This is a genomic window from Acidovorax sp. GW101-11A03 (genome assembly GCF_059424825.1).
Genome location: NZ_JBWKZU010000004.1, coordinates 55074 through 158238 on the forward strand (window position 1 = coordinate 55074; position 103165 = coordinate 158238).

101 protein-coding genes and 4 tRNA genes (1 of these 105 running past the window's edge) are annotated in these 103165 nt (G+C 64.2%); 63 read left to right on the top strand and 42 right to left on the bottom strand.

All coding sequences use genetic code 11. From position 1 onward, the window contains the following. From AC07Z7_RS03235 to nudB, 14 genes are all read left to right on the top strand, one after another. Positions 1-1441, top strand: partial view of a DUF3683 domain-containing protein gene (locus tag AC07Z7_RS03235; protein ID WP_494765297.1) — the 3' portion only. The gene continues 2477 nt to the left of window position 1, outside the view; 1441 of the gene's 3918 nt are visible here — the last part of the coding sequence; its start codon lies off the left edge, out of view; the stop codon is at positions 1439-1441. 8 nt (positions 1442-1449) lie between these two features. Continuing rightward, positions 1450-1881: an HIT family protein gene (locus tag AC07Z7_RS03240; protein WP_494765298.1), complete on the top strand. Its 432-nt coding sequence runs from the start codon at positions 1450-1452 to the stop codon at positions 1879-1881. A gap of 97 nt (positions 1882-1978) precedes the next feature. Further along, a complete protein-coding gene (locus AC07Z7_RS03245; protein ID WP_494765299.1) occupies positions 1979-2401 on the top strand; it encodes a gamma-butyrobetaine hydroxylase family protein in 423 nt (140 codons plus the stop codon). A gap of 181 nt (positions 2402-2582) precedes the next feature. Then, the gene (gene ubiE, locus AC07Z7_RS03250; RefSeq protein WP_494765300.1) at positions 2583-3314 is read left to right on the top strand and encodes a bifunctional demethylmenaquinone methyltransferase/2-methoxy-6-polyprenyl-1,4-benzoquinol methylase UbiE; all 732 of its coding nucleotides are present in this window, start codon (positions 2583-2585) and stop codon (positions 3312-3314) included. Positions 3315-3350: 36 nt separating this feature from the next. Further along, the gene (locus AC07Z7_RS03255) at positions 3351-4394 is read left to right on the top strand and encodes a Tim44 domain-containing protein (protein WP_494765301.1); all 1044 of its coding nucleotides are present in this window, start codon (positions 3351-3353) and stop codon (positions 4392-4394) included. A gap of 53 nt (positions 4395-4447) precedes the next feature. Beyond that, a complete protein-coding gene (locus AC07Z7_RS03260; RefSeq protein ID WP_494765302.1) occupies positions 4448-5062 on the top strand; it encodes a hypothetical protein in 615 nt (204 codons plus the stop codon). Then, positions 5059-6624, top strand: a complete 1566-nt coding sequence (gene ubiB, locus AC07Z7_RS03265; protein ID WP_094286631.1) for a ubiquinone biosynthesis regulatory protein kinase UbiB — start codon at positions 5059-5061, stop codon at positions 6622-6624. The genes AC07Z7_RS03260 and ubiB overlap by 4 nt, the downstream gene beginning before the upstream one ends. Positions 6625-6838: 214 nt before the next feature. Beyond that, a complete protein-coding gene (locus AC07Z7_RS03270) occupies positions 6839-8290 on the top strand; it encodes a high affinity choline transporter 1 (protein ID WP_094286633.1) in 1452 nt (483 codons plus the stop codon). Between the two features lie 1098 nt (positions 8291-9388). Beyond that, positions 9389-11119: a group II intron reverse transcriptase/maturase gene (gene ltrA / locus AC07Z7_RS03275; protein WP_056641772.1), complete on the top strand. Its 1731-nt coding sequence runs from the start codon at positions 9389-9391 to the stop codon at positions 11117-11119. Between the two features lie 141 nt (positions 11120-11260). Further along, positions 11261-11602: an FmdB family zinc ribbon protein gene (locus AC07Z7_RS03280; RefSeq protein WP_494765303.1), complete on the top strand. Its 342-nt coding sequence runs from the start codon at positions 11261-11263 to the stop codon at positions 11600-11602. 8 nt (positions 11603-11610) lie between these two features. After that, positions 11611-12234 carry a DUF502 domain-containing protein gene (locus AC07Z7_RS03285; RefSeq protein ID WP_094286637.1) on the top strand — a complete coding sequence of 208 codons (624 nt, stop codon included), beginning with the start codon at positions 11611-11613 and terminating at the stop codon, positions 12232-12234. 41 nt (positions 12235-12275) lie between these two features. Next, the gene (aspS, locus tag AC07Z7_RS03290; RefSeq protein WP_494765304.1) at positions 12276-14093 is read left to right on the top strand and encodes an aspartate--tRNA ligase; all 1818 of its coding nucleotides are present in this window, start codon (positions 12276-12278) and stop codon (positions 14091-14093) included. A 134-nt stretch (positions 14094-14227) separates the two neighbouring features. Further along, on the top strand, positions 14228-15037 hold the full coding sequence (locus tag AC07Z7_RS03295) for a curli production assembly/transport component CsgG (protein WP_494765305.1): 810 nt from the start codon (positions 14228-14230) through the stop codon (positions 15035-15037). Positions 15038-15052: 15 nt separating this feature from the next. Beyond that, on the top strand, positions 15053-15511 hold the full coding sequence (gene nudB, locus AC07Z7_RS03300) for a dihydroneopterin triphosphate diphosphatase (protein ID WP_494765306.1): 459 nt from the start codon (positions 15053-15055) through the stop codon (positions 15509-15511). Between the two features lie 37 nt (positions 15512-15548). On the opposite strand, the gene AC07Z7_RS03305 is transcribed toward nudB, so the two are convergent. Beyond that, on the bottom strand, positions 15549-16454 hold the full coding sequence (locus AC07Z7_RS03305; protein WP_494765307.1) for a LysR family transcriptional regulator: 906 nt from the start codon (positions 16452-16454) through the stop codon (positions 15549-15551). Between the two features lie 152 nt (positions 16455-16606). Here AC07Z7_RS03305 and AC07Z7_RS03310 point away from each other — a divergent pair, with 152 nt between their 5' ends. The 5 genes from AC07Z7_RS03310 to hpaH are packed head-to-tail and all read left to right on the top strand — an operon-like array spanning position 16607 to position 21797. Then, positions 16607-18082 carry an aldehyde dehydrogenase family protein gene (locus tag AC07Z7_RS03310; protein WP_494765308.1) on the top strand — a complete coding sequence of 492 codons (1476 nt, stop codon included), beginning with the start codon at positions 16607-16609 and terminating at the stop codon, positions 18080-18082. A 25-nt stretch (positions 18083-18107) separates the two neighbouring features. Then, positions 18108-19007 (top strand): DODA-type extradiol aromatic ring-opening family dioxygenase, encoded by a 900-nt coding sequence (locus tag AC07Z7_RS03315; protein ID WP_494765309.1) that lies wholly within the window; start codon positions 18108-18110, stop codon positions 19005-19007. Continuing rightward, positions 19004-19948: a fumarylacetoacetate hydrolase family protein gene (locus AC07Z7_RS03320; RefSeq protein WP_494765310.1), complete on the top strand. Its 945-nt coding sequence runs from the start codon at positions 19004-19006 to the stop codon at positions 19946-19948. Before AC07Z7_RS03315 ends, AC07Z7_RS03320 begins: the two co-directional genes overlap by 4 nt. Positions 19949-19975: 27 nt before the next feature. Further along, positions 19976-20971: a Bug family tripartite tricarboxylate transporter substrate binding protein gene (locus tag AC07Z7_RS03325; protein WP_494765311.1), complete on the top strand. Its 996-nt coding sequence runs from the start codon at positions 19976-19978 to the stop codon at positions 20969-20971. Between the two features lie 10 nt (positions 20972-20981). Beyond that, positions 20982-21797 carry a 2-oxo-hept-4-ene-1,7-dioate hydratase gene (gene hpaH / locus AC07Z7_RS03330; protein WP_494765312.1) on the top strand — a complete coding sequence of 272 codons (816 nt, stop codon included), beginning with the start codon at positions 20982-20984 and terminating at the stop codon, positions 21795-21797. A 43-nt stretch (positions 21798-21840) separates the two neighbouring features. On the opposite strand, the gene AC07Z7_RS03335 is transcribed toward hpaH, so the two are convergent. Further along, complete coding sequence (locus tag AC07Z7_RS03335; RefSeq protein ID WP_252659350.1) at positions 21841-23610, bottom strand: response regulator; 1770 nt, start codon at positions 23608-23610, stop codon at positions 21841-21843. 117 nt (positions 23611-23727) lie between these two features. On the opposite strand from AC07Z7_RS03335, the gene AC07Z7_RS03340 reads away from it, so the two are divergent. From AC07Z7_RS03340 to AC07Z7_RS03375, 8 genes are all read left to right on the top strand, one after another. Then, a complete protein-coding gene (locus tag AC07Z7_RS03340) occupies positions 23728-24465 on the top strand; it encodes an endonuclease/exonuclease/phosphatase family protein (protein WP_094286659.1) in 738 nt (245 codons plus the stop codon). A gap of 4 nt (positions 24466-24469) precedes the next feature. Continuing rightward, positions 24470-25708, top strand: a complete 1239-nt coding sequence (clsB, locus tag AC07Z7_RS03345; RefSeq protein ID WP_494765313.1) for a cardiolipin synthase ClsB — start codon at positions 24470-24472, stop codon at positions 25706-25708. A gap of 200 nt (positions 25709-25908) precedes the next feature. Further along, the gene (gene folE / locus AC07Z7_RS03350; protein WP_252659355.1) at positions 25909-26637 is read left to right on the top strand and encodes a GTP cyclohydrolase I; all 729 of its coding nucleotides are present in this window, start codon (positions 25909-25911) and stop codon (positions 26635-26637) included. Between the two features lies 1 nt (position 26638). Further along, the gene (locus tag AC07Z7_RS03355) at positions 26639-27061 is read left to right on the top strand and encodes a BLUF domain-containing protein (RefSeq protein WP_494765314.1); all 423 of its coding nucleotides are present in this window, start codon (positions 26639-26641) and stop codon (positions 27059-27061) included. Positions 27062-27259: 198 nt separating this feature from the next. After that, positions 27260-28141: an EamA family transporter gene (locus tag AC07Z7_RS03360; protein ID WP_494765315.1), complete on the top strand. Its 882-nt coding sequence runs from the start codon at positions 27260-27262 to the stop codon at positions 28139-28141. Continuing rightward, complete coding sequence (locus AC07Z7_RS03365; RefSeq protein WP_494765316.1) at positions 28138-28986, top strand: DUF429 domain-containing protein; 849 nt, start codon at positions 28138-28140, stop codon at positions 28984-28986. Before AC07Z7_RS03360 ends, AC07Z7_RS03365 begins: the two co-directional genes overlap by 4 nt. An 84-nt stretch (positions 28987-29070) precedes the next feature. After that, positions 29071-29289 carry a hypothetical protein gene (locus AC07Z7_RS03370; protein WP_494765317.1) on the top strand — a complete coding sequence of 73 codons (219 nt, stop codon included), beginning with the start codon at positions 29071-29073 and terminating at the stop codon, positions 29287-29289. Positions 29290-29397: 108 nt separating this feature from the next. Next, a complete protein-coding gene (locus AC07Z7_RS03375; RefSeq protein WP_494765318.1) occupies positions 29398-30069 on the top strand; it encodes a histidine phosphatase family protein in 672 nt (223 codons plus the stop codon). A gap of 15 nt (positions 30070-30084) precedes the next feature. Here the strand turns inward: AC07Z7_RS03375 and AC07Z7_RS03380 are convergent, their stop codons facing one another. The 10 genes from AC07Z7_RS03380 to AC07Z7_RS03425 form a co-directional block, all read right to left on the bottom strand. After that, on the bottom strand, positions 30085-31029 hold the full coding sequence (locus AC07Z7_RS03380; RefSeq protein ID WP_494765319.1) for a hypothetical protein: 945 nt from the start codon (positions 31027-31029) through the stop codon (positions 30085-30087). A 161-nt stretch (positions 31030-31190) separates the two neighbouring features. Beyond that, positions 31191-32087 (bottom strand): hypothetical protein, encoded by an 897-nt coding sequence (locus AC07Z7_RS03385; RefSeq protein ID WP_494765320.1) that lies wholly within the window; start codon positions 32085-32087, stop codon positions 31191-31193. Between the two features lie 296 nt (positions 32088-32383). Next, positions 32384-33727 carry a tetratricopeptide repeat protein gene (locus tag AC07Z7_RS03390; protein WP_494765321.1) on the bottom strand — a complete coding sequence of 448 codons (1344 nt, stop codon included), beginning with the start codon at positions 33725-33727 and terminating at the stop codon, positions 32384-32386. A 23-nt stretch (positions 33728-33750) separates the two neighbouring features. Then, on the bottom strand, positions 33751-34359 hold the full coding sequence (locus AC07Z7_RS03395; protein WP_094286690.1) for a hypothetical protein: 609 nt from the start codon (positions 34357-34359) through the stop codon (positions 33751-33753). A 123-nt stretch (positions 34360-34482) separates the two neighbouring features. After that, entirely contained in the window at positions 34483-35886 is a 1404-nt protein-coding gene (locus tag AC07Z7_RS03400; protein ID WP_094286692.1) for an amidase, read from the bottom strand. A gap of 379 nt (positions 35887-36265) precedes the next feature. Then, the gene (locus AC07Z7_RS03405) at positions 36266-37756 is read right to left on the bottom strand and encodes an ABC transporter substrate-binding protein (RefSeq protein ID WP_094286694.1); all 1491 of its coding nucleotides are present in this window, start codon (positions 37754-37756) and stop codon (positions 36266-36268) included. A gap of 105 nt (positions 37757-37861) precedes the next feature. After that, the gene (locus AC07Z7_RS03410) at positions 37862-38734 is read right to left on the bottom strand and encodes an ATP-binding cassette domain-containing protein (RefSeq protein ID WP_252659370.1); all 873 of its coding nucleotides are present in this window, start codon (positions 38732-38734) and stop codon (positions 37862-37864) included. After that, entirely contained in the window at positions 38731-39750 is a 1020-nt protein-coding gene (locus tag AC07Z7_RS03415) for an ABC transporter ATP-binding protein (RefSeq protein WP_252659371.1), read from the bottom strand. Before AC07Z7_RS03415 ends, AC07Z7_RS03410 begins: the two co-directional genes overlap by 4 nt. 34 nt (positions 39751-39784) lie before the next feature. Then, a complete protein-coding gene (locus AC07Z7_RS03420) occupies positions 39785-40663 on the bottom strand; it encodes an ABC transporter permease (protein ID WP_094286700.1) in 879 nt (292 codons plus the stop codon). Positions 40664-40668: 5 nt separating this feature from the next. Continuing rightward, the gene (locus tag AC07Z7_RS03425; protein ID WP_094286702.1) at positions 40669-41631 is read right to left on the bottom strand and encodes an ABC transporter permease; all 963 of its coding nucleotides are present in this window, start codon (positions 41629-41631) and stop codon (positions 40669-40671) included. A 204-nt stretch (positions 41632-41835) separates the two neighbouring features. On the opposite strand from AC07Z7_RS03425, the gene AC07Z7_RS03430 reads away from it, so the two are divergent. Next, complete coding sequence (locus tag AC07Z7_RS03430; protein WP_094286704.1) at positions 41836-42093, top strand: YfhL family 4Fe-4S dicluster ferredoxin; 258 nt, start codon at positions 41836-41838, stop codon at positions 42091-42093. A 101-nt stretch (positions 42094-42194) separates the two neighbouring features. On the opposite strand, the gene pth is transcribed toward AC07Z7_RS03430, so the two are convergent. The 7 genes from pth to AC07Z7_RS03465 all read right to left on the bottom strand — a co-directional run bounded on the left by pth (position 42195) and on the right by AC07Z7_RS03465 (position 48103). Beyond that, entirely contained in the window at positions 42195-42803 is a 609-nt protein-coding gene (pth, locus tag AC07Z7_RS03435) for an aminoacyl-tRNA hydrolase (RefSeq protein WP_094286706.1), read from the bottom strand. Between the two features lie 166 nt (positions 42804-42969). Then, on the bottom strand, positions 42970-43605 hold the full coding sequence (locus AC07Z7_RS03440; RefSeq protein ID WP_094286708.1) for a 50S ribosomal protein L25/general stress protein Ctc: 636 nt from the start codon (positions 43603-43605) through the stop codon (positions 42970-42972). A 161-nt stretch (positions 43606-43766) separates the two neighbouring features. Next, a complete protein-coding gene (locus AC07Z7_RS03445) occupies positions 43767-44741 on the bottom strand; it encodes a ribose-phosphate pyrophosphokinase (RefSeq protein ID WP_094286710.1) in 975 nt (324 codons plus the stop codon). Between the two features lie 48 nt (positions 44742-44789). After that, a tRNA-Gln gene (locus tag AC07Z7_RS03450) sits at positions 44790-44866 on the bottom strand. A gap of 30 nt (positions 44867-44896) precedes the next feature. Further along, positions 44897-45754: a 4-(cytidine 5'-diphospho)-2-C-methyl-D-erythritol kinase gene (ispE, locus tag AC07Z7_RS03455; protein ID WP_494765322.1), complete on the bottom strand. Its 858-nt coding sequence runs from the start codon at positions 45752-45754 to the stop codon at positions 44897-44899. Between the two features lie 40 nt (positions 45755-45794). Further along, positions 45795-46292, bottom strand: coding sequence for a lipoprotein insertase outer membrane protein LolB (locus tag AC07Z7_RS03460; protein ID WP_494765323.1), 498 nt, complete (start codon positions 46290-46292; stop codon positions 45795-45797). Between the two features lie 32 nt (positions 46293-46324). Continuing rightward, a complete protein-coding gene (locus tag AC07Z7_RS03465; RefSeq protein WP_494765324.1) occupies positions 46325-48103 on the bottom strand; it encodes a tetratricopeptide repeat protein in 1779 nt (592 codons plus the stop codon). A gap of 29 nt (positions 48104-48132) precedes the next feature. Here AC07Z7_RS03465 and mutM point away from each other — a divergent pair, with 29 nt between their 5' ends. The 3 genes from mutM (at position 48133) to mutY (ending at position 52131) form a co-directional block, all read left to right on the top strand. Next, positions 48133-48948: a bifunctional DNA-formamidopyrimidine glycosylase/DNA-(apurinic or apyrimidinic site) lyase gene (gene mutM, locus AC07Z7_RS03470; protein ID WP_494765325.1), complete on the top strand. Its 816-nt coding sequence runs from the start codon at positions 48133-48135 to the stop codon at positions 48946-48948. Positions 48949-49099: 151 nt separating this feature from the next. Then, positions 49100-51061 (top strand): dynamin family protein, encoded by a 1962-nt coding sequence (locus AC07Z7_RS03475; protein ID WP_252659381.1) that lies wholly within the window; start codon positions 49100-49102, stop codon positions 51059-51061. Beyond that, the gene (mutY, locus tag AC07Z7_RS03480; protein WP_494765326.1) at positions 51058-52131 is read left to right on the top strand and encodes an A/G-specific adenine glycosylase; all 1074 of its coding nucleotides are present in this window, start codon (positions 51058-51060) and stop codon (positions 52129-52131) included. The genes AC07Z7_RS03475 and mutY overlap by 4 nt, the downstream gene beginning before the upstream one ends. A 49-nt stretch (positions 52132-52180) precedes the next feature. Here mutY and rapZ read toward each other — a convergent pair whose 3' ends face one another. Genes rapZ through AC07Z7_RS03500 form a run of 4 tightly spaced genes read right to left on the bottom strand, consistent with a single transcriptional unit; the run spans position 52181 to position 55883 of the window. Continuing rightward, a complete protein-coding gene (rapZ, locus tag AC07Z7_RS03485; RefSeq protein ID WP_252659383.1) occupies positions 52181-53044 on the bottom strand; it encodes an RNase adapter RapZ in 864 nt (287 codons plus the stop codon). Beyond that, positions 53044-54714, bottom strand: a complete 1671-nt coding sequence (gene recN, locus AC07Z7_RS03490) for a DNA repair protein RecN (RefSeq protein WP_494765327.1) — start codon at positions 54712-54714, stop codon at positions 53044-53046. The genes rapZ and recN overlap by 1 nt, the downstream gene beginning before the upstream one ends. Before the next feature lie 2 nt (positions 54715-54716). Beyond that, on the bottom strand, positions 54717-55616 hold the full coding sequence (locus AC07Z7_RS03495) for an NAD kinase (RefSeq protein ID WP_063462566.1): 900 nt from the start codon (positions 55614-55616) through the stop codon (positions 54717-54719). 15 nt (positions 55617-55631) lie between these two features. Continuing rightward, positions 55632-55883 carry a hypothetical protein gene (locus AC07Z7_RS03500; RefSeq protein WP_494765328.1) on the bottom strand — a complete coding sequence of 84 codons (252 nt, stop codon included), beginning with the start codon at positions 55881-55883 and terminating at the stop codon, positions 55632-55634. A 1108-nt stretch (positions 55884-56991) separates the two neighbouring features. On the opposite strand from AC07Z7_RS03500, the gene AC07Z7_RS03505 reads away from it, so the two are divergent. From AC07Z7_RS03505 to AC07Z7_RS03545, 9 genes are all read left to right on the top strand, one after another. Further along, positions 56992-58215, top strand: coding sequence for a replication initiation factor domain-containing protein (locus AC07Z7_RS03505; protein ID WP_494765329.1), 1224 nt, complete (start codon positions 56992-56994; stop codon positions 58213-58215). A 22-nt stretch (positions 58216-58237) separates the two neighbouring features. Continuing rightward, on the top strand, positions 58238-58558 hold the full coding sequence (locus AC07Z7_RS03510; RefSeq protein WP_252659391.1) for a hypothetical protein: 321 nt from the start codon (positions 58238-58240) through the stop codon (positions 58556-58558). 16 nt (positions 58559-58574) lie between these two features. Further along, positions 58575-58796, top strand: a complete 222-nt coding sequence (locus AC07Z7_RS03515; protein WP_252659392.1) for a hypothetical protein — start codon at positions 58575-58577, stop codon at positions 58794-58796. Continuing rightward, a complete protein-coding gene (locus tag AC07Z7_RS03520; protein WP_252659393.1) occupies positions 58786-58968 on the top strand; it encodes a hypothetical protein in 183 nt (60 codons plus the stop codon). Before AC07Z7_RS03515 ends, AC07Z7_RS03520 begins: the two co-directional genes overlap by 11 nt. Further along, positions 58961-59167, top strand: coding sequence for a hypothetical protein (locus AC07Z7_RS03525; protein ID WP_252659394.1), 207 nt, complete (start codon positions 58961-58963; stop codon positions 59165-59167). Before AC07Z7_RS03520 ends, AC07Z7_RS03525 begins: the two co-directional genes overlap by 8 nt. A 3-nt stretch (positions 59168-59170) precedes the next feature. Beyond that, positions 59171-59425 (top strand): major capsid protein, encoded by a 255-nt coding sequence (locus AC07Z7_RS03530; protein ID WP_494765330.1) that lies wholly within the window; start codon positions 59171-59173, stop codon positions 59423-59425. A 526-nt stretch (positions 59426-59951) separates the two neighbouring features. Next, entirely contained in the window at positions 59952-60938 is a 987-nt protein-coding gene (locus tag AC07Z7_RS03535; RefSeq protein ID WP_494765331.1) for a hypothetical protein, read from the top strand. A gap of 3 nt (positions 60939-60941) precedes the next feature. Further along, entirely contained in the window at positions 60942-61241 is a 300-nt protein-coding gene (locus tag AC07Z7_RS03540) for a DUF2523 domain-containing protein (protein ID WP_494765332.1), read from the top strand. After that, a complete protein-coding gene (locus tag AC07Z7_RS03545; protein ID WP_494765333.1) occupies positions 61238-62437 on the top strand; it encodes a zonular occludens toxin domain-containing protein in 1200 nt (399 codons plus the stop codon). The genes AC07Z7_RS03540 and AC07Z7_RS03545 overlap by 4 nt, the downstream gene beginning before the upstream one ends. Before the next feature lie 32 nt (positions 62438-62469). On the opposite strand, the gene AC07Z7_RS03550 is transcribed toward AC07Z7_RS03545, so the two are convergent. Next, positions 62470-62832, bottom strand: coding sequence for a hypothetical protein (locus tag AC07Z7_RS03550; protein ID WP_494765334.1), 363 nt, complete (start codon positions 62830-62832; stop codon positions 62470-62472). Between the two features lie 366 nt (positions 62833-63198). Between AC07Z7_RS03550 and AC07Z7_RS03555 the strand changes: the two genes are divergently transcribed. The 4 genes from AC07Z7_RS03555 to AC07Z7_RS03570 all read left to right on the top strand — a co-directional run bounded on the left by AC07Z7_RS03555 (position 63199) and on the right by AC07Z7_RS03570 (position 65369). Further along, positions 63199-63639 carry a hypothetical protein gene (locus AC07Z7_RS03555; protein WP_494765335.1) on the top strand — a complete coding sequence of 147 codons (441 nt, stop codon included), beginning with the start codon at positions 63199-63201 and terminating at the stop codon, positions 63637-63639. Then, positions 63636-64226 (top strand): recombinase family protein, encoded by a 591-nt coding sequence (locus AC07Z7_RS03560; protein WP_494765336.1) that lies wholly within the window; start codon positions 63636-63638, stop codon positions 64224-64226. The genes AC07Z7_RS03555 and AC07Z7_RS03560 overlap by 4 nt, the downstream gene beginning before the upstream one ends. Before the next feature lie 71 nt (positions 64227-64297). Then, a complete protein-coding gene (locus AC07Z7_RS03565) occupies positions 64298-64720 on the top strand; it encodes a hypothetical protein (RefSeq protein ID WP_494765337.1) in 423 nt (140 codons plus the stop codon). A 244-nt stretch (positions 64721-64964) separates the two neighbouring features. Next, the gene (locus tag AC07Z7_RS03570) at positions 64965-65369 is read left to right on the top strand and encodes a hypothetical protein (RefSeq protein WP_494765338.1); all 405 of its coding nucleotides are present in this window, start codon (positions 64965-64967) and stop codon (positions 65367-65369) included. A 174-nt stretch (positions 65370-65543) separates the two neighbouring features. Here AC07Z7_RS03570 and AC07Z7_RS03575 read toward each other — a convergent pair whose 3' ends face one another. Further along, positions 65544-66137, bottom strand: a complete 594-nt coding sequence (locus tag AC07Z7_RS03575; protein WP_494765339.1) for a DUF6966 domain-containing protein — start codon at positions 66135-66137, stop codon at positions 65544-65546. Positions 66138-66200: 63 nt separating this feature from the next. On the opposite strand from AC07Z7_RS03575, the gene hrcA reads away from it, so the two are divergent. The 4 genes from hrcA to greB all read left to right on the top strand — a co-directional run bounded on the left by hrcA (position 66201) and on the right by greB (position 68253). After that, positions 66201-67205 (top strand): heat-inducible transcriptional repressor HrcA, encoded by a 1005-nt coding sequence (hrcA, locus tag AC07Z7_RS03580; protein ID WP_094286725.1) that lies wholly within the window; start codon positions 66201-66203, stop codon positions 67203-67205. A gap of 50 nt (positions 67206-67255) precedes the next feature. Then, positions 67256-67332, top strand: a tRNA-Ile gene (locus AC07Z7_RS03585). Positions 67333-67539: 207 nt separating this feature from the next. Beyond that, positions 67540-67616, top strand: a tRNA-Arg gene (locus AC07Z7_RS03590). Positions 67617-67695: 79 nt separating this feature from the next. Beyond that, positions 67696-68253 carry a transcription elongation factor GreB gene (greB, locus tag AC07Z7_RS03595; protein ID WP_094286727.1) on the top strand — a complete coding sequence of 186 codons (558 nt, stop codon included), beginning with the start codon at positions 67696-67698 and terminating at the stop codon, positions 68251-68253. 79 nt (positions 68254-68332) lie between these two features. Here greB and AC07Z7_RS03600 read toward each other — a convergent pair whose 3' ends face one another. From AC07Z7_RS03600 to AC07Z7_RS03615, 4 genes are all read right to left on the bottom strand, one after another. Then, complete coding sequence (locus AC07Z7_RS03600; protein WP_494765340.1) at positions 68333-70612, bottom strand: RelA/SpoT family protein; 2280 nt, start codon at positions 70610-70612, stop codon at positions 68333-68335. 97 nt (positions 70613-70709) lie between these two features. After that, positions 70710-70913, bottom strand: coding sequence for a DNA-directed RNA polymerase subunit omega (rpoZ, locus tag AC07Z7_RS03605; protein WP_005794722.1), 204 nt, complete (start codon positions 70911-70913; stop codon positions 70710-70712). A gap of 16 nt (positions 70914-70929) precedes the next feature. Next, on the bottom strand, positions 70930-71550 hold the full coding sequence (gmk, locus tag AC07Z7_RS03610) for a guanylate kinase (protein ID WP_094286731.1): 621 nt from the start codon (positions 71548-71550) through the stop codon (positions 70930-70932). Between the two features lie 36 nt (positions 71551-71586). Further along, positions 71587-72504 (bottom strand): YicC/YloC family endoribonuclease, encoded by a 918-nt coding sequence (locus AC07Z7_RS03615; RefSeq protein ID WP_494765341.1) that lies wholly within the window; start codon positions 72502-72504, stop codon positions 71587-71589. 75 nt (positions 72505-72579) lie between these two features. Between AC07Z7_RS03615 and AC07Z7_RS03620 the strand changes: the two genes are divergently transcribed. The 5 genes from AC07Z7_RS03620 (at position 72580) to hemW (ending at position 77353) form a co-directional block, all read left to right on the top strand. After that, positions 72580-73596 carry a serine/threonine protein kinase gene (locus AC07Z7_RS03620; RefSeq protein ID WP_063463038.1) on the top strand — a complete coding sequence of 339 codons (1017 nt, stop codon included), beginning with the start codon at positions 72580-72582 and terminating at the stop codon, positions 73594-73596. An 82-nt stretch (positions 73597-73678) separates the two neighbouring features. Continuing rightward, positions 73679-74581, top strand: coding sequence for a PP2C family protein-serine/threonine phosphatase (locus AC07Z7_RS03625; RefSeq protein ID WP_094286735.1), 903 nt, complete (start codon positions 73679-73681; stop codon positions 74579-74581). A 121-nt stretch (positions 74582-74702) separates the two neighbouring features. Continuing rightward, positions 74703-75437, top strand: coding sequence for a ribonuclease PH (gene rph / locus AC07Z7_RS03630; protein WP_494765342.1), 735 nt, complete (start codon positions 74703-74705; stop codon positions 75435-75437). A gap of 49 nt (positions 75438-75486) precedes the next feature. Next, positions 75487-76086: an RdgB/HAM1 family non-canonical purine NTP pyrophosphatase gene (gene rdgB / locus AC07Z7_RS03635; RefSeq protein WP_494765343.1), complete on the top strand. Its 600-nt coding sequence runs from the start codon at positions 75487-75489 to the stop codon at positions 76084-76086. Between the two features lie 16 nt (positions 76087-76102). Then, positions 76103-77353 carry a radical SAM family heme chaperone HemW gene (gene hemW, locus AC07Z7_RS03640; RefSeq protein ID WP_494765344.1) on the top strand — a complete coding sequence of 417 codons (1251 nt, stop codon included), beginning with the start codon at positions 76103-76105 and terminating at the stop codon, positions 77351-77353. A 132-nt stretch (positions 77354-77485) separates the two neighbouring features. On the opposite strand, the gene AC07Z7_RS03645 is transcribed toward hemW, so the two are convergent. Continuing rightward, positions 77486-77821 (bottom strand): I78 family peptidase inhibitor, encoded by a 336-nt coding sequence (locus tag AC07Z7_RS03645; RefSeq protein ID WP_094286743.1) that lies wholly within the window; start codon positions 77819-77821, stop codon positions 77486-77488. Positions 77822-78103: 282 nt separating this feature from the next. Here AC07Z7_RS03645 and AC07Z7_RS03650 point away from each other — a divergent pair, with 282 nt between their 5' ends. Beyond that, positions 78104-79840, top strand: a complete 1737-nt coding sequence (locus AC07Z7_RS03650; RefSeq protein ID WP_494765345.1) for a diguanylate cyclase domain-containing protein — start codon at positions 78104-78106, stop codon at positions 79838-79840. A gap of 305 nt (positions 79841-80145) precedes the next feature. After that, positions 80146-80334 (top strand): hypothetical protein, encoded by a 189-nt coding sequence (locus AC07Z7_RS03655; protein ID WP_063463045.1) that lies wholly within the window; start codon positions 80146-80148, stop codon positions 80332-80334. 117 nt (positions 80335-80451) lie between these two features. Here AC07Z7_RS03655 and AC07Z7_RS03660 read toward each other — a convergent pair. The 9 genes from AC07Z7_RS03660 to AC07Z7_RS03700 form a co-directional block, all read right to left on the bottom strand. Next, a tRNA-Ser gene (locus AC07Z7_RS03660) sits at positions 80452-80539 on the bottom strand. 19 nt (positions 80540-80558) lie between these two features. Next, a complete protein-coding gene (gene ureG / locus AC07Z7_RS03665) occupies positions 80559-81242 on the bottom strand; it encodes an urease accessory protein UreG (RefSeq protein ID WP_494765346.1) in 684 nt (227 codons plus the stop codon). Further along, positions 81239-81949: an urease accessory protein UreF gene (locus AC07Z7_RS03670; RefSeq protein WP_494765347.1), complete on the bottom strand. Its 711-nt coding sequence runs from the start codon at positions 81947-81949 to the stop codon at positions 81239-81241. The genes ureG and AC07Z7_RS03670 overlap by 4 nt, the downstream gene beginning before the upstream one ends. Before the next feature lie 10 nt (positions 81950-81959). Then, positions 81960-82628: an urease accessory protein UreE gene (ureE, locus tag AC07Z7_RS03675; RefSeq protein ID WP_494765348.1), complete on the bottom strand. Its 669-nt coding sequence runs from the start codon at positions 82626-82628 to the stop codon at positions 81960-81962. A gap of 74 nt (positions 82629-82702) precedes the next feature. Next, entirely contained in the window at positions 82703-83191 is a 489-nt protein-coding gene (locus AC07Z7_RS03680; RefSeq protein ID WP_094286751.1) for a GNAT family N-acetyltransferase, read from the bottom strand. A 7-nt stretch (positions 83192-83198) separates the two neighbouring features. After that, positions 83199-84917 (bottom strand): urease subunit alpha, encoded by a 1719-nt coding sequence (ureC, locus tag AC07Z7_RS03685; protein ID WP_494765349.1) that lies wholly within the window; start codon positions 84915-84917, stop codon positions 83199-83201. A gap of 93 nt (positions 84918-85010) precedes the next feature. Continuing rightward, positions 85011-85316, bottom strand: a complete 306-nt coding sequence (locus tag AC07Z7_RS03690) for an urease subunit beta (protein WP_094286755.1) — start codon at positions 85314-85316, stop codon at positions 85011-85013. A 22-nt stretch (positions 85317-85338) separates the two neighbouring features. Beyond that, a complete protein-coding gene (locus AC07Z7_RS03695) occupies positions 85339-85953 on the bottom strand; it encodes a HupE/UreJ family protein (RefSeq protein WP_494765350.1) in 615 nt (204 codons plus the stop codon). Positions 85954-85983: 30 nt separating this feature from the next. Next, a complete protein-coding gene (locus AC07Z7_RS03700; RefSeq protein WP_044397060.1) occupies positions 85984-86286 on the bottom strand; it encodes an urease subunit gamma in 303 nt (100 codons plus the stop codon). A 299-nt stretch (positions 86287-86585) separates the two neighbouring features. Here AC07Z7_RS03700 and AC07Z7_RS03705 point away from each other — a divergent pair, with 299 nt between their 5' ends. After that, positions 86586-90206, top strand: coding sequence for a hybrid sensor histidine kinase/response regulator (locus AC07Z7_RS03705; RefSeq protein WP_494765351.1), 3621 nt, complete (start codon positions 86586-86588; stop codon positions 90204-90206). 17 nt (positions 90207-90223) lie between these two features. Then, complete coding sequence (locus AC07Z7_RS03710; protein WP_094287986.1) at positions 90224-91291, top strand: response regulator; 1068 nt, start codon at positions 90224-90226, stop codon at positions 91289-91291. Positions 91292-91551: 260 nt separating this feature from the next. On the opposite strand, the gene AC07Z7_RS03715 is transcribed toward AC07Z7_RS03710, so the two are convergent. Beyond that, positions 91552-92238, bottom strand: coding sequence for a DUF3334 family protein (locus AC07Z7_RS03715; protein ID WP_063463065.1), 687 nt, complete (start codon positions 92236-92238; stop codon positions 91552-91554). Between the two features lie 186 nt (positions 92239-92424). On the opposite strand from AC07Z7_RS03715, the gene AC07Z7_RS03720 reads away from it, so the two are divergent. Together AC07Z7_RS03720 and AC07Z7_RS03725 are read left to right on the top strand one after the other, a co-directional pair. Next, the gene (locus AC07Z7_RS03720) at positions 92425-93609 is read left to right on the top strand and encodes an S-methyl thiohydantoin desulfurase domain-containing protein (RefSeq protein WP_494765352.1); all 1185 of its coding nucleotides are present in this window, start codon (positions 92425-92427) and stop codon (positions 93607-93609) included. Between the two features lie 83 nt (positions 93610-93692). After that, complete coding sequence (locus AC07Z7_RS03725; RefSeq protein WP_094286765.1) at positions 93693-94733, top strand: sensor domain-containing diguanylate cyclase; 1041 nt, start codon at positions 93693-93695, stop codon at positions 94731-94733. A gap of 9 nt (positions 94734-94742) precedes the next feature. Here AC07Z7_RS03725 and AC07Z7_RS03730 read toward each other — a convergent pair whose 3' ends face one another. Both AC07Z7_RS03730 and AC07Z7_RS03735 read right to left on the bottom strand, forming a co-directional pair. Then, positions 94743-95207 (bottom strand): (2Fe-2S)-binding protein, encoded by a 465-nt coding sequence (locus AC07Z7_RS03730; protein ID WP_094286767.1) that lies wholly within the window; start codon positions 95205-95207, stop codon positions 94743-94745. 19 nt (positions 95208-95226) lie between these two features. Then, positions 95227-97497 carry a xanthine dehydrogenase family protein molybdopterin-binding subunit gene (locus AC07Z7_RS03735; RefSeq protein WP_494765353.1) on the bottom strand — a complete coding sequence of 757 codons (2271 nt, stop codon included), beginning with the start codon at positions 97495-97497 and terminating at the stop codon, positions 95227-95229. 347 nt (positions 97498-97844) lie between these two features. On the opposite strand from AC07Z7_RS03735, the gene urtA reads away from it, so the two are divergent. From urtA to urtD, 4 genes are all read left to right on the top strand, one after another. Beyond that, complete coding sequence (gene urtA / locus AC07Z7_RS03740; protein WP_094286771.1) at positions 97845-99107, top strand: urea ABC transporter substrate-binding protein; 1263 nt, start codon at positions 97845-97847, stop codon at positions 99105-99107. 101 nt (positions 99108-99208) lie between these two features. Next, positions 99209-100792 carry an urea ABC transporter permease subunit UrtB gene (urtB, locus tag AC07Z7_RS03745; RefSeq protein ID WP_494765354.1) on the top strand — a complete coding sequence of 528 codons (1584 nt, stop codon included), beginning with the start codon at positions 99209-99211 and terminating at the stop codon, positions 100790-100792. 20 nt (positions 100793-100812) lie between these two features. Further along, entirely contained in the window at positions 100813-101955 is a 1143-nt protein-coding gene (urtC, locus tag AC07Z7_RS03750) for an urea ABC transporter permease subunit UrtC (RefSeq protein ID WP_494765355.1), read from the top strand. Beyond that, the gene (gene urtD, locus AC07Z7_RS03755) at positions 101952-102827 is read left to right on the top strand and encodes an urea ABC transporter ATP-binding protein UrtD (RefSeq protein WP_494765356.1); all 876 of its coding nucleotides are present in this window, start codon (positions 101952-101954) and stop codon (positions 102825-102827) included. Before urtC ends, urtD begins: the two co-directional genes overlap by 4 nt. Positions 102828-103165: the final 338 nt, after the last annotated feature.

Here is a 103165-nt window from a genome sequence, read left to right on the forward strand (position 1 = left end):
CGGCGCCATTGCCGATTCGGTCAAGGACTGCCTGCGCTGCGGCAAATGCAAGCCCGTGTGCTCCACGCATGTGCCACGCGCCAACCTGCTGTACAGCCCGCGCAACAAGATCCTGGCCACCTCGCTGCTGGTCGAGGCCTTCCTGTACGAAGAGCAGACGCGCCGGGGCGTGAGCATCAAGCACTGGCAGGAGTTTGAAGACGTGGCCGACCACTGCACGGTGTGCCACAAGTGCGAAAGCCCTTGCCCGGTGAAGATCGACTTCGGCGATGTCACCATGAACATGCGCAACCTGCTGCGCAAGATGGGCAAGAAGAGCTTCAGGCCCGGCAATGCGCTGGCCATGACCATGCTCAACGCCACCAACCCCGACACCATCAAACTCATGCGCAGCGCGATGGTGGATGTGGGCTTCAAGGCCCAGCGCATGGCGGTGGACCTGCTGCGCAAGGTGGCCCGCAAGCAGACGGCCAAGCCGCCTGCCACGGTGGGCACGGCCCCGGTCAAGGAGCAGGTGATCCACTTCATCAACAAGAAGCTGCCCGGCGGCCTGCCCAAGAAGACGGCCCGCGCGCTGCTGGACATCGAGAACAAGGACTACGTGCCCATCATCCGCAACCCGGCCACCACCACGGCCGAGACGGAGGCGGTGTTCTACTTCCCCGGCTGCGGCTCCGAGCGTTTGTTCTCGCAGGTTGGCCTGGCCACGCAGGCCATGCTGTGGCACGCGGGTGTGCAGACGGTGCTGCCGCCGGGCTACCTGTGCTGCGGCTACCCCCAGCGCGGCTCGGGCCAGTTCGACAAGGCCGAGAAGATGATCACGGACAACCGCGTGCTCTTCCACCGCGTGGCCAACACGCTCAACTACCTGGACATCAAGACCGTGGTGGTGAGCTGCGGCACCTGCTACGACCAGCTGCAGGGCTACGAGTTTGACAAGATCTTCCCCGGCAGCCGCATCATCGACATCCACGAGTATTTGCTCGAAAAGGGCATCCAGCTCCAGGGCAAGGGCGCCTACCTGTACCACGAGCCCTGCCACAACCCCATGAAGCAGCAGGACTCGATGAAGACCGTGAAGGCGCTGGTGGGCGAGCAGGTGCTCAAGAGCGAGCGCTGCTGTGGCGAGTCGGGCACGCTGGGTGTGACCCGGCCTGACGTGTCCACGCAGGTGCGCTTCCGCAAGGAAGAAGAGATCCGCAAGGGCGAAGCCAAGCTGCGCGAGAGTGGCGCCGTGGCCGCCCAGGACAACGTGAAGATCCTCACCAGCTGCCCCAGCTGCCTGCAGGGCCTGAACCGCTACCAGGATGACCTGCAAAACGGCTTGCTCGAAGCAGACTACATCGTGGTCGAGATGGCGCGCGAGATTCTGGGCGAGAACTGGATGCCCGAGTATGTCGAGCGTGCCAATGGCGGCGGCATCGAGCGGGTCTTGGTCTGATGGCGGAAATGGCGTGCCCCCTGTGCGCGGAAGACGGCGGTGCGCTCGTCTGGCGCGGTGAGCACCTGCGCGTGATCCGTGCCCAGGAGGCGGGCTTTCCGGCCTTCTACCGTGTGGTGTGGAACGCGCATGTGGCTGAGTTCTCCGACCTGTCGGCCGCCGAGCGCGCGCACTGCATGGAGGCGGTGGCGCTGGTGGAGCAGGCCCTGCGCGAGCACCTGGCCCCCACCAAGGTCAACCTTGCCGCGCTGGGCAACATGGTGCCCCACCTGCACTGGCATGTGATTGCCCGGTTCGATTGGGACAGCCATTTTCCATCGCCCGTGTGGGCACCCGCCCAGCGGCCCAGCCCGGCCGCGCAGGAGGACGCCGTGCGAGCGTTGCTGCCCGCGCTGGAGGCGGCCCTGCAGCCCCGGCTGGCGGCGCTACCGCTGCCTTGATCACGCCCCTGGCTGCACAGCACCCGGCCGGCGGCGGGTGCTGCAGCGGGGCCCCGGCACAATCCACAACACAGTTTTCTCTAATCAGGAGAGTCCCATGGCAGGTTTGAAAGCAGGCGCGCCCACGCCGCAGGCACTCACGGTGCACGAGACCTCGCGGGTGCTGGAGGTCGGGTTTTCCGACGGCGCTACCTTCCGCATTCCGTTCGAATTGATGCGCGTGTATTCGCCCTCGGCCGAGGTGCAGGGCCACGGTCCGGGCCAGGAAGTGCTGCAGACCGGCAAGCGCGACGTGGCGCTGGTGAACCTGGAGCCCGTGGGCAACTACGCAGTCAAGCCCACGTTTTCCGATGGGCACGACAGCGGCATTTTCAGCTGGGACTACCTCTATGAACTGGGGCAGAAACAGGAGGCCCTGTGGGCCGAGTACACCGCGCGCCTGGCGGCCGCCGGTGTGGACCGTGACGCACCCATGGCGCCCAAAGGTGGTGCAGGCGGCCATGCATGCGGCAGCCACTGAGCGTTGCCACCGAAGCCCTTATTGACCGGTGTGCTATTGAAAGAAGAGCTGCTAAGCCAATGTGGATGCGCGGTGGCGGCTATTTTTCTTTGAATGGCGTTGTCCAAATTGCGACACAAGCCCCATTTCAGTGCGGGGTTGTCGCTGTACCTCTGGCGCTTGCGCGCCTAGCATGAAACTTATGAGCACGACCCACTTTGGTTTTCAGTCGGTGGACGAGCAGGACAAGGCGCGCCACGTGCGCGGCGTGTTCGACTCGGTGGCCTCCAAATACGACGTGATGAACGATCTCATGTCGGCGGGGCTGCACCGTGCCTGGAAGGCCTACACCGTGATGGTGGCGAACCTGCGCGAAGGCAGCCAGGTGCTGGACATCGCGGGTGGCACGGGCGACTTGTCGCTGGCCTTTGCCAAGAAGGTGGGCGCCACGGGCCGGGTGGTGCACACCGACATCAACGAAGCCATGCTGCGCGTGGGCCGCGACCGTCTGATCAACGCGGGTGTGGTGCTGCCTACCCTGGTGTGCGATGCCGAGAAGCTGCCGTTCCCCGACGCGCATTTCGACGTTGTGAGCGTGGCGTTTGGCCTGCGCAACATGACGCACAAGGACCAGGCGATTGCCGAGATGTGCCGCGTGCTCAAGCCGGGCGGCAAGCTGCTGGTGCTGGAGTTCTCGAAAGTGGCCAAGCCGCTGGAGAAAGCCTACGACTGGTATTCGTTCAAGGTGTTGCCCCGGCTGGGCAAGCTGGTGGCGGGCGACGATTCCAGCTACCGCTACCTGGCCGAATCGATCCGCATGCACCCGGGGCAGGAAGAACTCAAAAGCCTCATGCAAAAAAATGGCTTTGGGCATGTGGACTATCACAACATGACGGGGGGCATTGTGGCCCTGCATGTTGGAATCAAGTGCTGAGCATGTTGCTCGGTGATTAACGGAGACGGAGAAGTCATGATGAAACTGTGGTCTGTGGTGTTGGTCGCGATGCTGGCGTTGGCACACGCAGATGCCGACGCCCGGCGGCTGGGTGGTGGTAAATCGACGGGCAAGCAGTCGAGCAATGTGACGCAGCGCGAGTCGGCAACGCCGCCTGCCACACCGGGTGCCCCTGCACAGAACGTCAACAGTGCCGCAGCAGCCAAGCCGGCAGCTGCACCCGCAGCTACCCCTGCGGCACCGGCGAAGAAGCCTTGGGGCGCCATGCTGGGTGGTCTGGCAGCAGGCCTCGGGTTGGCATGGCTGGCCAGCTCGCTGGGTCTGGGCGCGGGTTTCGCCAACATCCTGATGGTTGTGCTGCTGGCTGTGGCCGCCTTCGTGGTCTTCAAGCTGGTGATGCGCGCGCGCAGCGGTGCGGGCAATGGCGGTGGCGCAGCGGCTGGCGGATCACCGTTTGCCTTCCAGGGCGCCGGCGCGGGTGCCGGGGCAGCAACGCCTGCGGCGGCGCAAGTGCCCCCCCAGTACAGCCCGAACAACGTGGGCAACGACGCTTCGGCACGCCCCTGGGAGCGCAACAGCATGGCCTTTGATGCCTCTCGCGCTGCGCAGGCTGGTGGCGCGGGTGCGGGTGTGGTCATTGGTTCGGGCCTGTCGGGCGCGCAGAATTGGGGCGTTCCGGCCGATTTCGACACCGAAGGTTTCCTGTCGGCGGCCAAGCGCAACTTTGTCACGCTGCAGGCTGCATGGGACCGCTCGGACATCAGCACCCTGCGCTCCATGATGACAGACGGCATGCTGGACGAGATCCGCACGCAGCTGACCGAGCGTGAAGCCCACCGGGGTGCCCAGCCCAACCACACGGACGTGGTCATGATCGAAGCCCAGCTGCTGGGCATCGAGGACCTGGGCGACGGCTACATGGCCAGCGTTGAGTTCTCCGGCATGATCCGCGAGGAACCCTCGGCAGGCCCGAGCCCGTTCCGCGAGGTGTGGAACATGACCAAGCCCAAGGCGGGCGGCAGCGGCTGGCTGGTGGCTGGCGTGCAGGCTCTGCAGTAATGCGGCAAGCCCCGGCGCAAGGGGCTTTCCAGTTCAGGGAATAATCGGGGACTATGGCAACACCACAGTCCCCTTTCTCTTTTCTGGACGGCCTTTTCGAGCGCATGGCCGCCGGTCCGCAACCCCCGCAATGGCTTGTGCATGAGGTGCAGCAGCGTCTGGTGCTGTTCCTCAACCATGTGCTGATGCAGGAAAAGGAAGCCATGGACCGCCTGGTGCGGCAGAAAGGCCGCGTTGCCCGCGTGCAGTGGCGGGTGTATTCGCTGGCGCTGGTCATCACGCCTGCGGGCCTGTTCAACCTGGCCCCCGAGTCGGCGGTGCCTGATTTGCAGCTGCACGTCACCGAAACCTCCCCCTTCACCCTGGCACAGGGCGCATTGCGCGGCGACAAACCCGCTATCCGCATCGAAGGCGATGTGCAGCTGGCGGCCGAGATCAACTGGCTGGTGGACCATGTGCGCTGGGACGTCGAGGAAGACCTGGCCCGCGTGATCGGTGATGCACCCGCCCACACCGTGGCCCAGGTAGCGAGCCGTGGCGCGCAGGCCCTGCGCCAGTTTGTGGGGGCGCGCATGGCCGCAGACGCTGCGGCATCGGCCCCATCCGCTCCGCTGGCTCCGGCCGCTTACCCATCGCCGCAGGCTGGCGCCGACCGGGCCGACGCATGAAGCGGTTTTTGCGGGGGGTGGCCATCCTCTGGGTGGTTTTCCGGTACGGCCTGGATGGCCTGGTGCTCGACAGTTTCCAGAAGCCCTGGTTGCGGATGATTTCCCGCGTGGTGTCGATCGGGCGCAATCTGGACGCCCCGCGGGGCCAGCGCCTGCGCGAGGCGCTGGAGCGTCTGGGGCCTATCTTTGTGAAGTTCGGCCAGGTGCTGTCCACCCGGCGCGACCTGCTGCCCGCAGACATCGCCGACGAACTGGCCCGCCTGCAGGACCGCGTCCCGCCGTTTGACCCCGATGTGGCCATGGCCACCATCGAGCGCGCCTTCCGCAGGCCGGTGGACGAGGTGTTCACCTCGTTCGACCGCACGCCTGTGGCCAGTGCCTCCATCGCCCAGGTGCATTTCGCCACGCTGCGCGACCGCCAGGGGGTGGAGCGCGAGGTGGCGGTCAAGGTGCTGCGCCCCGGCATGCTGCCCGTGATCGAGAAGGACCTCAGCCTGATGCGCATGATGGCGGGCTGGGTGGAAAACCTGTCGGCCGACGGCAAGCGCCTCAAACCCCGCGAGGTGGTGGCCGAGTTCGACAACTACCTGCACGACGAGCTGGACCTGGTGCGCGAGGCCGCCAACGCCGCGCAGCTGCGCCGCAACATGCAGGGGCTGGACCTGGTGCTGATCCCCGAGATCTTCTGGGACTTCTGCCACGCCGAGGTGATGGTTATGCAGCGCATGAACGGCGTGCCCATCAGCCAGATCGACCGCCTGCGCGAAGCGGGCGTGGACATCCCCAAGCTTGCGCGCGACGGCGTGACCATCTTTTTCACCCAGGTGTTCCGCGATGGGTTCTTCCATGCGGACATGCACCCGGGCAACATCCAGGTCAGCCTGGACCCTGCCACCTTTGGGCGTTACATCTCGCTGGACTTTGGCATCGTGGGCACGCTCACGGAAGTGGACAAGGAGTACCTGGCGCAGAACTTTGTGGCCTTCTTCCGGCGCGACTACAAGCGCGTGGCCGAGTTGCACATCGAAAGCGGCTGGGTGCCGCCAGAGACGCGGGTGAATGACCTCGAATCGGCCATCCGCGCGGTGTGCGAGCCGTATTTCGACCGCCCGCTCAAGGAAATTTCGCTCGGCATGGTGCTGATGCGCCTGTTCCAGACTTCGCGCCGCTTTCATGTCGAGATCCAGCCCCAGCTGGTGCTGCTCCAAAAAACCCTGCTCAACATCGAGGGCCTGGGCCGCGAGCTGGACCCGGAGCTGGACCTGTGGAGCACCGCCAAGCCCTTCCTCGAAAAATGGATGCTGGAGCAGATGGGCCCGCAGCGCCTGTGGCGCGAGCTGCGCGCCGAGGCGCCGCACTACGCCAAGCTGATCCCCGAACTGCCGCGCCTGGTCTATGACGCACTGCGGCAGCGCCCGGCAGACCAGCAGCAGGTGCTGCGCGAGCTGCTGGATGCGCAAAAGCGCACCAACCGGCTGCTGCAGTCCATCATTTATGGCGGGGTCGGGTTTGTGCTGGGCCTGCTGGCCATGCAGCTTTTCATGCGGATACGGGTCTTCTAAGAGCCTGTTTACGATCTTGCGGGGGACCCCTGGGAGATCGTAAACAGGCTCTACGGCACAAAAGTTGCCTTCATAATCCGCAGCAACTTTTGTTACGAATTTGGAGAAGGGGCCAGAACCCCTCGGTCTTCCCGGTACAGCCGCGCGGCCGCACGATGTGCTCGCTGCGTGTCCTGTTTATTTCGCAACCCCCTTGGAGCTTCGGAGCGGCACCATGCTGTTGTCTTTCATCGTTCTGTATCTGCTGATTTCGATTGGTGTGGGCCTGTATGCCGCGACCCGCGTGCACAACACGGCCGACTATGCGGTGGCGGGGCGCAGCCTGCCCCTGGCGGTGGTGATCGCCACCACGTTTGCGACCTGGTTTGGATCGGAAACCGTGCTGGGGGTGTCGGCCCGCTTTGTCAGCGGAAACCTGGGGGCGGTGGTCGAAGATCCCTTCGGCGCATCCATGTGTCTGGTGCTGGTGGGGTTCTTTTTTGCCTACAAGCTCTACCAGAAGAACCTGATCACGCTGGGCGATTACTACCGCCAGCGCTACGGGCGGGTGATCGAGGTGGCCTGCTCGGCCATCATCATGTTCAGCTACCTGGGCTGGGTGGCGGCGCAGATCACCGCCCTGGGCCTGGTCTTCAACCTGCTCACGCAGGGGGCCGTGTCGGTCACCATGGGCATGGTCATCGGCACGTTGGTGGTGCTGATTTACACGCTGTATGGCGGCATGTGGTCTGTGGCCATGACGGACTTTGTGCAGATGATCGTGATTGGCGTGGGGCTGCTGGCCATTGCCTGGTTTGCTGCCGACCTGGCCGGTGGCGCGGGCAAGGTGGTGGAGTACGCCGCCCGCGAAGGCAAGTTCCAGTTCTTCCCGAGCGGGGGGCTCAAGGAGTGGACCTTCTTCATTGCCGCCGCCATCACCATGATGCTGGGCTCCATCCCGCAGCAGGACGTGTTCCAGCGCGTGATGTCCTCCAACAGTGCCGAAACTGCGCGTAAAGGCCCCGTGATTGGCGGCGTGCTCTACCTGCTGTTTGCGTTCATCCCCATGTTTGTGGTGACGGCCGCGGTGCTGGTGATGCCCGAAACAGCGCAGACGCTGCTCAATGAAGATCCGCAGAAGGTGCTGCCTACCCTGGTGATGGAGCGCATGCCCATCATGCTGCAGGTGGCCTTTTTTGGCGCATTGCTGTCGGCCATCATGTCCACGGCGTCGGCCACCCTGCTGGCGCCCTCGACCACGTTTGTCGAGAACATCCTGCACAACCTGCGCCCCGGCATGACCGACCAGCAGACCCTCAAGGCCATGCGTATCTCGGTGCTGGTGTTTACGGCCTGTGTGTTGACCTATGCCATCACCATGCAGGGCACCTCGATCTATGAGCTGGTGTCCGGTGCCTACCAGGTGCCTTTGGTGGGCGCCTTTGTGCCGCTGGTTTTTGGCCTGTACTGGAAGCGTGCGACGACCCAGGGGGCGCTGCTTGCGGTGGCGATGGGCCTGGGGGTCTGGCTGCTGTTTGTGGCCAGTCCCATGCTGTCGGAGGCGTTTCCGCAGCAACTGGCCGGTGTGCTGGCCGCGCTGGTGGGGATGGTGGGGGGCTCTCTGGCGCCACAGTGGATCGAGGACCACAAGGGCCACGTCACCCACTACGAAGGCAGCGCCCGCTGAATGCCCCGCCCCTGTGCCCGGGGCATGGGGGTTGAGGGGTGGGCATGCCGCCTATAATTGAGGGTTTTGGTGCGACACGTAACGTGTTGCTCTGAGAGAGGTAGCTAGCCTCACTAAATAATTAGCAATTAAATCAAGCACTTACGGTGCTTTCATTTAGAGATTGAGAGCCGGTAAAACGGTCCTCTACAGACCGCAACCTAGTTGCGGTTTTGATAATTGCAGCGGGTAAAACCGACTGCAATGCAGGGTTAAACCTGCTTTCATCGCGGCAGTGATGCCGTCTGTGGCGCTCGCGCAACTTGCCGACGAGTCCGCCACAAGCGGAACTCGCCAATGGGATGACCAAATCCGTCCACGGATTGGTCACCTTGTAAATTGCGCTGCGCATCTCTGACTCTCAGAGTGCTCTGCTCTGTTTTGCCTTGTCACACCTTCGTCCGAAGTGCTGTGACCTCTTGTACGACCATGAGTAGCCTAGAGTGGCATGCGGGGACGGTAACGTCTCCGTGTGAAGCCCGCTCGACAATGCGTCCCCGTAACACGGCTGGGGTCCCCTGCGAGGGGGGCGTCAGGACCATCGCCAGCAGAGGTGATATAGGACGCTAGGCTAGTTCCGCATGGGCAACATAAGTGAATCATCGTTTGAACCAGGGTAACAATTGAGCGGCCAAATCTGCTGATAGGCCGTAACCAAACGGTCCGCTGCTGGCATCACCTGTCAAAACTAGGTGTTCGTCGTCACACATGCAGCCCCTGGAGAGATGAGCCCTAAACGGATAGACGTAAACAACGCAAGTTGTCATTCGTCGGCAAGGCAGGGAACGTGGTAAGCCCCACTGTCCGCCCAAGCGCTCTGCGCAAGGGCAGGGAAGTCGCGAGACGACCTGTTGGATGAGGGGGTATGGGATAGCGGAGAAAGCGAATGGTTACCTGTAATGGGTGGCATAGGGGCCCGTGCCCTGACGCGAAAGCGTGCTGACTTCCGCGTGGTGCAATCGTCGTTACACGACTGACTAAGTTCAAACTGACCCCGAAGGGATGCAATTCCCCTTCGGGGGAGGTGTGCGTCTCCAGGGGTTCAACCTGGAGGAAAGCATGAGAAAACACGTCGCTTCGCGCGACGAGTCTGCGTCCTCACGCGAACCGCAAGACTGGCACTCCATCGATTGGGGTCTAGTGGCGCGGAACGTGCGGACGACGCAGACCCGTCTAGCGAAGGCTACGCAAGAAAAAGACTGGCGCCGCGTGAAAGCGCTGCAAAGGTCTCTAACTCACTCGTTCTCGGCCAGAGCGCTGGCCGTGAGACGAGTGACCGAAAACCAAGGCAAACGAACGAGTGGCGTCGATCGCGAACTTTGGGATTCGCCTGCCTCCAAATGGGCGGCGATCGGTCGGTTGAAGAATCTTCGAGGGTACAAACCGCAGCCCTTGCGGCGGGTCTACATTCCCAAAGCAAACGGGAAGGAAAGGCCGCTTGGCATTCCGACCATGTTTGACAGGGCCATGCAGGCGTTGTTCCTACTGGCATTGGAACCAGTGTCAGAGAGCACCAGCGACCCGAACAGCTACGGCTTTCGGACTGGGCGCTCAACGCACGATGCCATGAGCCAGTTGTTCGTTTCCTTGTCCCAGAAGGCCTCGGCCGAATGGGTACTGGAAGCCGACATTCAGGGGTTCTTCGACCATATCAACCATGACTGGATGCTCGACCGTGTTCTCATGAACAGGGAAGTGCTACGGAAATGGTTGAAAGCCGGAGTGGTCCATCAGGGTCGCATCTCGCCGACAGATGAGGGAACACCGCAAGGTGGTGTCATTTCGCCAACCCTGGCGAATTGCGTTCTGAATGGGTTGGAAACGGGACTCGCCGCGCACTTAAACGCGCGGCTGGGTGTTGTGAAAGCCCGTAGAGCCAAAGTAAATGTGGTCCGCTACGCGGACGACTTCGTCATCACTGGGAGCTCACGAGAGCTGTTAGAGATTGAAGTCCGACCATGGGTAGAAGCATTCCTTGCAAAACGAGGACTGCGGCTATCGCTGGAAAAGACCTGCGTCACGCACATTGACCGAGGCTTCGATTTCCTTGGATGGAATTTCCGCAAATACCGTGGAAAGCTGCTAATCAAGCCGAGCAAGAAAAACGTGAAAGCGTTCTATCGCAAGGTATCGGAAATCGTAAGGACGCATCTATCGACAAAACAGGAGGATCTCATCGCGCAACTTAACCCAATCCTTCGGGGATGGGCTAGGTATCACCAACCGGTGGTCGCGAAAGAGACGTTCAGTCGGATGGACTACCTCATCTACTGGCGGCTTGTCCGCTGGGCGAGGAGGCGACATCCGAAGAAATCCCCAAGCTGGTGCACCCAACGTTACTGGAAGGTCATTGGTGAAAGGACAGAGTTCGCAGCCAAAGTAGGTACAGAAGACGAACCGATCATGAAACGGTTGGCGCGATTAAGCGACACAGTGATTGAAAGGCATGAAAAGATCAAAGGAGACTACAACCCCTTTGATCCTGTCTGGGAGGAGTATGGAGAGATGTTGCGGACGAAACGCACGGCAAAGAGCCTGCGCCATCGTTACGAAGCGTCAATGCTGTATATCTCCCAGGACGGGCGCTGTGCACTCTGCACAGAACCGCTCGATCATGAAGGCGGTTGGCACGATCATCACATTGTTTACAAGGTGAATGGCGGGTCGGACGCTATGTCTAACCGGGTGCTCCTGCACCCGGTGTGCCATCAGAGGTTGCATGCCCTTGGGTTGCCGGTCGCGAAGCCGGCCTCAACAAGGCTTAGGGTTCAGGATAAGAAAGGCGCGTAGAGTAAAATCGCGTGTTTTGCTTATTGCTGGACTAAGTTGTGCTTGAGCCGTGTGCGGTGAAAGTCGCACGCACGGTTCTTAGGGGGGGATGGTCCAGTAATGGGCTGTCCCTACCCTCCCACTTTCCCTCAACACACTGACATGCCTATTTACGCCTACAAATGCGGCTCCTGCGGCCATGCCAAGGATGTGCTGCAAAAAATCTCTGACGCGCCCCTCACGGTATGCCCCGCCTGCGGCGCAGAGGCCTTCTCCAAGCAGGTCACGGCGGCAGGCTTTCAGCTCAAGGGCTCGGGCTGGTACGTGACCGATTTCCGGGGTGGCAACGGGGGCAACTCTGCGCCTGCCACAGAAGCCAAGTCGGCGAGCACTTCCGAGACGGCTGCATCCGCCAGCACCAGCGATGCTCCTAAAAATGAAGCTGCCAGCCCAAGCGCATCAGGCGCCAGTGGCAGTTCTGCATCTTCTGTTTCGTCGAGCTAAGGACCGGCATGGCTGCCCTGCGCAAATGGCTGTTGACGGGTCTTCTGGTCATCGTTCCTGGTGTCATCACGGCATGGGTGCTCAACTGGATTGTGAGCACGCTCGACCAGACCCTGCAGATCCTGCCCGTCGCATGGCATCCCGACAAGTTGCTGGGTGTGCATGTGCCTGGCTTTGGTGTGGTGCTCACCCTGTTGATCCTGCTGGTGGTGGGCGCCATCGCCAGCAACTTTGCAGGCCGCAAGCTGGTGCAGTGGGGCGATGCCCTGGTGCACCGCATCCCGGTGGTGCGCTCCATCTACTCCAGCGTCAAGCAGGTGTCCGACACGCTGTTCTCCGAAAGCGGCAACGCTTTTCGCACGGCAGTTCTGGTGCAGTGGCCCCGTGAGGGCGTCTGGACGGTGGCCTTTGTCACCGGCGCCCCCAATGGCGAAGTGGCCGCCTACCTGCGTGACGAATTCGTGAGTGTGTACGTGCCCACGACACCCAACCCCACGGGGGGGTACTTCGTGATGGTGCGCAAGAGCGACTGCGTCGAGCTTGAGATGAGCGTGGACGCCGCCCTCAAATACATTGTTTCGATGGGCGTGGTCGCTCCTGCAGACCCCACGCTCGTTTCCCCCAGTAAGTGAATCCCTTTTAACGCGCCCCTCGGGCGCCGGAAGTTTCTGCCATGGCCATGCGTTCCCACTATTGCGGTCTTGTGACCGAAGCCCTGATGGGCCAAACCGTCACCCTCTGCGGTTGGGTGAACCGTCGCCGCGACCACGGCCAACTGATTTTTGTCGACCTGCGCGACCGCGAAGGTATCGTGCAGGTGGTGTGCGACCCCGACCTGCTCGGCGAGCAGTTCAAGCGCGCCGAAGGCATGCGCAATGAGTTCTGCATCCAGGTGAAGGGCGAGGTCAAGGCCCGTACGCCTGGGACCCTCAACGAGAAGATTTCGAGCGGCAAGGTCGAAGTATTTGCCAAGGAGCTGGAAGTCCTCAACCCTTCCGTCACGCCGCCGTTCCAGATGGACGACGAGAACCTGTCGGAAACCACACGCCTCACGCACCGTGTGATGGACTTGCGCCGCCCTCACATGCAGCGCAACATGATGCTGCGCTACAAGACCGCCATCCAGGTGCGCAACTTCCTGGACAAGGAAGGCTTCATCGACATCGAAACCCCCATGCTGGGCAAGAGTACGCCCGAAGGCGCGCGCGACTACCTCGTGCCCAGCCGCGTGCACGACGGCCAGTTCTTCGCGCTGCCCCAGTCGCCCCAGCTCTACAAGCAGATGCTGATGGTGGCCGGCTATGACCGCTACTACCAGATCACCAAGTGCTTCCGTGACGAAGACCTGCGCGCTGACCGCCAGCCCGAGTTCACCCAGATCGACTGTGAAACCTCGTTCCTGAACGAGGAAGAGATCCGCGCCATCTTCCAGCGCATGATCACCGAGGTGTTCCAGACCCAGCTGGGAGTGGACCTGGGCGAATTCCCCATCATGACCTACCAGGAGGCGGCCTTCCGCTTCGGCTCCGACAAGCCCGACCTGCGCGTGAAGCTCGAATTCACTGAGCTGACCGAGGTGATGAAGGACGTGGAGTTCAAGGTGTTCTCCGGCGCTGCCAACATGAAGGGCGGCCGCGTGGTGGCGCTGCGCGTGCCCGGGGGCTCGGCCGAGAGCGGCGGCATCAGCCGCGGCGAGATCGACGCCTACACCGAGTTCGTGAAGATCTACGGCGCCAAGGGCCTGGCCTACATCCGCATCAACGACCTCTCCAAGGGCCGCGATGGCCTGCAGTCGCCCATTGTCAAGAACATCCATGATGCAGCGCTGGCCGAGATCCTCAAGCGCTCGGGCGCGCAGAACGGCGACCTGATCTTCTTCGGTGCCGACAAGGAAAAGATTGTCAACGACGCCATCGGCGCGCTGCGTCTAAAGATCGGCCACAGCGAATTCGGCAAGAAGGGCGGCCTGTTCGAAGACCGCTGGGCGCCGCTGTGGGTGGTGGACTTCCCCATGTTCGAGCATGACGAAGAAAACGACCGCTGGGCCGCAGTGCACCACCCCTTCACGTCGCCGAAGGATGGCCACGAAGACCTGATGGACACGGACCCGGGCAAGTGCATCGCCAAGGCCTACGACATGGTGCTCAACGGCTGGGAATTGGGTGGTGGCTCGGTGCGTATCCACCGCGCCGATGTGCAAAAGAAGGTGTTCGATGCGCTCAAGATCACGCCCGAAGACGCACTGGCCAAGTTCGGCTACCTGCTGGACGCGCTGCAATACGGCGCTCCTCCTCACGGTGGCCTGGCCTTCGGTCTGGACCGCCTGATCACGCTGATGACGGGTGCAGAGTCGATCCGCGACGTGATCGCCTTCCCCAAGACCCAGCGCGCGCAGGACCTGCTGACCCAGGCGCCTTCGCCCGTGGACGAAAAGCAGCTGCGCGAGCTGCACATCCGTCTGCGCAACCCGGACGCCATCAAGGCCGCCTGATCCGGGGCGTTTTTCGGATCTGTCGATCATTGCAGATGCGCTCCTGGGGCATCGCATCACAAAGCGGCACGGGCCTGGCGCCCGTGCCGCTTTTTTATTGGCCAGCCTTCGCTGGCGCTCAAAGGAAGTTCTCCATGCGTTCCCATGCGTTGCGGGCGGTTGCCGCCGCTCTGGTGCTGCTGGCCCTGGCGGGCTGCGGTGAGAAGAAAACCGAACTGGGGCAGGGCGGCTCGGTGGTCACCGGCTCGGCGGGCCCCCAGGGTGCGCAGAACGCTGCCAAGGAACTGGTGCGCTGCGAAGCCCCGGTGGCCACACTGGCGCTGGCCGAGAACCCGAACGGCTACACCATGGGCTCGGGCTACCAGCTGCCGTCCTCGCCCGTGCCCCTGGTCAAGCTGCTGGCCCAGCAAAGTGGGTGCTTCCGCGTGGTGGACCGTGCGGCGGGCCTGCGCGGCACCATCCAGGAGCAGGATCTCAAGGACTCCGGCATCCTGCGCAAAAACAACTCCACGGTGACCAAGGGCAAGGGCTATGAGGCGCAGTACACGCTCACGCCCAGCCTCACCTTCAGCGAGCAGGACGCCGGGCGGGGGCTCGCTGGCGTGATCGCCATGATCCCGGTGCTGCGCGACATCGCCGGTCTGGCCGGGCTGGTGGAGCAGGTCAAGTTCAAGGAGGCGCAAACGGCGCTGCTGCTGTCCGACAACGAAACCACCGAACAGGTGGCGGCCGCGACCGGCTCTGCCCGCACGACCGACCTGGGAGTGGGCGGCCTGGTGTTCGGCAAGCTGGGCGGCGCGGCGGGTGCGGGCTGGAGCAACACCAACGAAGGCAAGGTGATCGCGGCCGCCTTTCTGGACGCGCACAACCAGCTGGTGGTGCAGGTGCGTGCCCTGCAGGCCAGGGAGCTGCCGCCCCCGGTGGCCACGAAAACCAAGCCCTGACTTGCCCTGGCGGCGATGGAACAACAGCGGCCCTTCAAGATCCCCGAGTCCGTGCTGGTGGTGATCCACACCCCCGCGCTCGATGTGCTGTTGCTGCACCGTGCCGACGGTGGCAACCACTGGCAGTCGGTCACCGGCAGCAAAGACCATCTGGATGAAGCCTGGGAGGCCACGGCTGTGCGCGAGGTGCGCGAGGAAACCGGTATCGACACCAGCGGCTGCGGCGTCGTGCTCACCGATTGGTGCCTGGAGAACATCTACGACATCTGGCCGCAGTGGCGCCACCGCTATGTACCCGGCGTGGTGTTCAACCGCGAGCGGGTGTTCGGCCTGTGTGTGCCCGCCGGTACGGCGGTGGTGCTGAGCCCGCGTGAGCATGTGGCGTTCGAGTGGTTGCCCTGGCGTGAGGCAGCCGACCGCTGTTTTTCCGCTTCCAATGCCGAGGCTTGCCTCTTGTTGCCGCGCTTTGTTTGAAGCGCTGTGGCTGCGGGCTGGCCGATAGGGCCGTGACTCACTGCTGCTTTGCCAGCACCTTGACCAAATGTTCGGCAAACCCCTCGGCGGCTGGTGAGGTGGCGCGCTGGGTGGGGCTGTAAAGGCACACATAGCGCATGGCTTCGGGCGCAAGAATGCGCCTTCGCACCAGGCCCAAGGGCTTGGCCAGCGCGCCCACATAGTCGGGGGCCAGTGTGGCCGTCACGTCGGCCGCCGCCAGGCCCAGCGCGGTGGAGATGTTGTCCACGATCTCCACCGGTGTCACGCGCTGCTCGCTGGGCAGGCCGGTGTGCATCTGGGCCACGCTGCGTTCGTGGTCGCGCCCGGCGGCCACCAGCGGGTGGGCGTGCAGCTGGGCCCAGGTCACGCTGCGCTGGCGCGCCAGCGGGTGGGTGGGGGCGCACCACAGCACCCAGGGGCTCTGGAACAAGGGCGTGCGTGCGATGTCCGCCCCGCAGGCGCGGTCCGGCCCGAGTGCCAGGTCGGCGTCGCCGCTGGCCACGGCGTCCACCAGTTTCTCCACCGGCGCATCGCGGATGTGGATGCGCACCTTGGGCCGCGTCTGTTGGTAGGCCTTGATGGCGCGGGGCAGGATCACGCTGGCCACCACCAGGGGGGCCGCAATGCGCACCACCCCGGCCGCACGGTTGCGTACATCGCTCGCGGCCGTCTGCGCCATGCGCAGGTGCTTGAGCACCGATTCGGCCGATGCGAGGAACTCGCGCCCCGCGCTGGTGATGCCCACTCGGCGCGTGCTGCGCTCGAACAGCTTGAAGTCCAGCACATCCTCCAGCTCGCCCACCAGCTGGCTCACCGCCGACGGCGTGAGCGCCAGCCGGTCGGCGGCGGCCGTGAAGCTGCGCATCTCGGCCACGGTGACGAAGGCTTCAAGCTGGCGCAGCGTGAAATGGGGCAGGGACATGGGGGGAGATCGCGGTGGTGCCATTCATTAGATTATCTTCACAATCCGTAAGAAAGCATTGATTGTGGTCAGGCAAGGGGCTGCAGATACTCCGCGACGACAGGGGGCAGGCAACTCGACCCCTTTGCTTTGTTGTCTGACCGGAGAACCCCGTGAGCACCGAGACCCTGAACGTCGCCGGCATTGCCGTATCGCCCCACCACTACATCGACGGCCAGCGCGTGGCGTCCGACATGCGCTTCGACCTGCACTCGCCCATCGACCAGTCGCTGCTGGGCCGCATCAGCGAAGGCTCGCCCGCGCATGTGGACGCGGCCGTCAGCGCAGCGGCGCGCGCCTTTCCGGCCTGGAGTGCGCTCACGGCCGCCGAGCGCAAGCCGTATCTGGACCGCTTTGCCGCCGAGATCGGAAAGCGCGCCGAGGCCTTCTGCACACTCGAATCCAACGACGCGGGCGTGCTGCTCTCGCGCATGAAGCACGGCGTGGTGCCGCGCGCCATGCTCAACATCACCTGGTTCGCCGAGCATGCGCTGACCCTGCAGGACCGCCCCATCGAGACCGAGCAGGCCACCCACCTCGTGCGCCACGACCCTGCCGGCGTGGTGGCCATCATCACGCCCTGGAACGCGCCATTGATGCTGGCCACCTGGAAGCTCGGCCCGGCCCTGGCCGCGGGCAACTGCGTCATCGTCAAGCCGCCGGAATGGGCGCCGCTCACCAGCAGCCTGCTGGCCGATTGCGCGCACGCGGCCGGTCTGCCGCCCGGGGTGTTTAACATCGTGCAGGGCGCGGGCGCCAGCACCGGTGCGCGCCTGGTCAGCGACCCGCGCCTGGCGCGCATCTCGTTCACCGGCTCGGTCCCCACAGCCAAGTGGATCGCCCAGTCCGCGGGCGCCAACCTCGTGCCCTGCAGCCTGGAGCTGGGCGGCAAGTCGGCCTTCATCGTGCTGGAGGATGCTGACATCGACAACGCCGCCGCCACCGGCGCGCTGATGTACCGCAATGCCGGCCAGGTGTGCCTGGCGGGCACGCGCTTCTTGGTGCACCGCAAGGTGCACGATGCCTTCGTGGCCGCCCTGCGCGGCTACGTCGAGAAGCTCACCGTGGGCGATCCGCGCGAGGAGGCCACCGAGGTCGGCCCCATCATCCACCCGCGTCAGGTCGAGCGCGTGCACGGCTTCGTGCAGCGTGCCGTGGCCGATGGCGCCATGCTGCTGTGGGGCGGCGCGCACCACCCCTTTGGCGCGCAGTACTACCAGCCCACGCTGCTGACCGATGTGCGCCAGGACAGCGAGATCGTGCAGAACGAGGTCTTCGGCCCGGTGCTCACGCTGCAGGCCTTCGACAGCGACGAGGAGGCCATCGCCCTGGCCAATGGCACGGACTACGGCCTGGGCGGCGTGTGCTACGGCGCCACGGAACACGCCAGCGCCGTGGCGCAGCAGGTGCGCACCGGCTTCATCTGGGTCAACAGCTTCGGCATCCGCGACCTGGCCGCGCCGTTCGGCGGCATCAAGCGCAGCGGCGTGGGCCGCGAGGGCGGGGACTGGAGCTTCGAGTTCTTCTGCGACATCAAGGATGTCGTGGTGCCCAAGAAGCCCTTCCGCGCCAGCTTCAGCCACCGCTAAACCATATCCAGAGGAAACACACACCATGGGAAGCATCGTTGGCGCCGCCATCGTCTCGCACCACCCCGGCCTGATGCAGTGCGAGGAGTTTCGCGTGCTGCAGGGCGCGGGGGCCGATTCGGACCTCATCCCCGGCTACGCGCGCCTGCGCGAGCGCATCGAGAAAGCCCGGCCCGACGTGGCCATCATCTTCGACTCGCACTGGTTCACCACGGGCTACCACTTGGTGGACGGGGCGCCGCGCTACCAGGGCACCTACATCTCGGACGAGATGCCCTGGTATCTGCACGGCGTACCCTACGACTACCGCGGCCACCCGGACCTGGCCCTGGCCATCGAGGCCGTGTCGCGTGAGCAGAAGGGCTACAACCGGGTCATCAACCACCCCGACCTGGGCAAGCATTACGCCACCATCAACCTGGTCAAGCAACTGCGCCTGGAGCGCAGCGACACGCCCGTGGTCACCGTGAGCTCGTGCCAGAACTGCGACTGGCGCCACTTCCTCAAATCGGGCGAGGCGATTGCCGAAGCCGTGCGCCGCAGCGACCTGCGCGTGTTGCTGCTGGCCTCGGGCGCGCTCAGCCACAAGTTCAACCCCATCGACTGGAAGCCCAAGCACCCGCGCATCTTCCACGAGAGCAATGTCTCGCGCCCCGAGAACATCGTGAGCGACAAGGGCGCCATCGCGCTCATGGAGCAGGGCCGGCACGACATGGTGCTGGACCGCTGGCAGGACGAGTACCGCAAGATGCCCTGGGAGGCCTTCGGCGCCCATTACCTGCAGATGCTGGGCGCCATGGGCGGGGCCGACTGCCGGGCGCGGGGCGTGGCCCTGTCGGAGTACGAGAACGCACGCGGCACGGGCAATGTGCACATGTGGTTCGATGGTGGATCGAGCGAAGCAACGGCAAAGGTGGCGGCATGAACTTCGAATTCCCGATCACCGAACTGCCCGCCGTGATGCGCGGCCCGCGCGTCGAGCGCCGCCGTGTGCTGGCGGGCGGCAGCGCCTGCTGGGGCACCATCGTGGAAGAGGGGGCGCAGCGGGACCTGTTGCGCCTGGACGATGGCCGCGTGATCGATCCGGCGTGCGTGCAGCACCTGCCGCCCGTTTCGCCCAGCAAGGTCATCGCCGTGCACATCTCGTACAGCTCGCGCAGTTTTGAGACGCGCAATCAGCCCAAGCCCACCGAGACACCGACCTACTTCACCAAGCCGCCGACCTCGGTCAACGGCCATGGCTGCGAGATCCACAAGCCCGCCGACAGCCAGTACCTGAACTACGAGGGCGAGTACGCCGTGGTCATCGGCAAGACCTGCCGCAACGTGCTGCCCGACGAGGCCTGGGACTACATCGAGGGCTTCTGCCCTGCGCTCGACATGGGCCTGCAGAACTACCGCGACACCGACCAGGGCAGCATGCTGCGCGTGAAGGGAGCGGACACGCTGCTGCCCATCGGCCCGGGCATCGTGCGCGGCGTGAACCTGTTCGAGCAGACGCTGCGCACCTACCGCAACGGCCTGGTGGTGCAGGAGGCGCACATCGGCGACGAGACCATCTGGGGCCCGCACTACGTGGTGGCCGACATTGCGCGCCACATCACCCTGGTGCCGGGCGACGTGATCCTCATGGGCACGCCCTGCCACTCACGCTCGGTGGACCCGGGCGATCGGGTGGAGTGCGAGATCACCGGCCTGGGTCGCCTGGCGGGCACGGTGGTCGCCATCGCCGCGCCGCGCGCCTCGGCCCTGGGCGTGGGCCACCAGCCCACCGACAGCCCCGAGGTGCGGCGCGTGGCCTGTGGCTTCGACGAGCGCGTGCCCGAGCACCTCAAGGCCAACTACCGGCAGGCCGCAAAGAAGTAACCCACAACCACTAACAGGAGACAAGCCATGATCCCTTCCACATCCCTGTCGCGCCGCGACGCTCTGCAATGGGCCCTGGCCAGTGCGGCGGTCGGCACGCCCTTCCTGGCCCAGGCCCAGGCGCTGGAGACCGTGAAGATCCTGGCGGGCTTTGCTGCGGGTGGCACGGTGGACACGCTGGCTCGGCGCGTGGCGACCCAGATCACGGGCGGGTATGCCAAGTCCGCCGTGGTCGAGAACAAGACCGGCGCGGGCGGGCAGATCGCCATCACCACGCTCAAGGCCGCCCCGGCCGACGGCGCCACGCTGCTGGTCACGCCCATGTCCATGCTGGGCATCTACCCCCATACCTACAAGAAGCTGCCCTACGACCCTGTGGCCGACGTGACCCCGGTCTCGCTGGGCGTGGTGTTCGACATGGGCTTTGCCGTGGGCCCGCAGGTGCCCGCCTCGGTCAGGACCGTGCCCGAGTTCCTCGATTGGTGCAAGGCCAACCCCACGGGCGCCAACTTCGGCTCGCCCGCGCCGGGCTCGGTGCCACACTTTGTGGGCGAGCTGATCAGCCGTGCGGGCAAGGTGGACATGCGCCACGTGGGCTTCCGTGGCTCTCAGCCCGCCATCCTGGACCTGCTGGGTGGGCAGATCGCGGCCGTCTCGGCACCGGTGGGCGAATTTTTGCCGCACCTCTCGGGCGGCAAGTTGCGTGTGCTTGCTACCTCAGGTGCCACGCGCAACAGGTTCGTGCCGGGCGTCGGTACCCTGGTCGAACAGGGCTTGCAGGACATGGTCTATGGCGAGTGGTTCGGTTTTTTCCTGCCGGGCAAGGCGTCTGCCGAGGTGGTGCAAAAGGCCAATGCTTCCATCCGCACGGCACTGGCCGACAAGGATGTGGTCGCCGGGTTGGCCGCCATGGGGCTGGAGGCGCGCTCGTCGAGTCCCGCCGAGCTGGCGGCGCTGCTCAAGGCCGATGGGGACAAGTGGGGGCCCATCGTCAAGGCCATTGGCTTCACCGCCGAATCCTGAGGGTGCCCCGATGCTTGACGACCCACTGACCCAGCAACTGGCCAGCGAACTGCACCAGGCCGAGAAGACCCGCGTGCAGGTGGAGCATTTCTCCAAGCGCCACCCCGGCATGACGGTGCAGGACGGCTATGCCATCTCGCGCGCCTGGGTGGCCATGAAGATCGCCGAAGGGCGTAGCGTGCGCGGCCACAAGATCGGCCTGACTTCGCGCGCCATGCAGGTGGCCAGCCAGATCACCGAGCCCGACTTCGGCACCCTGCTGGACGACATGTTCTTTGCCGAGGGCGGCGACATCCCCATGCAGCGCTTCATCCTGCCGCGCGTGGAGGTGGAGCTGGCCTTCGTGCTCAACAAACCGCTGCGCGGCGAGCCGGGGCGCCCCCCGGTAAGCATCTTCGACGTGCTGGCCGCCACCGAGTATGTGGTGCCTGCGATCGAGATCATCGACGCGCGCATCGAGCAGCACGACCGCCACACGGGCGTGATGCGCAAGGTCTTCGACACCATCTCGGACAACGCGGCCAATGCGGGCATCGTCACCGGCGGGCGCCCCGTGCGGCCCGATGCGGTGGACCTGCGCTGGTGCGGCGCGCTGCTCTACAAGAACGGGGTGATCGAGGAGTCGGGCCTGGCGGCCGCCGTGCTCAACCACCCCGCCACGGGCGTGGCCTGGCTGGCCAACAAGCTCGCGCCGTATGGCGAGGGGCTGGCGGCCGGAGAGGTGGTGCTGGGGGGCTCGTTCACGCGGCCCGTGGCGGCTGCAGCGGGCGACACCTTCCATGCGGACTACGGGCCGCTGGGCAACATCGCGTTCCGGTTCGTTTGACTGGATTGGTGGGCGTGCGCCGCACGTGGAGGTTGGTGTGGTCTCAGGGGCGCAGACGGAGCTTGTCTGCGGCGCTGCCGGGCTCGGTGCCTTCAGGCTCCCCTGCGTCATCACTGCCATTGGCGCTGCCGCCTGCGGGGGGCACGGGAGGTGCAGCCGGTGCGCCTTCCACGGCATTGCGTGAACGGATGGCCACCCCTCCGGGGCGCCGCTCGTTGTCCTGTCCCAAGATGGCCCGTGCGGGGGCATTGCCAATGCGCAGGCGCAGCGCATCAATGGCCTCCTGCAGCGGCTCGGGCGATGCAATGCGCGCGCCGTGCCGCAGCAGCACCTGCTGCGACAGGTCCAGCAGCTTCGAATTGAGGGTGGTGGCTGCCTGCTGCAACAGGTTCTGCACGGCGCCTGCGGGGTCGCCCGACAGGCTCTGGGCCATGGCGACTTCGGCGGCCTTGTTGACCTGCTGCAGGCAGTCGCGCACCAGCACGCCATAGGGTTCGTGCAGGCTGCAGGCGTTGGCCATCAGCTCGGTCAGCCCGCGCGTGTTGGCGTAGCGCATGCCCAGGGCGCGCACCCAGCCTTCGCCCTCGGGCAACTCGATGGACGTGACGGCCAGCACCGCCAGCAGGCTGCCCAGGTTGCAGGCCGCCTCGAAGTCAAAACTGGCGGTGGTGATCTCGCGGGCCATGGCGCGCACCGATTCCACCGCCTGCGAGAACTGCCGCTGCTGGATCAGCTGCAGCGCACGTGCCACCTCGGCAAAGCGGCGGACGCGCGCGCTGTCGGCGTGGCGCTCCAGGATGCGCGCAAAGTCGGCCATGCAGCGCTCGATGCCCTTGCGGTCGTTCTCGGCGTAGTAGGCAAAGGTCAGCAGCACCAGCGACTGGTAGTCGAACAGCTTGGAGTCGATCCCCAGCACCACGGCCCGCGCCAGCACCTTGGTGGCCGTCTCGCGGTCGCCCATGTAGTACGACATCATCCCAAGCTTCTGCAGCCGCACCACCGAGTCGGGCGTGAGCGTGCTGGCGGTGCGGTAGGTCTCGATGGCCTGCGCGAAGTTGCCCAGCTCCACCTGGGCGCGGCCGAGCACGTCGTAGGCATCGGCAAACGAGGCGTCTTCGCCAATCAGCTCCTGCAAGGTGGTGATGGCGCGCGCCGCCTGGCCCGACTCGATCTGCGCGCGCGCCACCCCGAGCTTGGCCCAGGGCAGGGCGCGTGCGGCAATCACGGCCTCGAACAGCGTGCGTGCCTCGTCGTGCCGGCCCAGTCGCAGCAGCAGCTCCGAGCCAATGCGCGCGGCGTACAGCCAGTACGGTTTGCGTGCCTCGAAGCGCTCCACGCACAGCGCGGCGGCCTGCTCGAAGTCCTCGGCCTCGATGGCGTCGAAGATGGGCTTGAGATGCACCTTGCGCAGGCGCGCCAGGCTGAGGCGCTCAAACAGCGCGCTGGGTGTGAAGGGCTTGAGCAGGTAGCCATCCAGCGCCGATTCGGCGGCTTCGGCCACGGCCGCATACGAGGCCTCGGCTGTGACCATGAAGAACACCGTGGAAAACGGCAGCAATTGCGCGCGCCGCAGGTCGTCCAGCAGGGTCTGGCCCGAATAGTTGGCATCGCCAAAAAACTGGTCGCACAGCACATAGTCAAACACCGTGTGCTCCAGCCGGCTGCGTGCGTCCTGCACACGCGAGCACTGCACGATGCGGGTCACGCCGTACTCGCGCAATTGCCCCACCAGGATGCTGCGTGACGTGGCATTGCTGTCCACAATCAGCGCCTGAACCTGCGGGGGAACGGGTTGTCGGTTCTCAGTGGCCATGGGGCTGGGCTGGCCTGTACGTGGTATGAAGGAGACAACCCCAGTGTACTGGCCCATGGCAGCCCGTGGGCGTCGGGCAAACCCGTTGCCCGCGTGGCTTGCGACACAATCGGGACCATGCAACACGACGACATCCTGCGGGTAGCCACCTACAACATCCACAAGGGTGTGCAAGGCATCGGTCCCGCGCGGCGGCTGGAGATTCACAACCTGGGCCTGGCGGTGGAGCAGCTGGATGCCGACATCGTCTGCCTGCAGGAGGTGCGCAAGCTGCACCGGCGCGAGGCGGCCTACTTTCAGCGCTGGCCCGATGTGCCCCAGGCCGAGTTCCTGGCGCCCGAGGGCTACGAGGCGGTGTACCGCACCAACGCCTTTACCAAGCATGGCGAGCATGGCAATGCGCTGCTGTCGCGCTGGCCCGTGATCGGGCACCAGCACGAAGACATCTCCGACCACCGCTTCGAGCAGCGCGGCCTGCTGCATGTCGAGGTCAACGCCCATGGCCGCAATGTGCATGTGATCGTGGTGCACCTGGGGCTCATCCCCGGCAGCCGGGTGCGGCAGATCGAACGCCTGCAGGGGTTCATCGACCGCGAGGTGCCGCCCGGCGCGCCGCTGATTGTGGCGGGCGACTTCAACGACTGGGGGCAGCAGCTCAAGCGCATGCTGGGCGGGTTTTCGCTGTACGAGTTCGAGGAACCACGCGCCTTCACCTACCCCGCGCGGCTGCCCCTGACCCAGCTGGACCATGTGTATGCCCGGGGCCTCACCCCCCTGTCGCTGCATGTGCCGCGTGGCCGCATCTGGTGGCGCATGTCTGACCACCTGCCGCTGATTGCCGAATTCCGGCTGTGAACGCGTGAAGAAGAAACCGCCCCTGGTCCGTGGCACGGAGTTCTCGGACGATCACCGCGTGCACCTGCTGCAGGGCGCCGAGGAGTTGTTTCCGGCCCTGATCGAGGCCATGGATGCCGCGCTGTCAGACATCCAGTTTGAGACCTACATTTTCGACTTCACCGGCTCGGGCGCGGCCGTGGCCGAGGCACTGATGCGGGCGGCGCAGCGGGGCGTGCGCACCCAGCTGGTGGTGGATGGCGTGGGCACGGGCGCGTTGCCCGAGGCCTGGGCCGCGCGGCTGCAGGCTGCCGGGGTGCAATACAGCGTGTACTCGCCACTGGGGCCCCTGGGCTTGCTGCTGCCCCACCGCTGGCGGCGCCTGCACCGCAAGCTGTGTGTGGTCGATGGCCGCCTGCTGTTCTGCGGCGGTATCAATGTGCTGGACGATTTTCACGACCCCAACCACGGCACGCTCGATGCTCCCCGGTTTGACTTTGCCGTGCGCGCCACGGGCAGCCTGGTAGCCGCCGCCAGCGACACCATGGAGCAGCTCTGGTGGCGCATGCAGGCCGTGCGCGATGCGCGGCAGCGCCGCCTGCCCGAGGCGCTGCAGGCCCTGCGTGCAGCCAGCAAGGCCCGGCACGCGGCCGAACCGGCCGCCGACTTCGGCCCGCCCATGCGCGCCGCGCTGGTGCTGCGCGACAACGTGCGCAACCGCAGCCGCATCGAAAAGGCCTACCGCCGCGCCATTGGCACCGCGCGGCACGAGATCATCATCGCCAACGCCTACTTCATGCCCGGCGGCAAGCTGCGCCGCGCGCTGGTGATGGCCGCGCGCCGGGGCGTGCGTGTGCGTCTGCTGCTGCAGGGGCGCTATGAGTACTTCATGCAGTACCACGCGGCCCGGCCGGTGTATGGCGCGCTGCTGGCGGCAGGGGTGGAGATCTACGAATACGCGCCCAGCTTTTTGCACGCCAAGGTGGCCGTGATCGATGCGCAGGGCGAGCGGCCCTGGGCCACGGTGGGTTCGTCCAACCTCGACCCCCTCTCCCTGCTGCTGGCGCGTGAGGCCAATGTGGTCGTGGAAGACGGTGCCTTTGCCACTGACCTGCGCCAGCGCCTGGTGCACGCCATGCAGCATGCGGGCCGCCGCATGGACCCGGCGCGCTATGCAGGCCGGCCGCTGCGCCAGCGCGTGCTCGACCGCATTGCCTTTGGCCTGATGCGGCTGGCGCTGTGGGTGACTGGCAACCGGTATTGATAGAGGGCACAGCCCTTGAGCAGCCCTCACCCGGCTGCCCTGGCTTTGGTCGCGCCCGTTGGATGGCCGTGGATGGCGCGTAGCGCCCCGCATTGCGATGTTGCTATAAAAAATATAGCTATCAAGGCATATCCAGAAGGCGCAGACGGCCTAAAACCCTTGAAATCTGCAGAGCGCGGTTCGCTGTTACGATTCCGGCCATGTCCAGCCAACCTGCCGCCGATATGACGCCCACCCCGCCGGATGACGAAGGCACGCCTGTCTCCGTGAAGATTCGCGAACGCCTTGCCGCCGCCCGCAAGCGCTTTCACGCCAACGACAACATTGCCGAGTTCATCGAGCCCGGCGAGCTGGAGAAGCTGCTTGACGAGGTCGAGGCCAAGATGCAGGGCGTGCTCGACAGCATGGTGATCAACACCGAGGGCGACCACAACACCAAGAACACCGCGCGCCGCGTGGCCAAGATGTACATCAACGAGGTGTTCAAGGGCCGCTACGTAGCGCAGCCGCCCATCACCGAGTTTCCCAACGCCGAGCACCTGAACGAGCTGATGATCGTCGGCCCCATCACCGTGCGCAGCGCTTGCAGCCACCATTTCTGCCCCGTCATCGGCAAGATCTGGATCGGCATCATGCCCAACGAGCACACCAACGTGATCGGCCTGTCGAAGTACGCGCGCCTGGTGGACTGGGTCATGGGCCGCCCCCAGATCCAGGAAGAAGCCGTGGTGCAACTGGCCGACCTGATCATGGAAAAGACCCAGCCCGATGGCCTGGCCGTGGTGATGGAGGCCAGCCACTTCTGCATGTCCTGGCGCGGTGTGCGCGAGATGGACAGCAAGATGATCAACTCCGTGATGCGCGGCGTGTTCCTCAAGGACAGTGCACTGCGCCGCGAATTCCTCTCGCTCATCCCTGGAAGGAACTGACATGCTCGTGCGTCTGCTTTATGCCAGCCGTGCGGTGGACACCTCGCCCGCCGCCATCGAAGCCATCCTCACGCAATCGCGCGAGCACAACCCCGCCTGCGGCATCACCGGCGTGCTGTGCTACGGCGGCGGCGTGTTCCTGCAGGCCATTGAAGGCGGCCGCTCGGCTGTGAGCGACCTGTACGGCCATATCCAGAAAGACCCGCGCCACAAGAACGTGGAGCTGCTGCACTACGAGGAAATCTCCGAGCGGCGTTTTGGCGGCTGGACCATGGGGCAGGTCAATCTTTCCAAGATCAACCATTCCATCCTGCTCAAGTATTCGGAGAAGCCTGAACTGGACCCGTATGCGGTGTCGGGCAAGGTGTCTTATGCGCTGCTCGAAGAGCTGATGGCCACGGCGTCGATCATTGGTCGCGCCTGAAAAGTGGGGCGCTTGGCTACTGCGCGGCCACATCTCGGGCCTGCGGTACTCGCCGCACGGGAGTGCGGCTGCGTTCCTCAACCCAGGCTGAGGCCGCTTGCTACGCTAATCACACCCACTTTTTAACTGCTTGTACTCCAGCCGCAGCGGCCTCAAAGCGCTGCGGCTTTTTGCATTCAAGCCGCTCCATCTTTACCCGTGACCTTCACCGCCTTCGCCCTCATCATCCTCGCCGGCCTCATCCACGCGTGCTGGAACATCGTGGCCAAGAAAGCCGGGGGGGACTCGCGGTTTGCGTTCTTCACCTCGGTGATCATGATGGTCGTCTGGGCGCCGCTGGGCTGGTACCTGGGGCGCGACGCGGTGCCGCAGTGGGGTGCGGTGGAGTGGGGTTTTGTCGTCGCCAGCGGGCTGCTGCATGTGGCGTATTTCGTCATCCTGCTGCGCGGCTACCGTGTGGCGGACCTCACCGTGGTCTATCCGCTGGCGCGCGGCTCGGGGCCGCTCTTGTCGTCGCTGGTGGCCATCACGCTGCTGGGCGAGCAGATCTCCGCGCTGGGCGCTTTGGGCATCGTGGGTGTGGTCGGGGGCGTGTTTCTGATCGCGGGTGGCCCGGGCCTGCTGCGCGCCGCCCACGACCCCGCTGCGCGGGCTCGGGTGCACAAGGGCATGTTGTATGGCTTGCTCACAGGCGCGTTCATTGCCAGCTACACGGTGGTCGATGGCTATGCGGTCAAGTTTCTGCTGATGTCGCCCATCCTGGTGGACTACATGGGCAACTTTGTGCGTGTGGGCCTGCTCGCACCCGTGGTGCTGCGCGACCTGCCCACGGCCCGCACGCTCTGGCTGGCGCAGTGGCGTTTTGCGCTGCTGGTGGCGGTAGTGAGCCCGGTGGCCTATGTGCTGGTGCTGTACGCCATGCAGCAGGCGCCCCTGTCGCATGTGGCCCCGGCGCGCGAGGTCTCCATGCTGTTTGCGGCGCTGATTGGCGGGCACCAGCTGGGCGAGGGTGACCGCGTGGCGCGCATTTTTGGCGCGCTGTGCATTGCGGCCGGTGTCACGGCGTTGGCACTGGGATGACGGCCGCCGCACCACAAACCCTGCTGCTAGGCTGCGACTTCTCCAGCAGCCCCACGCGGCGCAAACCCATCGTGCTGGCGCTGGGCCAGCGCCAGGGCGCGCGTGTGGTTCTCACCGCGCTGCAGCCGTTCGACACCCTGGCCGCGTTCGGCCAGTGGCTGGCCCAGCCCGGCGACTGGGTGGGTGGCTTTGACCTGCCCTTTGGCCTGCCGCGCGAGCTGGTGCAGGCGCTGGGCTGGCCCACCGACTGGCACGCCTGCATGCAGCACTACCGCCACCTCACCCGCGAGCAGATCCGCGCGGAGTTTGCGGCGTTCTGCGATGCGCGCCCCGTGGGCGGCAAGTTTGCCCACCGCGCCACCGACGGGCCTGCAGGCTCCAGCCCCTCGATGAAATGGGTGAATCCGCCCGTGGCCTACATGCTGCACGCGGGTCTGCCGCCGCTGCTGGACGCGGGCGTGCACCTGCCCGGCCTGCACGCAGGCGACCCCCGCCGCGTGGCGCTGGAGGCCTACCCCGGCCTGCTCGCGCGCGAGGTGCTGCAGCGGCGCAGCTACAAAAGCGACGACCGTGCCAAGCTGACCCCCGACCGCCTCATCGCCCGCAAAGACCTGGTCAACGCGCTGGAGCTGGGCCAGACCCGCCTGGGCCTGCGTCTCAAGCTCAGCCATGCCCAGCGCGACGCGCTGGTGCAGGACGCCAGCGGCGACAGCCTGGACGCCGTGCTGTGCCTGCTGCAGGCCGCCTGGGCCGAGCAGCGCCATGCCGAGGGCGACGCGCTCTATGGTTTGCCGCCGGGGCTCGACCCACTGGAAGGCTGGATCGTGACGGCTGAAAAGCCGTGACCGGCCATTCCACCGCTTTTCCTGGCATTGATGCGGCGCGGCCTGCGTAGCATGGAGGGACATTGCCAGATGCATTGCATGCCCATGTCTTTTGTCCCCCGCCGCTTGCTAGTCCTGGCTCTGCTGACCCCGCTGCTGGTACAGGCCGCCCCCGCGCCCTGGTACTACTGGCGCAGCCTGGTCGATGGCCAGCGTGTGTGCGCGCAAACCTCGCCCGGCCCGGGCTGGGAACAGGACAGCGCCCCCCATGAAGGCCCCGGCTGCCAGCCGCGCCGCAAAGTGCTCATCGTGCCCATGCGGTAGTGTCCGCCGTTGTTTTGTTATAAAAATAATAGCTATTAAGGCTTGCTGGAAGCGCGGTAGCGGCCAAAAAACCTTGCAATCATGTGTGTACATTCGATAATGGCACGCATGACTGAATTGATTCTGATCCGCCACGGAGAGACCGACTGGAACCGCGAGCTGCGCTTCCAGGGCCATGTAGATGTGCCCCTCAACGCCACCGGCCACGAACAGGCCCGCCGCCTTGCAGAGCGCTTGGCCGCAGAGCGCCCCGTGGTGCACCACCTCATCTGCAGCGACCTCATCCGCACCCAGCAGACCGCCACGCCCAGCCTGCAGGTGCTGTTCCCGCAGGCCCGCATCGATACCCTCACCGACAGCGCCCTGCGCGAGCAAAACTTTGGCGTCGTGGACGGCAAGCGCGTGGACGACGTCAAGCAGGAACATGCCGACGCATGGAACCAGTGGCTGCGTTTTGAAGCCGACTACGGCATGCCCGGCGGCGAGACCACCCGCCAGTTCCACACCCGCGTGATGGACGCCGTGTACCGCATCGCCCAGCGGCACGCGGGCCAGAAGGTGATGGTCGTCACCCATGGCGGCGTGCTCGACATGATCTGGCGCACTGCACGCGGCACGGGGCTGGACGGCCCGCGCCAGAGCGACATCCCCAACGCGGGGCTCAACCGCGTGCGGGTGAGCGGCGAGGCGGTGGAAGTGTTGGACTGGGCCGATGTGCGGCACCTGGCGGATTTGCCGGAGCAGCCGGTGTATGACCAGACGAAGTTGGTGGTTCGGTAAAGAGGCCCGTGGTCTTTATCCGCCTGCATAGATGACACCCGGGCGTGTACCGTCCAGGTCGTCGGTGTTGGGGTCCTGCACGGGCTCCACACCAAACATGTGCCCCAGTGACACAAAGCGGTAGTTGCCGCTTCGGTCGGTATATACGGCTAGTCCCTGCGGGGTCAGCGCGATTGGGTGCCAGTCTCCGGCGACACGTTCATCGGTTTGCTGGCTGACCAGCCTGCCGTCCGCTCCATACAGTTTCAGTTCGCCTGTGGTCGTGAGTTGTCGGCTGCCCTGCTTGGAGTTGAAAGCGCGCACCGAGTGCAGAACAAACTGCCCGCCCGGCGCCAGTGTGAGAGCAGGCTCAGGGTCGCTGCCGGGAACGCCCTCGATCTGTACGATGCTGCGCTGCGTACGGTGCAGCAGTGCGTAAGCCGCACCGTGGGCATCCTGAGAAGCGGTGTATCCGATCAGCACGGTGTTGGCAGATGTCGCGAGCGGGGTGGCAAATGTCATCGTTGCGCCGCCCGCATGTTGGTTGAGTTCCGCTCGGAGCTCAGCCGCTGGGTCGATTTCAGCCGGTTGGGGTCTCAACCGGCCGTCAGCCCCGCGTGTGATTCTGGGCGGCGTTCCGTTGAGTACATCAAAGCTGCCCAGGTCCTGTTGGCCTTGCAAGGTCCATGCAGGCACTGAGAAGTTGAGAAGGCTGTAGGACTTGTGCCCGCTCGAGTCGTCGCGCTGCAACTGGGCAGACGCAACGATGAACGCCATCCCTTCATCCTGAGCTTTGGCATCTGTTAGCGTAAAAGGTCTCGCCAAGCAGCTGTCGGGTCGCATGCCTGCTACCGGCAGCTTGGCTACAGAGGGAGGGCTGCCGCTGTGGTCTGAGAGTTGGAAGCTGGTTACTTTGGTCTGCTTCGCCAGATCCAGGTGGTCAACGGTGCCATTGCAATACACCACATACAGATGGTGCATGTTCTCTCTCCCGTCGGCAGCTGCAGCGGCACGTATTGGAGATGAACTGCTTGCATTCTGTGGGGAGCAGGCGGCCAAAACCCAGGACAAGGCGATTACGACAGTGACAGCTGGCAGACCGTGTGAGCGAGTCGCCGTGGGATTAGGGATTGTCAGCACGGTCAGAAGTCCGATTGAGCGAGCACGTTTTCCACATAGTTTGGATCGCCGACCGTGCCTCGGGCGGCTACGGGCACTCGCTCCCATTCCGCAAATCCCCGTTGTCCGCTGGAGTCCACCGTGACGAAAAGAGCGCCGTTATCAAGTCGCACCCTGTATTCATGCAAGCCATTGGCGTATCCGTTGAAGCCGCGAAGTGTGTCCAGCTCAAGTTGCTCAGGGGTGTAGTCAGGTAATTCCACAGGCAAGGCGGGCAGCCCTTGTGCGGTACGAGCGCGGTTCCATGCGGTCACCAGATTGCGAAAACGCTCTCCGCTGCGCACGTTGCGGGGGTAAGCGCGAGCAATGCGCTCCTTTTCCAAGTACAGCGCCCAGCCGCCGCGTACGTTCTCTTTCCAGCTCCAGGTTTGATCGGCGGTAGGTGCAGGGCGGGTGAGTTGGCACAAGCCAACTCCGCCAAGACCATCGCTGCTGTACTTGGGCCAGTTACCGGGCGTTCGGAATTGCTGGAGCGAGCTTTCCTGGCGCATTTTTTTGCGGAACACGGCACGGTTGGCTCCGATGCCGTTGGCGAAAGCGCGGATGGCTGTGCCCGTGGGGTTGGTTCCGGCAATCGTCCATGTCGCCTGGGCGCGCTGCTCAGTCCCTCCGGCGCGCAAAGTGACTTGAACCGTCAGCACGCCGCCGCGTACTTCGGTAAAGGGAATTCGCCAACTGGCGTTGGCACTGACCTGCGGAGCGATGCGGCTGTGCTGCGTGCTTCTTCCGCCGCCGAAGGTGGCACTGGTGGCCGGTGAGCTACCGTCAAAAGCCAGGGTGGCCGACCATTCGTATATGGGAGCTGCACCTGAAGGCATGGGCTGGTTTTGTAGTGTCGCCGTCACCACTATGGTGGGCATCTCAGCCTCGGCGGTGATAGAGAAGCGTGGGCCTGCGGGCTGACTGGAAATGACGAGAGGCATGTTGGGTGCCGACTGGGTGTCTCGCTTGCTCTCTACGAGGTTGCATGTGGATGCGTTGAGTAGCACAGCCCGCAGGTCAGCATGAAGTTAGATGGCCTGCAATTGTCATTTCCAGATTCTCTGAAAACAGGGGTTGACCAGTCTGAGGCTGTATCTGGGTGTGAGAGTCGTTACGCAAATCTAGGTCTGGCCTGCGTTTGCTGTAGAGCGCGTTGGGGACGCGGTTTTGGGATTCAATCCGGCAACCTCAGCGCCGCATTCACAACTTTTGCCTGCCGCGCCAGCCTCACCGACTCCGGCTGCGTATTGACCAACGGCTGTAACACGTTCTGCACCGCCGCCCACTGCCCATTGCGCTGCAGCGCGTCCAGCCAGATCTGGTGGAACAAATCCCGCTGCGCGTGGCTGCCGCCAATCTCCACCAGCCGGGGCAGGGCCACGCCCAGTTTCTCCACCGCTGTGGCCCAGTCGCCCTGCGCATGCGCCAGCAGGCCGTGCGCGGCGGGCACGCAGACCTGTTGCCACACGGTGCGCTCCTGTGCCTCGGTGCGGGTAGCGGCGTGGGCTTCAAGGTTGCGTTTTAGCGTGCTTGCAGCCTCCATGCGCCCGGCGCGGGCCAGGCCGTAGAGGTATTGCAGGTCCAGAAAGGGCAGTACGTGGTCGGCCAGGCGCAGGGCAAGGTGGTCGGCCACGTCGGTCCAGCGCGGGCCCACATCCGCGCCCGCCAGCTCCAGCCGGGCGAGCAGTGACACGGCGTTGATCTGGTCCTGGGTGTATTCCTTGACCACGCCCCACACCTGCTGGTCGTAGAGCGCCAGCACCTCGGCATGCCGGTCCTGCTCCAGCAGGAACAGCGCCTGATGCCACCAGTTGTGCGTGACCATGAAGGAGTTCAGGCCCGTCCAGGTGTCGCTCACGCTGGCCATGAAGTCGTTACCTTCGCGGATGCGGCCCTGGGTCAGCATTACGTGGGCCAGCGCATGGTGGGCCCAGGGTTCCTTGCGGCACAGGGTGATGGCGTGGCGGGCGGATGCTTCGGCGCGGTCGAGCAAATGGCACTGCTCCCAGCCAAAGGCCAGCATGCCGTGCAGGTAGGGCACCTCGGCCGCAGCGGGCAGGGCCTGGAGCGCCAGGCGCAGCATGCCGGGCGAGTCGCCCCGGTTGAACAAATGGTATTGGCCGAGCTTGAGGGAGGCGAGGTCGCGCGGGTGTTGGCGGGCTTGCTCTTCGTGCAGCGCAATGGCGCGGGGCAGGTCGCCGTTGACCCAGGCGGCGACGGCGGCCACAAAGCGTTGTTCGCGCTCGCTGGCCTCTACGGCGTGGGCCAGGGCCTGGTCGATGAAGGGGCGGGCGTTGCGCGGGGCGTCGGCCGACTCGGCAAACATGTGCAGCGCCGCGCAGCTGGCCTGCACGATGGCGCTGGTGTCGGCTGCCGCGTTCAGCACGTTCACCGCGCGGGCTTCGCAGGCGATGAAGCCTTCCACAAAGTCGTTCACGGCGGCGGCGCTGGCCGCGTCGTGCAGCGTGAGGGGATTGCCCAGGCTATCGGTCGTGCGGGTGTGCGTGGTGGATGGCATGGGGCATTGTGGAGGGCGGTGGCTCAGCTGCCTTTGATGAGTGTCAGGTAGGCGTTGCGTGTTTCCGCTGAGACAGAGGCCACGAGCTGTTCATGCGGCGTCTGGTGGCGCGCCAGCATGCGGGCGGTGGCGATGGTCTTGGACTTGCAGAACCAGTGGCAGGTGTGCTGCATGAGGAACAGCTCGGCCGTCATCATGTAGGCGCGGTCTTTGGGCGCCAGGTGGCCGGTGTTCTGCACCACGTGCGCAATGCCGCGCGCATGCACGGCCAGGGCCTTGCGCATGTCGAAGGTGGCGGCAGGCAGCAGCTTTTCGGCAAAGGGCAGGGCAATGGAGAGGCGGCTGACCCGCGCGTCGGCTTCGCTGACTTTGGCGAACTCGGCGGCAAAGCGGCTGAATTGCTCGGCGAGCTGGGATTCGGTGGTGCTCAGCAGGCTCCAGATCTGCTGGCGGCGCTCGTCGGTGCTCTCGCCCAGGGCGCGCAGGTAACCCTCGGTCAGGGCCTCCATGAGCTTTTCGATCTGGTAGTTGGCCAGATGGCTGCCCAGCAGCGCAATGCGCTTGCGCTGCTCCTTGGCGTTGAGCATGTAGGTGCCGGTGGCGATCAGGATCGCCAGGATGAGGATGTCCATGCGGTGGGGTGCTTGTGTGCAGGGGTTGTCGGTCTGTTGCGGTGTTGGCTGCGCCGTGCGCCGCAGGGGCGGTGCGCGGCTGCCAACAAACCCCAAGGTTACCAACAACCTCTGTCCATGCTTTCAGCCCGCCGGTGGCTGGGGCCACGCCCGCTGGGGTTCGCGGATCAGCTCGAAGGCGTGCGCCACCTGCAGCACGCCCAGGTCGTCAAAACGGGCACCTGCAATCTGCAGGCCAATCGGCAGGCCGGTACGGGTGTAGCCGCAGTTGACCGAGGCCGCGGGCTGCTCGGACATGTTGAATGGCACGGTGAAGCCGATGTGCTCCAGCGGCCGCAGCGGGTCGTTGGTGGGCGAGGGCAACTCGGCCTGGAAGGCCACGTTGGGCGCTACCGGCGAGATCACGTAGTCGAACGCACTGCATGCCCTGACGGCAGCCACGCGGGTGACGTGGAACTGCTGGCTGGCGTTGAAGACCTCGGTGCCGCCCATGCCCGCAGCGCTCTCGGCCCAGGCGCGGATGTAGGGCAGCACTTTCGCGCGCCGCTCAGCGGGCAGGGCCTGCAGGTCGATGTGCGAACGCATGCGCCAGAAATGGTCCATGCCGTCGAGCATGGCCTGGGTCATGAACGGTGCCATGGGCACGATGGTGGCGCCAGCGGCTTCCATGAGCTGGGCTGCGCGCTCCACGGCGGCTTTCACTTCGGGCTCCACGGGCAGGCCACAGCCCGCATCCAGCAGCAGACCAATGCGCAGGCCGCGCAGGCGCTCGGCGCCTTTGTTGAACTGGCTCCAGGCGATGTCCTGCGCGGGCAGGCTCATGCTGTCGCGCGCATCGGGCTGGCTCAGCACCTGCATCATCAGCGCGGCGTCGGCCACGGTGCGGGTCATGGGGCCAGCGGCGCGGCCGGTGTAGGGTGGGTCAATAGGGATGCGGCCCAGGCTGGGCTTGAGGCTGAAGATGCCGCACCAGCTGGCGGGCAGGCGCAGCGAGCCGCCGATGTCAGTGCCGATGTGCAGCGGGCCATAGCCAGCGGCGGCCGCAGCGCCACCGCCTGCGCTGGAGCCACCGGGCCCTTTGCTCACATCCCACGGGTTGCGCGACAGCGGGTGGAAGCTGGACAGGCCCGAGGACAACATGCCGTAGTCGGGCATGGTGGTCTTGGCGACGATGACGGCACCCGCCTCGCGCATGCGGGCGGCGGGCGGGGCGTCGGCTGTGGCGGGTACCAGCTCGACAGCGGCCGTGCCCAGCGGCGTGGGGTCACCCTCGGTGGCAATGTTTTCCTTGATGGTGCTGGGCACGCCGTCCAGCAGCCCCTTGGGCTCACCGCGCAGCCAGCGGGCCTCGGACGCGCGGGCCTGCGCGAGCGCAGCGTCGGGACGCAGCAGGTAAGTGGCCTGGATGTGGGGTTCCCAGCGTTCGATGTGCGCCAGCACGGCCTGCGTGACCTCCACGGGGGACAGCGTGCGCTGGCGGTAGGCGGCCAGGAGTTCGTGGGCGGGCAGATCGTGCAGGGCGGTCATGTCGGGAGTTTTACAAGTAAAAAAGGCTGCTACCGCCTATTGGTAAAGCGCTGGCAGCTATTTTTTCAGGAGCAGTCCGCTCCTGCAGGTTTTAGATTGGCTAACAGAACTCTTCTGGCGTTGTTGCCGCGTCTTGTCGTACTACTCGTACTGCCTGCGACGCGGCGCCTAGCCAGAACCGCTTCGCTGAGTTTTGTTAACCGCTCTTAGTGATCCATGGCGCCGCGCGCCACCTGCAGCCCTTGAAACCGGCGCGGCCCAGGCGCGTGCAGCCGCGCAAGGGCCGCCCCGCCGCGCTGGCTGCGTCCCCCTGCCCGCATCGCGTAGCGATGCGAGAGCGGGGGGAAGGCCCGTAGGGCCTCAGGGGGGTGTCCGAATGTCACGACCAGGACAGCGCCGAGATGTCGTTCACGAACACCGGCATGTCTTTCCACAGGCCCTTGAGGTTCTTGTTGGCCACCGTGATCCACTGGTTGGAGTACAAGAAGGCGTGCACCGAGTCCTCGGCCAGCAGGCGCTGTGCATCGCCCAGCAGCTTGGCGCGGTCAGCAGGGCGGGCGGCGTTCTTGATCTGGTTGAACAGGTCGTTGAACTTGGGCGAGTTGTAGGCCCAGTAGTAGTCGGGCTTGGCAAAGTTGCCCAGGTCGAACGGCTCGACATGGCTGATCACGGTCAGGTCGTAGTTCTTGCTGCCGTAGGTGCCGCTGAGCCACTGTGCCCATTCCACGTTCTGGATCTTGGCGATGATGCCGACCTTGGCCAGCTGGGCGGCAATCACCTCGCCACCCTGGCGTGCGTAGGGCGTGGGGGGCAGCGTCATGGTCAGCTCCAGCGGGGTCTTGATGCCCGCCTCGGCCAGCAGTTTCTTGGACTTTTCGATGTCAAACGGGTTGACGCCCGTGGTGTCCACGTAGCCAAAAGCGCCGGGCACATAGTGGCTGCCGATGGGCGCGCCGTAGCCGTCGCCCGCACCTTCGATCACCGCCTTGCGGTCAATGGCGGCGGCAATGGCGCGGCGCACGCGCACATCCTGAAGCGGCTGCTTGCCGTTGTTGATCGCCAGAATGGTCTTGGCACGCGAGCCTGCCACGATCACCTGGTATTTCGGATTGGCCTTGAACTGCGCCACGCTGCGCGGCGTGACGCGGGGGAAGGCGTCCACGTCGCCCGCCAGCAAGGCAGCCACCTGGGCAGCGGGGTCGGAGATGAAGCGGAAGGTGGCGCGCTTGATCTTGATGGCCTTGGCATCGCGGTAGTCGGCCCAGGCCGTGAGCACCACGGACGAGCCCTTGTTCCACGCTTGCAGCTGGTAGGGGCCGGTGCCCACGGGCTTGTTGGCATTGGTGTCGGCGCTCTTGGGCTCCACGATGATGGAGGTGGCCTGGCCCAGCACGAACAGCAGGTCGGGGTCGATCTCCTTGTTGAGCAGCACCACGGTGTAGTCGTCCACCACCTGGGTGGTCAGGCCTGCGAACGTGCGCTTGTCCTTGTTGGTGCTCTTCTCGCCGCCCGCGCGGTCGTACGAGAACTTGACGGCCGCAGCGGTGAAGGGCTCGCCGTTCTGGAACTTCACGCCACGGCGCAGCTTGAAGGTGTAGGTCTTGAGGTCGGGCGAGACCTCCCAGCTTTCGGCCAGCAGGGGCGACACGCTGCCGTCGGGGTTGATCTTGGTGAGCGTCTCGAAGATGTTGTACTGCACGATCTCGGCGATGGCAGAAGCTGCACCGGCGGTGGGGTCCAGGCCTGGGGGCTCCAGCGTCATCGCGAGCGTCACCGCATCTTTGCGGCCCTGCGCCAGGGCGCTGAGCGGGGTGGACAGGGGCACGGCGGCAATCGCGCCAGTGGCAAGGACGGTACGGCGGTTCAGCATGTTCGGACTCTCCAGACAAAAAACCAGACAACAACCATAAAAACCCCGGTGCAATTTGTTACCGGGGAGGAAAAAAGCTTTTTACACCATCACACCTGTATTTGGTTATGCGGTTTTTGCCGTTGCTGCTGCTGCGGCGGCAGCCGCACGGCGCGCCCGTGCGCGGCCCGGCAACACCTGCGGCACGGCACCCACCAGCGACTGTGTGTAGGGGTGCTGCGCGTTGCGGAACAGCTCGCCCGGCGAGCCGCGCTCCACGATGCGCCCCTGGTACAGCACCACCACCTCGTCACACAGGTGGTTGACCACCGCGAGGTCGTGGCTGATGAGCATGTAGGTGATGCCGAACTGCTGCTGCAGGTCCTGCATCAGGTTCAGCACCTGGGCCTGCACCGACACGTCGAGCGCGCTCACGGGCTCGTCGGCCACGATCAGGCGGGGCCGGGTGATGAGGGCCCGTGCGATCGCGATGCGCTGGCGCTGGCCGCCAGAAAATTCGTGCGGGTATTTGCCCAGGTCGTTGGTGCGCAGACCCACCTGCGACAGCACCTGGGCCGCCTGCTCGCGCTGCTCGGCACGCGTGGTCTGGCCTTGCGCCTGCAGCGGTTCGGTCACGATGCGCTCCACGGTCTGGCGCGGGTCCAGCGATCCATAGGGGTCCTGGAACACCATCTGGAAGTCGCGCCGCGCCTGGCGCAGTTGCTCGGCGGGCAACTGGTGCAGGTTGCGGCCCAGCAGCTCCACCGTGCCAGCAGTCGGCGCATCCAGCGCCATCACCAGCCGCGCAAGCGTGGACTTGCCCGAGCCCGATTCGCCCACCACACCCAGACTGCGGCCAGCGGCGATGGAAAAGCTCACGCCATTGAGGGCCTGCACCGTGCCCGGCGGGCGAAACAGATGCTCGCGGGGCAGTGTGTATTCGCGCACCAGGTCGGTCACCTGGAGCAGAGGGCCGGCCTGATGTTGGTTGTCGCTCATGCTGCCACCTCCACACTGCGGGCTTCGGCAATGGCTTCGCGGCGCAGGCAGCGCACAGCGTGGTCACCGTCAGCATCGGTGGCCACAACCGTGACGGGGGGCGGCTCGTGGTGGCAGGCGTCGATGGTGTAGCTGCAGCGGCCTGCAAAGGGGCAGCCTGCGGGCAGATCCACCAGTTCAGGCACGGTGCCTGGGATGGTGGACAGCCGGGGGCGCTGGCCGGGCGCATGCACGGCACCCAGGTGGGGGCGCGCCGCAAACAGGCCCCGGGTGTAGGGGTGCGCCATGGCCGAGAAAACGGATGCGGTGGAGCCGCTCTCCACCACGCTGCCGCCGTACATCACCATCATGCGGTCCACGTTCTGCGAGATCACGCCCAGGTCGTGCGAGATCAGGATCATGGCCATGTTGCGTTCGGCCACCAGGTCGCTGATGAGGTCCAGGATCTGCTGCTGGATGGTCACATCCAGCGCCGTGGTGGGCTCGTCGGCAATCAGCAGGTCGGGCCCGCAGGCCAGCGCCATCGCAATGGTGATGCGCTGGCGCTGCCCGCCGGAAAACTGGTGCGGATAGGCATCGATGCGCTGCGCCGCGTTGGGGATGCCCACGCGGTCCAGCAGTGCAATGGCCTCCTTGCGGGCGCTGGCCGCGTCCATGCCCCGGTGCAGGCGCAGGGGCTCTGCCACCTGGCGGCCAATGGTGTGCACGGGGTTCAGGGCCGTCATGGGCTCCTGGAACACCATGCCAATGCGGTTGCCGCGCAACTGGCACATCTGCGCATCGGTGCGGCCCACCAGCTCTTGGCCGTCAAAGCGGATGCTGCCGGTGACCTGTGCACTCTCGGGCAGCAGGCCCATGAGCGACATGGCGGTGATGGATTTGCCGCAGCCCGATTCGCCGATCAGGCCCAGGGTTTCACCGCGGGCCAGCGAAAAGCTCACGCCGCGCACGGCGTCGGCGGGGCCCCGGTGCGTCTGCAGGCGGATGCGGAGGTTGGAGACTTCTAACAGGGACATCGTGGAGTGCGGGTGGTCTTCGGTGCGGGGGCTGTCAGCGCTTGCGAGAGAGGCGGGGGTCGAGCAAATCACGCAGGCCGTCGCCCAGCAGGTTCAGCCCCAGCACGGCCAGCGCAATCGCCACGCCCGGCCACACGGCCAGCAGCGGGGCCTGGAACATCAAGGTCTGGGCCTCGCTGAGCATGCGGCCCCAGGAGGGCTGGGGCGGCTGTGTGCCCAGGCCCAGGTACGACAGGGCGGCCTCGGCCAGGATGGCCAGCGCGAACTGGATGGTCGTCTGCACAATGAGCACCGACAGGATGTTGGGCAGCACATGCTCCAGCGTGATGCGCCAGGTGCCTTTGCCACAAGCCCGCGCGGCCAGGATGTACTCACGTGCCCACACGGCGTTGGCCGAGGCGCGGGTGACACGCGCAAACGTCGGGATATAGAAGATGCCGATGGCGATGATCGAATTGACGATGCCTGCGCCAAACACCGCCGTCATCATGATGGCCAGCAGCAGCGCGGGGAAGGCAAACGTGAAGTCCGCCAGCCGCATGATGATTTCTTCCACCCAGCCGCGCTTGGCCGCCGCCAGCAAGCCCAGCGCCGTGCCGATGGTGAGGCCGATGCCCACTGCGATCACGCCCACCAGGATGGAGTTGCGCGCACCGACCATCAGCAGCGAGGCCACATCGCGCCCGAACGCATCCGTGCCCAGCCAGTGCTTGCCGGAAGGGCCGCTCAGCTTGTTCGCCAGATCCATGTCGTAGGGGGACCAAGGCGTCCAGACCAGCGACAGGGCAGCGGTGGCCACCAGCAGCAGCGACAGCACGGCACCAATGACAAAGCTGCGGTGGCGCAGCGCGCGGTACAGCCAACTCGGTGCCGAGGTGGTTGCAGGGGAAGGGGAGGAAATAGCGGCGCTCATGGGGATCAGATGTCGGATGCCTTCACGCGGGGGTCGATCACGGCGTACAACACGTCCACCACGAAGTTCACGATGATGACCATGGCGGCGAGCAACATCACGCAGTTGCGCACCACGATCAGGTCGCGGTTGGAAATCGACTGGAAGATCAAACGGCCCAGGCCGGGCAGGTAGAACACGTTCTCCACCACGATGGTGCCCGCCAGCAGGGAGGCAAACTGCAGCCCCATCACGGTGACCACCGGGATCATCGCGTTGCGCAGCACATGGCCCCAGAGCGCTGCGCGCTGCGTCAGGCCCTTGGCGCGGGCCGTGCGCACAAAGTCTTCACGCAGCACCTCCAGCACGGCCGAGCGGGTGATGCGCGCCAGGATGGCAGCCTGCACCACGGCCAGCGCAATGGCGGGCAGCAGCAGGGCCTTGAGGGCTTCGAGCGGGCTGCCTCCGGCGTCTTCCGTCCAGCCCGGAAAGCCGCCGGCCGAGAACCACTGCAGCTTCACCGAGAACAGCAGGATCAGCAGGATGGCGAACCAGAAGTTGGGGATGGCAATGCCGATCTGGGCCAGGCCCATCACGCCCACGTCGCCCACCTTGTTGTGGCGTGCCGCGGCGTACACACCAGCGGCCAGGGCCAGCACCGTGGTGATCACCATGGCCATCAAGGCCAGCGGCACGGTGAGCGCCAGGCGCTCCAGCACAAGGTCCAGCACGGGCGAGCTGTAGGCGTAGCTGTCGCCCATGTTGCCCACCACCAGGCCACTGACCCATTGCCAGTAGCGCAGGCTGGCGGGCTGGTCCAGCCCCAGCTTGCTGGCCAGCGCAGCCACGGCATCGGGCGAGGCGTCGGGGCCCATGAGCATCTGCGCGGCGTTGCCCGGCAGGATCTCCAGCACCAGGAACACAACAATGGATGCGCCAATCAGCGTGGCCAGGAGGGTGGCAAACCGTTTGAGGAAAAACAGACCCATGGAGCAGGCGGTGGAGGAGGGTGATACGCGAGCGCGTAAAAATTAATGTGTATACACAGCATAACGGTAAAAACGTCCCCGTCAGCGGTGGTGGGTTGCAGTGTGGCACGCAAGGCACATGCCACCGCGCGGGATAATACGGAGCATGAACCGCGCCGTGTACCCCATTGCCCTTGTGTCTGGCCCCGCGCCCAGGGAGGCCGTATGGCGCTGATGATCACCGACGAGTGCATCAACTGCGATGTGTGCGAGCCTGAATGCCCCAACCAGGCGATCTACCTGGGGCAGGAGATCTACGAGATTGACCCGAACAAGTGCACGGAATGTGTGGGGCATTTCGACGAGCCCCAGTGTGTGCAGGTCTGCCCCGTGGCCTGCATCCCCGTGAACCCGCAGCATGTGGAAAACCGCGAGACGCTGTGGCAGAAGTTCCAGCGCCTGCAGGCGTCGGCTGCAGGCTGATTCTCAAGGTTTTTTGGCCGCTACCGCGCGACCATCAATCGCTTTAAGCTATCAAAAATATAGTGATTGGCAGTTGAGCCAGTCGCTGCCTTGGTCGCTGATCAGTCTTCCACCGGGCGCACAGGCTTGGGGCGGGGTGGCTTGGTGGTGTGGATCAGCAGGGTGGCCTTGTCCATCTCGCCTGCCAGCATGGCGGGGTAGGCCTTGAGCGAATGGCTGATGCAGTCCTCGATCAGTGTGCGCTGGTCGGGCGACGGCTTCTTCAGCACCCAGTTGGCGACTTCGCTCTTCACGCCGGGGTGGCCGATGCCGATGCGCAGGCGCCAGTAGTCGGGCGAGCCCAGCTGGCCGTGGATGTCGCGCAGTCCGTTGTGCCCCGCGTGGCTGCCGCCGCGCTTGAGCTTGACCTGGCCGGGGGGGATGTCCAGCTCATCGTGCACCACCAGAATTTCCTCGGGCTGGATCTTGAAGAACCGCGCGAGCGAGGCCACGGATTTGCCCGAGAGGTTCATGAAGGTCTGAGGCTGCAGCAACCATACGGTCTGGCCATGCACCGTGGTGCGTGCCACCAGCCCGTGGTAGCTGCGCTCGGGCACCAGCGTGGCCTTGAGTTCGCGCGCCAGGGCGTCAATCCACCAGAATCCGGCGTTGTGGCGGGTCGCTTCGTAGTCGGGCCCCGGGTTTCCAAGGCCTACAAACAGCTTGATCATGGGCGGGATTATCCGTGTGCGAATAGTGGCGGAGAGGCGGGGGTATGCGGGTGCTGCGCGGTGGCTGAAAAACAAACGGCCCACCGAGGTGGGCCGTTGGTCAGGCCGGATCCGCCGAGACGGGGCCTGGATGGAAAAGCAAGTGGATCAGCGAGGGGCTGATTGATTACTTCTTGCCCTTGCCCTTGCCCTTGGCGTCGGCAGCAGGTGCTGCGTCAGCAGGGGTTTCGACGATCACGGCGGGAGGCACAACCGACACCAGAACGGGGTTGTTGTTCTGGCCACCGCGGATCTTGGCCGTCACGCCCTTGGGCAGCTTGACGTCCTTCAGGTGCAGGGAGGCACCCTTTTCCAGCTTGGACAGGTCCACAGCGATGAATTCGGGCAGGTCCGAAGGCATGCAGGTCACGTCCAGTTCGTTCACGATCGGGTTGACCATGCACTTGTCCACCTTGACGGCGTTGGACTCTTCAGCACCGCTGTAGTGCAGTGGCACCTTCAAGTGCAGCTTGGTCTTGTCGTCCACGCGCTGGAAGTCGATGTGCAGCACCAGTTGCTTGTAGGGGTGGTATTGCACGTCGCGCAGCACGACCTTGGAGGTGGCGCCCGCCACTTCCATGTCCAGCACGCTGGAGTGGAAAGCTTCCTTCTTGAGGGCGTGCCACAGGGCGTTGTGGTCGATCTCGATCAGTTGGGGTTCGGTGGTGCCACCGTACACGATGCCAGGCGTCTTGCCCGAGTTGCGCAGACGGCGGCTCGCACCCGTACCCTGCTTGGCGCGCTCAAAAGCGACGAAGTTCATAGTTAGCTCCTGGAAAGAGGCGACCGCGACCAGTCATCCTCTGTTTTAAAAAGGCTTGCAGCATCATCGCCGCCCGCCCACTGGTTGTTCCCAAACAGACAACAAGCCTCCCGCAGGAGGCTTGTGTGCAACCGCTGTGCATCGCTCCCGGCGGGAGCGGGTCAGAACAGGTTGTCTTGGTCCGAGAACAGGCTCATCACCGACTCACCCTTGGCAATGCGCTGAATCGTCTCGGCGATCAGCGGGGCCACGGAGAGCTGGCGAATCTTGGTGCATCCCTTGGCGTTGTCGCTCAGGGGGATGGTGTTGGTCACGACCACTTCATCCAGGGCTGTGCCCTTGGCGATGCGTTCAATGGCGGGACCCGAGAAAATGGGGTGCGTGCAATACGCGTACACGCTCTTGGCGCCGCGCTCTTTCAGCACTTCGGCGGCCTTCACCAGCGTACCGGCGGTGTCGATCATGTCGTCCATGATCACGCAGTTGCGGCCTTCGATTTCGCCGATCACGTGCATGACTTCCGACACGTTGGCCTTGGGGCGGCGCTTGTCGATGATGGCCAGATCGCAGCCCAGCTGCTTGGCCAGGGCACGGGCACGCACCACGCCGCCCACGTCGGGCGAGACAACGATCAGGTCCTCGTAGTTCTTCTGGCGCAGATCGCCCAGCAGAACCGGAGAGGCATAGATGTTGTCCACGGGGATGTCGAAGAAACCCTGGATCTGGTCAGCATGCAGGTCCATGGTCAGCACGCGCGCCACACCCACGGCCTGCAGCATGTTGGCCACGACCTTGGCGGTGATGGGCACGCGTGTGGAGCGAGGGCGGCGGTCCTGGCGGGCGTAGCCGAAGTAGGGGATCACGGCGCTGATACGCTCAGCCGATGCACGCTTGAGCGCATCGACCATGATCAGCAGTTCCATCAGGTTTTCGTTGGTGGGTGCGCAGGTGGACTGCACAACGAAAACATCGCGGGCACGTACGTTTTGCTTGATTTCGACGGTGACTTCACCATCAGAGAAGCGACCCACGTCGGCTGCACCCAGGGTGGTGCCGAGGTGCTGGGCAATTTCAGCTGCCATGCCAGGATTGGCATTGCCAGTGAAAACCATGAAGTCGGGGTGATTGGCTTGCATGAGAGTCCCAGCAATCTGAAAAAAAAGCCCGTACGCGAGAAGATTATTTGGCAGGGGAAGAAGGATTCGAACCTTCGCATGCCGGAATCAAAATCCGGTGCCTTAACCAGCTTGGCGACTCCCCTACACAGGTCAACTGCTGAAAGCAGCCAACCTTAATTCTCGTCTGACGCCCACCCTGCCAGAGGATGAATCATCAGGTTTTCACATGCTTTGACTTGCCAGCCTTCGGGGGCGTTGTTCAAGTCCACTTCATGTGACATTCGCGCAAACACTGCACTTCCAGAGCCTGTCATTCTAGCCTGTAATCCTCGGTCCTGAAGCCATTCGATGGCTTGCGTGACTTCTGGGCAGATGGCCTGAGCAACTGGCTGCAAGTCGTTTCGACCAAAGTCAAAGTGTTCTGCAGCAAAGCCTAAGATTGTAGCACTATCTGAATCGCGTTTCAAATTCGGTGACGAAAAAATTAATTTTGTCTCCAAACCTGCTGCGGGCTTCACGATGGCAAAGCGCGCTTGCGGCAGTTGGTGTGCTTTCTCAAGCGGCGTGATTGTCTCACCAATTCCTTCTACCCAAGCGTTGTTGCCGCGTAAAAAAAAGGGAATGTCTGCACCGAGCTGCAAGCCGATCGTTTCCAGTGCGCTGCGTGGCAGGTCGAGACCCCACAGGCGGTTCAAGGCGAGCAGCGCTGTCGCTGCGTCGGACGAGCCTCCACCCATGCCGGCTTGAGCGGGAATGCGCTTGAGAACGCCGATGTGAGCGCCCAGCGTGCAGCCCGTAGCGGCTTTTAGTGCATATGCCGCGCGCAGTGTCAGGTCCATCTCGGGCAATGGGGCACCCAGGTCTTCCCTGGAGATGCTGCCATCGGCGCGTCGTTCGAAATGCAGGGTGTCGCACCAGTCCACCAGCATGAAGACTGACTGGAGCAGGTGGTAGCCGTCGGCGCGTCGCCCGGTGATGTGCAGAAACAGATTGAGCTTGGCCGGAGCCGGCACGTCGTACAGCGCTTGCATCGCAGAATGGGAAAGGGTGGCGTAGGCTGAGGGCGATCCCTCAGCGGGTCAGCACAATGCGCAAGATGGCTTGTGGGGTGGGGTGTTCGCGTCGCGCGGTGAGGCGACCGTCCGGCATGCCAGACAGATCGGCCTGCCAGCCGGGGGCCGTGGCCTGGATGCCGTTGAGCCAGCTGAAAAGGGCTGCAATCGGGATGCGCGTGCCTGTCACATCCAGAAGCAGCGTCTCCAGCGAGTCCGAAGTCCGTGTCTCTGGCCCGCTCTGCAGCGATGCCTGGCCATCTTTCCACTCCAGTTGGGCAATGCGATTTCCGAACGGGCTCAAAAGTACCAAGCCGCCGCTCTCAGGGTTCCCCTGCAGTTCAAACGTGGCGGAGAAGGACTGCGCAGCCTGTCCATCGACCTGCAGGGCAATCCGCCCGCGCCAACTGTCTTCTTCTTGGGATGCCCTTGAGACTGGTTGTGCACAACCAGCGAGCCACAGCGCACAGCAGATGATCCACGACACCACCCAGCCGTGGTGAGGGGCAGCGCTCAACTCCAGGCGATGCCCTCTGCTGCGGGTGTGCATCAAAGCCCCGCCCCTAGCCGCTTGAGTGTTTCTTTGAGTGTGTCGTTGTCAGGGCTGATGCGCTGCCCTTCTTTCCAGACTCGTGTGGCGCCTTCCTTGTCGCCCAGGCTCCATAGCACTTCGCCCAGGTGGGCTGCAATTTCGACATCGGGGCGGGCCTTGTACGCAGTTTCCAGAAGGCGCTTTGCATCGGCCTTGTTGCCCAGGCGGAATTCCACCCAGCCAAGGCTGTCCATGATGAAAGGATCATTCGGCGCAAATTCCAGCGCTTTCAAGATCAACTGTTTGGCCTCGGCCAAACGAAGCCCTCGGTCTGCAAGCGAATAGCCGAGCGCGTTGTAAGCGTGGTGGTACTGCGGCTGGCGGGCGATCACCTGACGCAGCAACTGCTCCATGGTGTCCGGGTTGCCCATTTTTTCGGCCAGCATTGCCTGGTCATAGACCAGTTCGGCGTCGTCTGGGGCCAGTGCCACCATCTCCACCTGCACTTGGTAGGCTTCTTTGTACAGGCGCTGCTCGCGTAGCAGTTGCACTTCAGCTGCCAGCTTCATGCGCTGGTTTTCGGCCGAGGATCCTGGCAGATTGCGCAGCAGCGCCCGTGCCTGTGCGAGTTTGCCTTGCCGTGCCAGCAGTGAGGCCCGGCGCATCTGGGCGCCAAACACTTCCTCTGCGTTGTCAATGCGAGCCAGCCAGGCTTCGGCGGCCGCGAAGTCTTTCTTATTCTCCGCAATTTGTGCATAGAGCAAGTAGGCCTGGGTCAGGCTTTTTTGTCGCACTTCTGCATCAGAGGCGGCAGAAGCCAGGTCGATGAAGCGCTGCAGGGATCCTTCAGCGGCGGGCAGGCGGTTGTCCTGAAACTGCAGTGTGGCGACCACGAGCCAGGCCTCCGCCAGATCGGGCTTCTCCTTGGTCACGGCCTCCAGCTGGCGGCTGGCATCGGGATAGCGCTGCAGGCCCAGCAGTACGCGTGCGTAGGCCATCCGCAGGTCGGGCACGGGTTGTTTGGCCAGCGCCTGAATCACGATGGGTTCGGCTTCTGGGACGCTGTCATCCAAGAGTTCCAGTGCCAGCCGTGCTGCGTCCTCACTTGCGTTGTCCAGATCCTGCGCCTTGCGCGCTGCATTCAGTGCGCCGCTCTTGTCGCCAGCGGCCAAGCGCAGCCGCCCGAGTGCAACCCAGGCTGCAGGACCTGTGGCGGGGTTGGTCAGCTCGTCTACAAGGGCCTGTTCGACGACCTTGGCTGCGAGCGCTTTGTCGCTGGCGCGTCCATACATTTGGGGCAGCGCAGACAGCGAGGCCGCCTTGGCGCGAGGTGGTGACTGTGCGAGTTCCTGCCGCAACAGGTCCGGGGTTTCTCCAATGCGGTTGAGTGCCACCAGGATTTGCAGCACATAGCGGTTGGCCTCGCGGGACTGGGGCAGGGCCTCTTTCCATGCTCTGGCTGCAGCCAGAGCGTATTCGCCCGAGCGGGCTTGCAGGGCAATGTCCGCCGCCCGTTGGTAAAGCTGGCCGTCGGCACTGCGGCGCGCGGCTTCGAGCATGAACGCGTAGCCAGCGCCAGGGTCACCTGTGCGAGCGCTGACTTCGCCCAGAAAAATTTCGTAGAACAGCTCAGCGTCCAGGGCCGGGTTGGATGTGGCCGGTGGTCCACCGGTGGTGGCGCGATTGTCACTGCGGGGTTGCTGAGCCCACGCGGATTGGGCGGCAACCGCCACTGCGGCAGCGAATGCGGCGGTTCGAAAGCTGTGAAAGAGCACCATCGGGCCATAATAATCCATGCCTGTGAAGCCGTTGCCCGGCCTTTTGTATGCCTGAGTTGCCCGAAGTGGAAGTGACCCGCCGCAGCTTTGCTGAAGCGATTGCGGGGGCCAAAATTCAAGCCGTGGTTCTGGGTAAGCCACTTCGCTGGCCCCTGGGCTGTGATCCCCTGTCGTTGGTGGGTCAACAGGTCGTGGAGCTGCGCCGGCGGGGCAAGTACCTGCTGGCAGATATCAGCGGGGGGCTTTTGCTGATTCACCTGGGCATGTCGGGCAGTCTGCGCTTTGCGTATGGGTTGCCAGCCGCCGGGCCACATGATCATTTTGATCTGGTGACAGACAAGGGAACCCTGCGACTGCATGACCCGCGCCGGTTTGGAGCGGTCGTGTTTGCTGCAGATGAACAAGCACCTGTGGCGGTGAAGCTGCTCGGCGCCCTGGGTATGGAGCCTTTGTCGGACGCGTTCTCTTTGCCAGATTTCCAGGCAGGTCTGAAAAAAAGCCGCATGCCCATCAAGCAGTTGCTGCTGGCTGGCCATCTAGTGGTGGGGGTCGGCAATATCTACGCCTCCGAAGTGCTGTTCATGGCGGGCATCCGGCCCACGGCGGCGTCCTCTCGCATCGGAGCCGGGCGGGTGCGCCGTCTGTACGAAGCCATTCGTGTGGTGCTGGCGCGTGCCGTGGATATGGGTGGGAGTACCTTGCGCGATTTTTCGAACGCGGAGGGCATGGCGGGGCACTTTCAGACCACTGCCAGCGTGTATGGGCGTGAAGGTGCCCCTTGTCACGCCTGTGGCACGGCGATACGGCTTTTACGCCAGGGGCAGAGGAGCAGCTACTTCTGTCCCCGGTGCCAGCGGCCCTAGGAAAGCGTTGCACAGCATTGGTGGGGTCGAGGTGCCTCTGTGGAGGCCCTGATAAGCACCAGTGTCCGGGCTTGCAACAGCCTGCGCGTGGTCGATGCTATATTTTGTGTATGTCTACCTTGTAGGCCATTCATAGATCTGTGGGAGCAAAGTGGGACCTTCATTCAACGAACAGTTCGACCAGCATGGCGCCTGGCGGCGAGAGTTCGCCCAGCAGCTCAAGCGGCTGGCCGAGTGGATGTCCTCGCATGACCTGATGGATGCCGCCGTGCAGGAGCGACTGCATCGCCTGGAGGAGCAGGTCCGAAGCGACAAAGTCATGGTGGCCTTTGTGGCTGAGTTTTCGCGTGGCAAATCGGAACTGATCAACGCGATCTTCTTTGCCGACTATGGGCGCCGCATCATGCCTGCGAGCGCAGGCCGCACCACCATGTGCCCCACAGAGTTGGGTTATGACGCCACTGTGGCACCCAGCCTCCGGCTGCTTCCTATCGAAACCCGCCTGCAGATGCAAGGTCTGGCGGAATGGCGGCTCAAAACCGAACGCTGGACAGAAATTCCCCTGGATGTTGGCAATGCGGACCAGATCGCCAAGGCCCTGGAGAAAGTGGCTGAGGTGCGCAAGGTCAGTCTGGACAATGCCCGTGCGCTGGGTTTCTGGCACGATGAACTGACCGATGAGAACCCCGTGCCCGATGCCCAGGGCTTGGTGGAAGTGCCCATGTGGAGGCACGCCATCATCAATATTCCCCACCCGCTGCTCAAGCAGGGGCTGGTGATTCTGGACACTCCCGGCCTGAACGCCGTGGGCGCAGAGCCGGAGTTGACCGTCAACCTGATCCCGCAGGCGCATGCGGTGGTTTTCATTCTGAGTGCCGATACTGGCGTCACCCGCTCGGATCTGTCCATCTGGCGTGAGCATCTTGCGATATCGCCCGACAGCATGGATGCACGGCTCGTCGTGCTGAACAAGATCGACACGCTGTGGGATACGCTCAACAGCGCCGAGCAGGTGCAGTCCCAGATGGAGCGCCAGTGCAGAACATCGGCGGAGATGCTGGGGGTGCCGCTGGAACGGGTGGTCCCCGTATCAGCCCAGAAGGGGTTGGTTGCCAAGATCACGGCGGATGATGTCTTGCTCGAAACCAGTGGTTTGCCTGTTCTGGAAGAGGCCCTGGCCAAAGGCATCATGGGTCGGCGCAGATCTATCTTGCGGGCAGCAGTTTCCGCAGGGGTGGCCAGCCTGCGCACAGAGACCGGGCGGGTTATCAACATTCGCCGCCGTGACCTGGATGACCAGATGGCCGAATTGCGCAGCCTGCGGGGCAAGAACGCCTCGGTGATCGAATCCATGCGCCACCGCATCGAGCAGGAGCAGCGTGAATTTGATTTGAGCACCGCCAAGATCCAGGCGGTGCGTGCCGTGCACCTCAAGCTCTTGCGGGATGTGTTTCAGCAATTGGGCGCCAAAGCGCTCAAGGCGGAGTTGTCGGAGTTGGCGCAAACGCTGCAGCAAAAAGGCCTCAAGCTGGGCGTCAAGAAAATCTATGTTCAGACCTTCGACAAACTGCGTGGAACGCTGGACAAGGCGCAGGCCTCAGGCACAGAAATCCAGGCGATGTTGGGCGGTACATTCCGGCAGCTCAATGCCGAATTCGGTTTTTCGCTTCAGGTGCCCACGCCCCCCCAACTGGAGCACTTCACGCACGACCTGAATCAGATCGAACAAAGCCATTTGCAGTACCTTGGGGTGGGCAATGCGCTGAAACTGGCGCAGCCGGAGTTTGCCGAGCGGCTGGTACGGGCCTTGGCCATGCGGTTGCGCACGGTGTATGAGTCAGCTGCCAACGATCTGGAACTGTGGAGCAAGTCGGCAACAGCCCAACTGGATGCGCAGTTGCGCGAGCGCCGCCGCAGCTTTGCACGTCGTATCGAGGCGGTGGATCGCATACAGCAAGCTGCCAGCGGGCTCGTGGAGCGCATTTCGGAAATTGAGGCGGGTGAAGAGGCGCTGGGCTCGTTGGAGCGCAGGCTGCAGGAGCTAACTTCTCAGCTGATTGCTTTGCCGGGCCTGGAGCCCGCAGCTTCCGACGCGTATCTTGTGTCGGCATGAGTGCGCCCGCAGAGGGCACGCGCGTCGCCGAACGCGTGGTGGCATGGCAGGCCACCCATGGCCGCAACCACCTGCCTTGGCAGCAGACCCGAGACCCGTATCGCGTATGGCTGTCAGAGATCATGCTGCAGCAAACCCAGGTCAGCACCGTGCTGGATTACTACGCACGGTTCCTGGCGCGCTTCCCGGATGTCAGCGCCTTGGCCAACGCGCCCCAGGATGAGGTGATGGGGCTTTGGAGTGGTTTGGGCTATTACAGCCGGGCGCGCAACCTGCACCGTTGCGCGCAGCAGGTTGTGGCTGACCACGGGGGAATGTTTCCTCGCACTGCGGAGGTCTTGGCGACCCTGCCAGGCATTGGCCGATCCACGGCGGGAGCCATTGCGGCATTCTGTTTCTCGGAGCGTGTGCCGATACTGGATGCCAACGTGCGGCGGGTGCTGACGCGCTTGCTGGGCTTTGACAAGGACATGGCGTCTGCCGCTAACGAACGCCTGCTGTGGGGGATGGCGGAGTCGTTGCTACCCACCCAAGACCTCGTCCGAGCAATGCCCCGATACACCCAGGGGCTCATGGACCTGGGGGCCTCGATTTGTACCCCACGCGCTCCCCGTTGTCCCGACTGTCCCTTGATGGCGTCTTGCAAGGCGTTGGCAGATGGTGACCCCGAGCGCTATCCCGTCCGGACGCGCAAGCTGGTCCGCAGATCCGAGTCGTGGCAGTTGGCAATCCTTCGTGATGGCCATGGTCGCACTTGGCTGCAGCGGCGCCCGCCAACGGGCATTTGGGCAGGCATGCATTGTGTGCCTGTCTTTCCGGGCGAAGCTGAGTGTGCTGCTTTTTTCCAGAGCCTTGGCGACCCGTCACGTTACTTGCGGGAAGATCTGTCTTCCTTTTTGCATGTGCTCACGCACAGGGACCTGCATCTCCATCCGATACTGATCAGCGGGGACTTTGCGGTGGATGCCCTGGGGGATGGAGAGTGGCTCGGGCCGGACCAATGGCAGTCTGTGGGTTTGCCTGCCCCTATCCGCAAACTGCTGGATGCGACCCAAGCCCGGTTGTGGTGAGAGGTGGTGGGGCCGGAGGCTGATCCGCAGCCCGATCTCAGCTCGATGGTCAGCGACCGTCGAGTTCCCGGTGGCGTTTCAACGCCGTCCAGCGGTCGCTGAAGGCCTCGGCAAGCCGTTCCACCAGATAGACCGAGCGGTGTTGCCCGCCAGTGCAGCCAATGGCGACCGTCACATAGCTGCGGTGGTTCCTGTCGAGCATGTCCAGCCAATGCGCCAAAAACTGCTCTATGTGGGCGCGCATGAGGCTGACGTCGGGCTGCAGGCGCAGGAAGTCCGCAACCGGTTGGTCCAGCCCCGTCAGATCGCGCAGTGTCGGCTCGTAGTGGGGGTTGGGTAACATCCGCACGTCGAAGACGTAGTCTGCATCCATGGGGATGCCGCGTTTAAATGCGAAGGACTGAAACACCAGAGTCAATTGCCCCTGCGCAGTAGACATCAGGCTCTTGACATAACTTTGCAGTTGCGACGCCCTTATCGTGCTGGTGTCGATGACGTGCGACTGCTCACGCAAGTCCGCCAGCAGTTCGCGCTCCAGTTCGATGATCTGCACCAGGGCCCGTCGTCCCTGCTGGAGGTCGTCATGGGAGAGGGGGTGGCGGCGGCGCGTTTCGGAGAACCTCCGCACCAAGGTGTCGATGGTGGCATCCAGAAAGATCGATTGCACGGCCACGCCCAGGCTGCGCAGGCGATTCAGCTCCTGGGGGACCTGGTGCAGCGAGGTTGCGCTGCGCACGTCCATGGCGATGGCTACGCGGTTCCCGTGGTGGCGATGCTCCAGCGCAACGAAGGCGGGCAGCAGCTCGGGTGGGAGGTTGTCTACGCAGTAGTACCCGGCGTCTTCCAGCGCGTGCAGGGCTACGGACTTCCCGGAGCCCGACATCCCAGTGATCAGGACAATTTCAAGTGCCATCAGCTATTCACTGCCAGGGTTGTGGTCACATGGCCCAGCATCTCTCGGGCGTGAGCCAAGGTAGTGTCCGTTGAACGCTCGCCGCCCAGCATGCGCGCAATCTCGGCAACACGTTGATCTTCTTGAACGGCCAGCACCATGCTGGTGGTACCTGCTGGACTCTTGCGCTTGGCCACCTTGAGATGGTGGTGCGCGCAGGCCGCGACCTGGGGCAGATGGGTCACCGCCAGGACCTGGCGGTCCCGGCCCAGTTGCTGCATCAACCGGCCCACGGTTTCTGCAACGGCGCCGCCCACGCCAGAATCCACCTCGTCAAAGATGAGGGTGGGCGCCATGCCCAGCTCGCTCGTGGTGACAGAGATGGCAAGGGAGATGCGTGACAGCTCGCCGCCAGAGGCAACCTTGCCAATCGGTTTGGGGCTCATGCCCGGATGGCCAGCTACCAGAAAGACCACATCATCCATTCCATGGGCTGCGGGTTCCTCGGCACGGGTCAGGGACGCTTCGAATCGTCCGCCCTCCATGCCCAGTCCTTGCATGGCCTGGGTAATGGCCGTCGATAGCTTGGGTGCTGCCTTGGCGCGTGCCTGCGATAGCGTTCTGGCAGCCGTCTGGTAAGCCTTGGCACTGGCCGCCTCGGCGGCTTGCAGTTGATCCAGGTCGGTGGCGGCGTCCAGTTGGCGCAGCTCGGCCTTCCAGTCCTGCAGCAGCGCAGGCAAATCCCCGGGGGCCCGCTTGTATCTGCGGGCGAGGGTCATCCACTGCGACATGCGTGCATCCAGTTCGGCCAGGCGCTGTGGATCAATGTCGGCATGCCGCAGGTACGAATGCAGTGAATGGACTACGTCGTTGGCTTGTGCAAGGCTCGATGCCAGGATATCGGCCAAACTGGCAAATTCGGGTTCGATGTGCTCCTGGGTTTGCAGAAGCAAGTGGGCCTTCGTCAGGGCGCTGAGTGCGCCGGCGTCATCTGCTTGGAGGGTTTGGATAGCTCCGTCGGCTGCATCCAGAAGCGCTTGTGCATGCGACAGCCTTTTGTGTTGCGCATCCAGCTCATCCCATTCATCGGTGGCGGGGGCCAGCTTTTCCAATTCACTGATTTGCCATTGCAGGCGTTCACGCTCCTGCTGCAAGGTAGCCTGGGCCTGGCGCGCCTGCTGCAGGGCTTTCTGGTCCGCGCGCCACTGCGACCAACGGAGTTGGGTGTCGGCCGTGCTGGTGCCCGCAAACGCATCCAGCAATCCGCGCACTGATTCAGGGCGCGTAAGGCTCTGCCAGGCGTGTTGTCCATGGATGTCGAGCAGCATGTCTCCCAGTGCGCGCAACTGTGCTGCCGTGGCGGGGGTTCCATTGATCCAAGCGCGGCTTTTTCCCTGGACATCCACTGTGCGCCGCAGCAAAAGCATGTCGTCAGAATCAAACCCGGCTTCTTCCAGCCATGGCCGAACATGCTTTGGGCAATCGAATTCTGCGCAGATGTCTGTGCGGGCGCAGCCCTCGCGCACAACCCCGGCATCCGATCGTGCACCCAGGGCCAGTTGCAAAGCATCGATCAGAATGGACTTGCCCGCCCCGGTTTCGCCAGTCAGCACAGTGAAGCCGGGCTGGAGTTCAAGTTCCAGCGTCTGGACAATCACAAAATCACGCAGTGTGATCCGCCGGAGTGCCATGGTCAGGAGCCTCCTTCATTCCAGCGCAGCTTCTTGCGCAGCGTTGCAAAATAATTCCAGCCTTGGGGATGCAGGAACCGCACACAGTGCTCTGACCGTTTGACAAGGATGCGGTCGCCGTGGAGCAGGGAGGCCAATGATTGCATGTCAAAGTTGGCGCTGACATCGCGTCCGCTCACCACCTCCACGGCCACCTCCGTGGCGTCAGACAAAACAATGGGGCGGTTGGACAAGGTGTGCGGTGCAATGGGCACCAGCACCCAGCCTGGGATGGATGGGTGCAGCATCGGCCCGCCTGCTGACAGCGAGTAGGCCGTCGAGCCGGTAGGCGAGGCGATGATGAGCCCGTCGGCGCGCTGGTTTGCCACCAGCCGCCCACCCACCTCCACCCGCAATTCCACCATGCCAGAGGTGGCGCCGCGGTTCACGACCACATCGTTCATGGCAAGGGCTTCAAACACTATTCGCTCATCGCGCACCACAGTGGCATGCATCAGGGGGCGGAGATCCTCTTCGTATGCACCCTTGAGCATGGGTGAGAGGGTTGCCTGGTAAGTGTCAAAGGGGATGTCGGTGATAAACCCCAGCCGCCCCTGGTTGATCCCGATCAGCGGCGTACCAAACCGTGCGAGCCTGCGGCCGATGCCCAGCATCGTGCCGTCCCCGCCCACTACCAAGCCCAAGTCGCACCGGGCCCCGATCTCGTCTACATTCAGCGAGGGGTAGTCATGCGTCAGCCCCGCATTGCTGGCGGTCTCCGCTTCCAGCGCCACTTCACAGCCCTGGCGTTCAAGAAAGTGGGCGATGTCTTCCAAAGCCTGGCGAGAGCTGTCGCCTGTGGAGCCCGCAGATGAAGCTTGGTACTTGCCTATGAGTGCGACATGGCGGAAATTGGACGTCATCGCGAAATTACATCATTAAACAGATGTGAGCTTTGCGACGCGCTTCAACATCCGCGTCTTGCATGCGCTTTCTCGCTCTGATTCCAGCGCTGCAACCACTATCCACGTCTTCACGTCCTGGCCGAGTTCTTCCGCCAGCGCTCCTGCAATTGCTGGGCTCAAGTGACCGCGCGTCTTAGCCGTGTGCAAAGCACTCCGCGACAGCTTCAACTTATCTGTCCAGTAAGGGGCGGGCTGCGCAGAAAGCGCGGCGTCTAGCAGATTCATCGTTGATTGCATATTCGTCACTCCTACATGTTGTAAACATGCCTACATGTTGAGAGCATGTTAGCAAATTGATTGACTACATGATGTAGGCGTCGTCAAACTCCGCGTCGATCACATGTTGTGATCATTTCGGAGCCGCCATGACCGCCACAACTCCCGTCTGCCCACCCCCAGCCACCAAAGGCGCTGCAAGCGCTGTGGCGGCTCCTGCAGTGTCTGCGCTGGGGGCGGGCACTCGTCGTAAGGTGCTCATGCAGTCCGGCGCCGGAATGCTGGATCTGTTCTCCAGCTCGGTGTTACAGCGACCTGGCGTATCTGTCCTCTTTGCCCGCTCTGACTCCTGTTACTTCGGCCTGGTGGATGACGTGTGGGACGCGCAGCGCGATGCACGCGGCTACACCGGCAAGAACCCTGTTGTTTGCCACCCGCCTTGTCGTGGCTGGGGCCGTCTGCGCCACTGGGCCAAACCTCGCCCAGATGAAAAAGCCCTTGCCCTGTTCGCTGTCGAGCAGGTGCGCCGCTGCGGTGGCGTGCTGGAGCATCCATGGGGCAGCACCCTATGGCACGCCGCACAGCTTCCGCACCCCGGCAGGGTGGATGCCTGGGGCGGTTGGACGCTCCTTGTGGATCAGGGGTGGTGGGGCCATCCAGCACCCAAGCCGACATATCTCTACATCGTCGGTTGCAGCCGCGAAAACGTCGGTGAGTTGCCTGTGCAGTTACACCGAGCTGAGGGCCGCACCCTCAAGCTCTCGCCTGCAGACCGTGAGCGCACGCCCCCGGCATTCGCCCGTTTTCTGGTGGACCTAGCCGCCAAGTGTCCCGGCTCGCAGTTACAGCCATCGATCGCAGTTACAGCGGCCGGCGCAACGTCTGCTGTTACAGCAGACCAGGACCGCTGTTACAGCGACCAGGCTGCGCCCGTTCGCGCAGCTTCCAAGCGGGCAGCCTTCAAGGCATGGGCGGAAAGCGGCGCAGCCGCGACCGGCAAGCGTAGCGCGGGCGCGGTTGAGCCGCGCGGTGCTATCAATTTTGGGGGGTGCGTAGCACCTCGGACAGCTTCGGTCCCCGATGGTAATCACGGGGACAACTTTCCAGGGGACGCAGCATGACGCACCCCACATCGCTCGTTTTAGAGGGCAATGAGGTCAAGCTCCGATTACAAGCGGAGCGAGTCCAAACCGGCTCTCCCGTTCATGTCGATTGGCTCCGCTTCACAGTCAATCTGCGGTTCGCTCCCATCCCCACCGTCGAGCACCTTTTCCCGCCTGCCCAGGCATCGGAATTTGACCTCCGGTCAGAGCATCAACTGAGCGAAGACGACCGCCGTCGCTCCAAGCTCTGCCACCTGCTGCGCGACATTCCAGACCCTGATTTTGCGGCCAGCACGCAAGCGCTTGAGCTTGCCAACAACGTCTGCGCAATCCTCGGTGAAGGCTTCACCGTGGACCCCGAACTGAAGAAGGGCCACGACTTCTACCGCCACCGCTGGAGCATCCTGCGCGCAGGCAATGAATGCGGCTGGGTCGGCTTCCTCGCCTCCGGCGAAAGCCCGCGCCAACGCGCACAGTCAAAGACCATCCATTGCAACCTGTACGGCGTCGCCTGCACGTTCGCTGCCCCAGGCTGGGCACCACGCATGGCCGACTACATGGACGAACACCGCGCCCTGGTCACGCGCTGCGATCTGGCCTTGGACTTCTTCGACGGCATCAGCGGCGGCATGGACCGCGTTGCCAGCGACTACGACGCCGGAGCCATGGACCACTACGGCCACCGGCCCGAACACAACTGTGTGGGCGCATGGCGTGCTGGTGGTGTGGGTCGCTCCTTCTACTTCGGCAGCAAAGCCGCAGGCAAGCAAACCAACGTGTATGACAAGGGCGTCCAGCTCTACGGCAAACAGGACGCCACCGGCTGGCAACGCATCGAGTTGCGCTATGGAAACCAAAAGCGCCTGCTGCCCACGGACATTCTCCGCAGGCCCGCCGATTTCTTCGCAGGTGCCAGCGATTGGCATGCCTTGATGCTGGCCGAACACGGTGCCATAGCAACGCCTGAACCCGTCAAAACAGAGCCACGCCTACCACTCGAAACCCTCATGGCCGAGTGCACGCGCAACGCCCGTTGGTTCTTCTCCACCGCTGGCAAATCAGCCGCGCTCGCCTTCCTCTACATGGACCGCGAAACCCTCATGCAATTCATCGAGAACTGCGCGGAGATGCCGGGCCGTCTTGCCAAGTTCAAGCGCTCCGAAGTCGAGCGCATCTATCAGCAGATGTTCAAAAAAATCTCGGGCTCCGGTGCTGGCCACGCCGCGTACGCCCACTAACCCAGGCCACGAAAGACCAACCATGAAGATGACCAGCAAAGCCGTACTGCACGGCCTCAAGCAATCCAAGGGCGACTACGAAGGCCGCGCCTTTGACTCCACCACCTTCCACCTGTCGGTGGACATTGCGCAAAGCAGCAGCGGTGAGTCCATCGGTGTCGTCACTCGCCCGTTCAAGCTCGGCGACTCCACCGAGTTCCAGAAGTGGGCACACCTCAAGAACTCGTGGCCCCTTGGCGGCGTGATGTGCGAGTGCGAATTCGACATCGTGGCCGGTGCCGACAACAGCACCAAGCTCACGCTGCTGGCGATCAAACCCGCCGCCCAGGTCAAGGCCGCTTAAGGCCCAAAGGCAAGCCATGCGCAACGTGATCCAGTCCCGCACAACAGGCGCATTCCTGGCGCCGTCTTTCGAGGACGGGCAACCGGAGTGGGTCATGTTGCTCTGCGAAGCCGCCATCGTCGAAGACCTTGAAACGTGCGTCCAGCTCATCGAAGACCACACAGAGCCATTCCATCGCCCCCAGGTCATCGACCTCGACGACCTCTACAAAAAGCAGGAGCCCATCCATGGAAATTGATCTTGTCCACGTGGCCCAGCGGTTGGCCGTCGTCGGCATCTGCAGCGGCTTCATAGGCGCCGCCCTCTGGCAATTGCTCGTTGGCTCCATGCACGTTCTGGCCCTCCGCCTGCACGCCAGCATGGCCCAGCGCCAGCGCATCGCAGCCGCCCGAACACGCACCCATGGCTGACCCTGTCGTCATCGAATGCGCCTCGGCCTGCACCGTAACGCTGCAGGTCGAATTAACAACGCCATTGCTCAATCTCACCGTTGAGCAGGGCGGCCAACTCGCGATTGCCGTCATCGCGGTGTGGTCCGTAGGGCTCCTGTTTCGGGAGCTTTATCGGGTCATCTTTTCAGACGGAACTTCAACCAAAGAAAGTGAGTAACCAATGAACCTGTTTCTCCGTGCAAAACAAGCCGGTGCCCGCTACGTCAAGAACGGCAAGCGCGTTGCTACCGGTGCCGCTGTGATGGCCTTGGCTTCTGCGCCTGCCTTCGCCGCTCCCCCTGCGCAGCCTGACGTCACTGACGTGATCGCCTACATGACCGCCGCAATCGGAACGGTCGTGCTGCTGGGCAATGCCCGCCTGCTGATCGCTGTGGCCGTCAACGTGTTCCGCTGGGTGCGTGGCGCTATGCGCTGATCGCTGGGCCTAACCGCCTAGCGCCCCAGGGCTGCAGACCTGGGGGCTTTTGCCAATGCGCGCGCTGTGCGCTCATCGTCAAGGGAGTTGTTATGGGCCTCATTGTCATGGTTGCGTTTCTGGGGGCTGCATGGCTCATTTTCTCCGCTTAGCCCTTCTGCTAGTCTGCCTCTTGAGCGTCAATGCAGCGCATGCGGCTTTTCCTCCTTCATTTCAAAGCTGCGAAGCATCCAAGCCCGGCAACGTCCCTGCGGCTGGCTCAATGGTTGGTGGTTGTGGTGGTTACGGTCCCTTTGAGGCGCCTCTCTCCATCATTGCCGATCCCGCTGAGCCTTCGTCATGTCAAGCGGGGCCTACGTGCAACACCATAGGGTTTGTGGCTTCCTACTTTTGGTCGCGTGTTGCTGGTTGTCCTGCAAATTCAAGCCCGTCATCTGGTGCTTGTGCTTGCAACGCAGGTTATCGCGAGGTTGACGGCCAGTGCACTACCTCGAATCAGGACAAAGACGCCTGCTGGAATCTCGCGGTGCAAGGCACGCTTCCGGGCGGCGTCTTGACTCAAAACTATCGCTTTCAGGGCAATGTTACGCACGGGCAGCAGCTATGCCTAGAGAACCCGAACGGCGGTATGTCATCGCCGTCCAAGGGTTGCAAGGTCACGTTTAGCCGTGATGCTTACTTGGACTATGGCGGCGGCAATTCCATCTCTGAGGGCACTATCTCGATGGCCCCTGACTCCAACTTGGTGGATCAGTCCTGCACCATCGGCCCCGGTGAAAGTCCCAAGCCTGCCCCCAAGCCTGAGAAGTGCCCTAACGGCTACACAGGCATCGTCAACGGTGTCGAGGTCTGCATAAACAAAGTGCCGGACAGCGGTGCCGACGGTGGGCGAACAGACTCGGAAACAGACGACGGGACCAACACTACAACCCGTCGTGTTGACCGGTCAACAAACTGCGTTGGCGACAAGTGCACGACGACGACCACCACCACTACAACGGTCAGAAACAACAGCACCGGATCGACGTCCACCAGCACCAGCACGACGACGACCACATCCTCAAAGCCGGGTTACTGCCAGGAGAACCCTAAATCAAAGCTCTGCAGTGACGGTGACGACAAAGGCTCTTCTTTCTCCGGTTCCTGCGGCGGCGGCTTCCAGTGTGAAGGAGATGCCATCCAGTGCGCGATGGCCCAAGAGCAGCACCGCAGGGCCTGCAAGCTGTTCGACGACCAAACCCCAGAGTCGCGCCTCTACGACGCGGAAAAGGGTAAGACCGGCAAGCGCACTGACGACCTCCCAGGTAACGAAACCATCGCCTTTGGGCAAAGCATGTACAGCGACGCAAACATGCTGGGCGCCGGGTCATGCATTGGTGATGTGCAGGCCGATCTCATGGGGCAAAGCATCACGCTGCCGCTGAGCAACATCTGTCCAATGCTCGGCACGTTGAGGTTGGCACTTCTGGCCTTCGGCGCGCTGCTCTGGGTCATCATCGTTTTTAGGGGATAGGCCATGCCCGCATTTATCGCCGCGCTCATGGGCGCTTTGATCAACATCGCCGGAACGTTGGTGGGGCGCGTGCTCATATCGCTAGGCTTGAGCGTTGTCACCTTCACCGGCCTTTCCGCCACCCTCGATTGGGCGAAGAACAACGTTGTATCGTCGTTCTGGTCCCTGCCTCCTGAGGTCGTCGGCATGCTTTCCATGCTCGGCGTCGGTGAGTTCCTCTCCATCATCCTCAGCGCTGTGTCTGCGCGCATGGTCCTCCAAGGATTGACCGGCGGCACCGTTAAAAAGTGGGTGCTGAAATGAGGCGCTCTTTTCGCTATCAGCTTGGCTACCTGTACCTGACAACAGGTGGCAATGGCGCAGGCAAAACGCTGTTTACGCTGCGGGATGTGCGCGACCTCCAAGAGCGCACCGGGCGCCCTGTGTTCTTCTGGGGTTTTGAGGCAAAGCAACCCCTGCTTGATTTCGGCTGGCAACCTTTCGAGCCATCCAACTGGGAAGATTTGCCGGATGGGTCGATCTGCATCGTTGACGAATGCCAGAAGGTCATGCCGACACGCGCAACGGGTCAGCCGCCTGCATGGATTGGCGCACTCGCCCAGGACAACCGCAAACGCGGCTTTGATTTCTTCTTCATTACGCAGCACCCCCTCAACATCGATAGCTTCGTGCGCCGCCTGATCGCCGCGCCTTCCTGGCATCGGCATTTCAAGGCGTCGTTGATGGGCGATGCCAGCAACGAATTGAAGTGGTCGGCGGTCAAGGATCAACCGCAGAAGGACGGCTCGGGCAAGGATGGTGAGGTCACTAGCCGCAAGTGGCCTCGCGAGGTCTACGACTGGTACACCTCCACCAGCATGGACACGCGCAAGAAGGGTATCCCGGCGAAGGTCTGGAAAGGTGTAGGCGCATTGCTGCTCGCTGTGGGCATGGCCGGTTACGTGGGCCATCAGTTCTTCTCTGCAGCGAAGCCCGCCACTGAGCAAGCGGCGTCACCAGCGCTTGGTGCCCCTGCGATCCCAGCACCCGCGCCTGCGGCCGCAGCGTCAAGGGGGCAGACACCCATGACGGTCTCGGAGTATGTCGAGCATCGCAAGCCCCGGCTGGCGGACTTTCCGCACACTGCACCCGCATACGATCAGGTTACAGCGCCCACCGTAGCGCCATACCCTGCGGCGTGCGTCCAGATGGGGGCAAGGTGTGATTGCTACACACAGCAGGGCACTTTGCTCCGTGTCTCCGCGTCAACCTGCGGCCAGATCGTCCGCCATGGCTTCTTCGTTGATTGGAATCAGCAGGGGCAGGGACATGGCGCTGCACGTTTACAACAGGTTCAGCAGAGCCCACCAGCGGCCCAGCAAGCCGCCCAATCCGAACCGCCGCGCACTGTGCCCGCCCCTATGCCTGCCGCGCGCCCTGAGCCCGTCAAGCCTGTTTCCGAGTGGTCGCAGGGCCTTGCAGCGCGCAACGCGCAGGTGCGTTCTACGTTGAGCCAATGAAATGTCGCCAAAACGGATCTGGCCATGACAATTCAGACGCTGACCACGATAGGGCAGCGGGCCAGGGGACGCATCGCGCGCAGCTTGTCAACGTGCCCGCCGAAGCCGCTCCGCTTCATCGGTTCAGCGAACAGCAATGCCACCTGCGCAGCCTTCACCAGCTTGCCCAAGTCCCGCACCTTCTTCGCCAGCTCACGCGCCCAGCTCGGCGTGGCCTTTCGCACTGGATAGGCCACCCGTCCGGCAGCTTTAAAAGCTGCGCCGCGCTCGGCCCTGATCGCCCGCAGAAGCCGCGTCGTAGGCCGCGACGTAGCCCAAACCAGCAAGCGATCGAACTGCAAAGGCATCTGCAGCGCCAGAGCTTCAGGAAATTTGCGGTAGTTGCTTGCGATCATGGTGTTCCCCTTCAGGTGTACCGGGCCCCTAGATTCCGAGCCGGACAACCGTTGTCTGTTGCCCGTGCAAGCTGGCCTTGCTTGCACCGTTCCCCTGAGTTCTTCGCCGTGCCATTAGCGTTGCCGGGATTGGGTTCCGGAGGGGGGAGGGTTTGTAAAGCGCAGCTTTATGGATTCCCCCCGCAGGAAGCCAAAGCGCCCTCGGCGCGGTCCTGGCTTAGCGTTGGCCGAAGAGGCGAAGAAATCTGGGGAATGGTGCTGGGCGCTACCTCTCACGGGCAATGGACGCCGCGCGGCGAGCGCCTGAAGCTGCGAAGCAAGCTCAAACTTTGTTACTCAGGGCTACACTCGATCACGGGAGGGTTCATGGACAGGCGTTTGTTTCAAACTGAGGATGAGGGCTCTTTTCTCTTGGACGTTTTCAAGATTGCCCTGGGGGTTTTTATTGGCGGTCTTGCGGCTGTATTTACCTATGAGGCGATCTTGGCCTACCGGGCAGAGCAAGCACTGCGCAAGATTGAGCAGCAGGCAAAGGCGCAAACGGACCGAGCAAACGCTGAGGCCGCTACGAGGATGCAGCAAGCGGCCCGAGAGCAACAGGAGGCCGATCAAAAGGCTGAGCAGTTGCGCAGTGCACGCGCACTTGCTGCGCGCCTTGAGGCGGAACGGCAGGCGCGCAGGGATGCCGCTTGGTCAAAGTTCTATCAGCCATCACCGTCATGCAAGATGGATTCAGGCACTGCTGCTTGCGCAAACGAATACATGGCCGCGCGCAAGCGATTTGACAGCCAGTACGTAGACCGTTGACCGTCTACGGCTACGCCCGAGTTTCCACCACTGAACAGAACACAGCGGCACAGCTAGCGGCCTTCCGTCGGGCGGGTATTGAAAAGGTTGTTCAGGAAAAACGCTCGGCGGTGAAGAACCGCCCGGAGCTGGATAAGCTGTTGACCTCCATGGTCAAAGGTGATGTTCTCGTCGTCTATAAGCTTGATCGACTGGCCCGCTCCGTGTCCCATTTCGTGAAGGTGTTTGAACACCTGAAAGGGAAGGGCGTTGGCTTCCGCTCGTTGACTGAGTCAATCGAAACCGACACGCCACAGGGGCGCATGTTCCTTCATCTGCTGTCAGCCTTCGCAGAGTTTGAGCGTGAATTGATCCGGGAACGGTGCCTCGCTGGTCAGCGAGCAGCTCGAGCCGCTGGCAAAACTTGGGGCCGAAAGCGTGCCCTTTCCGACGAAGACGTAGCCCAGGCGGCCGCTTGCTGGCGCTCTGGCTGGTACGACCAACGCACTCTTGCGGATATGCTGGGCGTTTCTATCAGTAGCTTACGCGACCACATCCACCGCCATGAGGGGCGGGGGCGTTGGGCGAAGACACGATTGCAAAAGTAGAGATAGACGCCGAGCGCGTGGGGCAGAACTCGGCCATAAACGGACATTCGAGCACCGCGTGCAAAAATCAAATGATTGACGTCATCTCATATGTCAGCGTCGGTGGTATCCCATACGGAGGCGCTGAGGCCGAAGTCGTCGCCGCTTATGGTGAGCCGCTGGCAAGGCGGCGCAATCGCGAGCAAATATCAGAATTGCACTACTCAAACTTGATATTCAGGTTTGACGAAGATGGATTAAGCGAATGTACTTTTCTCCCTGGCTGCACGTCAGCTCTTCATGGGCATCGCATGGCCTGGGATCATCACTTTCTCTCTTACTTGGCACAAGAAGACACCAATCTGGTGGAGCTTGCTGGCTTCGTCGTATCGCTAAAACTAGGCATTTCTGCTGTGGGTCTTCACCAAGAAGATGATGTAGCAATTCACGCGTTCAGGCGAGGTTTAATGGACGTGCTCCTCCCTAAGAGTCGTCCATTCGCTCTAGCAACTTGAGCGTTCTCATGGCGCTGGACGATGACCGCTTAATAGCAAGGTCTAGGACAGCTCAGGGCCCGCTAGCGTCCCTCGCCGTGGGGCAGAATCCGGCCAGAAGCCGCCTTTCGCACACGCTTTACTCATGCCAATTTACGCAACGCTAAGACTCCGCGAAGCAGGTCAAGCGGTGGACCGCATCAAGTACTGCGGCTCACTACGACGAATTCTGAAGGCCGCTAGATCGCACAATGGTTGGCTCTACATGAGCATTACTGAACTGCTCTTGATTGAAAACCTGTACGGCCAACAGTATCTCCAGAAGCCTGAGGACGAAACTGTTTGGGCAACAGCAGCGAATCGACAAGTGCTCGGCGAGAGCGATCTCGGAGAACCCGAAGCTTGCGGTTGTTTGGGCGCATGGAATATTCCTTTGCTTCGCTGGTTGTCTCAGGTTGCAATGGATGTGACCGAGACCATAGAAGTAAGCTACGACCACGAGCGTGGTGACACGCCTTACGAGCGTGCATGGTGGACAGTCACTCCGACGGGTGCTGAAGGTGTAGTCGAGACGTTCGGTGTACAAAGCCACGACGGGATGAACGAACCAGAGTGGCGGGTTGAGGCGTTGCGCATGTCAGACGGCACAGTGACGATCCGAAAGAGCTAACCAGCCGTTGTGTTTCGCAGTCTCTGGTTGCAGCCTCGATTGAAACGAGACTTTCACCCGAGTCTGCTTTTGAGCGGTACGACCGTCTGCTTCGGGCCCAAAGCGGTATTCGAGCTCGCTCCGAAGCAGTCACTCAATACGGCCCCTACCGGGAAAACGGGAGCAATTGCTGTGTCAAGTGCCACCACGTGAACGCTTGACGTTCTGTGCAAGATGCCACGCCTTGTCGCGAAGCGTTTCAAAGCGTTCGTTCAGTTCTAAGTATCCGGGCTTCCAGGCGAAGGTTCCATCGCGGAATGTTTGGCCCAGAACAAGGTCGTTGATTGAGCCCATGCCGCCGTAGGCCCGCAAGAGGTACTCAACACCTGAACCGTCGCCATTGCTCAATTTGCGCGAAGCCGTCCGAATCCACAGGCTCCAACTTTGGTCGCCATCGCTCTCTAGTAAGTGCGCAAACTCTTCGAGCGTGCTCACCAATTCTTGAATACCTGAGTCCATGAGTACCTGATTTGCAACCAAATAGTAGAAGCGTCGTTGGCGAATGACCGCTTCTGGCCGAATTCTGCCCCACGGCGTGGGGCGCTGGCGGGCCTGAGTAGACGGTGGGTGTAACCTGTCCGTCAACCAGAAGCCAAAATGTGGCGCTGAAAGCGTGCCTTGCCTGATGAAGATGTGGCCCAGGCCGCCGGGCGTTGCCCTTCCTGCTGGTGCGACCAGCCCAATCTGGCGGATATGCTTGGCGAGCCGCTTAGCAGCTTGCGTGACCACCCCCACCGCCGCGGAAGCCGGGGCCGCTGGGCCAAAACACGATTACAAAAGTAAAATCATTCCATGCTCGATGACCGTGCCAAGTTGTTGCTCAAAGCCCTGGTCGAGCGCTACATCGCCGACGGACAGCCGGTGGGGTCCCGCACCCTGTCCAGGGCTTCCGGCCTGGATTTGTCGCCAGCCACGATCCGTAATGTCATGGCTGATCTGGAAGAGCTGGGGCTGATCGCAAGCCCTCACACTTCGGCGGGTCGAATTCCCACTGCGCGGGGCTACAGGCTGTTCGTGGACACCATGCTGACCGTGCAGCGGGATCCATTGACGGCTCCCCAGCTTGCCCCCGAGCAGCCGCAGAAGGTGATCGCCAACGCTGCGCAGTTGCTTTCCAATCTGTCGCAGTTTGTGGGTGTCGTGATGGCGCCTCGGCGCACCTCCGTGTTTCGCCACATCGAGTTCTTGAGGCTCTCCGAGCGGCGCTTCCTGGTCATCATCGTCTCGCCCGAAGGCGATGTGCAGAACCGGGTGATCTTTACCGAAGCGGACTACTCCCAGTCTCAGCTCATTGAAGCCTCCAACTTCCTGAACGCGCACTACGCGGGGCTCGCGATGGAGCAAGTGCGCGAGCGACTGAAGTCTGAGGTGGATGTGCTGCGCGGTGAAATTGCATCGCTGATGCAGGCGGCGGTGAATGTTGGGTCCGAAGCATTGTCGGAGGCACAGGATGCAGTCGTCATCTCTGGCGAGCGCAACCTGCTGGCAGTCAGCGACTTTTCCAGTGACATGGGCAACCTGCGGCGGGCCTTTGATCTCTTCGAGCAAAAGACGCAGATCTTGCGCCTCCTCGATATCTCCAGCCAGGCGGAAGGTGTGCGCATCTACATCGGGGGGGAGAGCCAGGTCGTGCCTTTTGAAGAGTTGTCCATTGTCAGTGCCCCTTACGAAGTGGATGGCACGGTGGTGGGCACACTGGGGGTGATTGGCCCCACGCGCATGCCGTATGACCGGATGATTCAGATTGTGGACATCACCTCCAAGCTGGTCTCCAACGCGCTCAGCCATCGCAAGTAAGCCCCTACAATACGGCGCTTGCCCCGTTGTATAGCGCTGGAGCATGGCTTGGGGCGTTAGCTCAGTTGGTTAGAGCAGAGGACTCATAATCCTTTGGTCGTTGGTTCAAGTCCAACACGCCCTACCACCCATTGCCCGCATGGGTGATCATCGTGATCAAAGCCATTTTTCAACGGCAATGTGCCCTGTTTCTCTTGGAGACGCCTTGGAGTGCATTACAATCGTGGCTTGCGCTGAATTAGATTTTGTTTGCGACATGCCACCACCAAGTGGGTGCAAATAGAAAGAAAGATTTCAAGGGTCGCCAAGAAATCATGCTATAATTCAAAGCTTAGCGGCTGTAGCTCAGCTGGATAGAGTACTTGGCTACGAACCAAGGGGTCGTGGGTTCGATTCCTGCCAGCCGCACCAATGTTTAAAGCCTGCAATCGCAAGATTGCAGGCTTTTTCATTTGTCCGCGCGCTTTGCGCTGATCGGGAGTATCTGGCGATGAGCAAGGCTTTTACCAAAGAGACCGATGGTGCTGACGATGAAGAGTTGGCGTTGCCACCGTTGCCTGCTGGCGGCAAGAACTACATCACGCCCGAGGGGTATGCGCGCTTGCGGGATGAATTGCTCGACCTGATCGACAACGAGCGCCCCAAGATAGTAGATGTGGTGCACTGGGCGGCGAGCAACGGCGACCGTTCCGAGAACGGCGACTATCTGTACGGCAAGAAGCGCCTGCGCGAAATCGATCGGCGCATCCGGTTCCTGACCAAGCGACTGGAGATCGCCGAGGTTGTCGATCCCAGTCAACATGCAGGAAGCGACCAAGTCTATTTTGGTGCGACGGTGACCTATCTGGACGATGAAGGTGTCGAGCGCACCATCACCATCATGGGCATTGACGAAGCTGACAGCCGTGAATCCCAGGTCAGCTGGATTTCCCCAGTGGCGCGCGCGCTGCTCAAGGCCCGTGTGGGGGATGAGGTTCAGCTGCCAACCCCTGGGGGCGTTCGCCATCTGGAGGTGGTGGAGGTCCGCTACCCGTCGCCTTCACCTTGAGCCCTGTTGGGACCGTTGCTCGCAGAGAGGCGGTTTCCGCGGCCCCGTCCTCTGCTGAGTGGTGCTGCTGGAAGGCTTCTCAGGCCTGGGGTGTGATGCGGGCTGCCCGAATAACAGCCTGGGTGCGGCGCAGGTTGCGCAGCGCCGACTCCAGATGCGCCTGGTCGCGCACGGCAACGATGAAGCGCAGGTCCGTGGTGTCCAGTGCTGCCTCATCGTCCATATCGACGTGGGTGATGTCTGCTTCGGAGTTCGCCAGCTCTGCTGCCACCCGGGCCAGCACGCCCTTGCCGTTGGTGACGGTGACCACCACGCCCGTTTCAAACATGCGTGTGGGTTCATCCGACCAGTCCACCGCAATGAAGCGCTCACTGTCCTTGTGCTGCAAGCGCTTGGCCACGCTGCAATGCACGTTGTGCACAACCAGGCCTTCACCTCGGCCCAGGTAGCCCACGATGCTGTCGCCGGGGACCGGGCGGCAGCAGGACGCGTACTGCACCGAGGCGTTCTCGCTGCCGTCGAGCGTGACGGCTCCTTGCGACAGTGTTTCGTGCGAGGTATAGCGCTCGCGGGTCATGAGCAAGGCATCGGGGCGATGGCCGTGCTCCGACATCAGCACCATCAGCCGCTTGGCCACGATGCTGGCGATGCGCTTGCCCAGGCCCAGATCGGTCATGAGTTCGCTGCGGCTGCGGTTGCCCGTAAAGCGCAACAGCTTGTCCCACAGGGGCTGGGTTTCTGCGTTCAGAGGCGGTAGTTGCTCCAGGCCTTCGGCGCGAATGGCTTGCGTCAGCAGCTTTTCGCCCAGGCCCTCTGACTCGGTCTGCGCCAGGGTCTTGAGGTAGTGGCGAATCTTCGAGCGGGCACGCCCGGTGCGTACGAATCCCAGCCACGCTGGATTGGGGGTGGAAACGGGGGCCGTGATGACCTCGACCACGTCGCCGTTCTTGAGTTCGGTGCGCAGCGGCACCTGCTCGTTGTTGATCTTGGCTGCCGTGGTGCGGTCGCCCACATTGCTGTGGATGGCATAGGCAAAGTCCACCACAGTCGCGCCCCGGGGCAGGGCCATGATCTGGCTCTTGGGGGTGAACACGTAGACCGCGTCAGGGAACAGGTCCACCTTCACGTGGTCCCAGAATTCGGCGGCATCACGCGTCTCGTTCTGGATGTCCAGCAGTGACTGCAGCCACTTGGTGCCCAGGCGTTCTGCCGAAGTGCCGTCACCGTCCTGCGCCTTGTACAGCCAGTGCGCGGCCACGCCAGCCTCGGCAATGACGTGCATTTCATCGGTGCGCATCTGGAACTCAATGTTCACCCCCGAGGGGCCGACCAGTGTGGTGTGCAGCGACTGGTAACCATTGAGCTTGGCAATAGCGATATGGTCCTTGAACTTGCCGGGCACCGGCTTGTACATCTGGTGCAGCACCCCGAGCGCCGTGTAGCAGTCCGTCACGGTGGGGACGATCACCCGAAAGCCATAGATGTCTGTGACCTGCGCGAAGCTCAGGTGCTTGAGGTCCATCTTCTGGTAGATGGCGTACAGGGTTTTTTCACGACCCGCCAGGCGCACCTTCATGCCGATCTTGGAGAAGGCGGCATCCACTTCTGTCTGCACCTTCTGCACCAGGTCCCGGCGGCGGTTGCGCGACTTGTTGACGGCTTTCGACAGCGTGGCATAGCGCCAGGGGTGCAGGTGCCTGAACGCCAGGTCTTGCAGTTCGCGGTAGGTCTGGTTCAGTCCCAGGCGGTGGGCGATGGGGGCGTAGATCTCCAGTGTTTCCGACGAGATACGGCCCCATTTGCTGCGCGGCATGTCCGACAGCGTGCGCATGTTGTGTGTGCGGTCGGCCAGCTTGATGAGGATGACGCGCACGTCGCGCGCCATGGCCAGCAGCATCTTGCGGAAGGACTCGGCCTGGTTCTCTTCGCGGGTGTTGAACTGCAGCTTGTCCAGCTTGGTCAGGCCGTCCACCAGTTCGGCCACGGGCGCGCCAAAGCGGTCAATCAGGTCGGCCTTGGTGACGCCGCAGTCTTCCATGGCATCGTGCAGCAGGGCGGCCATCAGGGCCTGAGCGTCGAGCTTCCAGGTGGCGCATTGGGCCGCCACGGCAATCGGGTGCGTGATGTAGGGCTCGCCACTGTTGCGCAACTGGCCCAGATGCGCTTCGTCGGCAAAGCGGTACGCCTGGCGCACTTGCTCAATGCTGGATGCATCCAGATAGTCGAGGCTGTCTGTCAGCGCGGCAAAGCTGGCCGCCGCTGCGTTGGCGGCAGCGGCCGCAGCCGAGAGGTTGCCTGCCGTCGGCAGATCGCCAGGCCGGGGCTGCGTTGCAGAAGGTGAGTTGAGCACCGCGTTCATGCCTTAAATGTAGCGCGGGAGCGCATCGGACGAATTCCGGGAAAAAAAAAGCACCGCTGTCGCGGTGCTCTTTCGGGGGCGTTGCCCAGAAAACGGCTCAACCAGGAACCTTTTTGAGCATTTCCAGGCCCACCTTGCCTTCGGCGATTTCGCGCAGGGCGGTCACGGCAGGCTTGTTGCGGCTTTCGATGCGGGGGGCATGGCCCTGGCTCAGCATGCGGGCACGGTACGTGGCGGCCAACACGAGCTGGAAGCGGTTGGGGATCTTTTCCAGACAGTCTTCTACAGTGATGCGTGCCATCGTTTTACTCCGGGATTCAGGTGATATTGAGCGACTGGAAGGTGTCAGCACGTGCGCGGCGCTGGGCGACGTACTTGAGTCGCTGGGCGTGAACAACGGCCTTCAGATCGAAAAGCGCGCGCTCAAACAATTCGTTAATTATAACGAAGTCGAATTTGCTGACCTGTGCCATCTCTTCGGCTGCATTCTTGAGGCGGACTTCGATCACCTCCGGCGTGTCTTCCCCGCGCCGCTCCAGGCGTGAGCGCAACTCTTCCCAGCTCGGTGGCAGGATGAAGACCAGCACGGCGTTGGCAAAGGCCTCCTTGATCTGCAGGGCGCCCTGGAAGTCGATTTCCAGGATCACATCCGAACCCTGGGTGATGCGCTCTTCAATGGCTTTCTTGGAGGTGCCGTAGCGGTTGCCGTGCACATGCGCCCATTCCACGAAGGCATTGCTCTGCACCATCGCGTCGAACTCGGATTGCGACGCGAAGTAGTAGTCGCGGCCGTGTTTCTCCTGGCCGCGCGGGGCGCGGGTGGTGTGGGAGACCGAGAGGTGAACGTGCGAGTCCAGCTCCAGCAGCGCCTTGACCAGGCTGGATTTGCCAGCGCCGCTGGGCGCCGCCACTACGATGAGATTTCCGGGATAGTCCATAGTTGATGTGCGCTGTGCGCTATCAAAAAATGAGTGTTATTCGATATTTTGCACTTGCTCGCGCATCTGCTCGATCAGCACCTTCATGTCCACGCTGATGCGCGTGAGGTCGAGAGCCGCCGACTTGGAGCCCAGCGTGTTGGCCTCTCGGTGCAGTTCCTGGATGAGGAAATCCAGGCGCTTGCCCACTTCGCCACCTTTTTTGAGCAGGCGCTCGATCTCGTCCAGGTGCGAGTCGAGCCGGGTGATTTCCTCGGCCACGTCGATGCGGATGGCGAAGGCGGTGGCCTCGGTCAGGGCGCGGTCGCGGGCGGCCTCGGGCAGGGTGGCGCCGTCGGTCAGGGCCATGGCTTCCTTCCAGCGCTCCATGAAGCGCTGGCGCTGTTGCTCGACCAGCAGTGGCACCATGGGCACCGCCTGCTGGGCCAGGGTCCGCAGCTGCTTGACCCGGTCCAGCAGCATGGTCGCAAGGCGTTTGCCTTCGCGTTCCCGGGCCGCCAGCAGGGCGGTGAGCGCTTCTTCGGCCAGCGCGGGGACGGCTTCGCTCCAGTCTTCCGTGCCGGAATGGGCGTTGGCGCACAGGCGCAGGGCGTCGGCCACCGTGAGCGGGGAGGCGCTGGGCAGCCAGGCGCGCACGGAATCCTGCAGGGAGTTAAGCCGCTGCAGCAGCCGCGGGGGCGGGTCCTGCAGGGTGTTGCTGTCGTCGGTGTCCAGGGCGGCGCGCACCTCGACCTTGCCGCGTTTGAGGCGCGCCGTGAGCAGGCTGCGCAGGGCAGGCTCCAGGGCGCGCAGTTCGTCGGGCAAGCGGAACGAGAGGTCCAGAAAGCGGCTGTTGACCGAGCGGATTTCCAGTCCCAGCCGGCGCGATTGGGGTGCGCGGGCGTCGGTTTCAGCGCCGGCGGCAGATGCGCCATGCTGTGCGCTGGCGTATCCGGTCATGCTGTAAACTGGCATTGGACTTTTTGATGGTTGCTTGCGATCCGGCGATTATCCGGGTTCCGCCTTGCCCCCGAATCATCTTCGCAAAATATGTCAAAAATCAAGCCGGCACCCTTGCCGCCCGATACCGCAATTGGCGGTTACCGCGTGGTGCGCCGGTTGTCTTCCGGCGGTTTTGGTGTGGTCTACCTGGCCCTGGATGCCGAAGGCCAGCAAGTCGCCATCAAGGAATACCTGCCCTCGTCGCTGGCCACCCGCGCGCCCGGCGAGCTGCTACCCAAGGTGCCGTCCGAAAAGCTCTCGCTCTACCGTCTGGGCCTCAAGAGCTTTTTTGAAGAAGGCCGCGCGCTCGCGCAGATCTCGCACGCCTCGGTAGTGAGCGTGCTCAACTTCTTCCGCGAGAACGAAACCGTCTACATGGTGATGAACTACCTGGAGGGTGCGACCCTGCAGGACTTCATCATCACCGCGCGCGACCTGAAGACGCAGAAGGTCTTCCGCGAATCCACCATCCGCTCGCTGTTCGACGAGGTGCTGCGCGGGCTGCGCATCGTGCACCAGCACAAGATGCTGCACCTGGACATCAAGCCCGCCAACATCTTCATCACCGACGACAACAAGGCCGTGATGATCGACTTTGGCGCCGCGCGCGAGGTGCTGAGCAAAGAGGGCAATTTCATCCGCCCCATGTATACCCCTGGTTTTGCCGCGCCCGAGATGTACCGCCGCGACTCGTCCATGGGCCCCTGGACCGACATCTACGCCATCGGCGCCTGCATCTACGCCTGCATGCAGGGTTTTCCGCCCAATGAGGCGCCGCAGCGCATCGACAAGGACCGGCTCTCGCTGGCGCTGACCAAGCTGCGCGGCGTGTACTCCGACAACCTGATCGAGGTGGTGGAATGGTGCATGGCGCTCGACCCGCTGTCGCGCCCGCAGTCGGTGTTTGCGCTGCAGAAGGAACTGAGCCGCGAAGGCGAACGCCGCTACACCAAACTTTCGGTGGCCGAGAAGATGCGCCTGCAGCTCGACACCCTGGTGTCCGACACCAAGAAAAATGTACAGAAGGTGGGTGAAGCCACCGGCATCGGAGCCAAACCCAAATGAAAACGGCCCACGCAAAGCGGGTTCGGGCATGGCGCAGTTTCAGTAACGATGCATTGGTGCATCCTTGTTTGCGTGGATCACTATGAAGTTCTCCGTATTCCAGATCAGCCGCCGCGGTGGCCGCGAGAAGAACGAAGACCGCATGGGCTATTGCTACACGCGCGAATCGGGCCTGTTTGTTCTGGCCGATGGCATGGGGGGGCACCCCGAGGGCGAGATCGCGGCGCAGATCGCGTTGCAGACCGTCTCGGCGCTGTTCCAGCGCGAGGCCAAGCCCCAGCTCAAGGATGTGCAGGAATTCCTGTCCGGCGCCCTGCTGGCGGCGCACCACCAGATCCTGCGCTACGCCACCGACAAAGGCATGCTCGACACGCCCCGCACCACGCTGGTGGCGGCTGTGCTGCAGGCGGGCACCGCCACCTGGATCCACTGCGGCGATTCGCGCCTGTACATGGTGCGAGACGGCGACCTGCTCACCCGCACGCGCGACCACTCGTACATGGAGCTGCGCAACAACCCGCCGCCGGGGCTGGAGCGGATCAACCGCAACGTGCTGTTCACCTGCCTGGGTTCGCCCACCAAGCCCATCTACGACATCACCGGGCCCGTGTACCTGGAGCAGGGCGACCGCATCCTGCTGTGCTCCGACGGCCTGTGGGGCACGCTCAGCGACGACGAGATCGCCAAGCAGCTCTCGCGCAACGCGGTGTCGCATGCCGTGCCCGACCTGGTCGAAGACGCCCTGCGCAAGGCGGGCGACAGCAGTGACAACGTGACCGTGGTGGCGCTGGAGTGGGAGACGCCCGATGCGTTCGAGTCCACCCAGGGCGTATCCACCGACAGCATCAGCGAAGACGTGTTTGCATCCACCATCCAGGCGGGGCCGCTCGACGGGCTGGTGGATGACCTGGACGACGCGGCCATCGAGCGTTCGATTGCCGAAATCAACGAGGCGATTCGTCGCTCTGCTGCTCGAAAAGCCTGACTGACCTGCCTCGGCTGCGCGGCCTCGTGCAGCGGGCGCAGGCCTGCTATCTGACCTGTTTCGTTTTCTGGCGTGCGCCTTGGGCGGCGCATGGAAGGCATTTTCTGGACACCCAAGAACCATGACCACATTCCTTCGCACCGGCGACCGCGCCGCTGACCAGCTGCGCCCCGTGCGCATCACCCGCCACTACACCATGCACGCCGAAGGCTCGGTGCTGATCGAGTTCGGCAATACCAAGGTGCTGTGCACCGCCTCGGTGGAAGAACGCGTGCCGCCCCACAAGCGGGGCAGTGGCGAAGGCTGGGTCACGGCCGAATACGGCATGCTGCCGCGCGCCACCCACACCCGCAGCGACCGCGAGGCCGCGCGCGGCAAGCAGACTGGCCGCACGCAAGAGATCCAGCGCCTCATCGGCCGCAGCTTGCGCGCGGTGTTTGACCTCAAGCTGCTGGGCGAGCGCACCATTCAGCTCGACTGCGATGTGATCCAGGCCGATGGCGGCACGCGCACCGCCGCCATCACCGGCGCCTGGATGGCCGCGCAAGATGCGGTCCACCAGCTGCTGGCCAGCGGCAAGATCACCCAGTCGCCCCTGCTGCAGCCCGTGGCCGCGATCTCGGTCGGCATCGTGCAGGGCACGCCGCTGCTGGACCTGGAATATGTGGAAGACGTGGATTGCGACACCGACATGAACGTGGTGATGACCGGCGCGGGCCACTATGTGGAGGTGCAGGGCACGGCCGAGGGCGTGGCCTTTACCCGCGCCGAGATGGACCAGCTGCTGGGCCTGGCCGAAAAGGGCATCGCCCAGCTGGTGCAGCTGCAGCAGCAAGCCCTTCAGGATACTCACTAATTTATAGCTACTCAGGCATGCTGGTCGGGCGGTAGAGGCCATTTTGACTATGAAAATTGTTCTTGCATCCAACAACCGTGGCAAGCTGGCCGAGCTGCAGGCCATGTTCGCCCCGCTGGGCGTGGAGCTGGTGCGCCAGGCCGACCTGGGCGTGGGCGAGGCCGAGGAGCCCTTCCGCACTTTTGTCGAAAACGCCCTGGCCAAGGCACGGTTTGCGTCTGAGCACACGGGCCTGCCCGCGCTGGCCGACGATGCCGGCATGTGTGTCGATGCCTTTGGCGGCTTGCCGGGCGTGGACACGGCGTACTACTGCACCCAGTTTGGCTACGAGAAAAGCGACGCCAACAACGTGCGCGCCCTGCTGGAGCAACTGCAAGGCGTGGCCAACCGCCGCGCCGCCATGGTCAGCACCCTGGTTGCTGTGCGCAGCCCGCAAGACCCCGAGCCGCTGATTGCCGTGGGCCGCGTGGTGGGCGAGATCACCACCGAACCCCGGGGCGCCAACGGTTTTGGCTTCGACCCCGTGATGTTCATCCCCGAGTTCGGCCAGACCTTTGCGGAGCTGCCCGTGGAGGTTAAAAACGCCCATAGCCACCGGGGCCGCTCTGCCGCGCAGATGCTGGCGCTGATGCGTGAGCGCTGGTTGTAGAAGGGACGGCAAGAACGTGGCCCACATCCCGATCACCCCGCAGGCAGAGGCGGAACCCGCCGTGGTGCGCGACATCCAGCACTACATGCGCCCGGGCCTGCTGCAGCTGCCCAGCCTGCCGCCGTTGTCGCTGTATGTGCACCTGCCCTGGTGCCTCAAGAAATGCCCGTACTGCGACTTCAACTCGCACGAGGCCCGTGGCGACGGGGCGGGTGACAACGGGGTGCCCGAGCAGCGCTACATCGACGCCCTGATGGCCGACCTGGAGGCTGCGCTACCGCTCATCTGGGGCCGCACCGTGCACAGCATCTTCATCGGCGGCGGCACGCCCAGCCTGTTCTCGCCTGCCGCCATCGACCGGCTGATCGGCGATATCCGCGCCCGCCTGCGGCTGGAGCCGGACTGCGAGATCACCCTGGAGGCCAACCCCGGCACGTTCGAGAAAGACCGCTTCCGCGCCTTCCGCTCAGCGGGCGTCACGCGACTGTCGGTGGGGGTGCAGAGCTTCAACGACCAGCACCTCAAGGCCCTGGGCCGCGTGCACGACCGCGCCCAGGCGATGGCGGCGGTGGAAGAGGCCGCCGCGTCGTTCGAAACCTTCAACCTCGACATCATGTACGCGCTGCCAGGCCAGACGCAGCAGGAGCTGGAGCAGGATCTGCGCACGGCGCTGGCTTTCAAGCCGCCGCACATCTCCATCTACCACCTCACCATCGAGCCCAACACCTACTTCGCCAAGTTCCCCCCGGCCATCCCCGAGGACGACCAGGCCTATGCCATGCTCGACCGCATCACCGAGCTGACAGGCCAGGCGGGCATGGCGCGCTATGAGATCTCGGCCTACGCGCAGCCGGGCCACCAGTGTTTTCACAACACCAACTACTGGCAGTTTGGCGACTACCTGGGCATTGGCGCGGGCGCACACAGCAAGCTCAGCTTTGCCCACCGCGTTGTGCGGCAGGTGCGCTTTCGCGATCCAGCACGCTACATGGACAACGCCCTGGCCGGGCGCGCCGTGGCGCAGGACGATGAGGTGCGCCGCGCCGACCTGCCGTTTGAATACATGCTCAACGCCCTGCGCCTGCGCGACGGTTTTGCGCTGCAGGACTTCATGGCCCGCACGGGCCTGCCCATCACCGCGATTGCCAAGGGGCTGAAGGAGGCGGAGAGCAAGGGCCTGATCGAGCGCGACCTGGCCCATGTGCGCCCGACCGAGCGGGGCTTTGACTTCCTGAGCGATCTGCAGGAGCTGTTCCTGGCCGACTGAGCTGGTTGAGCCGGGTAGGGTGCGTGGGATTCCAAGGAAAAAGGCCGTCTGCGCGCAATGGATAAGCGTTTATTGCTATAAAAATTATAGCTATTGATGGCTGCTGCATCGGGCACCCGGCCTGCGCGCCGATCAGCCGCAGCGCACCGCCAGGATGCGCCCGTTGGCATCCACCTCCAGGTTCAGCCGCTGGGTGTCGAACTCCTTGGTGACCATCTGGCCCGGCCGCAGGATGCGCACCATGCGCGCGCCCGACCGGGCCCGCGCCGATTCGACCACCGACGCCGTGCTGTTCTGCCCCACTGCCGCCTGGGCCGGTTGCGCATTGCACAGTGCTTCCGGGGCGGGAGCCTGCGCCTGTGACTGGGTGGGGGCTGGCGCCGGGGTGGGCCCGTGGCTGGCACAACCCGCCACTAGTGCGGCCATACCCAGGCTGGCAGCAGCAGCGACCAAAGCGGTGTTTGTCATGAAACCATCTCCATCAAAAACAGGGCCAGACCATACCGGAAGGTGTGCGCCAAAGGGGTGTCGCTGCGTAACCGCCGGTACCGTGCGCAGACCACCGGGCGCGGCCGGGGCTTGACGCCGGTCAAGACACTGTGGGCTGACCGCAACGCCAGTGCGCGGCCCGGGGCCCGCGCTGGCGGGGTGATGGCTTGACGTAAGGCATGCCCGGCAAAATCGAAAGCGCCTGGATCTGCGCGCCGCGTGGGCCTCTGGCTTCCGTGTTTTGCCGCAGCCCTGTTCCCTATGTCCGACGACCTCGTTCTCCGCCTCATCCACACCCTGGGCGACACCCTGGATGGCCTGGATGTGGCCCTGTGTGCCTTTGACGAAGGCGACCGGACCATCGCCTGGAACCAGACCTTCTTCAAGTTCTTCCCCGAACACGAGGGCCATGTGTACGCAGGCGAGCCGTACCACGCCAACCTGCGGCGGTTCTACACCGGGAGGCTGGATGCGCAGGAGCTGCCCAACATCGAGCGCTACATCGCCGCAGGCGTGGACCGCCACCGCGCCCAGACGCGCCCATACAGCTTCGAGCACCGGGGCCTGCGCGTGCAGGTGGCGTCGCTGCCCATTGCAGGCGTGGGCCGCGTGCGTGTGTGGCGCGCCCAGGCCCTGGCCAACGCACCCGGTGCGGCAGACGCCCCCAACATCCACGAGCCGGGCTACCTGCGCAGCCCGCTGATCGAAAGCACCGAGCTGTTCGACCGCATCCCTGACGGCCTGATGATTTGCGGCGAGGACCAGCGCATCCAGTGGGTCAACGAGCCCTTCATGCAGATGTACCGTTTCACCGAACGGACGGCCGCCACTGGCCTCACCTTTGACGAGGCCTACCGCCACGCCTGGGCGGCCGACGGCCCGGGCGACATGGCGCCGTTTTTTGACGGCCTCTCGATCCTGCAGGAGAACATGCGCTTTGCCGGTGCGCCCTTCGAAGTGCCCCTGCCGCGCAACCGCTGGAGCCGGGTGATTGCCAAGCAGGGGGCGGACGGGACCGTGTTCTACGCGCATGTAGACATCACCGACTTCAAGCGCCAGCAGCACCTGCTGGCCCAGGCCGAACGCAGCGCGCGAGACAGCGAGGCCCAGTTGCGCGAAAAATCCATCCTGCTGGAAGCCACACTGGAGCATATGGACCAGGGCGTGGCCAAGATCAGTGCCACGGGCATCGTGGAGCTGTGCAACCGCCGCGCGCTGGAACTGCTGGAGCTGCCTGCCGAGCTGATGGCCGCCAAGCCCTCGCTGTTGAACGTGCTGGCCTACCTGCGTGCGCGTGGTGAATTCGACGGCGCCTCGCAGGAGATCCAGGACATGCTGTTGCACAGCAACGGCGGTGTTGATCAGCAGCAGGTGTACGACCGCCCCCGGCCCGATGGGCGCATCCTGGAGGTGCAGACCGTGCCCATCAAAGGCGGCGGCGCCCTGCGCACTTTCACCGACGTGACCCAGCGCAAGGAGGCGGAGTCGCGCATCCGCCATGTGGCCGAGCACGACGGGCTCACCGGGCTGCTCAACCGCACGGCCTTTCTGCACAGCCTGCAGGCCGCTGTGACCGACGCGCGGCGCCCGGGCCGGGGCTTTGCCGTGCTGTATGTGGACCTGGACGGCTTCAAGCCCGTCAACGACCGCTTTGGCCACGCGGTGGGCGACCAGTTGCTCATCTGGGTGGCCCAGCAGCTCACGCAGGCCGCGCGTGGCGACGACGTGGTGGCCCGCCTGGGCGGTGACGAATTCGCCCTGCTGCAGCGCGGCGTCTCGGACCCCGACAGCGCCTACCGCCTGGCCGAGCGGCTGGTGCATGCCATCGGCCAGCCCACCGAAATCGAATCCCACTTCATCCAGATCGGCGCCTCGGTGGGCATCGTCATGGCCCCTGCGGACGCGGCCGACGCAGAAGAACTCCTGCGCAAGGCCGACTCCGCCATGTACCTGGCCAAGGCCTCCGGCCGTGGCTGCGCGCGCATCTATGGCATGTGAGGGTGGGTGGGCGCACCACAATCGGCGCTGTCCTACACCCGTGCGGTCGGGCGCGTTTTACGATCACCCGGTCGATACCCCTTCGACATCCCTCCCGCTTGCTCCAAGCAAGTGTTCAGCCCGCACCCTGCGGGCTTTTTTTTGCTTGGCACATCGCATGCTTGCCTGCAGAAAAAGTCGGCCTCTCCCTGGGTCTTTTGACCCTGGTCCATGCACGCCGCATGAAGTGGCGGCACCATCGGTCCATCATCGGTTGCCAGCCTGGGTGTCACGGCGAGGCAACGGCTGCTTGCTACAAAACAAGAATGATCCTGTACAAACCCGGCACCCCATTCATCTACAAAGGCCGACGGGTCACCGTGGACTACATCATCATCCGCCGCACGGGCCTGTGGATCCGCCTGGCCCACAGCGAAGACGTGTGCCGCCCCGAGGACCTGACGCCGATTGCGCCGCAGGGATCGGATCTGGCGGAGAGCGCAGGCCGCACGTGACGAAGGCGTGAACCCTGGTGCCCGCTGCTGTGCGGGTGGCTTCCACGGGTAGGGAGGCTGAAGGGCGGTGGGGAAAGAAAAAACGGGCCGCGCGGGCCCGTTTTTTTTTTGGTGTGGTGGCGGAGACGGTGAGATTCGAACTCACGGACGGTTGCCCGTCGGCAGTTTTCAAGACTGCTGGTTTAAACCGCTCACCCACGTCTCCGGGCACGGAAGCGCGGATTCTAGCCGACTGCAGGCGCTGATTTTTTCAGCATGCCCCGCGTTTCGATGAACCGGATCACCTTGGTCAGCCCGCTCAGGTTCTTCAGATTGGTCATCACAAACGGTTTGAGCAAGCCCTGGGCGTTGGTGCGCATGCGGGTGGTGTCGGCGTGCATCACGTCGAGGTTGGCGCCCACGTGGGGGGCAAGGTCGGTCTTGTTGATGACGAACAGGTCGCTTTTGGTGATGCCGGGGCCGCCCTTGCGCGGGATTTTTTCACCGGCGGCCACGTCGATCACGTAGATGGTGAGGTCGCTCAGCTCGGGGCTGAAGGTGGCGGCCAGGTTGTCGCCGCCGCTTTCCACAAACACGATGTCGGCGTTGGGGAACTCGCCCAGCATGCGGTCGATCGCTTCCAGATTGATGGAGCAGTCCTCACGGATGGCCGTGTGAGGGCAACCGCCGGTTTCCACGCCCAGGATGCGCTCTGGTGGCAGGGCGCCGCTCACGGTCAGCAGGCGCTGGTCTTCCTTGGTGTAGATGTCGTTGGTGATGGCCACCAGGTCGTAGTCATCGCGCATGGCCTTGCACAGCATTTCGAGCAGCGTGGTCTTGCCGGAGCCCACGGGGCCGCCGATGCCGACGCGCAAAGGGGGCAGTGGTTTGGTGCGGTTCGGGATGTGGTGCAGGGTGCTGGTGGTCATGATCGGAAGAGGCGGGAGTATTGGGTTTCGTGCTGTGCCGACAGGATGGCGAGCATGGGCGAAAAGGCCTGGCGCTTGCTGTCCATGAGGCCCATGGCGTGGTCTGCAGCAGGGGGAATGGCGTCGGCCAAGCGCGCCAGGATGCGCTGGCCTGCGCTCTGACCCAGCTGCATGGACTTGAGCGCGGCCTGCACCATGTTCTCGGCCCAGCCAAAGGCGTAGGCCAGCAGCACATCGCGCACGGGGGCCTGGGTGGTGGACGCGGCCAGCGCAAAGGCCACGGGGTAGGTGGGGGGCAGGGCAGCCAGGTGGCGCACGGCGGGCATCAGGGTTGCGTCGCCCTGGTACTGGTTGCGCAGCCAGTCGGCCATCGACCGGCCCATCTGCTCGGTCTGCAGCCGCAGCTCGCTCGTTTCGCGGGTGTGCAGCACCCAGTCGTTGAGTTCGCGCACATGCCCCCAGTCGGCGCGGCGCCAGGCGCTCACGGCCTTGGCGATCAGGGCCATGTCGCCGCGCGCCTGCGTGATGTGCAGCTGGTCCAGCAGCCAGTCGCCCACGGCGGTTTCGCTGGCCAGGCCCGCGTTTTCAATGGCGCTTTCCAGCCCCTCGGAGTACGAGAACCCGCCCACGGGCAGCGCGGGGGAGGCCAGCCACATCAGCTGCAGAAAGCTGGCGGCGGGCAGGGGCGCGGGGCGGTCAAAGCGCATGGCGCGGGGCTCAGTGGTCGTGGTTGCAGTGGGGGCCGTGCACATGCCCCTGGGCCTCCACGGGGATGGACACGGTGCGGCCCCGGGCGGGTGCTGAAGCCGCACCAACCGCTGGAGTTTGTGCGTGCGAATGGCTGTGATCGTGGCCGTGCTCGTGGCTGTGATCGTGCCCATGGTCATGTCCGTGGTCATGCCCACCATGGTGGTGGTGCCCGCCGCCGTGTCCCGCCGCATAGGCCCCGCCTTCGGGCTCAAAGGGCAAGTTCTGCTCGGTCACGATCAGGTGCATGGCGCGCAGCATGTCGGCCAGCACGTGGTCGGGCTCGATCTTGAGGTGGTCGGGCTGCAGCTCGATGGGCACATGGCGGTTGCCCAGGTGGTAGGCAGCGCGCGTCAGGTCGAACGGTGTGCCGTGGCTTTGGCAGTGGGTGATGACCAGCACCGGTTGTGGCGCGGCAATCACGCGGACCATGGAGCCGTCTTCGGCCACCAGCACATCGCCGCCGCGCACCAGCGTGCCGCGCGGCAGGAAGATGCCCAGTTCGCGGCCAGCGGAGTCGGTGGCGGCAAAGCGGCTTTTCTGGCGCACGTCCCAGTCCAGTTCAACCGTGGTGGCGCGCTTGAGCAGCACGGGGGCCAGGCCTTGGCCCTGGGGGAGGAGTTTGGAGGCTTGGAGCATGGAGGTCTGTTCGGTCAGCAAAACGCGCATTGTGGCCCGGGTGGGGCAGCGCGGGGTTACTCACAAGGGGCTGCTCACACGGGGCGGGTCATGAAGAAGCTGTACGGGTCGGGGCCGTAGTCGGCAAAGGGCCCGCATTCGACAAAGTCATGCTGAAAGTACAGCTGGCGCGCGGGTTCAAAAAAGGGCTGGGGTCCTGTCTCCAGGCTCACCCGGCTGAAGCCGCGTGTGCGGGCCTCGTGCAGCAGGTGGGCCAGCACCTGGCGTGCGATGCCCTGGCCCCGGTGGCGGGCGCTGGTGCGCATGGACTTGAGTTCGGCATGCTCTGCATCCAGCCGCTTGAGGGCGCCCGTGCCCACCAACGTGCCGCCATCGGCCCCGGGCAGCCAGGCGGACCAGAAGGCGATATCGGGCTGGCGCAGCTGGTCCATGTCCAGCGCGTGCACGCTTTCGGGTGGCGACACCGCATACATGTCCTGCAGGTGCTCCTGCATGAAGGCTTCGATGCGCGGGTCGCTCAGGTCGTCCAGGCGGATCTGCAGCGGGGCGGGGAGGGCGGCCATGCGTTGCTCAGAACAGGAAATAGCGCTGCGCCATGGGCAGCACGGTGGCGGGCTCGCAGGTGAGCAGCTGGCCGTCGGCGCGCACGGTGTAGGTTTGTGCGTCCACTTCCATCTTGGGCGTGTAGCTGTTGTGCACCATGTGCTGCTTGCGCACGCCACGGATGTTGCGCACCGCGCTGAGCTGTTTGCGCAGGCCGAAGCGTTCGCCAACGCCTGCGTTCAGACCTGCTTGCGACACGAAGGTGAGCGAGGTCTTGGCAATGGCCCCGCCAAACGCGCCGAACATGGGCCGGTAGTGCACGGGCTGGGGTGTGGGGATGGACGCATTCGGGTCGCCCATCGCAGCCATGGCGATCAAGCCGCCCTTCAGGATGAGCGCGGGCTTCACGCCGAAGAACGCGGGCTTCCAGATCACGATGTCGGCCCACTTGCCGACTTCGAGCGAGCCCACCTCATGGGCGATGCCGTGGGCAATGGCGGGGTTGATGGTGTACTTGGCCACGTAGCGCTTGATGCGCGTGTTGTCGTTACGGGCGCTGTCGCCCTGCAGGCTGCCCCGCTGCACCTTCATCTTGTGCGCCGTCTGCCAGGTGCGCAGGATGACTTCGCCCACGCGGCCCATGGCCTGGCTGTCGCTCGACATCATGCTGATGGCACCCAGGTCGTGCAGGATGTCTTCGGCGGCGATGGTCTCCTTGCGGATGCGGCTTTCGGCAAAGGCCAGGTCTTCGGCAATGCTGGCGTCGAGGTGGTGGCACACCATGAGCATGTCCACATGCTCGTCCAGCGTGTTCTGCGTGTACGGCATGGTGGGGTTGGTGGAGCTGGGCAGGAAGTTGTCCTCTCCCACCACGCGCAGGATGTCGGGCGCATGCCCGCCGCCAGCACCTTCGGTGTGGAAGGCGCAGATACCGCGCCCGCCCACGGCGGCGATGGTGTTCTCCACAAACCCCGATTCGTTGAGCGTGTCGCTGTGGATGGCGACCTGCGTGTCGGTGGCCTCGGCCACGTCCAGGCAGTTGCTGATGGCCGAGGGCGTGGTGCCCCAGTCTTCGTGCAGCTTGAGGCCGATGGCGCCCGCGTCGATCTGCTCGTGCAGCGCCTCGGGCAGGCTGGCGTTGCCTTTGCCCAAAAAGCCCAGGTTCATGGGGAAGGCATCGGCCGCCTGCAGCATGCGTTCCATGTTGAAGGGGCCCGACGTGCAGGTGGTGGCCAGCGTGCCGGTGGCGGGGCCGGTACCGCCGCCCAGCATGGTGGTCACGCCGCTGGCCAGGGCCTCTTCGATCTGCTGCGGGCAGATGAAGTGGATGTGGCTGTCGATGCCGCCTGCGGTGACGATGTTGCCCTCGCAGCTGATGACCTCGGTGCCGGGGCCGATGACGATGTCCACGCCCGACTGCACGTCGGGGTTGCCCGCCTTGCCGATGGCGGCGATGCGGCCTGCGCGCAGACCGATGTCGGCCTTGACGATGCCGGTGTGGTCGATGATGAGCGCGTTGGTGAGCACGGTGTCTACGGCGCCGCTGGCATTGCTGCGCTGGCTTTGCGCCATGCCGTCGCGGATGGTCTTGCCGCCGCCAAACTTCACTTCTTCGCCATAGCTGCCCGCGCGCAGGGTGTAATCGGCCTCCACCTCCAGGATGAGGTCGGTGTCGGCCAGGCGCAGGCGGTCGCCCACCGTGGGGCCGAACATTTCGGCATAGGCGCGTCGTCCAATGGTTGCCATGGTGAGGGTGCTCCGCGAGAACTGGTTACTCTGTTTTTGATAGCTGCTAGCGCTTGTGGGATGCGCGAGAGAGGCTGTTTTGGCTTGAAGTTTTTACAGCGCGCCCTGCGTCAGGCCCTGAAAACCGAACACCTTGCGGTCGCCCGCGTAGTCCACCAACTCCACGGTGCGCTCCTGGCCGGGCTCGAAGCGCACGGCCGTGCCGGATGCAATGTTCAGCCGCATGCCGCGCGCGGCGGCGCGGTCAAAGCCCAGGGCGTTGTTGGTCTCGGCAAAGTGGTAGTGCGAGCCGACCTGGATGGGGCGGTCGCCCGTGTTGCGCACGACGATGGTGAGCGTGCGGCGGCCGGTGTTGAGCGCGTGCTCGCCGGGTTCGGTGATGAGTTCGCCGGGGATCATGAAGGCTCCTTGGAAGGAAGGCTCAGGCCATTTGCGCCAGCAGCACGCCACCAAACGCCGCAACACCTGCGCCAGCAGCGCGGGCCAGCCACACATGGCGGTGGCGCAGCGCCCAGCCTGCCGCCAGGCCCGCGCTGTGCAGCAGCACGGTGGCGGTCAGCATGCCTGCCAGGGTCAACCAGGCACTGTCGTCACCCGCCAGTTCGTAGCCGTGGGCCACGCCGTGGAACACTGCAAACACACCAACCACCAGCGCCGCCACGAGGCCGGGCACACGCAGGCGCGACACGACCAGCAGGCCCGTGACCAGCAGCGACGCGGCAATCATGGGCTCCACCGCAGGCAGCGCCACACCCTGCAGGCCCAGCACGGCGCCCACCAGCAGCATGGCTGCAAAGCCCACGGGGCCCCACAGCAGATCGCGCCCGGCGCTGCGCGCGGCCAGGGCGCTCCACAGGCCCACGGCCACCATCGCGGCCAGATGGTCCAGGCCGAACAGGGGGTGGGCAAAGCCGCTCAGAAAACTGTTGTGGATGTGGGATTCAGCGCCTGTATGGGCGCTGGCGCCTGTGCTGACTGCGCTGGCAGCTATGAAAAGAAGAGCGGCTGTGTGGCGGTGTGAGAGGGCGATGCGCATGGGGGCTCCACGGAGAAGAGAGAAAAGGGGTCAGACGATGGGCTGGTGCACGGTGACGAGCTTGGTGCCGTCGGGGAAGGTGGCCTCGACCTGGATGTCCGGAATCATCTCGGCGATGCCCTCCATCACATCGGCGCGGGTCAGCACGGTGCGGCCCTCGCTCATGAGCTGCGCCACGGTCTTGCCGTCGCGGGCGCCTTCCATCACGGCGGCGCTGATCAGGGCCACGGCCTCGGGGTAGTTGAGCTTCAGCCCCCGGGCCTTGCGGCGCTCGGCCAGCAGGGCGGCAGTGAAGATCAGCAGCTTGTCTTTTTCGCGAGGAGTTAATTCCATTTCGTTTCACTCAAAGCTGGGGTCAATAGCTCGCGCGACCGCCGAGGCGGTCGAACACGAGGGGTCAGTTCCATGTCGTTCTGCTCAATGTAAGGAGGGGTGGGCTCGTGTGGCGTGTTGTCCAGGCCGAACTCACGGGGCAATCGTCATCGATGGCCATGCGGTCCGAAGGGCAGCGGATTCATCATAGGCAGCAAGCCCCGTGCCCGCCATACGCCAGAGGGCGAAGGTGCCTTGAACATGAAGCCGACCCGTGGCATGGAAACTGCACTTGCAAGGGCTGTCGCCGCCCTTTGCCCATGCCCCCCTCCACTGCCTCCCTTGCACCGCCTGACGCGGCCTCGGCCCCCGTGCTGGGGCCGGATGCCGACGCGCAGGCGCCGCAGCAGGTGGTCAAGGTCCGGCGCGACTACAACAGCTGGGTGGCCACCGAGACCATGGAGGACTACGCGCTGCGCTACACCCCCCAGCGCTTTCGCAAATGGTCTGAATGGCGCGTGGCCAACACCGCGTTCGGCGCGGCCTCGTTCCTGATCCTCGAAGCCGTGGGCGCCACGCTGCTGGTGCAGTACGGCTTCATCAACGCCTTCTGGGCCATCGTTGCCACGGGGCTCATCATCTTTTTGGCGGGGTTGCCCATCAGCGTCTATGCCGCGCGCTACGGGGTGGACATGGATCTGCTCACGCGCGGCGCGGGCTTTGGCTACATCGGCTCTACGCTCACCTCGCTGATCTACGCGAGCTTCACCTTCATCTTCTTCGCGCTCGAAGCCGCCGTGATGGCCTACGCGCTGGAACTGGCGCTCGACATCCCGCCCACCTGGGGCTACCTGATCTGCGCCATTGTGGTGATTCCGCTGGTCACCCACGGCGTGTCGGCCATCAGCCGCCTGCAGGTGTGGACGCAACCGCTGTGGCTGGTGATGCTGGTGGTGCCATTTGTGTATGTGCTGATGCGCGATCCTGGTGCATTCTCGGGCGTTGTGCACTATGGTGGTGAATCGACGCGCGGTGCCACGTTCCAACTGCCCTTGTTTGGTGCGGCGCTCACCGTGGGTATTGCACTCATTACCCAGATGGGGGAGCAGGCCGACTACCTGCGTTTCATGCCCGCCCGCACCGCCACCACGCGTGGGCGCTGGTGGCTGGGCGTGCTGGTGGGCGGGCCGGGCTGGGTGGTGCTGGGCGTGCTCAAGATGCTGGGCGGCGCACTGCTGGCCTGGCTGGCCCTCAAGCACATGGTGCCCACCGAGCGTGCGGTGGACCCGAACCAGATGTACCTGGTGGCGTACGAATATGTGTTCCCGCACTACGGCTGGGCGGTGGCGGCCACGGCGCTGTTTGTGGTGGTGTCGCAGATGAAGATCAATGTGACCAATGCCTACGCGGGGTCGCTGGCCTGGTCCAACTTCTTCTCCCGCCTCACGCACAGCCACCCGGGGCGGGTGGTGTGGGTGGTGTTCAACACGCTGATCGCCTTCATGCTGATGGAGATGAACGTGTTCCGCGCCATGGGTGAGGTGCTGGGGCTGTACTCCAACATCGCCATCGCCTGGATCATGTCGGTGGTGGCCGATCTGGTCATCAACAAGCCACTGGGCCTGTCACCCAAGGGCATCGAGTTCAAGCGTGCGCACCTGTACGACATCAACCCGGTGGGCGTGGGGGCAATGGCGCTGGCGTCCGTCGTGTCCATCAGCGCCCACCTGGGGCTGTTCGGCCCGCTGCCGCAGGCGTTCTCGGCCGTCATCGCGATGGCCGTGGCCTTTGTGACTGCGCCGCTGATCGCCTGGGCCACGCGGGGCAAGTACTACATCGCACGCCAGAGCCATCCGGTGCCCGAGCCCGTGGCTGTGCCCATGCAGGGCCCTGTGCCCGGCGCCCGGGCGGCCGACCTGGGCAGCTACCAGCGCCTCACGGTGCAGCGCTGCGTGATCTGCGAGCGCGAGTACGAGGCCCCCGACATGGCGCAGTGCCCGGCTTACCGGGGTGCCATCTGCTCGCTGTGCTGCACGCTGGACGCGCGCTGCGGCGACCTGTGCAAGCCGCATGCGAGCATGGCCGTGCAATGGTCGGCCGCGCTGCGCTGGGTGCTGCCGCGTGCCATCTGGCGCTACCTGGACACGGGCCTGGGCCACTTTCTGCTGCTGATGCTGGTGATTGCGCCGCTGCTCGCGGCCGTGATGGGGCTGCTCTACCACCAGGAGCTGAACACCATTGCCCAGGCCATGACGGACACTGAAGTGGCGGCCGCGCCCGAGGTGGCCTTGCGCTCGGGCCTGCTCAAGGCCTATCTGGCGCTGCTGGTCATCTCGGGCATCGTGGCCTGGTGGCTGGTGCTGGCGCACAAGAGCCGCCAGGTGGCACAAGAGGAATCCAACCGCCAGACGGGCCTCTTGGTACGCGAGATCGAGTTGCACCGCCAGACCGACGAGGCGCTGCAGACCGCGCGCAGTGTGGCCGAGCAGGCCCGCCAGCAGGCCGAGGCCGCGCGTGCGCTGGCCGACCAGGCCAACCAGGCCAAGAGCCGCTACATCAGCGCCATCAGCCACGAGATACGCACGCCGCTCAACTCCATCCTGGGCTACGCCCAGTTGATGGGCGAGGACGCGGGCGTGCCGCCGCACCGCAAGCAGGCGGTGCATGTGATACGGCGCGGCGGCGAACATTTGTTGTCGCTGATCGAAGGCACGCTGGACATCGCGCGCATCGAATCCGGCAAGCTCACGCTCGATGTCGCGCCCATGCGCTTTGCTGACGGCCTGCATGAGATGGCCGCTTTGTTCGAGCTGCAGGCCGCTGCCAAGGGCCTGGCGTTCACGTTCGATGTACAAGGGGTGATTCCGGAAGTCGTGCGCGCCGACGACAAACGCCTGCGCCAGATCCTCATCAACCTGCTGGGCAACGCCGACAAGTTCACCGCGCAGGGCACCGTCACGCTGCGGGTGCGCTATGCGCGCGAGATGGCGCGCATCGAGGTGCAGGACACGGGGCCGGGCCTCACGCCCGGCGAGATCGAGCGCATTTTCGAGCCCTTTGCGCGCGGCGGTTCGGCCGGTGCGCCCTCGGCCCCCGGCGCGGGGTTGGGTCTCACCATCGCCAAGATGCTCACCGCGCTCATGGGCGGCGAGCTGACGGTGAGCAGCACCCCGGGCCAGGGCTCGGTGTTCCAGGTCAAGCTGTTTCTGCCCGAGGTGCATGCCGAGGCCCTGGGCAAGGCCGCCGCGCCCGTGGCCGTGCAGGCCCGGCGGGCGCGCAAGGGCTACGCGGGTGAGCGCCGCCGCATCCTGGTGGTGGACAACGAAGAGCCCGACCGCGAGTTGCTGGTGCAGCTGCTGGAACCCCTGGGCTTCGAGCTGCGCCAGGCCGCCAGCGGCCACGACGCGCTGGACCTGCTGGCCGCCGGTTACCGGCCGCATGCCATCTTCATGGACCTGGCCATGCCCGGCATCGACGGCTGGGAGACGCTGCGGCGGGTGCGGCAGATGCAACTTCCGAATGTCCAGTGCGCCATCGTCTCCGCCAATGCGTTCGACAAGGCGCTGGACAACGACGTGGACATCCGCCCCGACGATTTCATCGTCAAGCCCGTGCGCCACACCGAGCTGCTGGACTGGCTGGAGCGCCGCCTGGGGCTGCAATGGTGGTACGAGGGCGATGCGCTGGCGCAGCCTACAGCCCCGCAGCCCCCGCACCCGGCATTCCCCACGGCCGAGCCATTGAGCTACCCCAACGCCGCCGCCCTGGCCGCGCTGGCCCAGGCCGTGGCGCTGGGCTACTACCGGGGCATCCTCAACACCTTGGACGAGATCGAACGCAGCCAGCCCACCCACCAGGCGTTTGTGCACACCATGCGCCAGATGGCGCGCGAGTTCCAGTTCGACGCCATGGGCCAGATCCTGGAGCAGGCCCCCTCGTGACGATGAGCACCACCCCCATGACCGCGACCTTGCCCCCTTCCACCCCGGCAACCCCCGCGCTGGCCGCGCTGGACCGCAGCGACAGTGACGTGGTGCTGATCGTGGACGACGTGCCCGACAACCTGGCCGTGCTGCACGACGCGCTCGACGAATCGGGCTACACCGTGCTGGTCGCCACGCATGGCGAGGCCGCCCTGCAGCGCGCCGCGCAGGCCCTGCCCGACATTGTTTTGCTCGACGCCATGATGCCCGGCATGGACGGCTTTGAAGTCGCCCGGCGCCTCAAGGCATCGCCCGCCACCGCGCACATTCCCATCATCTTCATGACCGGCCTGACCGAAACAGAACATCTGGTGGCAGCGCTGGAGGCGGGGGGCGTGGACTACGTGACCAAGCCCATCAAGCCGCGCGAAGTGATGGCGCGCATGGGCGTGCACCTGGGCGCAGCGCGCAAGGCCCGGCAGGACGCCCGCCAGGCGCGCGAGGCGCGCAACGCGCTCGATGCCTTTGGCTACGCCAGCATCACCGTGCGCGCGGTGGACGGCCGCATCGTGTGGCAGACCCCGCTGGCGCGCGAGCTGCTGCAAAGCTACTTTGGCGAGGTGGGCCCCGATGGCACGCCCACCGCCTTTGGCCAATGGGCGCCCGAGCCGGTGCAGGCCTGGCTGCGCCGCCACGTGCTGGCCGACAACGCCGCCGAACTGCTGGCCGCATCGCTGGCCGAGCCGCCGCGCCTGGCCGTGGAGCAGGGCGCGCGCCGCCTCACCTTCCGCCTGCACCAGCAGGCGGGCGACAGCGCTGGCGGTGGCGACTGGCTCATCGTGATGCGCGAGGTGTCGGACGCCAAGATCATCGAATCCATGAGCCTGTCCTTCAAGCTCACGGCGCGCGAGGCCGAGGTGCTCTACTGGGTGGTCAAGGGCAAGATCAACCGCGACATCGGCGACATCCTGGGGGCCAGCCCCGCCACCGTGAAGAAACACCTGGAGCGCGTGTTCGCCAAGCTGGGGGTGGAGACGCGCACGGCGGCGGCGGCGATGGCCATGAACCGCATCCGGCAACTGCACCCGCAGTTTGAGGGCTGAGAAGGTGTGAACGAACCCGCCATGCCCGCTCATCCCGCCAAAACACACCCGCTCGTCGTTGCCAATGCTAGCCATAGCCCGCGCTATGGCTGCGCTTTGCGCCTAGATCGGGCGCGTTGTGGCGGCCTGCTCGGGCACGCCGGATTCATTCGCACCTTCTAATTTTTGAAGGCTTTTTGGCCGTCTGCGTGCGCTGGTAAAGGGTTTTTAGCTATCTATTTTGAATGGATAGCGCCCCTGGCGCGGGCGCTTCTTGCTTCTTACATCCCCAGCGACTTGAGCAGCGCGTCGGTGTCGTCCTGCCCGGCAGGTGGTGGCGCGGGCACCGGGGGGCCTTCCTGCGACTGGGCCATCAGGGCGTCGGGGTCCGGGGCTTCCTGGGCCTCGAAGTCGTAGAGCTTGATGAACTCGGTGCGGTCAATCGCCAGTTCCAGGTAGAAGATGTTGTTGTTGGCGGTGTAGAAGGTCACGCGCCGGGCCTCGGGCTTGTCGAGGTTGGCGTCCACGCTCAGCTGCACCTGCTTGTTCAGCACCAGCATCTTGGGCTGGTTCTGGGTGATGTGGGTCTGCAGCTCGCGCCGCACCTTGCCGGTGAAGTCGCCCACCACCTGGTTCATCAGCTCGCCCATCACATTGCTGACCTCGTCGGAGGTGTACGAGCTGACAAGGTCGTCCTTGGACATGCCCATGTTCAGCAGGTAGTTGGCGTACAGCTCCATCGCAGCCTGGCCGCTGAAGTTGATGATCACCAGGCCCGAGAAGCCGCCGTCGAACAGCACAAAACAGCCGATTTCGGGCCGCAAGCAGGTCTTGCTGATGCGCTGCACCATGCCGGAGTAGTGGATCTGGCTGTGGGTGGCCACGCCCAGCACGCGGGTGACGGAGTTGCACAGACTGATCAAGAGGTCTTCGGTGCTGTAGACGGAGGGTTTTTCGGGGGTGCTCATGGTGGGGTGTGGCCGTCGGCCAGAAAACGACTTGTTGCACAGCATAGGCGATGACGCCCCCGGAAACCAGAGTGTTGGCCCTGCCGTGGCGCGCGTCGCCACCCGGTGCGGGGGGAGCACAACGCCAATTGACTTTCGACCCGGCTTGGGTATCGTGCTTTCCATCCAACAGAGGGGGTGTGCTTGATGGGCAATGTCTATTTCTATGGCCTGACCGATTTCCAGGCGATTGCCACCGGGGCGGCCGTGCTGGCCAGCGGTGGTGGTGGCAGCTACCACGATGCCTGCGCCATCGTGCAGCAGCTGGCAGACCAGGGCTACACCGGCACGGTGCAGGTGCAGGACTACGACGGTGCCACCAACGCCTGCGTGCTGGCCATCATGGGCTCGCCCGACGCGGCCGACAACCTCACCCTCACGGCGGTGCAGAACTCCATCAGCAACACCGTGGCCGTGATGCAGGCTTACACCGGCATGCAGCCGGGCGCCTTCATCCCGGTGGAGATCGGGCCCATCAATTCGCTGGTGCCGCTGATCGGTGCGGCCATGTCGGGTGGCAGCATCTGGGTGGTCAATGGCGACGGCGCGGGCCGTGCCGTGCCCGAACTGCCCCAGACCACCTTCACCGCCCCCACCGGGCCAGCGCCCAGCCCCGCCGTGCTGGCCAGCGATGCGTCCACGCTCGTGGCGGCGGAATATGCGGTGCTGGGCTCTGCCACGGCGTCCGGCATCGAGTCACTGGCAGGCGGCGTGGTGGGCGGTTTTGGCGGGTATTCGGGCATTGCGATGTGGCCCTCCAACGCTGGCAACCAGTTTGCGTTGTCGGGCAGCTACATCCCGGGCACGCTGGAGCAGGCACGCCAGCTGGGCCTGCAGCTCTTGCAGGCGGTCACGCCGCTGAGCACCCAGGCCGTGGCTGCGGGCATTGAGGAGATCACCGGCCGCACCGCGCGTGCCGTGGTCAGCAACTTCTATATCACCTCGGTCACCCAGTCCACCTCCAGTGCATCGCTGGATTCGGGCATCATCCGGCTGGACAATGCGCAGGACCCGGCCCAGAGCACCGAAACGCACTACCTCTATAACCTCAACGAGAACCTGATCATGTATTCGGCGGCGAGCACCACCCCCGACGTCATTGCGCCCGACTCGATCTGCTACTACTCCGAAAGCACGGGGCGTGGGTTTTCGAACGCCAGCGACGACCTGGCCCAGTATTTCGATGCCGCCACGGGCCGCAGCACCGGCAACATGGTGAGCGTGATTGCGGTGCAGACCGCCCCCCAGCTCTACAACACCCCCGGGGTGGTGGCGTCGTTTGCAGCGCTGTTGCGCAATATTGGCTACGCAGGTGGCATGCCCCCGGCCTGAAGATTGGTTGAAGACGGAAACCCGAAGCCTGGTGCAAGACACCTGATAGAAACGGAATGCTGTGAAAAATAATGGCCACGGGTATGGGTGAAGTAGACCTGAACAAGGAGCGGCTGGAACTGGCCCTGGAGGCGGCTGGACTGGATCTGTGGGAGAACGATCTCATTACCGGCAACGTCACGCGCAAGGCCACCAAGACTTTCGAGGAGCTGGGCTTTACCGAAGATGAAATCGTCTCGGGCGTTCAGGACATCTACGGCCTGTTCCACCCCGACGACATCGACACCGTGCGCAAGGCGGTGGCAGACCACCTGACGGGTGTCACGCCGCAGTACCGCTGCGAGTTCCGGCTGCGCTCCAAAAGTGGCGAGTGGGTCTGGTTTGCCAACTACGGCCGCATCATGGACGGCCACAGCGCCACGCCGGGAAAACGCTTGATCGGAGTCACGTTCAACATCCACGACCGCAAGTGCCGCGAGACCGAGATCGCCCAGATCAACCAGCAGCTCACCGAGCAGAACCGCCTGCTGCAGCAGCTCAACACCGCGCTGGAGCGGCTGGCCGCCAACGACTCGCTCACCGGCCTGTCCAATCGCCGCACGCTGATGGAGCTGGGCGCCAAGGAGTACAAGCGCACCGAGCGTTTTGGCCACCCGCTGTCGCTGCTGGTAGTGGATATCGACCTGTTCAAGGCCGTCAATGACGCCTATGGCCACCTCGCGGGCGACCGCGTGATCTGTGCCGTGGCCCAGGCGTGCGCAGCGCGCAAGCGAAGTGGTGTGGACATCGTGGCGCGGTTCGGTGGCGAGGAGTTTGTCATCGTGCTGCCAGAGACCGATGGCCCGAGCGCACTGCGCGTGGCTGAAACGCTGCGCCAGGATGTCGAGGCGCTGCGGGTGGCGGTGGGCGACGCGGGGAAGGACGTGGCGGTCACCGTCAGCATCGGGGTGGCGACCCTGCACAAGGGATCGGGGCTCGACTTTGAAGAACTGGTGAACCGTGCCGACAAGGCCCTTTACCAGGCCAAGGGCACGGGGCGCAACGCCGTGTACGTCGCTGATGCGCAGCCCGATGACGGCGGCATGGCTGCACCGACGCAACTGGATCTGGGCGGCGGGATCTAGAGAGGATGTCTAGCCCTGGCGCGGTGCCTGGGCCGCCTGGTGGATGGCCGCCCGGATGCGCGGGTAGGTGCCACAGCGGCAGGCGTTGCCCGACATGGCGGCGTCAATCTCCGCATCGCTGGGTCGGGCGGTCTTCTTGAGCAGTGCGCAGGCCGACATGAGCTGCCCGCTCTGGCAGTAGCCGCACTGCGCCACGTCCACCGCCGTCCATGCCGCGCGCAGGGCCGTGGCTTCGGGGCCCTGCAGGCCTTCGATGGTGGTCACATCCGCATCGCCCACGGCCGACAGCGGCGTGATGCAGGCGCGCACGGGCTCGCCATTCAGGTGCACGGTGCACGCGCCGCACAGCGCCATGCCGCAGCCAAACTTGGTGCCGTTCATGTGCAGCTCGCCGCGCAGCACCCATAGCAGCGGGGTGTCGGGTTCGGCAGCGACGGAGACGGCTTTGCCGTTGATGCGCAGGGTGGTGGACATGGTGGTTCCTCGAATCGGTTCAGGCAAGTTTGAGCGGCAGGGCGCGCAGGCGCTGGCCGGTCAGGGCAAAGAGTGCGTTGGCCACCGCCGGGGCAATCGGCGGCACGCCGGGCTCGCCCACGCCTTCGGGAGGCTCGGCGCTGGCAATGATGTGCGTCTCCACGCGCGGGCAGTCGGCCATGCGCAGCAGCGGCAGGTCGTGAAAATTGCTCTGCTGCACCTGCCCGTCTTTCAGCGTGACCTCGCCATAGAGCGCCGCCGTGAGGCCGAACACCACGGCGCTCTCCATCTGCTGCGCGATCAGGTTGGGGTTGATGGCCGCGCCACAGTCAATCACGCACACCACGCGGTGCACGCGGATGGCCTTGTCGGCGCCCACCGACACCTCGGCCACCTGCGCCACGATGGAGCCAAACGACTGGTGCAGCGCCACACCGCGCGCCCGTTGCACGCCCGAGGCATCGGGCGGCAAGGGCTGCCCCCAGCCCGCCAGCTCGGTCGCCTTTTGCAGCACCTGGAGGTGGCGCGGGTGCTTTTGCAGTAGCGCGGCGCGGAAGGCCACCGGGTCTTTCTTGGCCGCGTGGGCCGCCTCGTCCACAAAACTCTCTTTGAAGAACGCTTGGTGTGAATGCCCCACCGAGCGCCAGAAGCCCACGGGCAACGGCAGGTCGATGATCTCGTGCGCAATGCGCGCGTGGGGCCATTCGTAGGGCTGGTCAAACGCGCCTTCCGATGCGGTTTTGTCGGGCCCTGCGCCGGGCAGCCCGAAGGTGCGCGCCAGCACCTGCGGCACGATGGCCTGGCCCACCGACAGGTTGTGCCACGCCACCAGCTGCCCCTGCGCATCAAAGCCCGCCTTGAAGCGCGCCATGCAGGCGGGGCGGTAGAAGTCATGCTGCGTGTCCTGCTCGCGGCTCCATAGCGTCTGCACGGGGGCGCCGCCAGCGGCCTGTGCAATGGCGGCGGCCTGGGCCACATAGTCCACCTCCAGCCGCCGCCCGAAACCGCCACCCAGCAGCAGTTGGTGCACGGTCACTTTTTCTTCGTCCATGCCCAGTGCCTTGGCCGCCGCCATGCGCGCCAGGCCCGGCACCTGGGTGGATGTCCACACCTGGGCGGTGCCGTCCTTGACCTGCACCGTGCAGTTGATGGGCTCCAGCGCCGCATGCGCCAGGTAGGGCGCGCGGTAGTCGGCGGTGATGCTGGTGGCGGCGCCCTGCATGGCCTGGTCCACATCGCCCGCACTGTGGTAGCCGAAGCCCTTGGTTTCGTCCAGCGCCTGGGCCAGCCGCGCCATCACGGCCTCGCTCGACAGCGTGGCGGCGGGGCCGTGGTCCCATTCCACGGTGACGGCAGCGGCGGCTTTCTTGGCGTGCCAGGGCGTGTCGGCAATCACGGCCACACCGCCTGTGCCGCCATGGTAGGGCGCCACGGCCAGCACCTGCTTCACGCCGGGCAGCTTTTGCGCGGCGGCGGCATCCAACCGGGCCACCTTGCCGCCCCGCGTGGGGCACATCACCACGCTGGCGTGCAGCAGGCCGGGCGGGTTCGCATCAATGCCGAACACGGCACTGCCGTCGAGCTTGCTGGGCGCCTCGATGCGCGTGAGGGGCTTGCCGATCAGCTTGAACTGCGCGGGTTCTTTCAGCACCACCTTGCCCGGCATGGGCTGCTGGGCGGCCAGCGCAGCGAGTTCGCCAAAGTTGGCGCGCTGGCCTGCGGCATGCTCCACCCAGCCTGCGTTGACCGTGCACTCTGCGGCCTGCACCTTCCACTGCGCGGCGGCAGCGCGGACCAGCATGGCACGCGCATGGGCACCGGCCTCGCGCATGGGCAGCCACAGGTCCTTGATGCTGCTGGAGCCGCCCGTCATCATCACGCCCACTTCGCGCATGGTCTTGGCCGTGAGCCAGCCCGCCACGGCCTTGATCGACCCGTCGTTGTCGGGGTGGAAGGGCAGGCCGTCCACCACGGTGGCCAAGTTGTTGTAGATGTCGTCGATGGGCGCCATCGCCAGCCGCACCTGCTTCCAGTCGGCGTCCAGCTCTTCGGCCAGGATGGCGGCCAGGCCGGTGTGCGTGCCCTGGCCCATTTCGGACTTGGCCATCATCACCGTCACGGTGTTGTCGGTGCCCACCTTGAGCCAGCCGTTGAGCGCGGCCTGGCCCGGGGTGGCGGGCAGCGGGTCTGCGGGGTGCAGGCGCTGGCGTGGGGGCATCACGCCCCAGCCAATCACCAGCGCGCCCGCTGTTGCGGCGCCGCCAAGCAGCACTGTGCGTCGTTTCACCATGGGTCGGTTCCTTTGTGGCTGGGTGTGGGGCCGTGGCCACCATCGTAGGCGGGGCGGGCATTTCCCCCACGGCGCTGTGGTTGCCGAAGATTTTGACTATTTTTGGCCGTTACCGCGCATTGGGTATGCCCTAATAGCTATTAAATGCATAGCGTTTCGCCTACCCGACACAGGCGTTGCCTGCAAGCTGCGCTTTTCCGTGGCGGTGCCAGCGCGTACGCCACCCGGCGTATTTCCCAAGCAGGCCCTGCTCTCCAGAATCCATTCCATCGCACTACACAGCCCACGGCAATCCACCGGGGGCCAGGGCGAGGCGGTTTGAACCCTTACCTACCGGAGAAGCACACATGCAACGTCGTTATTCCCTCAAGGCCCTCGCGGCCGTCGCTACGCTCGCTGGCCTGTCTGCATTGCCAGCCCATGCCCAGGAGACCATCAAGGTCGGCATCCTGCACAGCCTGTCGGGCACCATGGCCATCTCCGAGACCGTGCTGAAAGACACCGTGCTCATGGCGATCGACGAGATCAATGCCAAGGGCGGCGTGCTGGGCAAGAAGCTCGAACCCGTGGTGGTGGACCCGGCCTCCAACTGGCCCCTGTTCGCCGAAAAAACCAAGCAGCTGCTGGGGCAGGATAAGGTCTCGGTCATCTTCGGCTGCTGGACATCGGTGTCGCGCAAGTCGGTGCTGCCCGTGGTGGAAGAAATGAACGGCCTGCTGTTCTACCCCGTGCAGTACGAAGGCGAAGAGCTGTCCAAGAACGTGTTCTACACCGGTGCCGCGCCCAACCAGCAGGCCATCCCTGCGGTGGACTACCTGATGAGCAAGGACGGCGGCAGCGCCAAGCGCTGGGTGCTGCTGGGCACCGACTACGTGTACCCCCGCACCACCAACAAGATCCTGCGCGCCTACTTGAAGAGCAAGGGCGTGAAGGATTCGGACATCGATGAAAAGTACACCCCGTTTGGTCACTCTGACTACCAGACCATCGTGGCCGACATCAAGAAGTTCAGCCAGGGCGGCAAGACGGCCGTGGTGTCCACCATCAATGGCGACTCCAACGTGCCCTTCTACAAGGAGCTGGGCAACGCCGGCCTGAAGGCCAAGGACGTGCCGGTCGTCGCGTTCAGCGTGGGTGAGGAAGAACTGCGCGGCGTAGACACCAAGCCGCTCGTGGGCCACCTCGCTGCCTGGAACTACTTCCAGTCCATCAAGAGCCCGGACAACACCGCCTTCATCAAGAAGTGGAGCGACTACGCCAAGGCCAAGAACATCGCTGGCCACAAGGACAAGCCACTCACCAACGACCCGATGGAAGCCACCTACATCGGCGTGAACATGTGGAAGCAGGCTGTGGAGAAAGCCAAGAGCACCGACGTGGACAAGGTGATCGCCGCCATGGCCGGCCAGACCTTCAAGGCACCGTCGGGCATCGTGAGCAAGATGGACGAGAAGAACCACCACCTGCACAAGAGCGTGTTCATCGGCGAGATCAAGGCCGATGGCCAGTTCAACGTGGTGTGGAAGACCCCTGGTCCTGTGAAGGCCAAGCCATGGAGCCCTTACATCGAAGGCAACGACAAGAAGAAAGACGAACCCGAAAAGAAGTAAGCACCTGCAGTGTGCCCAAGAGGGGAGGGCGCCTGTGTGCGCCCTCCCTTTTTCTTTGACACCCGCCTGCCACCGAGAGCAGGCCGAACGGAATTTTTCTTATGTTGCGATGTTTTCTGGCCATGCGCTGGTGCCTGGTCAGCCTGCTGTGCCTGGCGGGCAGCGCCCACGCTCTCACCGCCGAGCAGGCCCTGGCCATGGCTGCGGGCGAGACCGACGACCGCGTGGCCGCCGTGCAGCAGGCCGTGGTCGAGCCCAGCGAGCGCACCGCCGCGTTCCTGCAAGCACTGGCCGATGATGCGGTGAAGGTCGCCGGTGGCAAGGCCGTGATCGTGCGGGACGACAAGGGCATCGACCCCGTCACCGGTGCCGAGGTGCCCCTGCCTGCAGATGCCGAAGACATCATCAACAACAACCGCATGCGCGGCGAGATCGATACAGCCCTGGCGGGCCTGGCGCTGTTTGGCAAGGACGAAGCCCAGCGCATGGCCGCCGCCAAGGCCCTGACCAAAGAGCCTGATGCGGGCCGCCTGCCCCTGCTGGACAAAGCCCTGGCGCAGGAAACCAGCGACAAGATCAAGGCCCAGCTGGAACTGGCGCGCGCCGCCACCTTGCTGGGCAGCGACGACGCCGCACAGCGCATCGCTGCCGCGCAGGCACTGTCGCTCAGCGCAACGCCCGATACACGGTTGCTGCTCAACGAACGCGTTACCGTTGAAGAAGACGCCAAGGTCAAGGCCGCGCTGCAAGCCGCACTCAAAGCCATCGACGGACAACTCGCCTGGGGCGAACGCCTGGGCGCTGCGTTCTCGGGCATCAGCCTGGGCTCCATCCTGCTGCTGGTGGCGTTGGGCCTGGCCATCACCTACGGCCTCATGGGCGTGATCAACATGGCCCATGGCGAGCTGATGATGATCGGTGCCTACGCCACCTATGTGGTGCAGGGCATCTTTCAAAAGTACTTCCCGGGCGCGTTCGACTGGTACCTGGTCGCCGCGCTGCCGCTGGCCTTTGGCGCATCCGCCGCCGTGGGCGCGGTGCTGGAGCGGGGTGTGCTGCGCTTTCTGTATGGCCGCCCGCTGGAGACACTGCTCGCCACCTGGGGCATCAGCCTGGTGCTGATGCAGCTGGTGCGCACCATCTTCGGCGCGCAGAACGTGGGCGTGGAAAACCCCGCGTGGATGAGCGGCGGCGTGCAGGTGCTCTCCAACCTCACGCTGCCCTACAACCGCCTGGTCATCATCGGCTTTGCCATCGCCGTGTTGCTGGGCATGGGCTACCTGATTGCGCGCACGCGCCTCGGCCTGTTTGTGCGCGGTGTCACGCAGAACCGCCCCATTGCCTCGTGCATGGGCGTGAACACTGCGCGCATAGACACCATGGCCTTTGCACTGGGCTCGGGCATTGCGGGCCTGGCGGGCTGCGCGCTGAGCCAGGTGGGCAACGTGGGGCCGGACCTGGGGCAGAGCTACATCGTCGATGCCTTCATGGTGGTGGTGCTGGGCGGCGTGGGCCAGCTCGCGGGCACGGTGTATGCCGCGCTGGGCCTGGGCATTTTGAACAAGTTCCTCGAAGGCTGGGCGGGCGCGGTGCTGGCCAAGATTGCGGTGCTGGTGTTCATCATCATCTTCATCCAGAAGCGGCCGCAGGGCATCTTCGCGGTCAAAGGGCGTACGGCCGACTGAAGCACCAGAGACGACAGATCATGACTACGCCAACCTCTCCCAACATCCAACTGCCCGCACCGGCGCCGCTGCTCACGCGCGGCGGCTGGTCGGCCTTCATCGTGGCGCTCATTGTGGTGTGCGCCGTCGCCCCCGTGCTCAACCTGTGGGTGCCCGCAGGCAGCGTGTTCCACCTCAGCGACTACGCCGTAGCGCTGCTCGGCAAGATCATGTGCTACGCCATCTGTGCGCTGGCCATGGACCTGATCTGGGGCTACACCGGCATCCTGAGCCTGGGCCATGGTTTGTTCTTTGCGCTGGGTGGCTACGTGATGGGCATGTACCTCATGCGCCAGATCGGCCGCGACGGCAACTACAAGAGCGACCTGCCCGACTTCATGGTGTTTCTCGACTGGAAGGAGCTGCCCTGGCACTGGGCACTGTCTGACAGCTTCATCGCCACGCTGATCCTCATCGTGGCCGTGCCGGGCGTGATCGCGTTTGTGTTCGGCTACTTCGCCTTCCGCTCGCGCATCAAGGGTGTGTACTTCTCCATCATCACCCAGGCCATGACCTATGCGGCCATGCTGCTGTTCTTCCGCAACGAAACCGGCTTTGGCGGCAACAACGGGTTTACCGACTTCAAGCGCATTTTGGGCACGCCCATTGCCACGCAGAACATGCGCATGACGCTGTTCGTGCTGACGGGCGTCACGCTGCTGGGCTTCTTCCTGCTGGCACGCTGGCTGGTGCGCAGCAAGTTCGGCCGCGTGCTGCAGGCCGTGCGCGATGCCGAGAGCCGCGTCATGTTTTCAGGCTATTCGCCCCTGCCTTACAAGCTCACCATCTGGACCATCAGCGCCATGATGTGCGGCGTGGCGGGCGCGCTGTATGTGCCCCAGGTCGGCATCATCAACCCTGGCGAGATGAGCGCCGCCAACTCCATCGAGATCGCCGTGTGGGCGGCCGTGGGCGGCCGCGCCACGCTGATCGGGCCCATCGTGGGAGCCTTCATCGTCAACGGCGCCAAGAGCTGGCTCACGGTGACGGCGCCAGAGTTCTGGCTGTACTTTCTGGGTGCGCTGTTCATTGCTGTGACGCTGTTCCTGCCCAACGGCGTGGTGGGCCTGGTCAAGAAGTTGAAAGATGGCAACAACAGCAACAAAAAGGGAGCTGCGCAATGACGCCTGATCTGATGGAGGAAGGCGCGCGGCGGTTGCAGAAGACGCTGTCGCCTGCTGTGCTGGGCCAGACCGAATCCGGCGGCCGCACCGCAGGCTTCTCGCGTATCGCCGTGCCCGGCGAGGTGGATGTGACCCATGGCCGCATCCTGTACCTGGAAGACGTGCATGTGAGCTTTGACGGCTTCAAGGCCATCAATGGCCTGAGCCTGGACATTGCCCCTGGCGAGCTGCGCTGCATCATCGGCCCCAACGGTGCGGGCAAGACCACGATGATGGACATCATCACCGGCAAGACGCGGCCCGACAAAGGCACGGTGTTCTTCGGCTCCACGATTGACCTGCTGCGCCACAACGAGCCCGAGATTGCCAGCCTGGGCATCGGCCGCAAGTTCCAGAAGCCCACGGTGTTCGAGCAGCTCACGGTGTTTGAAAACCTGGAGCTGGCGTTGAAGACCCACAAGGGCGTGAAGTCGAGCATGTTCTTCCGCCTTGATTCCGCGCAGTCGGACCGACTGGCGGAGGTGCTGCTCACGATTCATCTGGCCGATGGGGTGACGCGGCAGGCGGGCAACCTGAGCCATGGGCAGAAGCAGTGGCTGGAGATTGGCATGCTGCTGATGCAGGACCCGAAGCTGTTGCTGCTGGACGAGCCGGTGGCGGGGATGACGGATGACGAGACGGCGCGGACGGCGGAGCTGTTCCTGACCTTGAAGGGCAAGCATTCGCTCATGGTGGTGGAGCATGACATGGGGTTCATTCGCACTATTTCGGAGAAGGTGACGGTGTTGTGTGATGGCTCGGTGTTGGCCGAGGGCACGCTGGATCAGGTGCAGGCGGATGAGCGGGTGATTGAGGTTTATCTGGGGCGGTGATGGTGGTGTTCCCCTCGGTTCCTGTCGATTGGCTTGGTGCTCTTGAACCGTTCGGGCTGAGCTTGTCGAAGCCTGGGCGCTGCCTTGGAGCCGTTTGGGCTGAGCCTGTCGAAGCCTTGGCGTGCTGGTTTGGAAAGCGTGCTGGAGTCGAGGGCGGGAGCCGGGAGTCGCCCGGCGTGCGAGTAACTTTCTTTTGCTTCGCCAAAAGAAAGTCACCAAAGAAAAGGCGACCCCCAGTCTGCGGCCCCTTCGCTGTGCGAAGGGGCAAACCTGCGTCGGGGCGGTTGCGGGGTGCGCCGTGGAACTCGCTTTGCGCTGCGCGCGCCGCTCGGACAACC

Bases quoted from the DNA above. Each gene is read 5' to 3' on its own strand.
- AC07Z7_RS03240 (WP_494765298.1), top strand. From the start codon at position 1,450: ATGGCGTGCCCCCTGTGCGCGGAAGACGGCGGTGCGCTCGTCTGGCGC.
- AC07Z7_RS03245 (WP_494765299.1), top strand. From the start codon at position 1,979: ATGGCAGGTTTGAAAGCAGGCGCGCCCACGCCGCAGGCACTCACGGTG.
- ubiE (WP_494765300.1), top strand. From the start codon at position 2,583: ATGAGCACGACCCACTTTGGTTTTCAGTCGGTGGACGAGCAGGACAAG.
- AC07Z7_RS03255 (WP_494765301.1), top strand. From the start codon at position 3,351: ATGATGAAACTGTGGTCTGTGGTGTTGGTCGCGATGCTGGCGTTGGCA.
- AC07Z7_RS03260 (WP_494765302.1), top strand. From the start codon at position 4,448: ATGGCAACACCACAGTCCCCTTTCTCTTTTCTGGACGGCCTTTTCGAG.
- ubiB (WP_094286631.1), top strand. From the start codon at position 5,059: ATGAAGCGGTTTTTGCGGGGGGTGGCCATCCTCTGGGTGGTTTTCCGG.
- AC07Z7_RS03270 (WP_094286633.1), top strand. From the start codon at position 6,839: ATGCTGTTGTCTTTCATCGTTCTGTATCTGCTGATTTCGATTGGTGTG.
- ltrA (WP_056641772.1), top strand. From the start codon at position 9,389: ATGAGAAAACACGTCGCTTCGCGCGACGAGTCTGCGTCCTCACGCGAA.
- AC07Z7_RS03280 (WP_494765303.1), top strand. From the start codon at position 11,261: ATGCCTATTTACGCCTACAAATGCGGCTCCTGCGGCCATGCCAAGGAT.
- AC07Z7_RS03285 (WP_094286637.1), top strand. From the start codon at position 11,611: ATGGCTGCCCTGCGCAAATGGCTGTTGACGGGTCTTCTGGTCATCGTT.
- aspS (WP_494765304.1), top strand. From the start codon at position 12,276: ATGGCCATGCGTTCCCACTATTGCGGTCTTGTGACCGAAGCCCTGATG.
- AC07Z7_RS03295 (WP_494765305.1), top strand. From the start codon at position 14,228: ATGCGTTCCCATGCGTTGCGGGCGGTTGCCGCCGCTCTGGTGCTGCTG.
- nudB (WP_494765306.1), top strand. From the start codon at position 15,053: ATGGAACAACAGCGGCCCTTCAAGATCCCCGAGTCCGTGCTGGTGGTG.
- AC07Z7_RS03305 (WP_494765307.1), bottom strand. From the start codon at position 16,454: ATGTCCCTGCCCCATTTCACGCTGCGCCAGCTTGAAGCCTTCGTCACC.
- AC07Z7_RS03315 (WP_494765309.1), top strand. From the start codon at position 18,108: ATGGGAAGCATCGTTGGCGCCGCCATCGTCTCGCACCACCCCGGCCTG.
- AC07Z7_RS03320 (WP_494765310.1), top strand. From the start codon at position 19,004: ATGAACTTCGAATTCCCGATCACCGAACTGCCCGCCGTGATGCGCGGC.
- AC07Z7_RS03325 (WP_494765311.1), top strand. From the start codon at position 19,976: ATGATCCCTTCCACATCCCTGTCGCGCCGCGACGCTCTGCAATGGGCC.
- hpaH (WP_494765312.1), top strand. From the start codon at position 20,982: ATGCTTGACGACCCACTGACCCAGCAACTGGCCAGCGAACTGCACCAG.
- AC07Z7_RS03335 (WP_252659350.1), bottom strand. From the start codon at position 23,610: ATGGCCACTGAGAACCGACAACCCGTTCCCCCGCAGGTTCAGGCGCTG.
- AC07Z7_RS03340 (WP_094286659.1), top strand. From the start codon at position 23,728: ATGCAACACGACGACATCCTGCGGGTAGCCACCTACAACATCCACAAG.
- folE (WP_252659355.1), top strand. From the start codon at position 25,909: ATGTCCAGCCAACCTGCCGCCGATATGACGCCCACCCCGCCGGATGAC.
- AC07Z7_RS03355 (WP_494765314.1), top strand. From the start codon at position 26,639: ATGCTCGTGCGTCTGCTTTATGCCAGCCGTGCGGTGGACACCTCGCCC.
- AC07Z7_RS03365 (WP_494765316.1), top strand. From the start codon at position 28,138: ATGACGGCCGCCGCACCACAAACCCTGCTGCTAGGCTGCGACTTCTCC.
- AC07Z7_RS03370 (WP_494765317.1), top strand. From the start codon at position 29,071: ATGTCTTTTGTCCCCCGCCGCTTGCTAGTCCTGGCTCTGCTGACCCCG.
- AC07Z7_RS03375 (WP_494765318.1), top strand. From the start codon at position 29,398: ATGACTGAATTGATTCTGATCCGCCACGGAGAGACCGACTGGAACCGC.
- AC07Z7_RS03380 (WP_494765319.1), bottom strand. From the start codon at position 31,029: ATGCACCATCTGTATGTGGTGTATTGCAATGGCACCGTTGACCACCTG.
- AC07Z7_RS03385 (WP_494765320.1), bottom strand. From the start codon at position 32,087: ATGCCCACCATAGTGGTGACGGCGACACTACAAAACCAGCCCATGCCT.
- AC07Z7_RS03390 (WP_494765321.1), bottom strand. From the start codon at position 33,727: ATGCCATCCACCACGCACACCCGCACGACCGATAGCCTGGGCAATCCC.
- AC07Z7_RS03395 (WP_094286690.1), bottom strand. From the start codon at position 34,359: ATGGACATCCTCATCCTGGCGATCCTGATCGCCACCGGCACCTACATG.
- AC07Z7_RS03400 (WP_094286692.1), bottom strand. From the start codon at position 35,886: ATGACCGCCCTGCACGATCTGCCCGCCCACGAACTCCTGGCCGCCTAC.
- AC07Z7_RS03405 (WP_094286694.1), bottom strand. From the start codon at position 37,756: ATGCTGAACCGCCGTACCGTCCTTGCCACTGGCGCGATTGCCGCCGTG.
- AC07Z7_RS03410 (WP_252659370.1), bottom strand. From the start codon at position 38,734: ATGAGCGACAACCAACATCAGGCCGGCCCTCTGCTCCAGGTGACCGAC.
- AC07Z7_RS03415 (WP_252659371.1), bottom strand. From the start codon at position 39,750: ATGTCCCTGTTAGAAGTCTCCAACCTCCGCATCCGCCTGCAGACGCAC.
- AC07Z7_RS03420 (WP_094286700.1), bottom strand. From the start codon at position 40,663: ATGAGCGCCGCTATTTCCTCCCCTTCCCCTGCAACCACCTCGGCACCG.
- AC07Z7_RS03425 (WP_094286702.1), bottom strand. From the start codon at position 41,631: ATGGGTCTGTTTTTCCTCAAACGGTTTGCCACCCTCCTGGCCACGCTG.
- AC07Z7_RS03430 (WP_094286704.1), top strand. From the start codon at position 41,836: ATGGCGCTGATGATCACCGACGAGTGCATCAACTGCGATGTGTGCGAG.
- pth (WP_094286706.1), bottom strand. From the start codon at position 42,803: ATGATCAAGCTGTTTGTAGGCCTTGGAAACCCGGGGCCCGACTACGAA.
- AC07Z7_RS03440 (WP_094286708.1), bottom strand. From the start codon at position 43,605: ATGAACTTCGTCGCTTTTGAGCGCGCCAAGCAGGGTACGGGTGCGAGC.
- AC07Z7_RS03445 (WP_094286710.1), bottom strand. From the start codon at position 44,741: ATGCAAGCCAATCACCCCGACTTCATGGTTTTCACTGGCAATGCCAAT.
- ispE (WP_494765322.1), bottom strand. From the start codon at position 45,754: ATGCAAGCGCTGTACGACGTGCCGGCTCCGGCCAAGCTCAATCTGTTT.
- AC07Z7_RS03465 (WP_494765324.1), bottom strand. From the start codon at position 48,103: ATGGATTATTATGGCCCGATGGTGCTCTTTCACAGCTTTCGAACCGCC.
- mutM (WP_494765325.1), top strand. From the start codon at position 48,133: ATGCCTGAGTTGCCCGAAGTGGAAGTGACCCGCCGCAGCTTTGCTGAA.
- mutY (WP_494765326.1), top strand. From the start codon at position 51,058: ATGAGTGCGCCCGCAGAGGGCACGCGCGTCGCCGAACGCGTGGTGGCA.
- rapZ (WP_252659383.1), bottom strand. From the start codon at position 53,044: ATGGCACTTGAAATTGTCCTGATCACTGGGATGTCGGGCTCCGGGAAG.
- recN (WP_494765327.1), bottom strand. From the start codon at position 54,714: ATGGCACTCCGGCGGATCACACTGCGTGATTTTGTGATTGTCCAGACG.
- AC07Z7_RS03495 (WP_063462566.1), bottom strand. From the start codon at position 55,616: ATGACGTCCAATTTCCGCCATGTCGCACTCATAGGCAAGTACCAAGCT.
- AC07Z7_RS03500 (WP_494765328.1), bottom strand. From the start codon at position 55,883: ATGAATCTGCTAGACGCCGCGCTTTCTGCGCAGCCCGCCCCTTACTGG.
- AC07Z7_RS03505 (WP_494765329.1), top strand. From the start codon at position 56,992: ATGACGCACCCCACATCGCTCGTTTTAGAGGGCAATGAGGTCAAGCTC.
- AC07Z7_RS03510 (WP_252659391.1), top strand. From the start codon at position 58,238: ATGAAGATGACCAGCAAAGCCGTACTGCACGGCCTCAAGCAATCCAAG.
- AC07Z7_RS03515 (WP_252659392.1), top strand. From the start codon at position 58,575: ATGCGCAACGTGATCCAGTCCCGCACAACAGGCGCATTCCTGGCGCCG.
- AC07Z7_RS03520 (WP_252659393.1), top strand. From the start codon at position 58,786: ATGGAAATTGATCTTGTCCACGTGGCCCAGCGGTTGGCCGTCGTCGGC.
- AC07Z7_RS03525 (WP_252659394.1), top strand. From the start codon at position 58,961: ATGGCTGACCCTGTCGTCATCGAATGCGCCTCGGCCTGCACCGTAACG.
- AC07Z7_RS03530 (WP_494765330.1), top strand. From the start codon at position 59,171: ATGAACCTGTTTCTCCGTGCAAAACAAGCCGGTGCCCGCTACGTCAAG.
- AC07Z7_RS03540 (WP_494765332.1), top strand. From the start codon at position 60,942: ATGCCCGCATTTATCGCCGCGCTCATGGGCGCTTTGATCAACATCGCC.
- AC07Z7_RS03545 (WP_494765333.1), top strand. From the start codon at position 61,238: ATGAGGCGCTCTTTTCGCTATCAGCTTGGCTACCTGTACCTGACAACA.
- AC07Z7_RS03550 (WP_494765334.1), bottom strand. From the start codon at position 62,832: ATGATCGCAAGCAACTACCGCAAATTTCCTGAAGCTCTGGCGCTGCAG.
- AC07Z7_RS03555 (WP_494765335.1), top strand. From the start codon at position 63,199: ATGGACAGGCGTTTGTTTCAAACTGAGGATGAGGGCTCTTTTCTCTTG.
- AC07Z7_RS03565 (WP_494765337.1), top strand. From the start codon at position 64,298: ATGATTGACGTCATCTCATATGTCAGCGTCGGTGGTATCCCATACGGA.
- AC07Z7_RS03570 (WP_494765338.1), top strand. From the start codon at position 64,965: ATGAGCATTACTGAACTGCTCTTGATTGAAAACCTGTACGGCCAACAG.
- hrcA (WP_094286725.1), top strand. From the start codon at position 66,201: ATGCTCGATGACCGTGCCAAGTTGTTGCTCAAAGCCCTGGTCGAGCGC.
- greB (WP_094286727.1), top strand. From the start codon at position 67,696: ATGAGCAAGGCTTTTACCAAAGAGACCGATGGTGCTGACGATGAAGAG.
- AC07Z7_RS03600 (WP_494765340.1), bottom strand. From the start codon at position 70,612: ATGAACGCGGTGCTCAACTCACCTTCTGCAACGCAGCCCCGGCCTGGC.
- rpoZ (WP_005794722.1), bottom strand. From the start codon at position 70,913: ATGGCACGCATCACTGTAGAAGACTGTCTGGAAAAGATCCCCAACCGC.
- gmk (WP_094286731.1), bottom strand. From the start codon at position 71,550: ATGGACTATCCCGGAAATCTCATCGTAGTGGCGGCGCCCAGCGGCGCT.
- AC07Z7_RS03615 (WP_494765341.1), bottom strand. From the start codon at position 72,504: ATGCCAGTTTACAGCATGACCGGATACGCCAGCGCACAGCATGGCGCA.
- AC07Z7_RS03620 (WP_063463038.1), top strand. From the start codon at position 72,580: ATGTCAAAAATCAAGCCGGCACCCTTGCCGCCCGATACCGCAATTGGC.
- AC07Z7_RS03625 (WP_094286735.1), top strand. From the start codon at position 73,679: ATGAAGTTCTCCGTATTCCAGATCAGCCGCCGCGGTGGCCGCGAGAAG.
- rph (WP_494765342.1), top strand. From the start codon at position 74,703: ATGACCACATTCCTTCGCACCGGCGACCGCGCCGCTGACCAGCTGCGC.
- rdgB (WP_494765343.1), top strand. From the start codon at position 75,487: ATGAAAATTGTTCTTGCATCCAACAACCGTGGCAAGCTGGCCGAGCTG.
- AC07Z7_RS03645 (WP_094286743.1), bottom strand. From the start codon at position 77,821: ATGACAAACACCGCTTTGGTCGCTGCTGCTGCCAGCCTGGGTATGGCC.
- AC07Z7_RS03650 (WP_494765345.1), top strand. From the start codon at position 78,104: ATGTCCGACGACCTCGTTCTCCGCCTCATCCACACCCTGGGCGACACC.
- AC07Z7_RS03655 (WP_063463045.1), top strand. From the start codon at position 80,146: ATGATCCTGTACAAACCCGGCACCCCATTCATCTACAAAGGCCGACGG.
- ureG (WP_494765346.1), bottom strand. From the start codon at position 81,242: ATGACCACCAGCACCCTGCACCACATCCCGAACCGCACCAAACCACTG.
- AC07Z7_RS03670 (WP_494765347.1), bottom strand. From the start codon at position 81,949: ATGCGCTTTGACCGCCCCGCGCCCCTGCCCGCCGCCAGCTTTCTGCAG.
- ureE (WP_494765348.1), bottom strand. From the start codon at position 82,628: ATGCTCCAAGCCTCCAAACTCCTCCCCCAGGGCCAAGGCCTGGCCCCC.
- AC07Z7_RS03680 (WP_094286751.1), bottom strand. From the start codon at position 83,191: ATGGCCGCCCTCCCCGCCCCGCTGCAGATCCGCCTGGACGACCTGAGC.
- ureC (WP_494765349.1), bottom strand. From the start codon at position 84,917: ATGGCAACCATTGGACGACGCGCCTATGCCGAAATGTTCGGCCCCACG.
- AC07Z7_RS03690 (WP_094286755.1), bottom strand. From the start codon at position 85,316: ATGATCCCCGGCGAACTCATCACCGAACCCGGCGAGCACGCGCTCAAC.
- AC07Z7_RS03695 (WP_494765350.1), bottom strand. From the start codon at position 85,953: ATGCGCATCGCCCTCTCACACCGCCACACAGCCGCTCTTCTTTTCATA.
- AC07Z7_RS03700 (WP_044397060.1), bottom strand. From the start codon at position 86,286: ATGGAATTAACTCCTCGCGAAAAAGACAAGCTGCTGATCTTCACTGCC.
- AC07Z7_RS03705 (WP_494765351.1), top strand. From the start codon at position 86,586: ATGCCCCCCTCCACTGCCTCCCTTGCACCGCCTGACGCGGCCTCGGCC.
- AC07Z7_RS03710 (WP_094287986.1), top strand. From the start codon at position 90,224: ATGACCGCGACCTTGCCCCCTTCCACCCCGGCAACCCCCGCGCTGGCC.
- AC07Z7_RS03715 (WP_063463065.1), bottom strand. From the start codon at position 92,238: ATGAGCACCCCCGAAAAACCCTCCGTCTACAGCACCGAAGACCTCTTG.
- AC07Z7_RS03720 (WP_494765352.1), top strand. From the start codon at position 92,425: ATGGGCAATGTCTATTTCTATGGCCTGACCGATTTCCAGGCGATTGCC.
- AC07Z7_RS03725 (WP_094286765.1), top strand. From the start codon at position 93,693: ATGGGTGAAGTAGACCTGAACAAGGAGCGGCTGGAACTGGCCCTGGAG.
- AC07Z7_RS03730 (WP_094286767.1), bottom strand. From the start codon at position 95,207: ATGTCCACCACCCTGCGCATCAACGGCAAAGCCGTCTCCGTCGCTGCC.
- AC07Z7_RS03735 (WP_494765353.1), bottom strand. From the start codon at position 97,497: ATGGTGAAACGACGCACAGTGCTGCTTGGCGGCGCCGCAACAGCGGGC.
- urtA (WP_094286771.1), top strand. From the start codon at position 97,845: ATGCAACGTCGTTATTCCCTCAAGGCCCTCGCGGCCGTCGCTACGCTC.
- urtB (WP_494765354.1), top strand. From the start codon at position 99,209: ATGTTGCGATGTTTTCTGGCCATGCGCTGGTGCCTGGTCAGCCTGCTG.
- urtC (WP_494765355.1), top strand. From the start codon at position 100,813: ATGACTACGCCAACCTCTCCCAACATCCAACTGCCCGCACCGGCGCCG.
- urtD (WP_494765356.1), top strand. From the start codon at position 101,952: ATGACGCCTGATCTGATGGAGGAAGGCGCGCGGCGGTTGCAGAAGACG.